Here is a 115,343-nt window from a genome sequence, read left to right as displayed (position 1 = left end):
CACCCGCGACGGACGCGATTATGTGCTGCGCCGTCCACCGCAGCATCCGCGCCCCAACTCGAACGAGACCATGCGCCGCGAGGCTCGCGTGCTGCGCGCGCTCGCCGGCAGCAACGTGCCGCATCCCGGATTGATCGCAGCCTGCGGCGAGGAGGCCGTGCTGGGCGCCGCCTTCTATCTGATGGAGCCCGTCGAAGGGTTCAATCCGGTTGGCACCTTGCCCGAACCGCATGCGAGCTCCGCGGAGATCCAGTATGCGATGGGCCTCGCTCTCGTCGACGGCGTCGCCGCGCTGGGTGCGCTGGATTATCGCGCGGTCGGACTCACCGATTTCGGCAAGCCGGAGAATTTCCTGGGCCGGCAGGTCGCCCGCTGGCGCAGCCAGCTCGCCGGCTATGGCGAATTCGCGGAATGGCCCGGTCCGGACAGCCTGCCCGCGGTCGGGCGCGTCGGCAAATGGCTGGAGCGGCACCGCCCCGAAACCTTCATGCCCGGCATCATGCATGGCGATTATCATCTCGCCAACGTGATGTTTCGTCCCGATGGGCCGGAACTGGCCGCGATCATCGACTGGGAACTGGCCACGATCGGCGACCCGCTGCTCGATCTCGGCTGGCTGCTGGCGACCTGGCCGGAAGGCGATAGCGAGAGCACCGTTTCCGTCACGCCTTGGATCGGCTTTCCGGAAGCCGCGGAGCTGATCTCCCGCTACGCGGCCGCATCGGAGCGCGATCTCTCGGCAGTCGACTGGTATCATGTCCTCGCCTGCTACAAGCTCGGCATCCTCCTCGAAGGAACCTATGCCCGCGCCTGCGCGGGCAAGGCACCGAAGGATGTCGGTGACCGGCTCCACGGCCGCGCCATCGCGCTGCTCGAACGAGCAGACAGGCTGACGCGATGAACGCTCTCTCAACCGTCACACCCTCAAGGACCTGCCCCACCCCATGAACGACCTCGATTTCTCCGGAAAGACCGTGCTGGTGGTCGGCGGCTCCAGCGGCATCGGCAACGGCATCGCGCGCGGCTTCCTGGCTCGGGGCGCCCAGGTCCATGTCTGGGGCACGCGCGCGAGCGCAGCGGATTATGAGGGAGAGGAAGGATCGGACCTTTCCGGCCTCGGCTACACCCAGGTCGACGTGAGCGATCCCGACGCGATTGCCGCAGCCCCGCCACCGTTCGAGACGATCGACGTTCTCGTCCATTCGCAGGGCGCCGTCTTCTATGGCCGGCGCGAGTTCCAGCGCGAGGGCTGGAGCAAGGTGATGGCCATCAATCTCGACAGCATCATGCTGATCTCGACCGCGCTGCACGACCGGCTGGCGGCGGCCAAGGGATCGATCATCGTGGTGAGCTCGATCGGCGCCTTCCGGGCCACCATGGGCAATCCCGCCTATGCGGCATCCAAGGCCGGCGCGGTCAATCTGGTGCACGCGCTCGCCCAGGCCTGGGCGCGCGACGGCATCCGCGTCAACGGCATCGCGCCGAGCCTCGTAGACACCAAGATGACCAAGGTGACGATGGACCATAAGGAACGCCGCGAGCGTGCGCTGGCGAAGATCCCGCTCGGCCGCTTCGCCACGGTCGAAGAGATGGCGGGGGTCGCGCTGTTCCTTGCCTCCCCCCTTGCCAGTTACATTTGCGGTCAAACCATCGTCGTCGATGGCGGCCTCACTCTCTGACGCGCTGAAAGGTTGGACGATGGACTTCGAATATTCGGACAAGGTGAAGGCGCTTCGCGCGCAGATCACGGATTTCATGGATGCCCATGTCTATCCGATCGAGAAGGAGCGCGATCATTTCCACGATGACCCCGCCAATCTCTGGAAGCGGTGGCCGGGCATCGAGGACATCAAGGCCAAGGCCAAGGCGGCGGGCCTCTGGAACCTGTTCCTGCCGCATGAATATGGCGAATGGAGCCCCGGCCTCACCAATCTCGAATATGCGCCCCTCGCCGAGCTGATGGGCCGCGTGATCGGCGCTTCCGAATATTTCAACTGCTCGGCGCCCGACACCGGCAATATGGAAGTGCTCGCCCGCTATGGAACGCCCGAGCAGCAGGAGAAATGGCTGAAGCCGTTGCTCGCCGGCGAGATCCGTTCCTCCTATGTGATGACCGAGCCGGAGGTCGCTTCCTCCGACGCGACCAATGTCGCCACCCGGATCGAGGCGGACGGCGATGACTATGTCATCAACGGCCGCAAATGGTGGATCTCGGGCGCCTTCGATCCGAACACCAAGATCTTCATCCTGCTCGGCCGCAGCTCGACCGAGGGGCCGCGCCACAAGCAGCATTCGCAGATACTCATCCCGCGCGACACGCCGGGCATCGAGATCGTCCGCCCGCTCGACGTGCTCCACTCGGTCCACTCGCCCTTCGGCCATGCCGAGATCACGTTCACCGACGTGCGGGTGCCGAAGGAAAATCTGATCCTCGGCGAGGGCCGCGGCTTCGAGATCGCCCAGGGCCGCCTCGGGCCGGGCCGCATCCATCACTGCATGCGCCTGATCGGCCAGGCGCAGCGTTCGCTGGAATATATGGCTCGCCGCGTCGAGAACCGCGTCGCTTTCGGCCGCAAGCTGGCGGACCAGGGCAGCATCCGCCAGGATATCGCGCTCTCGTTCTGCGAGATCGAGCAAGCGCGCCTGCTGACCCTGAAGGCGGCGGATGCGATGGATCGTTATGGCAACAAGGTCGCCAAGGACCTGATCGCCGCTATCAAGATCGTCGCTCCGCGCATGACCCAGACCGTCGCGGACCGCGCGATGCAGGTGTTCGGCGGCATCGGCATGAGCAGCGACTTCCCGCCTGCCTCTGCCTTCATGAACGCGCGCTACCTGCGTTTCGCCGATGGCCCCGACGAAGTGCATCTGGCCCAGCTCGGCAAGCAGAAGATCGCCGAGCTGAACGCGCTGCCGGTGCGCTGAGACGATTGGGAGGGCATCGCGATGGCCAGCCGGATTGAGACCCAGACCGCGTCGCGGAGCGAGACGCCGCGCCTCGGCCAGGCCTGGTGGATGGTCGCGGTGCTGTTCGCGCTGTACGTTTTCTCCTGGGTGGATCGGCTCACCATCTCGATGCTGGTGACCCCGATCAAGCAGCATCTGCTGCTGAGCGACGTGCAGGTGAGCATGATCACCTCCACTTCGTTCGCGATCTTCTACGCGATCTTCGGTCTGCCCCTCGGCTGGGCGGCGGACCGGTTCTCGCGTCGCTGGATCATCTTCGGCGGCGTGACCTTGTGGGCGATCGCGACCACCGCCTGCGGCTATGCCCAGACGTTCGAACAGTTGCTGATCGCGCGGATCTTCGTCGGCGTCGGCGAGGCGGCGCTGCTGCCGGCCGCCTATTCGCTGATCGCGGACGGCTTTCCGCGGCACCTCCTGACCCGCGCCACCTCCACTTTCCAGATGGCGGGCAAGGTGGGCTCGGCCACCGCATTCGGCCTCGGCGGCGCGGCGGTCGCTTTCGCGACGGCGCATGAGGGCGTGCACATTCCCTTCCACGGCCCGGCCCATCCCTGGCAGCTGGTGATGATGATGATCGGCGTGCCAGGCATCCTGATCGCGGCGCTGCTGTTCACTTTCCCCGATCCGGGTCGCAAGCGCGTGCGCGAGACCATGGACAAGGAGGCGCAGCGTGCGGAGACGCGGGCCTTCGTGCGCACCAACTGGCGGCTGCTGGCTCTGATGCTGGCGGGCACCTCCTGTCTCGCAATCTGCGGCTATTCGATGACCAATTGGGTGCCGACCTATATCGAGCGGCATTTCGGCTGGGAGCCGAAGCAATATGGCCTCGCGCTCAGCCTGATGAACATCGTCTCGGCGCTGTCGCTGGTGGTGAACGGATGGATCGTCGACCGGCTCTTCGCGCGGGGCATGAAGGATGCGCATCTGCGCTTCTACAGCTGGCTGATCCTCGCCTTCCTGCCGGTGATCGCCTACATGTTCTTCGCGACGAACGCCTATGTCTTCCTCGCCTGCTATTGTGTCGCCCAGTTCATCACCGTGCCCTTCATGGTCTATGTGTCGTCGGTGATGGCGCTGATCGCGCCCGGCGCGGCGCGCGCGCAGATGCTGGCCTTCTTCCTGTTCGTCTTCACCATTCTCGGCCTCGGCGCCGGCCCCGCGATCGTGGCCGGCCTCACCGAATATGTGTTCGGCAACGAAGCGATGCTCGGCTATTCGCTGGGCATCGTGGTCTTCGCCGGTGCCGTGCTGGCGCTCGTCTCCTTCCGGGTCGCGCTCCGCTATCTTTCCTCGACCATCATCGCGCAGACGTCGGTCCATGGTTGACCCTCGCGCGCCCTCGCCCATCCCAAAGGAGCACCCATGTCTTTAGCCATGGCCGGCGTCGATCCGGCGCGTCGCGACGCATTCGCGCTTGCCGACGAACGCGTCACCTACACGTGGCGCGCGCTCGATCCGATCCTCAATCGCGCGGCCAACGCGCTCAGCGGGCTGGATTTCGCGGACGACAAGAGGGTCGCGGTGTTCGCGCCGAACAGCGTCGAAACCGTCATCGCCTATGTCGCCTGCCTGGAGGCCGGCATTTCCAGCGTTCCGGTGAGTTTCCATCTCACCCCGTCGGAAGCCGCCTATATCCTGAAGGATTCGGGCGCCGTGGCCGTGCTCGTCGGCCCCGAGACGGCGGAAGCCGGCATCGCCGCGGCGGCGGAAGCAGGCGTGGCAACGGTGATCGGCTGGCGCTGCGCGCCGCGCGCGGGCCTGATCCATTGGGAAGAATGGATCGCCGAGGCGTCGGATGCCGAGCCCGATCACGAGGTGCCGCCGCTGCCGCATCTCCATTATACCTCGGGCACCACGGGCCGCCCCAAGGCCACCGACACCCCGCCGCAATATTTCCCACGCGTCGCCACGGTGCGCGAACTGGCCGAAACCCTGCGCCCGCGCGTCACGCCCTCCCCCGGCATCGCGGTCGGCCCGCTCTACCACACTGGCCCGCTCGGCATGGCACGCAACCTGTTCGCCGGCATGAGCCTCGTCACCGTCGAGCATTTCGATCCCGAGAAGGTGCTAGCGCTGATCGAGAAATATCGCATTGCCGGATCGGTGATGGTGCCGACCCATTTCCAGCGCCTGCTCGCGCTGCCGCCCGAGACCCGCGCCAAATATGATGTTTCCAGCGTGCAGCGCCTCGCCCACACCGGCGCGGCCTGCCCGCGCGACGTTAAGAGGGCGATGATCGACTGGTTCGGCCCCGTGCTGGTGGAAGCCTATGGCGGCACCGAAGCGGGATCGACCACCTTCATCAGCTCCGCCGAATGGCTGGAGCGGCCCGGCTCGGTCGGCAAGGCCCTACCGCCGTTCGAAACGGTCATCTATGGCGAGGACGGCCAGGTGCTCGGCCCGAACGAGGTCGGCCAGGTCTATTTCCGCGACACCAGCGGCCATGGCATCGTCTATCGCGGCGATCCGGAAAAGACCGCCGCCGCGCACATCGCCCCCGGCGTCTTCACCCTGGGCGAGATGGGTTATGTCGACGAGGCCGGTTATCTGTTCATCACCGATCGCGTCTCCGACATGATCGTGAGCGGGGGCGTGAACATCTATCCGGCCGAATCCGAGCATGTCCTGCTGCGCCACCCGAAGGTGGCCGACGTGGCGGTGGTCGCTGCGCCGAACGAGGAGATGGGCGAAGAAGCCCGCGCGCTGGTCATTCCGCGCGACCCGTCCGATCCGCCGACGGCCGACGAGCTGAACGCCTTCTGCCGCGCGTCGCTCGCCGGCTACAAATGCCCGCGCGGCTATGAGATGGTCGACGATATCGGCCGCACGGCGATGGGCAAGGTGAACAAGCGGGCGCTGCGCCAGCGCTACTGGCCGTCCGATCGGACGATCGGAGGCTGATTGTGCGCGCGCCGATCGCCTTCGCCGCCCTGCTGCTGCTCGCCGGCCGCTCGGCACCCGATGCCGCCATCCAGGAGGGGCGGGACTGGCCGCATTATGGCGGCTCGACCGAAAACCATTACAGCCCGCTCACCGAGATCAACGATCGCACCGTGAGCGGGCTCGGCCTCGCCTGGTTCAAGGATATCAACGACGGGGGCAGTGCGCTCTCCGCGCCGGTGGCGGTCGACGGCGTGCTCTATTATGCCTCGGGTTCGAGCTTCGTGCGCGCGGTGGAGGCCGCGACCGGACGGGAGCTGTGGACGTTCGACGCGCAAGCGTGGAAGACTGCGGGCCGCAAGCTGCGCGCGGCCTGGGGCATTCGCGGCCTCGCCTATGACAATGGCAAGATCTTCGTCGGCACGATCGACGGGAAATTGACCGCGCTCGACGCGAAGACCGGCAAGCCGGCGTGGAGCGTGATGACGGTCGGCGCGGATGACGAGCGCTACATCTCCGGCGCGCCCTGGGTGTTCAAGGGCAAGGTGATCATCGGCCATGGCGGCGCCGATTTCGCCCCGATCCGCGGCTATGTGACCGCCTATGACCAGGCGACCGGAAGGCAGCTCTGGCGCTTCTACACCGTGCCGGGCGATCCGGCGAAAGGCTTCGAGAACAAGGCCATGGCAATGGCCGCGAAGAGCTGGACGGGCGAATGGTGGAAATATGGCGGCGGCGGCACCGTCTGGAACGCCATGGCCTATGATCCCAAATATAATCGCATCTACATCGGCATCGGCAACGGCTCGCCCTGGAACCGCAAGATCCGCAGCCCAGGCGGCGGCGACAATCTGTTCCTCTGCTCGATCGTCGCGCTGGACGCCGATACCGGCGAATATGTCTGGCATTACCAGACCAATCCGGGCGAAAGCTGGGACTATAATTCGGCGATGGACATCGAACTGGCCGATCTGAAGATCGACGGCCATGTTCGCGAAGTGATCATGCATGCGCCGAAGAACGGCTTCTTCTACGTCCTCGATCGCAAGACGGGCAAGCTGATCTCGGCACAGAATATCGTGCCGGTGAACTGGGCGAAACGGATCGACGTCGCGACCGGGCGCCCGGTGGAGAATCCCGAAGCGCGCTATCCCGGCGGCAAGCCGGCGATCGTCTATCCCTCCCCCTTCGGCGCGCACAATATCGAGGCGATGTCGTTCAACCCGGCGACCGGCCTCGTCTATATCCCGACGATGGACCAGGGCCGCGTCTATGTGGATCCCGAGGGCGGCCTCAAGGACTGGAAGCATCTCGACGGACAGCGGCTGAGCGTCGGCACGGGCGCGCCGCCGCCCGGCGTGGTGCCGGATCGGCCGGCCACCAGCTTCCTGCTCGCCTGGAACCCGGCCACGCAGAAAGAGGCCTGGCGGGTGCCGATGCCCGGCATCCGCGGCGGCGGCGGCACTGCGACCACCGCGGGCAATCTCCTGTTCCAGGGCAATGCCGGCGGCCGCTTCGTCGCTTATGCCGCGACCAGCGGTAAGCCGCTCTGGTCCTTCGACGCGCAGACCGCGGTGATGGCGCAGCCGATCGTCTATCGCGCGAACGGCCGCGAATATGTCTCGGTGATCGCCGGCGCCCGTTTCGCAAGCGCCACCGGCCTGCCGCGCGAATGGAACTACCGCACGCAGCAGTGGCGGCTCCTCACCTTTGCGCTCGGCGGCAAGGCCAAGCTGCCGCCGGCGAATGACGAGCAGCCGCCCGTGCTGGACGATCCGGCGTTCACCGTGGATCCCGCCAAGGCGAAAGCGGGCGCGCTGATCTTCGGCCAGCGCTGCTCCATCTGCCACGGCGCCGGCGCCGTATCGGGCGGCGCGGCCCCCGATCTTCTCCAGTCGCCCATCCCGATGGACCATGACAGCTTCACCGCCGTGCTGCGCGACGGGATGCTGATGGAACGCGGCATGCCCCGCTTCGAGGAGCTCGACGATCAGCATATCGGCGCGCTCCAGCATTATCTCCGTCAACGCGCCCGCGAGGTCCTGGCCGCGCAAGCCGCCGGCAGGCCGGGCGCATCAACACATAGAGGGCTGAATGAAGGTCAATGACGTCACCACCTACGAGGTGGAAGGCCGGATCGCGGTCATCACGGTCAATTCGCCGCCGGTGAATGCGCTCTCCAATGCGGTGCGGCAGGGGATTGCGGGCGGCGTGGAGAAGGCGATCGCCGACGATGCCGTCGGCGCGCTCGTGCTGATCTGCGAGGGCCGGACCTTCTTCGCCGGCGCCGACATCACCGAGTTCGGCAAGCCGCAGGTCGAGCCGTCGCTGCGCGAGCTGCAGAAGATCGTGGAGAATGCGCCCAAGCCAGTGATCGCCGCGATCCACGGCACCGCCCTCGGCGGCGGGCTGGAGCTCGCCCTCGTCGCGCATTACCGCATCGCCGTGCCGTCCGCGAAATGCGGCCTGCCCGAGGTCAAGCTCGGCCTGCTGCCGGGAGCCGGCGGCACGCAGCGCCTGCCCCGCATCGTCGGCATCCCCAAGGCGCTGGAAATGGTGACGAGCGGCGATCCGGTGTCCGCGAAATCCGCCCTGGAAATGGGCCTGCTCGACGAGCTCGCCGGCGAAGGGCAACTCCGCGCCGACGCGATCGCCTTCGCAAACCGCGTGCTCGACGAGGGCCGTTCGCTGGTCAAGGTGCGCGATAAGACCGACAAGCTCGACGAGGCTCGCGCCAGGCCGGAAATATTCGCCGAGTTCCGCAAGGCGAACGCCAAGAAGTTCCGCGGTTTCCTGGCGCCCGAATATAATATCCGCTGCGTCGAGGCGACGCTGGTCGACCAGCCGTTCGAGGATGCGCTCGCCTATGAACGCTCGCTGTTCGACGTGCTGATGCAGGACAGCCAGTCCGCCGCACAGCGCCACGTCTTCTTCGCCGAGCGCCAGGCCGCCAAGATCGACGGCATCCCGGCGGACACGCCCACCCTGCCGATCGCGAAAGTCGGCGTGATCGGCGCCGGCACGATGGGCGGCGGCATCGCGATGAACTTCCTCAACGTCGGCATCCCGGTCACCATCGTCGAGACCAGCCAGGCGGCGCTCGATCGCGGGCTCGGCATCATCCGCCGCAACTATGAGACGACGGCGAAGAAGGGCAAGCTGAGCGCCGGGGATCTCAAGAAGCGCATGAGCCTGCTCACCGGCTCGCTCGCGCTGGAAGACCTCGCCGACGCGGACCTGATCATCGAGGCGGTGTTCGAGCAGATCGACGTCAAGAAGGACGTGTTCGCACGGCTCGATGCGGTCGCCAAGCCGGGGGCGATCCTCGCCACCAACACCAGCTATCTCGACATCGACGCCATCGCGGCGGCGACCGGGCGGCCCGAGAGCGTCATCGGCCTGCACTTCTTCTCGCCGGCCAATGTGATGAAGCTGCTCGAGGTGGTGCGCACCAAGGACAGCGCGCCAGCGAACATCGTCACCGCGATGAAGCTCGCCAAGACGATCGGCAAGATCGGCGTGCTCGTCGGCAACGGCTTCGGCTTCGTCGGCAATCGCATATTGGCGGCGCGCAACACCCAGGCGGACCGGCTGGTGCTGGAGGGCGCGAGCCCCGAGGCGGTCGACGCGGCGCTCTACGATTTCGGCTTTCCGATGGGGCATTTCCAGATGCGCGATCTGGTCGGCCTCGACGTCGGCTGGAACCGCGAGACGACCCGTTCCGCCAATGTGCGCGAGATCCTCAACGAGATGGGGCGCCACGGCCAGAAGAGCGGCGGCGGCTATTATGACTATGACGAGAACCGCAACCGCGTCCCCTCGCCCGTCGCCCTCCAGGTGATCGAGGACTTCGCGAAGAAGGAGGGCATCGCCCGCCGCGAGGTGCCGGCCGACGAGATACTCGACCGCATCCTCTTCGCGATGGTCAACGAGGGCGCCCGCATCCTCGACGAGGGTATCGCTTCAAGGCCGTCCGACATCGATATCGTGTGGATCACCGGCTATGGCTGGCCGCGCTATCGCGGCGGCCCGATGTTCTGGGGCGACCTCCAGGGCGTGCCGGTGGTGCTCGAAAAGCTGAAGGCGCTGCAGGCGGCCCATGGCGACGGCTTCGCGCCCTCGCCGCTGATCGAGCGGCTGGCGGCGGAAGGCAAGGGGTTCAAGGACCTATGATGAAGCCCAACCGGATCGCCATCACCGGTGTCGGCGAAACGCCCTTCCTGCGCAAGGGCGACCAGACCGTGATGCAGATGCTCACCCGGGCGAGCCTGGCGGCGATTGCCGACGCCGGGCTCACGCCCGCCGACATCGACGGCTATATCGCCAACAAATATGTCGGCCACGGCTCGGACGAGATCGCCCATGCCATCGGCGGCGGCGAGAAACGCTTCTGCGCGGCGGTGGATTCCGCGGGCGGCACCGCCACCTGCGGACAGGCGATCGAGCTGGCCCAGCTCGCGATCGAGGCCGGCCTCGCGCGGCACGTGCTGGTCTCCTACGCCATCTGGTCGAACAAGCCGGGCGGCGTCTATGCGGTCCATGCGCGCGAGCCGCAGAAGGCGGGGATCGAGATGCCCGCCGGCTTCTTCGGCCAGCCCACCTATTTCGCGAGCATGGCCAATCGCTATGCCCATGAGTTCGGCATGACCGAGGAGGAGCAGGCCTCCGTTCCGATGACCTACCGCGCCTGGGCGGAGATCACCCCCAGCGCCCAGCGGCGCGATCCGATGGATCTGGAGGCCTATCGCAAGAGCCCGATGATCTCCACGCCGCTGCGCGTCGCGGATTGCTGCCTCACCACCGACGGCGGCTGCGCCTATATCGTGAGCGCGGTCGAGGAAGCGCGCGACATGCCGCACCCGGTGATCGCGGTGCAGGGCGTCGGCCTCGGCTACAACAATTATCCGCAGGGCGTGCTGTTCACCCAGAAGCCCAGCACCTTCGAGTTTCCCGGCCGCGAATCCGCCGCCCGCGCCTATGCGATGGCGGGCTGCGATCCGAAGGACCTCGATCTCGCGCAGATCTACGACGGCTTCACCATCTCCGCGCTGGTGCAGACCGAGATGCTGGGCCTGTGCGAGCGGGGCGAGGGTCCGCGCTTCTACGCCGCCGGCCATGCCCGGCCGGGCGGGCGGATGCCGGTCAACACCAGCGGCGGCCACATGTCCGGCGGCTATGTGCCGGGCATCAACCTGATGATCGAGGGCGTGCGGCAGCTGCGCGGGCGGGAGGGCGCGCGGCAGGTGCCGAATGCGCGGCTCTGCGCCGTCGCCGGCCTCGGCGGCAATTCGCACTCCACCACCATCCTCGCGCGGAGCTGAGCCAATGGGCATTCCCGTCTATCCGGTCCATCTCGAGGATCCGCTGCTGCAGGGCTTCTACGACGGCCTCGCCGCGGGCGAGCTGCGCATCACCGCCGATGCCGAGACCGGCGAATGGATCTGGTATCCGCCGGAAGTCGTGCCCGGAAAACCCGATGCCGTGCTGGAATGGCGTGCGGTCTCGCCGGAAGGTCGGGCCTATACCTACACCACCATCGTGCGCAGCCTCCTGCCCGGCGATCACAAGGCGGAGGTGCCGTTCACCTGCGTCCTGTTCGAACCGGACGATGCGCCGGGCGTGCGCGTTCCCGGCATATTGATCGAGGATGAGGGCGTGGCGCCGGCCTGCGGCATGCGGCTGCGCTTCAAGCCGGTTGAGGCCGGCGACCACTGGATCGCCGGCTTCGTTCCGATCGATTGAACCAGACAGGGCTGTTCAGCCCGCCTCGCCGATCGTCACCACCACCTTGCCGAGCGCCTTGCGGTCCATCACCCAGCGGATTGCGGCCGCCGTCTCCTCCAAGGGGAAGCGGCGGCTGATCTCGGGCACGAGCAGGCCCCGTGCGTGCCAATCGTAGAGGCGCTCGGCATTGCGCCGATGCGCCTCGGGGTCTGCGACCACGAAGGAGCCCCAGAACACGCCGATGATCGCGGCGGACTTCACCAATGGCAGGTTGAGCGGGATCGATGGAATGTCGCCCGCCGCGAAGCCGACGACGAGATAGCGGCCATTGCGCTCGATCGAGCGAAAGGCCGGTTCCGCAAGCGCCCCGCCGACCGGATCGAAGACCACGTCGACGCCCCGGTCCCCCGCGATCCGCCGGATTCCCGCGCGCAAATCCTCGCGCGAATAGTCGATCGTCCCGTCCGCGCCGTGACGGCGGGCAAGCGCCAGCTTCTCCTCCGAAGAGGCCGCCGCGATGACGCGAGCGCCCATCGCCCGGGCCACTTCGATCGCCGCGAGCCCGACGCCGCCGGCCGCACCGAGCACCAGCACCGTCTCGCCGCTGCGCAGCGCCGCGCGCTGCTCGAACGCGTGAATCGCGGTGCCGTAGACGACGGTGAAACCCGAGGCGACTTCAAAGGACATCGTCTCCGGCAGCGGCAGAACCCGGGCGGCCGGAACTGCCACCTGCTCCGCGAAGGCGCCGAAGGTGGTCATTGCCGCGACGCGATCGCCGACATGGAAATCCCCGACGCCTTCGCCCACCGCATCGACGAAACCCGCCGCCTCGCTGCCGGGGCCGAACGGCAGCGGCGGCTTGGTCTGGTAGAGATTCTGGATGATCAGCGCGTCCGGGAAATTGACGCTCGCCGCCTGGACGCGCAGCCGAACCTCGCCGGGCGCAGGCTCGGGCGGCGGGATATCGCGCAGGGCCAGCCTTTCGGGTGGCCCGTGCCGTTCGCACAGGATCGCGCGCACGCTCTCAGGCTCCCGCCAGGAACTCCTGCTGCATCTTGTAGAAATCGTCGTCCGGATATTTCACGCTGTGCTGCCCGGCCGGCCACGCCGAATAAGGCGTTTCGGACGGGAATGCCGGCGAGGTATAATCGGAAAGGCCGCGACGGCGGATGATCTTCCATTCGCCGTTCCGACGCTCGAGGAAATCGAGATAACGGCCCTGGAAGAAGACGTCTTCCTCACCCTGGCCGTCCTTCCGATCGCGCCGGTGCTGCGCGAAATAATAGCATTCGGAAAAGGCTCTGTCGCCTTTCATCTCGACGGTGACGTTGGAGATATGGTGGCAGGCATATTTGAGCGCCGAGACGATCTTGAAGGCGAAACCGACGAAATCGGACGACTTGCCTTCGAACTTGCCGTGCTTATGGGTCGATTCCGGCCAGAAGCAGCTGCGCAGCAGCGCCTCATCCGCGCGATCGTTGGCGCGGGCATAGGCGTAGAGCAAAGCGGTGATCTGGTCCTTGGATTCGAGCACGTCGATGCGCTCGGCCAGGCCACCCGAAGCACCGCCCCTGCCCTTCGGCGCGGCGGCGCCGGCGCCGGTCGCCGCCATCGCGAGCGGAACGGCGAGCATCGCGCGCAGCGTGGCGCGGCGTTCATTATCTTTCATGCACTCTCTCCCTCGTCTCTCGCGCCCCTCAGTCGCACATCTCGAGCAGGCCCGGCTCGGCGCGCAGGCGCGGCAGAACCTCCTTTTCGAACAGCTTCAGACTGCTCCAGGACAGCTCGGGATCGAGCCCGCCCAGCAGCGCGTGGAAGGTGACGGCGGTTCCGCGCCCGAGCTCCTTGAGATAGGCGAAGCATTCGTCCGGGGTTACCACCTTGATGTTCGGCATCGCCTTCAGCGCCTCGACCGTCTCGGCGGCCTTGTAGCGCGTCTGGCCCACGCCGCGCTCCTTCGCCCATTCGGCATAGGCGTTGGTGGCATAAGCGACGTGCGGCGCGACCCGCGGCCAATCGCGATCGGGATCGTCGGACACGAACAGGAAGCTCGCCGCCGGCTTGCGCAGCGCCTCGGGCTCAGGGAAACCAGCTTTTGCCCGTTCCTCCTTGTAGAGGAGGAAGAGATCGGGGTGCCCGGGGAAATATTGATAGCCGTTCTTGGCCGCGCGGATCGCGGACTTCTCGGTCGATCCGCCCATGTAGATTTTCGGACCGCCCGGCGTCGCCGGCGGCGGCGTCACCAGCACGGTGCGGCCGCGGAATTCGAACGGCTCGCCGGTCCACGCGCTCTTCAGCGCCGCCAGCGTCTCGTTCATGATGCCGAGACGCTTGGTGATGTCCTTGTCGAACATCGCGAATTCGTGCGGACGATAGCCCATGCCCGCAGTCAGCCAGACCCGGCCCGGGCCGATATTGTCGAGCACCGCGAGATCTTCGGCAAGGCGCAGCGGATCGTGCATCGTCACGACCAGCGCGGACAAATGGGTGACGATCCGGTCGGTCGAGCCAAGGATCGATGCCGCCTGGATCATCGGCGACGGACAATAGCCGCCTTCCGTGCCATGATGCTCGGCCAGGAAGACCTGGGTGAAGCCGAGCTTGTCCGCCCAGGCGGATTGTTCGATGGCCGTCTTGTACATTGCCGGATGGGAGGCGCCGAATTCGGGCCGGTTCATGTCGTAGCGAAGATTGAGCTGCACCCTCAGGGCTCCCGATTATGGCCTTTATCGAGGTCGACGGATCAGGCCGCCGACACCTTGGAATCGATCCGGCCGGTATTGCTCTTGGCGACCATAGCCTTGCCGCTGGCGATCAGCGCCTCGATCTCGGCGGCGGAGTAACCCGCCTCGCCGAGGATCTCGCGCGTATGCTCGCCAAGGCGCGGCGCGGATCCCCTGGCGAAGCCCGGCGTCTCGCTGAGCTTCACGAAGCTGCCGAACTGGCGGACGTGGCCGTACATCGAATCCTTGTCCTCGATGACGCGGTTGGACGCCATCGCCCAATCCTGCCACAATGCCTCCTGCACCCAGCTCGTCTCGCGCACGATCTCGCATGCAGCGCCTGCCGCGTCGAGAAGGGCGAAGGCCTCCGCGCTCGTCTTGTCGGCGAAGAAGGGGGTTAGCAGCGCCTGCAGCGCGGCATCGTTGGCCGATCGATCCCGCGGCGTGGCGAAACGCGCGTCGCCGATCAGCTCGGGCATGCCGACGGCCGCGGCCAGCGCAGCGAAGCGCGCATCCGACCGGCAGCCGATGCACAGCCAGCCGTCGGTCGTGCGATAATTGCGATCCAGCGCGTTATAGCCCGCCTGATCCTTATCCAGGCGGAAGCCGTAGACCACCTTCTTGTCCGCATCGAGGAAATGCTCGGACGTGGTCCACAGGCTCGAATGGAGTTGCGGGCATTCCATATAGTCGCCTGTGCCGGTGAGGCTGCGCCGCTCGAGCGCCATCAGGACGCCGGCAGCACAGAGAAAGCCGTTATTATAATCCTCGTTCCCGAACACCGAGCGGGTCGGCGGATTGCCTTCGCCGCCGCCTTCGTAAAGCAGGCCGGTCCAGCCCGAGACCAGCGGTGCAAAGCTCTTCAGCAGCGCCTTCGGGCCCCTGGAGCCGTAGCCGGGCATATAGGCGTAGATGAGCTTCGGGTTGATCGCGGACAGCCGCTCATAACCGATGCCGAGCTTGTCGGCCTTGCCGGGACGCAGGTTGTGGGTCACGACGTCGGCCTGAGCGACGAGGCGATGCGCCGCCTCCAATGCTTCGGGCGTCTTCAGATTGAGCACGATGTCGCGCTTGCCGCGCTGGGCCGCATCGAACACGTCGGGCAGCGGGCGCATCTGATCGCCTTCCGGCGTCTCGATCTTGATCACGTCCGCACCGAGATCCGAGAGCAGGCGACCGCCATAGCCGACCGCGAAGAAGGACGAGAAATCGACCACCTTGACGCCCTCGAGCGGGCGCTTCAGCAATTTGGCCTCCGCCGGCACAGCCGCGCGGGCGGGACGTGCGGCCAGCCTGTCCAGCTCGCCATTGGAGGCGCCGACCGGCTGCGCGGGCTCGGGCGTCGCGGGCGGGCTGTTGATGAATTGCAGCGCCGGGGCCGCCTGATAGACGGTGCCGAAATCCGGATCGTCGAGGGCAATCCGCTGGCCGACGAATTCGACCTGATCGTCGAGCAGCACCTCGGCGGGCTCCAGCACCGGCAGCGCCGCGACATCGGCCGCATGAAGCAGCCTGATCCACTCGTCGCGCGGCTTCTGCTTGAACGCATCGAAAATCTCGACACGGGCGATATGATATTCGTCGTCGGTGAGCGGCACCGCCATTTCGGCACCCTTGATCGCCTGCACGCGATCGCCGAAGCCGAGCACGTCCATCGCCGCCTTGAAGCCGCCCGGGCCGCCTGAATGGAACTGCAGGAACTTGCCGTCGGCACATTCGAACATGGCGGTGACGAGGCGGGTACGGCCGAAGCGGTCGATCGCGCCGGAATCGCCCTTCTTGATGTAGGAGATGCCGTCTTCCTGCCACCAGTTGTTCATCGGCGACTGGGCGATCATCGCATCGAGCAGCGAGGCCTCGACCCGCTGGCCGATGCCAATATGGCGCCGTGCGCGGACGGCAGCGAGCGCACCGATCACGCCGAGGAAGGCCTGTCCATAATGGAGCGCGGGATGGCCAAGATAGACCGGGCCGGGGCGGAACGGGCTGCCCTTGTCGATCATCGTGCCGAGCAGCGCGGCCGCCAGCCCCTCGCCATGCGGGCGCTCGGCATAAGGCGTATCGGCGCCATAAGCGGTCAGCGCCACCACGACGAGCGCCGGGAAATCCTGCTTCAACGACGCCGCGTCTAGCCGGAGCGCCTCGGCCTCCTTCTCCTCCATCGCATGGACGAAGATGTCCGCCCCGGCCAGCAGGCCACGCAACCGATCGCGATCGGCCGCATCGGCGATATCCAGCTCGACACTGCGCTTGCCGCGGTCCCAGCTCTTGCGGGTGAGATCATGCGCGAAGAAGGATCCCCCGCGCGGCTCGACCTTGGTCACGTCCGCACCATGATCGGCGAGCAGCATCGTGGCGATCGCCGCCGGCATCGACTGCGCCGCCTCGATGACGATCAGATGATCGAGAGGACCGGGCATCATTCACTCCTATGAGGGGGCCTCATGCGGCTCTGCTTTATCGATCATCCCTGCCCGGCGCGGAGACGCGCAGAGAGAAGGGCTCCGCAAAACCAGACACCAAATTGACCGTCAGCGCAAGTAATTTTGCACAGTAGGTTCGAATTACTTCCCAGCCGCTTCATCCTCGCCGGCAGGCGCGAGGCGCGAGGGATCGAAGCGCGGCCGTTCGAGCTGGAAGGCATCACTGTTGCGGACATACCAGCCGCTGCCGTGGGTGCGGCCGATCAGCTTCATCGCCGGCGTGTCGAAATAGATGCGCTCTCGATCGGAGACGAACTCGTCGCGGACATGGGCATAGAGGATTTCGCCGATCATCACCGTCTGCTGCGTGCCGATGTCGAGCGCAGCCACCTTGCGGCATTCGAAGCTCACGGGGCTCGTCGCGATGCGCGGCGGCGCGACCACGACGCTGGGTTCGGTCCGGATGCCGGCATAGTCGATCTCGCTCACCTCGGGCGGCGCGGCGGCGCTGCTCTGGTTCATGATCTCGGCATCATCTTCGCAGACCAGATTGACGACGAATTCGCCGGTCTCGACGATGTTGCGCGCCGTATCCTTGAGGGTACGGGATGCCGGCTCCTTGAGCAGGCCGAGCACGACGAGCGGCGGCTCGCTGCCGACCGCGTTGAAGAAGCTGTAGGGCGCCGCGTTGACCACGCCAGACGCCGACATGCTGGTGATCCAGGCGATCGGACGGGGCGTGATCGTCGAGGTGATGATCTTGTAGCGGACCGCCATCGGCAGGCTGCGCATGTCGAACTGCATCGGGCGGATTTCCCTTTCGTCGGATATCGAAACTCCGTCGCCCCTGCGAAGGCAGGGGCCCATGTCTCTCTCTACCGCGAATGTCGTCGAATAGATTGAGAGACATGGATCCCCGCCCTCGCGGGGATGACGAAGTAGTTAAACCTCCCCCGCCGCCTTGGCCGCGGCACGTGCGGCAGCGCGGGCCTTGAAGCGTTCACGGGCACGGGGCACTTCCTCACCCGCCTGGCAGCTGTGGCAATAGACCAGCTCCAGTGCATGGGTGGCGGCCAGATCGGCATTTTCCGCCAGGTCGATCAGCCGCTTGGCCAGTTCCACCGCATGGCGGTTGCCGTCGCCGATCGTCGCGCCGAGCGCGAGCGCCTCATCGAGCGCGGTGCCGGGCCGCACCAGCCGGCTGATCAGCCCCAGTGCATCGGCCTCGGACGCGGACAAGGTGCGGCCGGAAAAGATGATCTCGGACGCGCGGGTACGGCCGAGACGCTGGGTCAGGAACCAGGCGGCGCCACCGTCCGGCACGAGGCCGAATTCGAGGAAGGGCGCGCCGAACTTCGCATCGTCGGCCGCGAAGATCATGTCGCACGCCATGGCGAGGCTCCACGAGATGCCATAGGCGCCGCCCTCCACCACGGCGACGCTCGGAACCGGCAGAGCACGCACCCGGCGGATGATCCGCTGCCCCATTTCCAGCCGGGCCGCGAGCGCCAGGGCGCCCTCGCCGCGGGCGGGCGGAAGCTTCACGTCGCCGCCGTTGCCGAAATAATTTTCCGCACCGTGCAGGATCAGGAGGCGCGCCGGCGTCGCATTTTCGAGATGGTCGAGCGCGGCAGCGAACTGCTCCCACATCGAGAAGGATACGGTGTTCTTCGCGCGGGGGCGATTGAGCGTAAGGACGACGACGCCATCCTCTCGTTCATCGACCAGGATTTCCCGGGCGTCGGTCGGCTCGGCCATCTGCCTCTCCCATCCTCGTGCCAGCCGGTGCGGCGGCTGCCGGCTGACCGGAGCGAGACGATCACCCGTCCCAGCTCCTCGTTTCCCGCTCTATGCGAGCCACCGGGTGGCTCCCACCCGATTTCCTATCGCTCTAGGCGAAAGGATGGCAGAGGCGCAAGTAAATTTGCATATAGGTATAGTTTTAGTCGCCGGCTTTCTTGCCGCGCCGGGCGAGCGGCAATGCATCCATGCCGCGCTCCACCAGATCCTTGAGCAGTGCTTCCGCCTCCTTGCGCGCCGCGCCCTTGAGCGCACCAAGGATGAAGGTCAGATAGCTGGAAATCAGCCGCACCAGGATCTCGTCGTCCGCGATACGCTGCTGTGCCCAATCGTTGATCGTCGCATATTCGTAGCGAACGAGATCGTCGACGAAGCTGTCGACCTTCACCCAGGGTTGGAGCTGCTTGTGCGCGGCCAGTTCCTCGATCCACTCGCGATTGTGCCGCGTGGCGAGAGAATGCATTGCCTGCCAGATGTCGCTATCTACGCCCGAGCTGAAATAGAGCGCCATGATGGCGCGGATATAGTTGGGAATGCGGCGGTTGCGCTGGACGACGGAGATCATCCGTTCCAGATTGTGCATCATCGTGCCGGGCGGGCTCGTGAAGCTGATCCGGCTGACATATTCGTCGAAATATTCCTGAATCGCGGTGGCGATCATCCGCTCGCGGGTCTGGAACGCATTGTAGAGCGTCCGCTTTGCAACGCCGGCGCGCTGGCCGATCTCGTTCATGCTCAGCGCCGCAATGCCCTGCTCGGCGATCACGCGGCGGGTCTCCTCCAGGATTCGCTGCCGACGCTCCAGGATCGCGGGGCTCGAATAGGTCTGCGGCCGCTCGCTGTTCTCCTTCAACAATGGCATGTCCTCTTAACCTAAAGGGCGAGCAGATTTCATGCACGGCCTCCCCCACAGGGTCAACCTGAGCCCGACCGGACGTCCGTACCGCCTCCGGCGGATCTCACGTGCTGCCGGGCGGCAGGCTACACCGAGAGGCAGGCGGCTCCGCTTCATTTGGCCGCCATCGTCTCCCGCGAGCGCTGCCGGATATAGTGGCGCAGGCCTTCCAGCTCCTCCGCAGACAGATTCTCGAAGGACGGCATGCCGCGCGGCATCAGCGCTCCGTCATGCACCACCGACGAGAAGGCATCGGCATCGAGCGGTACCGAGGATTTGCGCAGATCGGGCGCGGCACCGCCGGAGATCATGCCGATGCCGTGGCAGATGACGCAGGACGTGTTGTAGATGCCCGCGCCGATCTTGGCCTTGGCGGGATCGACGGTGAACGCCGCATCGTCCTGGTTAGACCGGTCGACCAGCTCCAGCTTGGGCAGCGCCTGCCTGCCGCCGAGCACGAAGGTGAGCACCCGCCGGCGCTGCTCGGTATAATCCCAGCTGGGCGTGTTCGCCTGGCTGCTGCGGAAGCCGGTGATCACCGTGACATATTGCTTGCCGCCAACGGTATAGCTGATCGGCGCGGAGAGGATGCCGTTCTGCGCGGCGAACGACCATAGCTTGCGGCCGCTGTCCGCCGCAAAGGCGTTGAAGCTGCCGTCGTTCAGGCCCTGGAACACCAGGTTGCCGCCGGTCGCCATGGTGCCGCCATTGAAGACGCCGGGCTGCGGGATCGACCAGGCGATCTTGTTGCGCGCCACATCCCAGGCCACCAGCATGCTCTTGGCCGGCGGCGGCGTGAGCCCCGCCGGCGGAGCGCCGAGGCCGGTGTTCACGAACATGCCGGGCTTGTACCGCCAATCCTTGACGTTCGCCGGATCGGTAACAACGCGGCCACCCTCCATCACCGGGATGTAGCTGAGGCCGGTCCTGGGACTGAACGACATGGCCTGAATGCCGTGCGCGCCGTTCGGGAAGGGATAGATGATGAACGCCTTGCCGTCCGGATAGAGCGCCTCCGGGTTGAGCTCGGGCCGGCCGGTCTTGGGATCGATCCTCTTCGCCCAATTCTGCTTGGAGAATTCGCCCGCCGAGATGAGCTTACCGTTGCTCCGGTCGATCGCGTAGAAGAAGCCGTTCTTCGGCGCATGCATCAGCACCGGCGTGAGCTTGCCGCCGATCGTCACATCGGCGAGCTCGATATCCATCGCATCGTTGAAGTCGTAGCTGTTTTCCGGATTCACCTGATAATGCCAGACATATTCGCCGGTCTTGGCATTCAGCGCGACGATCGAGCCGAGGAACAGATTGTCGCCACCGCCGGGGCTGCGGATCTTCTCGTTCCACGGGAAGCCGTTGCCGGTGCCGATATAGATGCGGTCATATTTCCTGTCATAGGCCATGGCGTGCCAGACGGTGCCGCCGCCGCCATATTTCCACCATTCGCCCGTCCAGGTCTTCGCGGCCATTTCCATGGCCTTGTTTTCGAAGCCCTTCGCCGGATCGCCCGGCACGACATACCAGCGCCAGGCCTTCTTGCCGGTCTTGATGTCGTAGGCGGTCACATAGCCGCGCGTCGGGCTGTAATCCGCGCCGCCGAAGCCGGTGACCACCACATCGCCCGCAACCCAGGGCGGCCCGGTGATGTAGCCATTCTCGGCCTCGTCCAGCGTCTTGACCTGCCAACGCAGCTTTCCGGTCTTCGCATCGAGCGCGACCAGCCGCCCTTCGCGCGTGGCGGTGAACACCATGCCGTCCTTATAGGCGATGCCGCGCGTGCCCCAGCCTGCGCGCATCCGCGTCCTGGCCTCCGGCTGCCCTGCCACGTCCGGATCATATTGCCAGAGCAGCTTTCCGGTCTTCGCGTCGATCGCATGGACGACGCTGAGCCCGACCGCGAAATAGAGCACGCCGTCGACCGCCAGCGGCTGGGTGTAGGAATCGAACGTATCGAGATCATGATACCAGGCGAGGCCGAGCTGGCCGACATTCTTGTCATTCACCTGCGCGAGGGGGCTGTAATGCTGCTCGTCGGCGGTGCCGCCGAAGCTGGACCAGTTGGCTTCGGTGGCCTGGCCGCCGGCCGTCGCGGGAGCTTGGGAGAGAAGGGCGGCGCCGAGGGCGAGGCTCGCCGCTCCGCAGACCACCATGCTCGCAACCTTCGCTTTCATGTGCGCTCCTCTCTTCGTCTCGCCGCGTATGACGAGGAATTTTCTGCACCATTGTGCATTTTCTGGTACCATGTCAACGCAGGGCAAAGCCGTCTCACAGATTTAATCCTGGCCGATGCGGCACGGCCGCCCAGACTTGCCGGAGAATGCCTTCCCCTGGCGATCGTGGCGGTGGGTGCCTTGCCGCCGAAGCTGGACGGCACGGCAACGCCACCGCGATGGCGACCGTGCCGATCTCCATCCCCTCTCCGTTTCTCGCTGGATCAACCCAAAAGCAGGCGCGCAACAAAATATACTTGAACGCAATTTTCACCGGTCTGGCGCCGCCCGGCAATCCGGCACCTGCTGCGCAGGCCCGGCCTCGTCACCGGCATGTCTTTCGGCCCGCCCAAAATAGAATTGGACCCGATTGCGTGAAAGGGGCCACGGCCTGATCGGTTAGGATGAACCCATAGAAATCAGAAAACCACAGGCAGGGACGCGTTCACATAGAGGGGGTTACCATGGTTTACCTACGTCGATCGTCCAGGCTGCTCCTTCTTGCGAGCGCCACGTTCAGCTTCGCGCAGGCCGCGCTTGCGCAGGACACGACACAAAGCGCCGATCAGGGCGACGCCGCGTCGATCAAGACGGTAAAGAATGATGACGGCTCGATCGTCGTGACCGCGCGCCATTATGTGCCCGACGGCACGATCACGGCGAACAAGACCAATATCCCGCTGATCGAAACGCCGCAGTCGATCTCCGTGATCACGCGAGACCAGATCGACCTGCTCAACTTCATCGACATACAGCAGGCCGTTCGTTACACCTCGGGTGCGTTCGGCGAGAATTACGGCGCCGATCCGCGCTATGACTTCGTGACCGTGCGCGGCTTTACGCCGAAACAGTATATCGATGGTCTCGCGGTCCCGGCCACGAGCACGATCGCTTCGACTGGCGTCGATCTTTACGCCTTCCAGTCGCTCGACATCCTCAAAGGCCCGTCCTCTGCGCTCTACGGCTCGGCGCCCCCGGGCGGCATATTGAACGAGACCAGCCGTCGCGCCTCGAGCGAGTTCGGCGGGGAGATCCAGGGCAAATATGGCACGCATGGCTTCGGCGAAGCCGCGATGACGGTCACCGGCCCGGCCGCCCCCTATCTCGACGTCCGCATGACGGCGCTGTACCGCAACGCGGGAAGCGAGATCGACCATACCAATCGCAAGCGCATCCTCGCCGCGCCGACCGCGACGCTGAAGCTCGGCCCCGACACGAAGCTCACCGGCCTTGCCTATTATCAGTATGACAAGGTCGAGGGCGGCGCCGGCGGCTTCCTGCCCATCTATGGCACGCTGCTGCCCAATCCCAACGGCAAGATCAGCCGATCGACCAATCTCGACGATCCCAACGATCTGTTCGAGCGGCGCCAATATGGCCTGGGTTATGATTTCGAGCACCGCTTCGGCAATGCGATCACGTTCCACTCGAACACAAAGTGGAGCCATTATAAGGAAAATACGCCGATTGGCCTCTACAGCGGTGGTGGCTTCACCAACGTGGACGATCCCAGCTTGCCGACTTATTATCGTACGCTCAGGCAGTATAATTTCAGCTATCAGGAGCAGGTCAACAGCTTCACGACCGACAATCGCATCGACGCCAACTTCGATACGGGATCGATCGAGCACAAGCTGCTCGTCGGCGTCGATTATCGCAACGTTCGAAACGTCGCGCGTTATGGCTTTGTGTTTGCCGGCACGCTCGACGCGTTCAATCCGGTCTACGATCCGCAATTTGCACAGGACATCGGCTATCCCTTTGCCTATGCGACCCAGCGCCTAAGGCAGACAGGCGTCTATGCGCAGGATCAGCTCAAGTTCGGCAATCTCTTCGTCATGCTGAGCGGCCGTTACGACTGGGTCAAAGCTGATGGCCCGTCGTTCGTCGAGCCACAGAAGAACCATAAGTTCACCTATCGCGTCGGCGTCAACTATGTCACCGAGTCCGGCATCGCGCCCTATGTGAGCTATGCGACGTCGTTCGAACCCGTATTGGGCGTGGATGGAGACAAAAATCCCTATAAGCCCACCTCGACCAAGCAATGGGAAGGCGGCATCAAATATGATGCCCGCGGCCTGCCGCAGGGATTCAAACTGTTCGCCACGGTGGCGGTATTCGATCTCAAACAGACCAATTTCGTCTCCGCGCAAACCGGTCTTCTGCCGGTCGGCGGGAGCCAGGGCGGCAATGTCGAGGTCTATGGCGCCGAATTCGAAGTGGTGAGCCGCATCAACGACCAGCTTACCCTGAACGCGTCCTACAGCTATAATCACAGCGAAGTGAAGAGCAGCGACAATGCGCCGGGGGACGTCGGCTTCCCGATGCCAACGACGCCGAAGAACAAAATCTCTCTCTTCGCCGATTATACCACGCAGAAGGGCTTCCTGGCCGGTCTCGGTGGCGGTTTCGGTGTACGACACAACAGCAAGAGCGCGGGCAATCTGCCGTCCGGTACTGGCTCAGCCATTGCAAACATGCCGGTCTTCTACGCCGGTAATGTGACCTTGTTCGATGCGATCCTTCACTATGACTTGCCGGGCTGGCGCTTCGCGGTGAACGGATCCAACATCTTCGACAAGAAATACATCGCTCGCTGTGCCAGCATGATCAACTGCGTCTACGGCCAGGCTCGGCAGGTGATCGGTACGGTGACAATGAAGTTCTGACCTCGGGCAAGTAGGGGACAGCGAGGGATGAAGGCAAATCTGCTGCGAGCCCTCGCTCCCCTGCTGATGCTTCTTCCCTGCGGACCGGCGCCGGCGCAAATGGATGGCCCGCCGCGCGAGCGTGGCGGGTACGGCCGCCACGGGCCGTCCGATCCCGCGCGGCCGAACGAGGCGGCGCCCTATCTGCGCGATCTCTTTCCGAGCACCTACAAGCCGCTGCCGCGCGCGGACACGCTGATCGTCCACGCCACCATTCTCGACGGCGCCGGCCACCGCATCGACGATGGCCAGATCCTGCTGCACGACGGCAAGGTGGCGGCGATCGGACATGAGCTCGACGGCAAGGGCGCGCGGCAGATCGATGCCCATGGCCGCTGGGTCACGCCGGGGATCATCGACGTCCACAGCCATGACGGCACCTATGTGGTGCCGCTGACGGCAGCCGACGCGAATGCCTCCGACGTCAGCGAAATGTCCGATCCCAATGCGGCGGGAACCTGGATCGAAAGCGCGGTCAATCCGCAGGACCCGGCTTTTGCGAAGGCGCTGGCCAGCGGCGTCACGACGTTGCAGATCCTGCCGGGATCGAGCCCGATCTTCGGCGGCCGCTCCGTCATCCTCCATCCCATTCCGGCGACGACGATGCAGGCGATGAAGATGCCCGGCGCGCCCTGGGGCATGAAAATGGCCTGCGGGGAGAATCCCAAGGGCACCGATGTGGAAAAGGGCCGCGGGCCGACCAGCCGCCAGGGGGAGATCCAGTTCATCCGCCAGGCCTTCGCCAAGGCGCGCCACTATATGCACGAGTGGGACGAGTATCTGACCGGCAAGGAAGATGACGATCCGCCGACCGACGACCCCCAGCTCGATACGCTCGCGGCCGTGCTCAACGGCGATATCGCGGTGCAGATGCATTGCTACCGATCGGACGAGATGGCGACGATGCTCGATCTCAGCCACGCCATAGGCTTCCGCATCGCGGCCTTCCATCATGCGGTGGAGGCGTACAAGATCGCGCCGTTGCTGGCCGCGAATCAGGTCTGCGCCGCCGTCTGGTCGGACTGGTGGGGCTTCAAGATGGAAGCGCTCGACGCCATCCGCGAAAATGCCGCCTTCGTCGATGCCGCGCCGGGCGGCTGTGCGATGATGCATTCCGATTCCCCCGTACTCGGGCAGCGGCTGAACGTCGAGGCGGGCAAGGCCGCGGCGGCGGGCCGGCGGGCCGGCCTCTCCCTGCCGCCCGAACATGTCATCGCCTGGGTCACCGCCAACCCGGCAAAGGCGATGGGCATCGCCGATCGGGTAGGCAGCCTCGAGCCTGGCAAGGATGCCGATGCCGTGATCTGGTCCGCCGATCCGTTCAGCGTCTACGCCCATGCCGACATCGTGTTCGTGGATGGCGCGATCGCCTTCGATCGGTCCGATCCCGCACGGCAGCCGCGGCCCGATTTCGAGATCGGCCGGGCACCGGAGCCGCGCCGATGATCCGTCTCGCCGCCGCATGTCTCTTCGCCGTCCTGGCGCAGGCGGCCGCCGCGGAACCGCTGGCGATCGTCCATGCCCGCGCCTTTCCGATCGCGAGCGCGCCGGTCGAGGACGCGACGATCCTGATCGACAATGGCCATATCCTGTCGGTCGCGGCGCATGGCGCGGTGCCTGGCGGGGCGCGCGTGATCGATGCGGCCGGACGGATGGTGACACCGGGCCTGGTCAATCCCGCCACCCAGCTCGGCCTCGCCGAGGTGGCCGAGGCGAGCGACACGGTGGACCATTCAGTCGATGCCGGGCCGCTGGGGCCGGCCTTCGACATCGCGCCGGCGATCAATCCCAATTCCACGCTGATACCCGTCGCGCGCGCCGACGGGCTGACCCGCGCGATGATCTATCCGGGCGCGGCGGCCACAGCGCCGTTCAGCGGCGCGGGCGCGACGATCCGCCTGGTGCCGCAAGGCGATATCGTCGAACGGCGCCGGGCCGCGATCTTCGCGGCGGTCGGCGATGCCGGCCTCGCCAAGGCGGGCGGATCGCGCGCGGCGCAATGGGCGCTGCTGCGCAACGCGCTGGACGAGGCGCGCCGCTATGCCGCGCGCAAGACCCCCGGCCCGCGCGACCAGCTGCTCAACCATCTCGATGCCGAGGCCCTGGCGCCGGTGCTGACCGGCACCGTGCCGCTCGCGATCCGGGCCGATCGCGAGAGCGACATTCGCGAAGCGCTGCGCCTCGCCGCCGATCAGCATATCCGCATCGTGCTGATGAGCGGTGCGGAGGCCTGGCGCGTCGCGGCGCCGCTCGCCGCTGCCCATGTGCCGGTGATCCTCGATGCCGAGCTGAACCTCCCCGTCACCTTCGACGCCGTCGGCGCGCGGCTCGACAATGCCGCGCTGCTGGCCAAGGCGGGGGTGACGATCGCCTTCTCCGTCTCCGGCAACGGCATCTATCTGAGCTATGACGCCGGCCTCGCCATGCGCGGCGGGGCGGGGCTCGCTGTTGCCAACGGCCTGCCCTATGCCGACGCGTTGAAGGCGGTCACGCTGGCGCCGGCCCGGATCTGGGGCATGGCCGGCGGATTGCTCGCGCCCGGAGCGGACGCGGATATCGTCATCTGGGATGGCGATCCGCTGGAACCGTCGAGCGCGCCGGCCACGATGCTGATCGCCGGCAAGCCGGTATCGCTCGCCACCCGCCAATCCGCACTCGCCGCGCGCTATGCGCCGGCCAGGACCAATGACCCCATGCCTCCGGCCTATCGCTGATGCGCACCCTCTTCGCACTGCTGCTGCTCGCCTCGGCCGCTTCCGCCGCACTGGCCCATGAGGGTGGCGAGCCTCCGGTCACGGTGACCGGCCGGGAAGTCGCCGACGCGCCACGCCCGCTCCAGCCCGCCGGCCAGACGCTGCCGATGAAGGCCGCCCGCCGGCTGCGCTTCGATACCGATCGCGGCACCTGGATGTCGCTGGACGTCACGCCCGACGGCAAGACCATCCTGTTCGACATGCTCGGCGATCTCTATGCGATGCCGGCCGGCGGCGGACGGGCGACCGCGCTCTCGAACGGCCTGCCCTTCGACACGCAGCCGACGGTTTCGCCGGACGGCAGGCATATCGTCTTCGTCAGCGATCGCTCCGGCGCCGACAATCTCTGGATCGCGGATCTCGACGGGCGCAATTCCCGCCAGATCAGCTTCGGCGATGACGATACGGTGCTCACCTCCCCCGCCTGGGCTGCCGACGGCAAGGCGATCTTCGTCAGCCGCTACCGTCCGGATCTCAACAATTACGAATTGTGGCGCTACGGGCTGGACGGCCAGGGCAAGCTGATCGTGCCGATCCGCGACACCGCCGCTGCGCCGCATGGTAGCTGGCGTAGCAGCCTGGGCGCCGCGCCCTCGCGCGACGGGCGCTATCTCTATTTCGCCCAGCATGTCGGCGGCCTTGCCTTCGAGGATCTCGACGACTGGTCGATCATGCGCCGCGACCTTGCTACCGGCGAGGACGAGACGATCGTCACCGAACAGGATGCCCGGCGCAAAGCGGACCATCCGCTCAGCGCCTTCCGGCCGATGCCGTCACCGGACGGACGTCTGCTCGCCTATGCGCGGCGCACCTCCGGGCAGACCGAGCTCCGGCTGCTCGATCTCACGACCGGCATCGACCGGCGCCTCGCCTTCCCGGTCGAGCACGATCAGCTCCAATCTGCGATGTGGCAGGATATCCTGCCGCGATTCGCCTTCACGCCGGACGGGCAGGCGATCCTGATCAGCGTGCGCGGCGAGATGCGCAGGATCGCGATCGCGGACGGCACGGCTGTCCCGATCGCGTTCGAGGCGGCGGTGGATCTCGCCGTCGGCCCGTCGACGCGGCAGGATATTCGCGAAGAGAGCGGCCCGGTGCGGGCTCGGCTGATCATGGCGCCCGTCGCCTCGCCGGACGGCCGCACCCTCGCCTTTTCCGCGCTCGGCCGGCTCTATCTGATGCCGCTCGACGGCACCGCGCGCCCGCGCCGCTTCGCGATCGAGGGCGATCCCGCTTTCCAGCCGAGCTGGAGCCCCGACGGCCGGACATTGCTATGGATCCGCTGGAGCGAAAGAAATGGCGGCGCCATCTGGTCCGCCCCGGTCGACGGATCGGCCACTCCGCGCAGGCTCAGCGACGTGCCGGCCTATTACAGCTATCCGGTCTTCTCCCCGGACGGCCGCCGCATCTACGCGATCCGGTCCAGCCAGCAGGCCCGGCTCGACACCTTCATGGAATATGGCAAGCTGCGCGAGGCGGAGCTGGTCGATCTTCCGGCCGAAGGCGGCGCGGCGCATGTGGTGACGCGCGGCATGATGGGCGGCAGGCCCCAGTTCGCGGCGGGCACGCTCCATCTGTTCACCGACGCGGGGCTGCGCGCCGTCGATCCCGCCAGCGGCGCGCTGGGACCGGCCATCCAGGTGAAAGGGCCGGGCTGGTATTTCCAGGACGGGGCGGTGCCGGTCGACGACATGCGCATCAGCCCCGACGGCAAATGGCTGCTCGCGCAAGTCGCGCAGCAGCTCCATCTGGTCGCGGCGCCAGCAGCAGGGACGACAATCGATCTCTCCGATCCGCATCTGCCGCACCGCCGGATCACCCAGGGCGGCGCCGACTATTTCGAATGGTCGGCGGATGGCCGGACGATCGGCTGGTCGAGCGGATCGACCTTTCATGCCAGGCCGCTCGCCAGCATCTCGCTCGCGCCGGCCGGCGCGCCGAGCTGGGTTGCGGATGCGGAAACGGACGAGACGCGCTATGTCGCGCCGATCGAGCTGCCGCGCGCGGCCGTCGCGCCGGGTCGCCTGCTGCTTAGTGGCGGCAGGCTGCTGACGATGGCCGGCGGCGATCGCGTGATCGATCGGGCCGATATTCTGATCGAAGACGGCCGCTTCGCGAAGGTCGGGCCGGCGGGCAGCTTTCCGGTACCGCCCGGCACGCCGGTCCGCGACATGACCGGCAAGACCATCCTGCCCGGCTTCATCGACACGCACGACCATGTCTCGACGATCCGGCGCGACGTGCTCGGCCTCGACGATTGGGGCATCGGCGCGCGCCTCGCTTATGGCGTCACCACCAGCTTCGATCCTTCGACGCTCACGATCGACATGCTGGCCTATCAGGACATGCTCGATGCCGGGCTGATGGTGGGGCCGCGCATCCGGCAGACCGGGGTCGCGCTCTTCTCGATGCAGCGTTTCACCTCCCTCGACGAAGCGATGGCGGTGATCGGGCGCTATCGCGACGATTATGGGCTGCGCAACATCAAGGAATATCGCACCGGCAGCCGCAAGGTCCGGCAATGGGTGGCGGAGGCATGTGCCCGGCTGGGCATGCAGCCGACCACGGAGGGCGCGCTCTCGATGAAGCTGGACCTCACGCAGATCCTCGACGGCTTCGCGGGCAACGAGCATGCGCTCGTCGCCGCCCCCTTGCAGAAAGACGTGCTGGAGCTGCTGCGTTTCGCGCGAACCAGCTATACGACGACGCTGGAAATCACCAATGGCGGGCCGCCGGGCCAGGATTGGTCGATCTCCTCCGACGATCCCCATGACGATGGCAAGATCCTTCATTTCTGGCCACGCCGCTTCGCCGACCAGTTGCTCCTGTCCCGCGAATGGCGGGTGATCGGCGAATATCGCTTTCCCGCCATCGCCGCCGATGCCGCGGCTTTACAGGCAAGCGGAGGCCTGGTCGGCATCGGCAGCCATGGCGAGACCCCCGGCATCGGTTTCCATTATGAGATGGAGGCGCATGCCAAGGGCGGCATGGCGCCGATGGCCGTGCTCCACGCCGCGACCATCGGTTCGGCCGAAACGATCGGACGCAAGTCCGATCTGGGCAGCGTCGAACCCGGCAAGCGCGCCGACCTGGTGATCCTGACCGCCGATCCGCTGATCGATGTGCGCAACGCCCGCGCGGTCGCCGCGGTGATGCGCGACGGGCGCCTTTACGACGCGGCGACGCTGGATGAGATCTGGCCGATGCTTCGCGTGGCTCCCCCGGGCTGGTTCGCACGGGATGATGCGATCGCGCAGACGCTTCCCCGGTAACGGGTCAGGCGAGGCGTGCTTTCACCCAGGCCGCCCCGTCCGCGATCGCCTCGCGCGCGACCGCCGCCACCGACATCGCCTCCAGGAAGCTGTGCGTGGCGCCGGGATAGACTTTGCTCGTCACCACCACCCCCGCCTGCGCCATCCGCTCGGCGACGAGGTAGCTCTGCTCGGAGAGGATGTCGCATTCCGGAATGACGAAGAAGGCAGGCGGCAGGCCGGCATAGTCCGCCATGATCGGCCTCGCGTGGAGATCCGCCTCGAAATCGAGGGTGCCACCGGTATAATTGCCGAAATAATAGGCCATTTCGGCACTGTCGAGCACCGCCCCCGGCCCGCCATACCGCGCTTCCGCCTCGTCCGAGCAGACGGAATCGAAAGCGCCATAGTTGAGCAGCAGCCCGCGCAGCCGCGCGGCATCGCCGCGTTCGCGCAGGCAGAGCGCCGCTGCCAGAGAAAGATTGGCCCCTGCCGAATCCCCGCCGATCGCGATACGATCGCGGTCACATCCAATCATTTCGCCTCCCTTCGCTGCCAGCCAGCCGACGAGCGCGACGAGCTGGTCTAGCGCTTTCGGGAAACGCGCCTCGGGCGACAGCGGATAATCGACGCCGACCACCAGGAACCCGCCCGCCGCCGCATATTCGCGCATCAGCCGGTCATGCGTATCGATGCTGAACAGAGTGAAGCCGCCGCCATGCAGATAGATCAGTACGGGTGCGGCAGCGCCGATGCCGGGGTCATAGACCCGGATCCGCAAAGGCCCGGTGGGCGTCGGCACATGATGTTCCGTAGTATGGGCCATTTTGGGGCCACCGGCCCGCCACGGACGGCGTACCTCCTCCGCCACGGCGCGCGCCTCGTCCAACGGCAGGGTCATGAATGGCGGATGGCTTGCCCAATCAGCCTGCATGCGGCGCACGAAACTGGCGATTTCGGGATCGAGCAGCGCCCAGTCCATATATTTTCCTTGTTGCGGCATCCGGCCCATCTGCGACGCACCGTAGCGCGCTTGTCCGGACGGGCCGTCGCGTCCGGGTCACACGCTGTGTGCGCCGGGCCTAAAGCGCCATGCGAAGCGGTTGAATTTTAGCGAAGCTCTGCTTTCCTTCCCTGCGAGTCAGAGCCTTCACCCGTGGCTGATCGGGAGCTCGTTCTTCTTCGTCGCCGCAGCGAAGCTGGGGCCGCTCTCGACAGTTACCGGCTGCCGGTCGAGAGTGATGCCAGCATCCGCTGGCATGACGAGGAAAGCCGACTACAAGGGTTTGGGAATGCCCCAGTTCGCTGCACGTCTTACGGTCGCATCTAAGTGACGCGGGATCTGGCGTAATGGCTGGGTGGAACGCCGAGTACGCGATTGAACATCGCCGTGAAGGAACTCGGGCTTTCATAACCGACGTCATAGGCGATACTGGTGATCGACTTGCCGTCGCCCAGCATCGAAAGCGCGGCCATCAGCCGGATCTGCTGGCGCCAAACGGCAAAGGCCATGCCCGTCTCGTTGCGGAAGGCGCGCGTGAAAGTGCGCCGCCCCATCCCGGCGAGGCGAGCGAGCGCATCGAGATCAGCCTGGTTGCCAGGATCCGATATGATGAGATCGCACACGCGGCGCAGCCGCTTGTCCTTCGGGGTCGGCGCGGCGAGCGGGATCGACGGCATGCGCGCTATCTCCTCCAGCATCAGCGCGACGATGCGTCCCTCCCGCCCGCGCTCGTCATAGGCATGGTCGAAGGTCAGCACCTCCTGGATCAGCGCGCGCAGCAGCATCGACACGTCGAACACCCGCGCATCGGCCGGCTGGCCGGGAAGATCAGGCTCGAGATAGAGGATGTGCAGCTTCACTTCGCCGCGACACGCAACCTGATGCCGCGTCCCGGCCGGCAGCCAGATTGCCCGGTTTGCGGGCAGCACATAGGTGGACAGATCGGTCGTCACCGACATCACGCCGGTCAGCGCCAGGCAGAGTTGCGAGCGGTCGTGCGAATGGAACAGGTCTACATAGCCGGCCGGGTAGCAATCCTCCATGCCGACCACCGGCCTTATCGTCAGCGGAAGATCCAGACTGCGTTTCATCGTTCTGTCGCGCGCTACGCCCATCATCGGTCGTCGCATCAATGTCTAGCCTGTCGCGGAGACCGGCGCCATCACTCTCGCAACCGTGCCGACGGACGTGCCGATCGACATGCCCTCCAACGTCGGTGCCGGGCCGATCAGGCCAGCTGCATGCCCTGGACGACCGCCGACACCTGGGAACGGCGGCGTACGGCAAGCTTGTCCAGCAAATGATGGACATGGTTCTTGACCGTCGCGACGCTGATGCCGAGCCTGCGGGCAATCTCCTTGTTGCTTGCGCCGCGGACGACGAAGGTGAGGATCTCGCGCTCGCGCGGCGTAAGATCCGCGGTAGACGCGCAGGGCGGCAGCGCCGGGCCGCGGGCAGCCAGTTCCGCCAGCAGCTGCGCAGCGAAGCGTGGCGAGCAATAAAGCTCTCCCTTGAGCGCATGGAGCACCGCTGCCACGATATCCCCGGCGCTCCCTTCACGCTCGACATAGCCGCATACGCCGGTCCGCGCCCAAGCGACGAGTTCCGTATCGCCTTCGCCGATCGCAAAGCCGATCAACCGCGTTGCGGGCAGCATCGCGTGCAGCTGTTCGGCAAAGACCAGTCCGCGGGGCACGCCGAGATCGAGCACGATCGCATCCGGAGGAGCGGCGGCCAGCTCTGCAAGCGTCGTGGCGTCGGGCCGGCCAGCCCCCTGCAGATCGAGCCGGCCGTCGCGCTGGAGCTGCCAGGACAGGCCTTCCCGCACGAGCCGTACATGGCTGATGATGAAGAGCGCCGGCGCGTCAGTCACCGGATACGCTACAGGCTTCTGGCATCGAAGCATCACAGGACTCCCGACACGCCCGTTGGTGGGTGCGCCTTCATTCTTGTGTGCGTCCCGATGATCAGGTCTTTTATCGTTATTGTTCTCGAAGCTCGACCGAGCGGCCGCAGCCAGCGTTACGGGAATGAAAAGCCTCGCCGCTTCATGGAAAAGTTGCACGGGAGCTGGCGGATCGTCAAGTGGCGGGCGAACGGCTCGTCGAACCGCATTCCCGAATCCACGAAGAATCACGCGCTTAGCAGCGGCGATCGGTTGCGTTCTTCGACGAAGCGAAGATCATTCACGATCAGACGACTTCGAAAATGCGGCTGCTCTTCCCAGCCGAGACCATAGCAAGAGTGAAGAAGCTCTTCATTTTCCTTCTCCGGCGGGAAAGGAGATTCGGCATTGTCCTGGGCGAAGCGCCCTGAACCGAGGGGGCGGCAGTCCGCCAGCCCGTCCGCCTCAAGCTGCCAGGCGCCGCTCCGGCTGGCGAAAGAGCGGCAATCGCAGGCGTGCGGTAAATCCTTGGGCGTCCTTGAGCAGCTCCGTATCGCCGCCATGAGCGCGGGCGATCGAACGGCATACCGCGAGCCCCAACCCGCTTCCCCGTTTGCCCGAGGCGCGAATATCGGGAGCACGATAGAAGGGCTCGAACGCGCGTTCCAGATCGCCCGGCGGAACGCCGGGGCCGTCGTCGAGCACGTCGACGATCACCTCCTCCTCGTTCACGTGCAGCCGGAGCCGCGCGCGTGCCCCATATTTCACGGCATTGTCGACGAGATTGGCCAGCACTCGCCGGATGCCCAGCACGTCCACCTCCACCGGCGCCTCCTGCATCGCCTCGATCGAGACGTCGCTGCCCACGATCGCGGCATCCTCGACGACATCCTCGACGATGGTCTGCAGATCCAGCCGTTCGCGAACGCCCGGTGTCGAGGCGTCGCGGATGAAGTTGAGGACGGAGGTGATCATCGCCTCCATCTCCTCCACCTCTTCGATCATGCCTTCGCGGATATGGTCATCCTCCACCTCCTCAATGCGGAAGCGCAGGCGGGTCAGCGGCGTGCGCAGGTCATGGCTGATCGCGCCGACCATCGCGGTGCGGTCGCCGACGAAGCTGCGCAGCCGGCTCTGCATCGCGTTGAACGCCCGCGCCGCGCGGCCGATCTCGGCGGGGCCGTCGAGCGCCAGCACCGGCGCGGATGGGTCCCGGCCGAGCCGCTCGGCGGTTTCGGCGAAGCTGGCGAGCGGGCGTACGATGCGCCGCGCGAACAGCCACCCGATCGGAGCGACGATCGCGAAGGCGATCAGGAACCAGAGCAGCACGCGGCGCTGCCACGCATTGGGGAAAGGCTCGGGCGACGGCTGAACCACGGCCCAGCGCCCATCGGGCATGCGCATCGCGGCGACGAAACTGCCTTCAACGAAGGGTGCCGGCGCAAGACCGAACAGGCCGCCCGCCCGCGGCGTGAGCGGAACGAGCGCCTCTCCGCTGCCCTGATCCTCGGCACCGGACCGAATATCGCCCAGGCGCGGCGCTACCACGACCGGCGGCGCAGGCGGCGGCATGGCTTCTGTCGAGTGCCTCGCCTCGACCCCGACGGGTACGGCCGGCGCCAGCGGTGCAGGGATACGGATCGGGGACGGATCGGCGCGTGGTCCGGGCCTCGCATCACCCTCTATGACGACTGGGGGCGTAGGCTCGGCGGGAAGCAGATCGCTCCGCTGGGTCTGCAACCTGTCCTGCACCATCGTCGAGGATTGGGAGGTCAGCGGGGCGGTGAACTTATCGATCACCTCATGCGCACGAGCCGCGGCACGCGGCATCTGCAAAAGCGGCGGCACCGCCGCGCCGCCATCGCCCGGCAGCCACGTCCCACCATTGCCGTCGCGCGGCCCCGGATCGATCCGGAACAGCGGCCCTTCCGGCGGGAGGCCGCCCTGAACGTCGCCGGGCAGCGTCTCGGCTCCGGTCCCACGCGGCCGGCCCCAGCCCATCTGCATCCCGGGAGGCAAGCTGTCCCGCGTCGGCGCGCTGCCGGGAAAGCGGGTCGCGGTGCCCATATTACCGCCAGGCACCTGCATCGCCACGCGCAGCAACCACGCCCGCGGGCCATCGGCCGACGCCTTCAGCGGCAGGATCGGCCCATCGGTGGCCAGCGTCAGCTTCGGCGCCGCCGCGGTGCCGGCGAAGGGCAGCGGCGTGTAGAAAGCGAGGCGGATGTCGTCCGGAGCCGTCTCGAGCAGATCGGCAAGCTTGACCTTGGCGCGCTCCGACACGATCCAGCCCGTGCCTCCGAGATCGGGAGGGCCGGGCTGCACGGCGCGTTCCAGCCCGTCGGGCCGGCTTTCGCGCCCCTGCTCGCCGCGCAGCGCCGCGGCGATCGAGGCCAGGCTGTGCTGCGGGCTCGGCGAGGGCGGCAGCAGCAGCGTGAGCAGCAGGGTCACGAGCTGGGCGATCACGAGACCGCCGAGCAACAGCGCCAATATCTGGAACATGAGCGGCGGGCCGCGCCAACGCCCACCGGAAAACGGGCTTTTCATGAGAATATCGTCTGCCACAATTGGCCGCCGTCGGCCATCGCCGCGTGCACGATATGATCCGATCGCAGCCCCGATCGTGCCCATGCCTGTTCCCCAGCGGTTTTTTAAGGGAAGGAACTGCGGCCGCCATGTTGCCGGCAAATGTCAGAACATGCCGGGAATATTGCAGGACGCGACGGAGAAAGCCGCTCTGCCGCAACATGGCGCAGCCCGTTGCAAAATCCCACTGATATCCGGCTGGCAAAGAGCGGCCATGAACGCCATTATCGACCGCATGGATCTCGAGACGCGCATATTGATCGTCGATGACGATCCGGGCATCCGATCGCTCATTTCCTCTTTCCTGGATCGCCACGGATATCGCGCCGACGCCGCCGCAGATCCGTTGGAAATGCGTCAGAAGCTGTCTGGAACCCGTTACGATCTGATCGTGCTCGACGTCATGATGCCGCGCGAGGACGGGCTGACCGCGCTTCGCGACCTGCAGCGCAGCGACGGGCCGCCGGTCATCATGCTTTCAGCGGTAGGCACCGACATCGATCGCATCGTCGGGCTGGAGATGGGCGCCGAAGACTATCTCGCCAAGCCCTGCAATCCGCGCGAGCTGCTCGCCCGCATCCGCACCGTTCTGCGCCGCACGGCCAAACAGGCCGAGAGTCGATCCTATGAGGGCAGCGAGGAAAGCGGATCGAACGGCGTGCGCCGCTTTTCGGGTTGGCGCATCGATCTCCTCGGGCGCACGTTGCACGATCCGGACCAAATGCCGATCATCCTGTCGGACGGGGAATTCCGCCTGTTGCGTGCATTCGTCGAACATCCCCGCCGCGTGCTCACCCGCGATCAGCTGCTCGATTATGCCCGCGGGCAGGACAGCGAACATTATGACCGGGCGATCGACGTGCAGATCAGCCGCCTGCGCAGGAAGCTCGGCAGCGACGAGCTGATCCGCACCGTCCGCAACGAAGGCTATATGTTCGTGCCCGCGGTCAGCGCCTGATCGCGCCATATCGGGTCCGATCCCGCTTGCGCCCCGCCTGCATCGGGGCGCACAACCGCCATGCTGTGGGGCGGTCCCCAGGCCAGCTCCCTCCGAGCGGCCCCACGGCACCTTCGGCCGAGGGCCGGGCCGATCAAGCCAGGCCCGGTATCGCCATCGCCTCGATGTCCGCCGCCTCGAGGCTGGCGGCCGGAAAAGCGCAATAGTCCGCGGCATAATAGGCGCTCGGCCGGTGATTGCCGGATTCGCCGAGGCCGCCGAACGGCATCGCCGAGGAAGCGCCGGTGATCGGCCGGTTGCGGTTGATCACGCCCGCCCGGGCCTCCAGGCTGAACCGTTCCCACAGCGCCTCATCGGCGGAGAGCAGGCCGGCGGAGAGGCCGAAGGCGGTCGCGTTCGCCCGCTCGATCGCGCGATCGAAATTGGCCACGCGGTCGATCTGCAGCAGCGGGGCGAAAATCTCGCGGTCCGGTACGTCGCATCCGGTGACGTCGACGATCGCGGCGGAAGTGAACGCCGCGCTGCGTCCGGCCACTTCGGCAAGCGGCAGCAGCGGCTTCGCGCCGCGCTCCAGCAGGCCGGCATAGGCGGCGCGGGCAGCCTCCGCCGCGCGGGCGGAGATCAGCGGACCCATGAAGCCGTCGGGCGTGTCGTTCCAGGCGCTCGCCGGCAGCTTGCCGGCGACCGCGGTCAGCGCATCGATGACGCGATCGCCCTCGGCGCCGACGGGCACGATCAGCCGCCGCGCGCAGGAGCAGCGCTGGCCGGTGGTGATGAAGGCCGAATGGACGATCACCGTCGCCATCGCCTCGGCATCGCCGTCCCAGGCGATCAGCGGGTTGTTGCCGCCCAGCTCGAGCGCGAGGATCACCGCCGGCCGATCGGCGAAGGCCTTGCGGAAGATGCGCCCGGCCTGGGCCGATCCGGTGAACAGCAGGCCATCGATATCCGTCGCCAGCAGCGCTTCGCCCGTCTCCCGGCCGCCTTGCACCACCTGCAGCACGCCCTCGGGCAGGCCGGCGGCCGCCCAGGCCCTGGCGACGCGTTCGGCGGTCGCCGGCGTTTCCTCGGACGGCTTGAAGATCACGCAATTGCCGGCGAGCAGCGCCGGCACGATATGGCCGTTCGGCAGGTGGCCCGGGAAATTATAGGGGCCGAGCACGGCCATCACGCCGTGCGGCCGATGGCGCAGCACCGCCCTGCCGAAGGGCATCGCCTGCTCGCGCACGCCCGCGCGTTCCGCCTGCGCGGCGATCGAGATCTCGACCTTGCCGATCATCGCGGCCACTTCGCCGCGGCTGTCCCAGAGCAGCTTGCCGGTCTCACGCGAGATGAGCTCGGCCAAGGCCTCGCTGTCGGCCTTCAGCGCCTCCGCAAAGGCGCGGACGATCGCCACCCGCTGTTCCAACGGCGTGCGCGCCCAGCCCGCAAAGGCGCCGCGCGCCCGATGCAGCGCCGCCTCGCAATCGGCCGCGGCGTGGGTCGGCCCTTCCCAGACGATCTCACCGCTTGCCGGGTCGATGGATTGCAGCATCATATCGCTCCGCTCACCTGCAGCCGTTCGCCTTCGCTCACCCCGAGCACGCGCGAACAGTCCTGCGAAATCCAGATCTGACCGTCCTCCCGCCGCGCCTCGGTGCGAAGCGCACGAAAACGGGCGATGTCGGTCGTAGAAAGCAGCATCTCCTCGCCGCCTGCCGTATCGCCGATCCGTACCGAGCACTGCTCCGCCCCACGGATCGTCGCAATATTGCCCAGCGGACAGGTCATGGTCGGCCCGCCGTCGAAGATGTCGATGAGTCCGGAGCGGGTGAAGCCTTCCTTCTCCAGCATGCGCAACGCCGCGACACCATGGCGGTGGACCGCGCCGATCGCGTCGCGCGCCGCCTTGTCGACCAGCTCCAGATAGATGGGATGGCGCGGCGCCAGATCCAGGATGAACTGCCCGTCGGTCGAGGTGATCATCCGGTCCGCCTCCTCGAACGGCAGGCGGAAGAACTTGCTCGCGATCCCATCCCAGAAGGGGCTGTTGTCCATCTCGTCGAACCAGCCGCGCAGCTCCGCCATGATCGTGCTGGCGAAGCGATCGGGCGCCGTGCCGATCAGCATGTAGCGCGAACGCGCGAGCAGCGATCCGGCGCCGCTCTGCCGCTTGCCCGGCCGCAGGAACAGCGAGCCGACCTCGGAACAGCCGCTGCATTCGTTCACCAGCACCAGCGCATTGTGATCGAAGCGCGTGTTGGTCGCCGAGGAATATTGGGCGAGCGTCATCACCCGGAACGAATAATGCGGGCGATGCTGGCCCACGGCGCCCTTGACGCCCGCCACGCCCTGGATCCGCCCGGTGTCGCTGTCCTCCAGCATGATCACGTACCAGGCGTCCGCCGGTGCTGCCTGCCCGCCGAAGCTCTGCTCCGACAAGGCGAGGCGGCTGGCCAGCGTCGGCCGGTCCTCGGGCAGGCTGGTGAAGCCCCGGCCCGAGAGATAAGCCAGCTCCATCAGCTCATCGATGTCTGCGGGCCCGGCCGGCCGGACGAACAGCATCAGGCCGCCGCGGCCAGCCGCGTGCGCGTCGCGGCGAAGGTCGCCTCCAGCCGGCGGAGCGCCTCGTCGGCCTCGTCCGCGGTCATGATCAGCGGCGGCAGCATGCGGATGCAATTCTCGCCGCCGCCGGCGACGAGCAGATCCTGGTCGCGCGCGGCGGCCATCATCTCGCGGTTGTTGGGGATCAGCTTGACGCCGATCAGCATGCCCTTGCCCCGCACGTCGACGACGATATCGGGATAGGCCGCACCGATCCGGCGCAGACCCTCGGCCAGCCGCGCGCCGATCGCGCGGGCATTGGCCAGCGTCTCTTCCTTCGCCAGCTCGTCGAACGCCGCGATGCCGACCGCCATCGCCAGCGGATTGCCGCCGAAGGTCGAGCCGTGCACGCCCACCGTCATGCCCTTGGCCGCATCGGCCGTGGCAAGGCAGGCGCCGACCGGAAAACCGCCGCCGAGCGCCTTGGCGACGGCCATGATGTCCGGTGCGAGACCATCGAACCACTGATGGGCGAACAGCCGGCCGGTCCGGCCCATGCCGCACTGTACCTCGTCGAAGATCAGGAGCGTGCCGGTCTCGTCGCACAGCGCGCGTACCCAGCGCAGCCACTCCTCGTCGAGCGCTCGCGCGCCGCCCTCGCCCTGCACGGGCTCGACGATCACGGCTGCGGCGGTCGGCGTGCGGATCGCGGCCTCGATGGCGGCGCGATCATCGACGGAGAGCTGCACATAGCCTGGCAGGCGCGGGCCGAAGCCCTCGAGATAGCTCGGATTGCCGGACGCATTGATCGCGGCATAGGTGCGGCCGTGGAAGGAGCCGGCAAAGCCGATCACGTCGATGCGCTCCGGCTGGCCGTTGGCGACGTGGAAGCGCCGCGCCGTCTTCAGCGCGCATTCGATCGCCTCGGATCCGGAATTTCCGAAGAACACCACGTCGGCGAAGCTCGCCTCGGTGAGACGATGGGCAAGCGCCTCCTGGCCGGGGATGCGGAAGATGTTGGAGACGTGCCAAAGCTTCTGCGCCTGCTCGGTCAGCGCGGCGATGAGCTTCGGATTGGCATGGCCCAGGCTGTTGGTCGCGATGCCGGCGACGCAGTCGAGATAGCGGCGGCCGTCGCGCGCCTCGAGCCAGACGCCCTCGCCCCGCTCCACTTCCACCGGCGCGCGGCTGTAGACCCCCATCAGATCATTCGACATCGTCCAACTCCTCAGACCAACCCGTTCCAAAATCCACGCTCCCGATCGGCACCGGGGCAATCAGCCGCTGCATGGCGCCTGCGATCCGGCGTTCGCCGGGCGGCGTGAAGCGGCGATACTGCGCAATGTTGCGCGGGCCAACGCCATGTTCGGCGCTGAAGCTGCCGCCATATTCGGTGACGACCGCATCGAACACAATGGCGCGCGCGCGATCGGCGATCCCGTCCGGCAGCGGCCCGGCGGCCTTCGGCCAGACGCAGTTGAAATGCAGCCCGCCGTCGCCGATGTGCCCGAAATCGTGCAGGACGAGCCCCGGTGCGGCCGCGGCCAGGCGGGCGGCGAGATCGTCGCGAAACCGCATCACGTCCCCGCGGCGCAGCGCAATGTCGCAGGCGACGACCGCACCCTCGCTGCGCAGCCCCTCGGGCACCGCATGGCGGATCGCCCAGAGGCCGTCGCGCCGGTCGGTGGCGACATCCAGGATCGGTGTGCCGTCCCGTTCCATCAGGGGCGCCAGCAGCGTGCCGAGCTTGTCCTCCAGCTCGGCCGCGTCGAACAGCGATCCGGCGGACAGCTCGATCAGCACCGCATAGGCCGGCAGCGGGCCGCCGAACGGCGCGCGAAGCGTCGGCACATGGCGCAGCGCCGCGGCCAGCGCTGCCCCGCTGATCCCCTCGAACGCGGTCAGCAAGGTGCCGAAGCCGTCTTCCAACAGGCGCAGCAGCATCAGCGCGGCATGCGGATCGGCCAGCGCCAGCAGTGCGGTCAGCCGCGCCTGCGGCAAGGGCTGCAGCGCGACCGTCGCGCGCGTGACGATGCCGAGCGCACCGCTGCTGCCGACGAGCAGCTGCTTGAGATCGAGCCCGCCATTATTCTTCCACAGCGCCGCGCCGAACCGCATCCGCTCGCCCGTGCCGTCTGACCGGACGACCTCGACCGCCTTCAGCGCGGTGCGCACGTCACCGTATCGCAGGAAGCGCGCGCCGCCGGTATTGGCCGCGATCATCCCGCCGATCATCGGATCGGCGCCGAGGTCGATCGGAAAGGACAGGCCGAATTCGGCAGCGGCGGCGTTGAGCGCGGAAAGGCGGACCCCGGCATCCACCGTCGCCATGCGGTTGACCGGATCGATCTCGATGCAGCGGTCGAGCCGGTCGAGCGACAGGATCAGCGCCCCCGCCTGCTGCGCCAGGCCGGCCCCGACCAGCCCGGTGCGGCCGCCCTGCACGACGAGCGGAACGCCGTGCCCGGCTGCCAGGCGTACGATCTCCGACACCTGCGCGGCATCGGCAGGACGCACGATCGCACAGGGCTCACTCCCGTCGGCGACCCGACCGTCGGCCTGGGCGACGCGCAGATCCTCGGCGGCGGCGAGGAGATTGCGATCGCCGACGAGCGCGCGCAGCGCGTCGATCAAGACCGGGCCAGCGCTCATGCGCCCTGCGTCATGGTAAAGATGCCGGTTGCGTTGCCGCTATCGAACGACAGGTCGATAAGGCCGGTATCCGGATCCGCATCGCGGCTGATGAATTCATAGAAGGAGCCCGGCACTTCCAGCACCGCATCGGCGGCGCCACGGACCTTAAAGCGGCGCTCGACCGTGTCGGCCCGGAAGGCGGTCTGCCGCACGCGCCCGGTGGCGGAGAATTCGACGCTATCCTTGATCGGCCGGCCGAGCGCGCGCTGCGCCTCCGCCAGCGCGATCACGTCGGCGACCCGATCGGTCGCGTGGTTGAAGGCATTGCCCTCCGTCGCGATCCATGCCGCCTCGCGCGAGGAATCGCGCAGCCGTTCATAGTCGGCGAGCTCTGGCGTGGCATGATGGCAGCCGAAGGCGCCGACGATCACCGGCATCGCATGACAGGCCCGATCCAGCGTCACCGTCCGCCCTTCCGCGAAATCGCGGAGCATTTCCTTGGTTTCCGCATCCAGCGGGTCGTGCGAGCTGCCGAAAACGCGCTGCGCCGCCGCCGCAAAATCGGCGTCGAACTGGTCGACATGCAACTCGCTCACGAAGAATTGCGGCATGGTGTCGGGAAAATCGGCGTGGCGATAGGCGCGCCCGGTCATGCGCAGCTTCGGCAGCGGGTAGATTGCGGCGACACTGTAGCCAAGCGGCTCGAGGATCCGGCGGAACGCCAGTTCGCCGCGCGGCAGCGCGCCGGTATCGCCTGCGGCCAGACAGACGCTGCGCACGGCCCCATGATCGAAGGCGATACGGCCGCCCTCGCGCTCGACATCCGCGACATAGCGTCTGCCGCTGGGAACCCGATCCAGCAAACCGAGAAAAAGGATGCGATTCATCGCCGCGGCGAACTGCGCGCGCGTCACGCCCGGTGCTGCGTCGGCCTCTGCGTCGATCATCGGCGCGAGAATCCGCTCCGCCTGCTCGGCGCGATCCACCGGGAGCATTGTCTGCACGAGAGCTTGTGAGATTTTCGCATGCTGGGCCATGATGGCGGTACCGATCCGAATCCGTTGCAGTCGGTGCTCCATCTGGTGAATGCTGCGCCGGATTCAAAATGGATTTGCCGTATCTGCTGATGAGGAAATGGAATGAATGAGAGTCGCCGCTTCCTGCCGCCGATGGCGGCGCTCACCAGCTTCCTGGCCGCCGCGCGGCATGGCAGCTTCTCGCGCGCGGGCGAGCAGGTCGGCCTTACCCAGAGCGCCGTGAGCCGCCAGGTCGCGGTGCTGGAGGAATGGCTACAGACCAGCCTGTTCGATCGGCATGGTCGCCGGGTCGAGCTCAACGAGGCGGGCCGCGCCTATGCCGAGCAGATCAAACCCGCGCTCGATCGCATCCGCACCGCCACCGAGCGAACCATGAACCGGACGCATAATCGGGAGCTCAACATTGCGACCCTGCCCAGCTTCGGCATGCGCTGGCTCGCACCGCGGCTGCCGCGCCTCACTGCGCGCCACCCGGAGATGACCGTGAACTTCGCCGCCCGCTCCTTTCCGTTCGACCTGGAAGAAGAAGGTTTCGATGCGGCGATCCATTTCGGCCAGCCGGACTGGCCGCGCGCCTCCCACCTTTTCCTGTTCCGCGAGCAGGCGGTGGCGGTCTGCGCGCCGGACTGGCTGCATCGCAATCCCCTGCCATCCGTGGCAGCATTGCTGGACAAGCCGCTGCTTTTCCAGGCTTCCCGCCGCACTGCATGGAATCGCTGGTTCGCCGGTCAGGGCATGACCGACGTGCCGCCATTGCGCGGTCCGGTGTTCGAGCATTTCCTGATGCTCGCCCAGGCGGCCGCGGCCGGCGCGGGCGTCGCGCTGATCCCGCGCTTCCTGATTCAGCCGGAGCTGGACGAAGGGACGCTCGTCATCCCGTTCGCAGATGCGCTGGAGGACGATGCAGCCTATTATCTCGTGCGCCGGCAGGGCTGGGAGCAGGACGGCGCACTCGCGCAATTCTCGGCCTGGATGGAAGCGGAAGCGCAGACGACGCAGGTCTAGGGCGGACGGCCCGATCTTTGCGATCGGGACATGGAATCCGTCTCCCGCCGATAGCCGCTTGCCCTCCGGATCACATCGGGCTCTCTTGCGGAGATACCGGCCGGCGTCGCGCCCGGCCCATGGAGGTCGCGTGAATCCCATCTACGCCACTATGCCGACCAGCGTGTTCGAAGAGATTTCGATGCTCGCGCGCAAGACCGGCGCGATCAATCTCGGCCAGGGTTTTCCGGACGGCGCGGGGCCGCTCGACATACGCCAGGCGGCGGCCGATGCGGTTCTGAACGGATCGAACCAATATCCGCCGATGATGGGCACGGACCGGCTGCGCGATGCAGTCGCCGATCATTATCGCCGCTTTCACGGACTCGACGCCACCGGCAGCGACATACTCGTCACATCGGGAGCGACCGAGGCGCTCTCCGCGGCGCTGCTCGCGCTTATCTCACCGGGCGACGAGGTGTTGCTGATCCAGCCGATGTACGACGCCTATCTGCCGCTGGTTCAGCGGGCCGGCGGCGTGGCAAAGCTGGTGAGCATGGCGCCGCCTGACTGGCGCCTGCCGATCGAGGCCATCGCCGCCGCGATCAGCCCGCGCACGCGTGTAATCCTGTTCAACAATCCGTTGAATCCGATCGCGCGCGTCTTCGACGACGGCGAGATCGCGGCCCTGGCCGAGCTGTGCGTCCGCCGCGATCTGATCGCGCTCTGCGACGAGGTGTGGGAACATGTGCTGTTCGACGGCCGACAACACCTGCCGCTGATAACCGCGCCGGGCATGCGCGAGCGGACGGTGAAGATCGGATCGGCTGGCAAGATCTTCTCGCTCACCGGCTGGAAGGTGGGCTTCGTCGTCGCGGCGCCCACCCTCCTCGCCCCGATCGCCAAGGCGCACCAGTTCCTCACCTTCACCACCCCGCCCAACCTCCAGGCAGCGGTGGCCTATGGCCTCGGCAAGGAGGAAAGCTATTTCGAGGCGATGCGCGGCGATTATCAGCGTTCGCGCGATCGGCTGACGGCTCGCCTCATCGCCGCAGGCTATGCCGTGCTGCCAAGCGAGGGCACCTATTTCCTCTGCATCGATCTTGCCGCCTCCGGCATCGCACTGGGCGACCGTGCCTTCTGCCTGCGCGCAATCGAGGATGCCGGCGTTGCTGCCATTCCGATCTCGGCCTTCTACACGGAAAATGCGCCCACCTCGGTCATCCGGCTCTGCTTCGCCAAATCCGATGTGGTGATCGACGAAGCCGCCGAGCGACTGGCCGCATTTGCGCAGCAGGTCCGGAATTGAGGGTTGGGCCGGGCTCATTCTCTACTTTATCGAAAGAGAAACTAGGCTAGGAGAAGCCATGACTGCGAAGCGCCCCAATTTCCTCCTGATCGTTGCCGACGACCTCGGCTTTTCGGACCTCGGCGCCTTCGGCGGTGAGATCGCCACACCCCATCTCGATGCGCTCGCCACCGCCGGCGTCCGGCTGACCGGCTTCCACTCTGCGCCCGCCTGTTCGCCCACCCGAGCGATGCTGATGACCGGCACGGATCCGCACATCGCCGGCATCGGATCGATGCTCGAAGTGTCCGCGCCGGGTTTCGCCGGCGCGCCGGGTTATGAAGGCTATCTCAATCAACGGGTGGTGACCCTGCCGGAGCTGCTGCGGGATGCCGGCTATCGCACGATCCTTTCGGGCAAATGGCATCTCGGCGATACCCCGACGAGCAAGCCCGACGCCCGCGGCTTCGAGCGCAGCTTCGCCTTCCTGCCCGCGGGCGGCAGCCATTATGGCCAGGGGGAGCTCAACCGTTTCGCCACGGTGGAGGCGCTGTACGAGGAGGACGGCGTCCCGGTGGAAGCGCTGCCGGACGATTTCTACTCCTCCGATTATTTCGCGACCAAGCTGATCCAGTATCTGGCGGAGCGCGACGACGATCGCCCCTTCTTCGCCTATCTGCCCTTCACCGCGCCGCATTGGCCGTTGCAGGCGCCCGATGCCGAGATCGCCAAATATCGCGGCCGCTATGACGACGGCCCCAACGCGTTGCGTGCCCGCCGTCTCGCCCGGCTGGAGGCGCTGGGCCTGTGCGAGCCCGACGTCGAACCCCATCCGGTGGTGGCGGACGAGCCCGAATGGGAGGCGCTCGACGCCGCGGGCAAGGCCTGGTCGGCGCGGACGATGGAAGTCTATGCCGCGATGGTCGATCGCATGGACCAGAATATCGGCCGGGTGGTGGAGCATCTGCGCTCGACCGGAGAACTCGACAATACGCTGATCCTGTTCCTCTCCGACAATGGTGCAGAGGGCGCGATCGTCGAGGCGATGCCGATCTATGGCCCGATCATCGTCGATCGCGTGAAGCGCCATTACGACAACAGCCTCGACAATCTCGGCCGCCCGACGAGCTGCTGCTGGTACGGGCCGCGCTGGGCGCAGGCGGCGACCGCGCCGTCGCGGCTGCACAAGGCCTTTACGTCCGAGGGCGGCATTCGCGTGCCGGCCTTCGCAAGCGGTCCCGGCGTCACCCGTGCCGGCGAGATCGGCCACGCTTTCTCGACGGCAATGGACGTGTTGCCGACGGTCCTCGACATGGCTGGCATAGCCCCTGCCGGTACCCATTATGCGGGCCGGCCGATCGCGCTGCCACGCGGACGATCGATGGCGCCGTGGCTCGCCGGCAAGGCTGACGCTGTCCATTCCCAGGAAACCGAGACAGGCTGGGAATTGTTCGGCCGCCGCGCGGTGCGCAAGGGCGACTGGAAGGCGCTCTGGCTGCCTCATCCGGTCGGCGCAGGCGGGTGGCAGCTCTACGACCTGGCGACCGATCCCGGCGAGATCCACGATCGCGCCGCGGATCGCCCCGACATATTGGCCGAACTGCGCGAGGCGTGGGAGCGCTACGCGGCCGAGACCGGCGTGCTGCCGACCCCGGTCAGCGTGTTCGAGCTCGATGGGGCGCTGGCAGGATGAGTCCTTGGCGTCGTTCATCCTGCCCTTCAGCGGGATGGGGACCAGCGAAGGCGGCGGAGGGGCTCCCGCCTGCTTCATGTCTGGCGTCTGCGCTGTCGAAAGCTGAACCCCTCCACCACACTGCGTGTGGTCCCCCCTTCCCTGCGGGGGAGGATGAAGCAGCCATGATCGCTTAGCATGACGACCCCGACCGCAGCCCCGCTGCCTGTCCGCCGTCTTGCCGCCTTCGCCATGCTGGGCGTGGCGACCGGCGGCTTCAACATCCCGCTTCAGGCCTATCTGCCCGCTTTCTATGCGCAGACGATGGGGCTCGGACTGGAAACGGTGGGCACGATCTTCCTGTTCAGCCGGCTGTGGAGCGCGTTCAGCGATCCGGTGGTCGGCTGGCTCTCCGATCATACCCATACCCGCCTCGGCCGCCGCAAGCCGTGGATTCTTGGAGGCGGCCTGCTGTTCCTCATCGCGGCCATCGCCGTCTTCCTGCCGCCGCCGGGCGCGGGCGACGCCTGGCTCGCCATCGGCCTGCTGCTGCTCTGCCTCGGCTGGACGGCGACCGCGACCCCGCATTATGCCTGGGGCGGCGAGCTCTCCGCCGATCCGCGCCAGCGCGCCCGCATCCAATCCTATATCCAGACCGGAGCTTCGGTCGGCGTCTTCGCGGTGCTGCTGATGCCGGCCGCCCTGGAGTTTCTCCATGTCGGCGACGCCAAGCTGCACGTGCAGGCAATGGGCCTGTTCGTGGTCGCGGCGCTGGCGCCCGGTCTCCTCCTCATCGCCGCCCTGTTCCGCGAGGCGCCGGGCCGCCGTACCGAGGCCGCGGCGCCGGCGAAAGGCGGCCTCGGTGCGGTGCTGCGCGACCGGCTGCTGTGGCGGATCATCGCGTCGGACTTCTTCGTGTCGTTGGGCCAAGGCGCGCGCGGCGCGGTGTTCGTCTTCTTCGTCACCTTCTACATGCAGCTCCACATCGCGGCGATCCTGCTGCTGATCCAATATTCCTTCGGCATCGTCGCCGCGCCGCTCTGGGCGCGGATCAGCTACAGGCTGGGCCGCCCGCACACGCTGATCCTCGCCGAGCTTGTCCAGGTCGCGATCAATCTCGCCATGCTGCTGCTCACGCCGGGACGGGCATGGCTGCTGGTCGCGCTCGTGATGGCGCAGGGCCTGACCCAGGGATCGGGCAATCTGATGCTGCGCGCGATGATCTACGATGTGGCGGACCGGCACCGCGCGACGACGGGCATCGAGCGCGCCGGCCTTTTCTCCTCGGTGTTCAACGTCACCACCAACGCCGCCATGGCACTGGCCGTGGCGATCGCCTTCTTCGTGATCGGCTGGTTCGGCTTCAGGCCGGCCGGCCCCAATGACGCGACCGCGCTTACCGGGCTTCTCAGCTTCTTCGCAGTCGCGCCGGCGCTCGGCCATGGCCTCTCCGCGCTGCTGATCCTCCGCTTCCCAGCCGACCGGCCCCAGACTATGGCAAGAACCCGATGACTGAAAGTTGCGACCTCACGGCGCGCGAGATGATCCAGGCCTTCGCGGCGCGCACCCTTTCGCCTGTGGAGGTGATGCAATCGGTGCTCGACAGGATGGCGATGGCCGAGCCGGTGCTGGCCGCCACCTGGGCGGCGAAGCCCGAACGGGCGCTTGCCGAGGCGCGCCGATCGGAGCGGCGCTGGGCCTCCGGCGCACCGGCCGGACCGCTCGATGGGGTGCCGGTGACGATCAAGGAGCTGATCGCGACCGAGGGCGATCCCAAGCCGGTCGGTTCGGCTGCCGGCGACATGACGCCCCAGCCGCAGGATGCACCGCCGGTGCAGCGCCTGCGCGAGGCCGGCGCCATCCCCTTCGCGAAGACGACCAACCCCGATTATGGGATGCTGTCGTCCGGACTGTCGAGCTTCCACGCCTTGTCCCGCAATCCCTGGGACACGAGCCGCACCCCCGGCGGATCGAGCGCAGGCGCAGGCAGTGCGGCCGCGGCCGGCTATGGCCCGTTGCATCTCGGCACCGACATCGGCGGATCGATCCGGCTGCCGGCCGGCTGGTGCGGTATCTTCGGACTGAAGCCCAGCTTCGGCCGCGTGCCGATCGATCCGCCCTATATCGGTCGGGTCGCTGGCCCGATGACGCGCACGGTGGCGGATGCCGCGCTGATCATGGCGGCCACCGCGCAGCCGGACGAACGCGACTATATGAGCCTGCCGCCCGCCGACATCGCCTGGGACGATCTCGCCATCGACCTGCAGGGATTGCGCATCGGCCTGCTGCTGGACGCGGGCTGCGGCATGCCGGCCGAGCCGGAAACGCGCGAAGCGGTGATCGCCGCGGCGCGGCTGATCGAAAGTGCCGGTGCCATCGTCGAGCCCGTGCGCCCCTTCCTCACGCCCGAGATGCTGGACGGGCTCGACCGTTTCTGGCGCACGCGATTCCACGACGAGACACGATCGCTGCCGCCCGAACGCTACGCGACCATCCTCCCCTATATCCGCGCCTGGGTGGAGCCGGCGCGCGGCTATGACGGCCTTTCGGTCTATACCGGCTTCGACCAGATCATCCGCATGCAGGAAGCCGGGATCGCCGCCTTCCGGGGTTACGACTTCATGCTCTCGCCGACCGCGCCGGTCCCCGCCTTTCCGGCCGACTGGGCGAGCCCGGTCAACGATCCCGCGCGCCCGTTCGAGCATATCGGCTTCACCGTCGCCTATAATATGACGGAGCAGCCCGCCGCCTCGATCAACTGCGGCTATACCGCCGCCGGCCTGCCGATCGGCCTGCAGATCATCGGACGCCGCTTCGACGATCTCGGCGTGCTGCGCCTCGCTCATGCCTATGAGGCAATGCGACCGGCCCAGCGGCCCTGGCCGCGCCCCTGGACGGGCGGCGCGGCGTGAGCGATGCGCCGCAGCCCGGCCCCCGGAACCTGATCACTGACGTTGCCGGGCTGCGCGTCGGCCATGCCACCGACGAAGCCGCCGGCACGGGCGTCACCACCCTGCTCACCGCCACGCCCTGGATCGCCTCGGTCGACATCGGCGGCGGCGGCCCCGGCGTGCGCGAGACCGAGACGTTGGCGCCCGAAAATCTGGTGGCCGGCGTGCATGGCATCGTCCTGTCCGGCGGATCGGTGTTCGGCCTTGCCGCGGCAGACGGGGCCGTGACGTGGCTTTCGGCGCGCGGCATCGGCATGCGGCTGCGGCCGGAGGGCCATGCGATTCCGATCGTGCCGGCCGCCGTGCTGCACGATCTGGCCGGCGATGGCGACAAAAAGTGGGGCGAGGAGCCGCCCTATCGCAGGCTCGGCGCCGCGTCGGTGGATGCCGCGAGCGAGGATTTCGCGCTCGGCTCGGTCGGCGCAGGGCGCGGGGCGATGGCGGGATACCGCAAGGGCGGCATCGGCTCAGCCTCGCTGGTCTTTGCCGATGGGCTGGTGGTCGGCGCGCTGGCGGCGGTCAATTCGATCGGATCCGCCTTCATGCCCGACGGTCGGACCTATTGGGCCTGGCCGTTCGAGCATGGGAGTGAATTCGGTGGATATCTGCCGTCCGGCCCGGGCGGCGCGCAGGACCCGATGCCGGACGAGAGCCGGCTCGCGACGCTCGGCCGCCTTTCCGCCGGCGCCAATACCACGCTGTGCGTGATCGCGACCAATGCCGTGCTCGACAAGGCGGAGGCGCGCCGCGTGGCGATGATGGCGCAGGACGGCATCGCCCGCGCGATCCGGCCTGCCCATACGCCCTTCGACGGCGATCTCGTCTTTGCGCTGGCGAGCGGCGCGATCGACCTGCCCGCCGACGGCGGCCGGGCGCTCGCGGTGGCGCGGATCGGATCGGCGGCGGCGGACTGCCTTGCCCGCGCCATCGCCCGCGGTGTCCATCATGCCTGAGGGCTGCGCTCAGGCGGGTATGAGCGCGACCGGCACGTCGACATGGCGGGCACGGAGAAATTCCCCGATACCCTTGCCGATCGGATCGAGGCCGATATTGCCCGAGCCGCTGTCACCGAAATAGCCGCGCAGCACGAACAGCAGCCCGCGCACATTGGGCAGTTCGTGCCGTTCGACGACGATATCCTGCCGCAGGCCGAGCAGCCGCGCGACGGTTTCGGCGTCCAGCGCGTCGCGCACCCATTCCCAGCTCGCCTCGTCCCGGCACCATATGCCGAGATTGGCGTTCGCGCCCTTGTCGCCGCTGCGCGCATAGACGAGCGCGCCGAGCGGAATCCGCCGGGTCTCGCCCGATGCGAGCCGGCCCGGCGTGCGGGCCGCCGGAGCCGCGGCAGGATCAGTAAGATAGGGCCGCATCGGGGGATGGGGTGCATCGAACGTCCGGCCATCGCCCATCACCACCTGCTGGCGGACGATCTCCTGGCTGGCCAGGCCTGGCCAGAAATCGACGCGCATCTCCGGCCCGCCCCCGCCATCGCCATGGAAGCCCGGTATGCCGCCCAGCGCGAAAGAGGCATAGCCTTCGACGAACTTGCCCAGCTCCGCCTTGTCCTGTGCGGCCGCGGCGAGGCGGATCGGCACGGAGGCCGCGGCCTCGCTCTGCGGATCGACCGCGGCCTGGCCGCACGGTTCGAAGCGATAGTCGTCGAGCGCGAGCGTATCGACGAGGCTGCGCATTTGCAGCTCGAGCCAATCGATCTTCGCCTGCACGTCCAGCCCGATCGCGAAGGCCCAGAGGGCGAAGCGCCAGCCATTGGGATAGAAGCAGCCGATCTTGGTGGTTTCCGGTGCGGGGCTGCCCTTGATTCCACTCAGCCGCACCCGATCCGGCCCGTCGTGAGACAGGTGGATGCTGTCGATGTGCAGGATGACGTCGGGATTGAGATAGCGCGGCCCCTGTATCTCGTAGAGCAGCTGCGCGGTGACCGTGTCGACGGTGACCGCGCCGCCCTCCTCCGCGCGCTTGGTGATGACCACCTCGCCGTCGGCCGCGATCTCGGCGATCGGATATCCCAGGCGGATGTCGCGCGGCAGCTCGGCAAATCCGGCGAAATTGCCGCCCGTCGCCATCGCGCCGCATTCGATGATGTGGCCGGCGGCGACGGCCGCCGCCAGCCGGTCCCAGTCATCCAGCGCCCAGCCATGCCACCAGGCCGCAGGCCCGAGCACCAGCGACGCATCCGAGACCCGGCCGCAGATCACGATGTCCGCGCCCGCGCCGAGCGCCGCGGCGATGCCCCAGCCGCCCATATAGGCGTTGGCGGCGACGATCCGGTCCAGCAGCGCACCCGGCCCCTTCCCCGTCTCGAGATGGACGAGCCTGCCTTCATCGGCGAGGCTGCGGAGCTGCGGCAGAACGTCGTCGCCGGTGAGATGCGCCACTTGCAGCGCGAGGCCGCGCTCTTCGATCGCGCTGCGCACCGCCTTGGCGAGACCGGCCGGATCGAAGGCGCCGGCATTGACCACGACCTTCAACCCGCGCGCCGCGATGGTTTCCAGCTCGGGGGCCAGCTGGCGCAGGAAATCGCCGCAATGATAGACGCTCGGCGGCAAAGGCTGCGGCAGCGAGGAGAGCGAGCCGATCACCCGCGCCATGGTGAATTCGGCGAGATAGTCGCCGATGAGCACGTCCGCCGGGCCGCCATGCACCGCTGCCGCCAGCGCGCCGGCATAATCGCCCACCGCGCCCGAAAAGGCGGCGATGCGGATCGGCCGCTTCGCTCCGTTCGATCCCGTCACGCGCCTCTCCTCCTGTCGTTGCGCATGGCGCGCCGGGCGGTCATGCGCCCGCGCGCCGCACCCCCGCTTCGCCGCGCTTGGCTGTTGACCGGGAGCCTATCACAGACCGACGGCGTCGCCAGTTCGCGGCTTAGTGATCGACCGCGCTTACCGCGCCATGACCCGTGCAAATGCTAATTCTCCCGTGCGATCCGTGCATGTCCGCACCGCCGGCCCGGCCGCTGCCGCGCAGCAAAAAGGACAACTTGACAATAGCGGCCAAAGTCAAATACCAATTCGCACAACCTGCGAGAGACAATTACGCAGGAGACCAGAGGGGAGGTGACAGCTTGAGCTGGACGCGCAGGCGCGCGGGTCTATCACTCGCCTAAATTGAGAGCCGAGCGAAACGACGCGCTTATTCGCGTCGGCGGACTATCGCGCCGGGACGACGTTGCGCGACATTGATCATCCATTTGCTGCCTGACGCGTGCAGTCTTGGGCTGCCGCGTTCCCATTGCGCCTTCCCTGTCGAGGGAAGGCGAGGATCCGACGCCGGCAAAGGCGCAGGACCATAAGTCCAGAATCACAAGAGGATGACCGAGGGAGGGCATAAATGAAGCTGGGGACGACAGTCACGAGGATCGCCATTCTTACCGGAACGAGCTGGCTTGCGGTGTCGGCGCCCGCGCATGCGCAGACGGCGGCGGCCGCCACGCCGCCCAATGTCCGCGAGACGCAGGGCATCCAGGAAATCATCGTCACCGCCCAGCGGCGGCAGGAACGCAACCAGGACGTTCCGATCTCGATCACCGCTTTCTCCGCAGAGAGCATCCAGCAGCGCAACATCACCCAGTCGCAAGATCTCCAGGCGAGCGTCCCTTCGCTCATCGTCGGTGCGAACGGCCAGGCCTCGCGCGATTCCCAGACGTTCACTTTGCGCGGCCAGGGTGCCACCTTCCAGGCTTCGCCGGGCGTGGTCGTCTACATGAACGAGGTGCCGCTGCCGGCCCCGATCACGCTCAGCCAGCAGGGCGGCCCCGGCAATTATGTCGATCTCGAAAACCTCCAGGTGCTGGCCGGCCCGCAAGGCACGCTGTTCGGCCGCAACACCACGGGCGGCGCGATCTTGCTCGTGCCCCACAAGCCGACCGACACGCTGGAAGGCTGGGTGCAGGGCAAATATGGCAATTACAACAACAAGGAGATCGAGGCGGTCCTCAACGTGCCGGTGGTCAGCGACAAGCTGCTTGTTCGTGTCGTCGGCGCCTATCATGACCGGGACGGCTATACGAAGGACGTCATCCACGACAAGGATCTGGACAATACCCATTGGTATTCGGGCCGGATCGGCATCACCTTCCGCCCAAGCGACAATTTCGAAAACTATACGATGGCCTATGGCGCCTATTCGAAGTTCAACGGCACCGGGCAGATCCACAAGGGTTTCAACATCGCGGGCCTGCAGGCGGTTGGTTTCTGCGTCGACCCGCCATTTTCACCGCCGGGACCGTCAGGCATCGCGGTGAGCTGCGACTATTATCGCGGGTTGACGCAGCAGGCGAACGAGCTTGGCCCGCGCAAGGTGGCACCCGGCGTGCTCCAGAGCCAGAAAACCAAGACCTGGGGCATCACCAACACCTCGACGCTCAATTTCAACGACGAACTGACCGCACGAAACATCGTCAGCTACCAGAAATTCAAGAGCTTCTATTATTATGACGGCGACGGGACGATCGTTCAGCAATATGATGCATCCTTGCCGATCAACACGCGGCCGCGCGACTATCTGGAGGAATTCACCGAGGAACTGCAGCTCCAGGGATCCTATCTCGACAAGCATCTGACCTTTACCGTCGGCGGCTTCTATTACGACCAGAAGCCGGCCGGGGAACAGGGCGTCAATGCAATCGTCTATTGCCCCGCAGCTTTCTCCGGCTTCTGCGCGCCGAGCAATGCCTCGGTGAACGTACGCAACAAATCCAAGGCGCTTTACGCTCAGGCGACATTGGATTTCGGCGCGATCGTGCCTGCATTGGAAGGGCTGCGCCTGACCGGCGGCTATCGCTACACCTGGGATACGATAAAGGGCAGCGCCTTCTCCTATTCGCCCGTCGGGCCGAGCGCCTATCTCTGCTCGAACAGCGGCGACATCGTGACGTCGAATCCGGAAGCCGGCTGCTCCTTCGGCGCGACGCTGCACAGCAAGGCGCCCAACTGGCTGATCGGCCTGGACTACAAAATCTTCCGGAACACGCTCATCTTTGCGAAGGTCAGCCGCGGATATAAGGCTGGCGGTTTCAATTCTTACTCTGTCTACCCAAATACGCGTACCTTCGATCCCGAGTTCGTGACGTCCTACGAGGGGGGATTTAAATCCGATTTCAAGCTGGGTATGGTACCAGCTCGGCTCAATGCGTCCTATTATTATCTCAATTATAAGAATATCCAGAAAGCGACGGGAGACTATAACCCAAGCACGAACGCAAGCGGTGCGCGCATCAACGCGGCCAAGGCCCATGTGAAGGGCGTTGAAGTCGAAGCCACTGTCAAGCCCTTCCCCGTGCTCGAGCTCGGCGGCACCTTCAGCTACACGGATTTCAAATATACCCAGTATAACATCGTCGCGACCGGGCTCGTGCCGGATTGCAGCGGGGCGCTGCCCACGCCAGGGGCCATCGTCAACATGTCCTGCCTGCCCGGCCAATATGTCGCCAAATATATTTACAGCTTCCACGCCTCGGTGAACCAGCCGCTGGCCGGAAATGCGGGCACGCTCAGCTTCTTCGTCAACTATGCCCATAATTCGGATCAGCACACCGAAGCTGTCGTGGTCGAATCCGCGCAGCCGGGCGAGCGGCTGAAAGGGTTCGGCCTGCTCAACATGTCGCTGGACTGGAACAACATCTACGGCAGTCGCATCGATGCCGGCCTCTATGTGACCAATGCGACCAACAAGCTCTATCGGATCAGCAACACCGACGTCTATCAACAGGGCTCGCTGCTGACCTGGGCTACCATCTATGGCGAACCGCGCATGTACGGCCTGCGGTTGCGCTATCGGTTCGGAGCCTGACCGCCGAGAGCCTCGCGACAGGGAGGAGGGCGAGGTGCCGGAGGGGTTTCCCTTCCGGCACCTCGTCGATGATGCGACGCCGCTCAATCGATCGGCTCGAGCTCGTCCCACAACGGGCCGATGAGGATACGAAAAAAGGCCTCGTCCGCGTAGAGCCGCTCTCCGGAAAGCAGGACATCGCCGAAGGTCAATATGCCAAGGATCCGATAGGTTCGCGTTCCGCCGTCGGCTTCCGGATCGATGACCGTCACCGAATATTCCTGCACCGCCCCGTCCGGGCCGATCCACTCCGAATGCTGTTCGAAGCCGGCGATCCGTGGCCGCACATCGGCGATGAAATGCCGATAATAGCGCCGGGTACGATCCATTCCGCGGAAACGGCGGGCGACCGGATAGAAATCATAGACCGGCTCGTCCTCCATCGTTGCCAGTATCGCATCGAGATCGCCCGCTCCCTCGGTCTCGGCATGGCGATACGCGACGCAGCTCAGCGCCAAGAGCGATTGCTTCATATGCCCATCTCCCTTTCCGATATTCCCTCGGCCCGGCACCATAGGGCGTTCGAGGCTTGCGGGAAGCAATGGCGGAACTCTCATCACCAATTTGGCCAGAATGTCCGTCCGGCGCTGCATCTCAGAGACGATACTGTTAAAAGGACAAAGGCTCGGGCGGCGTATTGCCCGTTCCGGGACGGGCCGAGAGACCGAGAAAGGGGCAGGACATGGCCGAACCAAGCACGCTGCGACGCTATCGGTCGAACCTGCAAGGCGAAGTAGACGGGTCCGCCATCTATTCCGCGCTGGCCGACAGCGAGGGCGATCCCAAACTCGCAGAGGTTTTCCGCCGGCTCGCCGCTGTGGAGCAGGCGCATGGCGATTTCTGGCGTAAAAGGATCGAGGCGAAAGGCGGATATTTCGCGCCCTCTCCCTCCTTCCGGGCCCGCATCCTCGCCTGGCTCGCCCGCCGCTTCGGGCCGGGTTTCGTGCTCCCGACGCTCGCGGCGAGCGAGACGCGGGACAGCGCCGCCTATGACGACCAGCCGGAAGCGCGTGACGCGGGATTGCCGCAGGACGAGCGCTCCCACGCGCTGCTGATGCAGGCCGCGGCCGGCAAGGGCGGATTGTCCGGGCCAACGCTGGCACTGATCGAGGGTCGGCATCGCGGCGGTGGCAACACGCTGCGCGCAGCCGTGCTCGGCGCCAATGACGGCCTGGTTTCGAACACGAGCCTGGTCATGGGCGTTGCCGGCGCGGCAGCGGCGGAACATACGCTGCTGCTGACCGGGCTGGCCGGCCTGATTGCCGGCGCCTGTTCAATGGCGATGGGCGAGTGGCTGTCGGTGACGAGCTCGCGCGAGCTCTACCAGAGCCAGATCGCCACCGAGGCGGAAGAGCTGCGCACCGTGCCCGACGAGGAGCGCGAGGAGCTGATCCTGATCTACCAGGCGAAGGGCATAGCCGAGCCGCAGGCCCGCGCGCTTGCCGACAAGCTACTCAGCAATCCGGATACTGCGCTCGACACGCTGGCCCGGGAAGAGCTCGGTATCGATCCCGATGAACTGGGCGGATCGGCGTGGAAGGCCGCGCTTTGGTCCTTTCTGCTCTTCTCGGCCGGCGCGATCGTGCCGGTCGCTCCCTTCTTCCTGCTGGGCGGCCGTACCGCTCTGATCGCCAGCCTGATCGCGAGCGGCCTCGCCCTCGCCCTGATCGGTGCCGGCACCAGCCTGTTCACCGGTCGCGGCGCGCTCTTCTCGGCACTCCGCCAGCTGCTGATCGGACTGGCGGCGGCCGGCGTGACCTATGGCGCAGGCGCGATCGTCGGAACGTCCCTCGGCTGACCCCCGGCCTGGCCGGGGCCGGCATTCGGCCAGCCCTGATCGCCATCGGCTCCATGGGACAGTCCGGCCGCCCGCACGCGCCGCCGGAGGAAGAGGGCAACGCCTGCGAAAACCAGCGGCACCAACGCGGCCGACACCAGCTCATGATCAGCGCCGGTCATCCCCGCTGCGGCCGATGCGATATGATCGAGCAGGCTGAAGGCATAATAGCTGATCGCGACGACCGAGACGCCCTCGACAAGATGTTGCAGGCGAAGCTGCCGGGCGGCGTTGCGCTCCATCGAACGCAGCACCGCATTGCTCTGCTCCTGAAGGGCGAGGTCGACGCGGGTGCGGAACAGCGAGGTGGCGCGTTCCACGCCGATCGAAAGATGCTCGAGCCGGGCGACGAAGGATTCGCAGGTCCGGATGGCGGGCCGCAGCCGGCGCTCGGTGAACTGATCGAGCGACTGGAAGCCCGCGATCGGCTGCGCATCGAGTGCCAGCAGGCGTTGATGCACGATCTCCGCATAAGCGAAAGTCGCGCCCATGCGGAAACCGGTTTCGGCACGCAACGCCGCGGCACGGGCGGCAAGCCCGCAGAGCGCATCGAGCAGCATGCGATCGTCGCCCAACACCGAGATTTCTCCGGTCAGCGCGGCAAGCTCCGCCTCCAGCGCATCGAGGCGCGCGCTCTCGTCCTGCACCAGCGGCAATCCCAGCAAGGCGAGATTGCGATAATTGCCGAGTTCCTGCAGCGACTGGACCAGGCGGCCGAGATCGGGCGGCGGCATATCGCCCGCGGCAAGCAGCAAGCGGCCGAGCCGCCCGTCGTGGATACGGAAATCGGACCACATCCGCGCTACGCCGAAGCGACAGCTGACCAGTTCCTCCTCGGCGAAGCCGATCGACGGCAGCTGCGCGAGTGCCGTCGCTTCGTCGGCCACGACATCCAGCCGCACGGCACGCACGAACAGGCCCGGCGATGCGGCGAGCCACTGCCAGGCGCGATCGATGCGGGCGGCATCCTCCGCCGCCGTCCCGCACGGGATCAGCGCGGTGAACGTGCTCGCCTCGCTATGCCGCTCCCAGCAATAGCGGCAGCCATCCTCCGCCACGCCCTCCGCATGGCGCGAACGCACGACCTGCGCGTCCGGCACCACGCCTGGCATGGCCAGCATCGACGCGCGCTCGGCGACCCGCTCCTCGGGGGCGACCAGCAGCACGAGCTGCAGGATGGTCATCGGAGCGGCAACCGGGGGAAGCCGCCGCAGATGCATCTCTCCGACGATCCGGTCCCGCAGAGGATGCTCGTGCATGCCGGCGAGCCGGGTCAGGCGGGCTCGAGCCGCGCGCCATAACGGCGCGGCCGGATATCCTCGGCAGGTGCGCGATCGTCGAGCGCGGCGAGCAGACCGGCGCGATCCGGGGCGCGGTCGCAGACCGGATCGGTGGCGGCGGCATCGCCGGCCAGCGCCAGCGCCTGGCAGCGGCAGCCGCCCCAATCGATCTCGCGGCGATCGCAGCTCCGGCAGGGATCGGGCATCCAGTCCGTGCCGCGGAAGCGGGCGAACGCCTCGGCTTCCTCCCAGATGCTACGCAGCGTCTGCTCGCGCACCGAGGGAAAGATCATGCCCGGGATGGTTTCGGCGGCGTGGCAGGGCAGTGCGTGGCCGGAGGGCGACAGGTTGATGAAGCGCTGGCCCCAACCGCCCATGCAGGCCTTCGGCCGGGCCGCATAATAGTCGGGGACGACATAATCGATCGCGATCCGTCCGCGCAGCCGCTGCCGCGCCTCCTCGACCAGACGGGTCGCCTCGGCGAGTTGATCGGCGCTGGGCAGCAGGCTCGCGCGATTGGCCAGCGCCCAGCCATAATATTGGACATGGGCGATCTCCATCCGCTCCGCGCCCAATGCTTCGCCGAGCGCCATCATGGCCGGCAGCCGATCGAGATTGGCGCGATGGACGACGAAATTGGCGGTGAGCGGCAGGCCCGCCTCGCGGATCAGCTCGGCCGCGGCCAGCTTCCTGGCATGGGCACCGCGATAATGGCCGAAGTCGTCCGCGCGCTGCGCCTCGCTGTCCTGGAAGCTGAGCTGGATATGATCGATGCCGGCGGCCAGCAATGCCTCCATGCGCTGCCTGTCGAGCAGCACGCCGGAGGTGATGATGTTGGTATAGATGCCGCGGCGATTGGCATGGGCGACGAGCGCGGCGAGATCTGTGCGCGCCATCGGTTCGCCGCCGGAGAAATGCACCTGCAGCACGCCGAGCGCTGCCGCTTCGTCGAGCACGCGGCAGAGCGTCTCTGTGTCCAGCTCGTCGCTGCGCGGCACCAGCGCGAGCGGGTTGGAGCAATAGGCGCATTGCAGCGGGCAGCGATGGGTGAGCTCGACGATCAGCCCCATCGGCGGCGGGACCGCGCTCACAGCGTCAGCGCCCCCCGCGCGGCCAGATCGTCGAGCGTCGCCAGCACGTCGGTGGCGATCACGTCGCGCGGCGCATCGAACCGGGCGGCGAGATCGTCGATGATCGCCCCCGCCGAGCGCTCGCCATCCACCAGCTTCAATATCTCGGTACCCGTCTCGTCGGGCAGGAACAGCTTTTCCGGCGCGAGCAGCGTCCATTGCTGGCGTATCTCGTCGAAGCGGAAGCGCACCCCGCGGCGGAAGCGCGGCAGCGCATCCTCACCGCCGCTCATGCCCGCGGTTCCGGTACGAAGGCGCCCGGCGCGATCATCCCCGGCGCGACATAAGCGAGGTAGAGCGCATCGAGCTGCGCCCACAGCACGTCGCATTTGAAACGCAAGGCGGCGAGCACCGCCTGCTGCTGTTCCGCGGTGATCGCATGCTCGCGCACATAGGCCAGCGCGAAATCGCTGTCCTTCGGCGCCTGCGTCAGCCGCGGCGTGAAATAAGCCAGCGTGTCGCGGGTGATCCAATCATAGTTGGCGAGCATACCGGACACGCGCTCCGCGATGATGGTGGGCGAGAACAGCTCGGTCAAAGACGAAGCGATCGCTTCCAGCAGGCTCCGATCGCGGACGAAATGGACATAGGCATCCACCGCGAAGCGCGTTGCCGGCAAGATCCCCTCGCCGCGCTCGGCCAAGGCCGGATCCAGCCCGACGCCCTCGACCAGCCTCAGCCAGCGCGCGATGCCGCCCGGCTGGCTGCCGTCGCCGTCATGATCCTCGATGCGGCGGCGCCATTCGCGGCGCAGCTCGGAGGTCGGCAGGCGGGAGAGCAGGATCGCGTCCTTCACCGGGATCTGGCTCTGATAATAATAGCGGTTGAGCGCCCACGCCTGGACCTGACCGCGCGCCAGCCGGCCGTCATGGAGCAGGCGGTGAAAGGGGTGGAGATTATGATAGCGCTCCGCCCCGATCGCGCGCAGCGCGGCTTCGAGGCCATCGGGCGTCAGGGGCATCGTCGTCATGGCACCACCTCCAGCCCATCCTCCGGAACGATCCAGCCGGCCGCTTCGGCCGCCGCACGTTCCTTGCTGTCCGCCAGCAGGACGGGATTTGAATTGTTCATATGTATCAATATCTTGTTTTTGACTTCCAAGCTGTCGAAGGCAGCGAGCGTGCCCTCCGGACCGGCCAGGCTCATATGACCCATGCGCCGTCCCGTCTTCTTGCCCAGCCCGGCCTCGATCATCTCGTCATCGTGCCAGAGCGTGCCGTCGAAAAAGACCATGTCGGCACCGCGCAGCCGTTCGGCGAGATCCGGCGTCATTGCCGCGCAGCCCGGGATGATGAAAGCGCGGCTCGCGCCATCCTCCAGGAGCAGGCCGACCGTGGTGCCGTCGACGACGATCGGCTGCATCTCCTCCCCGCTCTCCATGTAGAGCGGGACCTTGCCGGGCACCGCGAAGAGGGTGGCCGACAGGCCTTGTTCAAGCAGGAACGGCTCGTCCAGGCGTAGCTCCGGCCGCATCACCACGTCACGGGCCAGCACGTCGAACACCGGATTGGCATCCAGTATCGCGTGCACCGACGCCGTCGCGTGGATCGTCAGCGGCTGACGCTCGCGCAGGTTGAGCAGGCCGGCGATCACGTCGATGTCGCCGCCGGTCAGCACCACACTGCGGATCGGCGAGCCGCGCAGGCCGTCCTGCGAATGAAGCTGCGGCGTGCGCGCTATCTGTTCGCGCAGGTCCGGCGAGGCATTGACGAGATGCCATCGGGCGCCGTCCCTGCTGACGGCGAAGCCGGCCTGGCTCCTGGCCGGTGCCGCCGGATCGCCCGAACGCGATCGGCGGCACGCGGTGCAGTTGCAATTCCACTGGGGGAAGCCGCCGCCGGCGGCCGCCCCCAGCACCAGAATGCGCATCGGTGGTTCAGGCGGGCATCTCGGCGCAGGCGTAGCAATTAATCTCGGCACCCAGCGCGATTTCGACGATCTTGGGGGTCTTCCAGCTCATGTCACACTCTCCAATTTGCCTGGCGGGATGCCAGCGCAAGGGGGCAGGATGATTCGGCCGCGCCCCGCGGACCATGATACTAAGGTCCAGCCGCAGCCGTCCATTTCCGCTCAGGGCGCTACACCGCGCGACAGCGTCGGTGCAACGTCCGTGAAGTTCGCGAGGTCGGCCAATATTTCCGCCGTGCCGGCCGAGCCGAGCGCCGCGCCGATCGCATCGTCGCTCTCGAAGAAGAGCGCGGCGATCGCGATGATGGCGGCGCCGTCGGATGCCGGGAAATAGGCCTGGGCGGAACGCAGGCCGAGCGGTCCCCACAGCCGCTCCACCAGCGGCAGATGGGTCGCGACATAATAATCGCGATCGAAGCGCGCCTCGGCGCCGGCCTCATAGGATACGAACAACAGCGCCATTATTTCGCTTCCGCAAGCATCGGAGCCATGCGCTTGCCGGCCAGCGGCGGCAACTTGGCTGCGGCGGCCGCCGCGGCGGCCGCATTCGGCGCCGCGCCCTTGCCTGCCTTGATGAGCGCGACCATGCCCATGGTGTAATGCGGCTTGCACTTGATGCCGTAGAGACCGGGCTTGGTCAGGGTGAGGATATATTCCTTGTTCATCGCGCCGGCCGGTGCGGTCACGCCGTCCGGCAGCATGCTGGGGATCGGCTCGGCATTGTGGCTGGGATCGGTCGGCACGAAATGGATGGTGTCGCCGACATTGGCCTTCACCAGGCTCGGCTCGAACACCATCATGCCCGCGGCTCCCTGGCTCTTCATCTGCACCGTGATGTCCTTCGCCATGACCGGCACGGCCAGGACCGCGGACAGGAGGATGGCGGCACGCAGCGCCTTGATCGACATGAACACCTCTCCAAATTGGTTGCGGGTCGTTGTCGGGCGATCGTCCGGCGACGCCAATTGCCATTTGGTGCTATGGCAAGCCCATCCCGCGGCATGCGACTGTCATCAGGACGGGGATCGCCGAGTCGATCCGAATTCCGGGCACCCAGGAGAGTGATCATGTTGCAGCAGGCTCTGGACCAGCTGAAAGGCAATGTCGTTATCCGTTCGCGTTACGACAATTTCATCGGGGGCCGATGGGTGGCGCCGGTGCGTGGCCAATATTTCGACAATCCCTCGCCGGTGACGGGCAAGACGGTGTGCAGCATCGCGCGCTCGACGGCGGAGGATATCGAGCTTGCGCTGGACGCCGCGCATGCGGCGCGCGAGAAATGGGGACAGACATCGCCGGCGGAGCGCGCGCTGGTGCTCAACCGGATCGCCGACCGGATCGAGCAGAAGCTGGACCTGCTGGCGCTGGTCGAGACGATCGACAACGGCAAGCCGATCCGCGAGACGACCGCGGCGGACCTGCCGCTGGCGGTCGACCATTTCCGCTATTTTGCCGGCTGCCTGCGCGCGCAGGAAGGATCGATTTCCGAGATCGACCATGACACGATCGCCTATCATTTCCACGAGCCGCTGGGCGTCGTCGGCCAGATCATCCCGTGGAACTTCCCGCTGCTGATGGCGACGTGGAAGCTGGCGCCGGCGCTAGCGGCGGGCAATTGCGTGGTGCTGAAGCCGGCCGAGCAGACGCCGATGTCGATCATGGTGCTGGTCGAGATCATTGCCGACCTGCTGCCCGAGGGCGTGCTCAACGTAGTTAACGGCTTCGGCGTGGAAGCGGGCAAGCCACTGGCGCAGAACAAGCGGATCGCCAAGATCGCCTTCACCGGCGAGACCACCACCGGCCGGCTGATCATGCAATATGCCACCGAGAACCTGATCCCGGTGACGCTCGAGCTGGGTGGCAAGAGCCCCAACATCTTCTTCGCCGACGTGATGGCCGAGGATGATGACTATCTCGACAAGGCGCTGGAAGGCTTCGCGATGTTCGCGCTCAACCAGGGCGAGGTCTGCACCTGCCCGAGCCGGGCGCTGGTCCACGAAAGCATCTATGACCGCTTCATCGAGAAGGCGGTGGCGCGCGTGCGGAAGATCAAGCAGGGCAGCCCGCTGGACGCCGCGACGATGATCGGCGCGCAGGCCTCCAACGACCAGCTGGAGAAGATCCTCTCCTATATCGCGATCGGCCAGGACGAGGGCGCGAAGGTGCTGACCGGCGGCAAGCGTGCCGCGCTCGGCGGCGAACTCGAGAGCGGCTATTATGTCGAGCCGACGATCCTCGAAGGCCATAACCGGATGCGCGTCTTCCAGGAGGAGATTTTCGGCCCGGTCGTCGCGGTGACGACGTTCAAGGACGATGCCGATGCGCTCGCCCTCGCCAACGACACGCTCTACGGCCTCGGCGCCGGCGTGTGGACCCGCGACGGCACCCGTGCCTATCGCATGGGCCGCGGCATCCAGGCCGGCCGCGTCTGGACCAACTGCTACCATGCCTATCCCGCCCATGCCGCCTTCGGCGGATACAAGCAGTCGGGCATCGGCCGAGAGAATCACAGGATGATGCTGGATCATTATCAGCAGACCAAGAATCTGCTCGTCAGCTACAGTCCCAAGGCGCTCGGCTTCTTCTGAGGCTCTCCCCGGGGGAGGCCTCACCCCCTTTCGGCCTCCCTCGCCAGGCGGCGGGCCTCTCCCGGAGCCCGCCGCCCCCCCTTTTTTCGGGAAAGTGGATGATGAACCCTCCACCCCGCATCCTCGCCACTCCTGCCGCGGACGCCTTGATGGCCCGGCTGGAGGCAATGCACGGGCCGCTGATGTTCCATCAGTCGGGCGGCTGCTGCGACGGCTCGGCGCCGATGTGCTATCCTGCCGGCGAGTTCCGGGTCGGCGGCCAGGACGTGCTGCTCGGCCATGTCGGCACGCGGGGCGATATCCCGGTGTGGATCGGTGCCGCCCAGTTCGATTATTGGCGCCACACCCAGGTGACGATCGACGTCGTGCCCGGCCGCGGCGCCGGCTTCTCGCTGGAGGGGCCGGAGGGCATGCGCTTCATCGTCCGCAGCCGCGTCTTCACCGATGAGGAAGCCGATGCGCTTGAAGCTGCAGGCCCGCCGCAAACCGGCGCGTGAGCGCCGCACGGGAGAGGTGATGACGCCGCCGGCCACGGCTGGCATAGTCGCGCCCATGGAGAGAGATAAAAACCAGAATACACCGATCGTTCGCGCCGCCTCATCCGACCTCGCCGACCCCGTGCTGGCCATCGAGGCGGTGTTTCGCGAATTGGACCCGCCCACGCTGAGCGGCGTCATCCTGTTCTGCTCCAGCCGCTACGATCTCGCCAAGCTGGCGTCGGCGATCGCGGCGCGCAGCGAAGGGCTGACCGTCATCGGCTGCACCTCCTCGGGCGAGATCACGCCGGAGGGGCTGTGCGAGGGGACGATCACCGCGATCGGCTTTCCCGCGGACGCCTTCGCCTTTTCCGCGGTGCGCTTCGACGAGCTCGACCGGTTCGAGGCGGCCCATGCCCATCAGGCGGTCCGCGCCCTCGTCGCCGATGCGGCGGAACGAGCCAGACCGCTCGGCCCGGACGTGAGCCGCGCGGCGATCTTCCTCGTCGACGGATTGTCGCACCGCGAGGAGATGCTGACCATTACCGTGCAGGATGCGCTGGGGGACATTCCGCTGATCGGCGGCTCGTCCGGCGACGGCCTCGATTTTCGCGAGACGTTCGTCTTCCACGACGGCGTGTTCCGGCGCGACGCGGCGCTGGTCGGCATATTGACCTCCCGCCACCGCATGCACGCCTTCCGCTCGCAATATTATTCGCCGGGCCGGGTCAAGATGGTGGTGACTGCGGCCGATCCGGTCGACCGCATCGTGCGCGAGATCAACGCCGAACCGGCCGGCGAGGAATATGCGCGGCTGGTGGGCGTACCTTTTCAGGAGCTCGGGCCGGCCATCTTCGCCTCCCATCCGCCGATGGTCCGCGCCGGCGGCGAATATTATTGCCGTTCGGTCCAGTCGCTCAATCCCGACGGCAGCCTCACCTTCTATTGTGCGATCGACGAGGGAATCGTGCTGACCCTGGGCGAGGCGCACGACGTGCTCGGCGAGATGCGCGGCCTGTTCGATCGCCTGGACGATGCGGTGGGTGGCATCGATCGGGTGATCGGCTTCGATTGCGTGCTGAATTCGGTCGAGCTCGCGCAGCGGCAGATCGGACGCGACATGTCCGCCCTGTTCGCAGACCGCCGCGTCATAGGCTTCAACACCTATGGCGAGCAATATCACGCACTTCACGTCAACCAGACCTTCAGCGGGTTGGCGATCGGCCGATGAGCGCCCAGCCCGCCTATGATCCCGCGGCTGCCCGCATCGCCGAGCTGGAGGCCGCGCTGGCGAAGGCGGAGCGGATCAACCGCGTGCTGATGGATCGGGTGGAACGATCGACCGACCTGCAGGGCAACGCCTTCTCCCTGTTCGAGACCGCGATCACGCTGGAAGGCAAGATCCGCGACCGCACCGCCGACCTGGAGCGCGCGCTGACCGAGCTCGCTGCCTCCAATGCTGCGCTCGCCGTGGCCAAGGAGCAGGCGGACGGCGCCGAGCGCCGGCTGCGCGACGCGATCGACAGTATCAACGAAGGCTTCGCGATCTTCGACGCGGACGATCGCCTGGTCGTCTACAACGCCACTTATCTCAGCCTGTGGCCCAGGATCGCGGATCGCATCCGGCCCGGGCTCACCTTTGCCGAGCTCGCGCGGATGATCAGCGAGGCCGACGGCAGCCTTGGCCCGCGCGTCGCGCCGGATCGCTGGATGTCGGAGCGGCTGGCGCAGCATGGCGTGGCCGGCGGCGGCCATGTCCATGTGCTGGCCGATGGCCGCTGGGTCCAGATCAACGAGCTGCGCACCAGCGAGGGCGGCATCGTCGGCGTCTACACCGACATTACGGACGTGAAGGCGGAGGACGCCCAGGAGATGGCGCGCCAGCTCGCCGAGCGTGGCGCGCTGCTGCAGGCGACGCTCGACGCCATGCCGCAGGGCGTCTGCGTCTATGACGAAAGCCGGCGGCTGATCGCCTGGAACCAGCCGCTCGCGCGCCTTCTGGCGTTGCCGGCCGAGGTCGACAAGGCGATCGGCGATCATGACGGCCTGCTCGCCCATGTCGGGCCCGAGCGGGCCGCGGCGGTCGGCTGGGCGAGCGGCGACGGCGTGCCCGAAACGCGCCTGCCGATCGCGGACCGGCTGCTGGAGGTCCGCCGCGCCAAGCTGCCGGGCGGCGGCATGGTGATGAGCATCGCCGACGTGACCGAGCGCCTGCGCGCCGCCGAGGCGCTGCGCGAGACAGCCGAGACGCTGGAACGGCGCGTCGCCGAGCGTACCGCCGACATCGCGTCGGTGAATCTCAAGCTGCAGCGCGAGGCAGCCGAGCGCCTCGCCGCCGAGCAGGCGATGCGGGAGGCGAAGACCGCCGCCGAGGAGGCCAATCTGTCCAAGACGCGCTTCCTGGCCGCCGCCAGCCACGACCTGCTGCAGCCGCTGAACGCGGCACGGCTGTTCGTCTCGGCGATCGCCGACCGGCGGCTCGCCGCGCCGACCCGGGCTCTCGTGCGCCAGACGGGATCGGCCCTAGATTCGGTGGAGGATCTCCTCGAAGCGCTGCTCGAGATCTCGAAGCTCGACGCCGGCGCGATCGTGCCGCAACCGACCGACTTCGCGCTCTCCGAGCTGCTCGGGAGCATGAAGGCCGAATTCGCACCCATGGCGCGCGAACGGGGTCTCCAGCTGCGCATCCAGACATCGCCGCTCTGGGTGCGATCCGACATGCGGCTCACCCGGCGGATCCTGCAGAACCTCATTTCCAACGCGCTTCGCTACACGGAAACCGGTTCCGTCGAAGTACGCTGCAGCCGGCGGGGCGAACAGGTGAAGATCGAGATCGCCGACACCGGCATCGGCATCGCGCGCGAGCATCATGCCGCCATATTCGAGGAATTCCACAGGCTGGAGGATGGCGGCCGGACGCGCGGCATGGGACTGGGCCTCGCCATCGTGCAGCGTGCCGCGCGCATGCTCGATACACGGATCAAGCTGCGGTCCGCGCCCGGCGAAGGATCGACTTTCAGTATCTGTCTGCCCGCAACGCCGCCGCGCGATACCGTCGCCACCCTGACCGGCACGCCGCGCCGAAGGAGCGTTTCCGAACAGTCGGTGCTGGTGATCGACAACGAAGCCTCGATCCTGGAAGGGATGGCGGCCATGCTCGGCGGATGGGGCTATCGGGTCGCCGGCGCGCGCGACGGGGCGGAAGCGCTGGCGGCGATCGAGTCCGGCTTCGTGCCGGATATCGTGATCGCCGACTATCATCTGGATTGCGGCGAGACCGGCGACGACACCGTCCGCCTGCTCCGCCGACGCCTGGGCGCGGCCGTACCGGCGATCGTCATCACTGCGGACCGCACCCCGGAACTGCGTGACCGGCTGGCGACGGAGAAGCTGGATTGCCTCAACAAGCCGGTGAAGCCCGCGCAGCTGCGGGCGCTGCTCGGCCGGCCGATGCATTGAGATATGCCCCTCCCTTGCGGGAAGGGGAATCAATCGACCGACATCCAACCCGATCCGACTTCGTCAGTGCCGGCGCGGTTCCGCGTGGAAGCGGACCTTGTTGACGAGGATCACCGCCTGGGTGCGGCTGAAGACGCGCAGCTTGGTGAGGATCGCCGAGACATGCGCCTTCACAGTCGTCATCGACACGTCGAGCTCATAGGCGATCTGCTTGTTGAGCTTGCCTTCGACGAGCAGGCCGAGAACCACTTTCTGTTGCGGGGTGAGCTGGTCGATGCGGCGCTGGATGTCGCGCTCCTCCTCGTCCGGCCCGTCATCGAGCCCGACATCCTCGGGCACGTAGATCTCGCCGGCGAGCACCTGCTTCAGAGCATCGACGATCGCGCCCCGCTTCAGCGACTTGGGAATGAAGCCGGACGCACCGGCAGCCAGCGCGGCACTTACCAGGCCGCGATCGGTGGCGGCCGAGACGATCACCACCGGCAGTGCGGGAAAGCGCTGCCGCAAGGTGGCGAGGCCGCTCACGCCGGTCGCGCCGGGCATGTTGATGTCGAGCATGACGAGATCGAAATCGCCTTCCCGCTCGATGATCGCGATCGTCTCTTCGAGCGAGGCGGCCTCGAACAGCTCGGCGGCATCGAAGGCCACGGAGATCACCGTGCGCAGACCATCCCGGACGAGGGGATGATCGTCCGCAATCAGCACACGCTCCACACTCTTCTCCCCCATGAGGGCACTGCCTAGCAGATGCGGTGCGGGGCCGCGAGACCCCGCACCGACTTCCGCCCGACCACGTGACCCGATCAGGATTTGGGCAGCTTGAAGACCCATAGCGAGCCTCCCTGGTTGATATGCTGCACCGCCTTGGCGACCTCGCCGCCCCAGAGCGGCACGGCGCCGCCCCAGCCGGACATCACCGCGATATACTGCTCGCCATCCTGTTCCCAGGTGACAGGCGAGCCGACGACGCCGGAGCCGGTGTTGAACTTCCACAATTCCTGGCCAGTCTTCGCATCGAACGCCTTGAGATAGCCTTCCGGCGTACCGGTGAAGACGAGGCCGCCCCCAGTGGTCAGCACACCACCCCAGAGCGGTGCCTTGTTCTTGTAGGTCCACATGATCTTGCCCGTCGCCGGATCGACCGCGCGCAACGCGCCGATATAGTCGGGATACAACGGCTTGATGGTAAAGCCTGCGCCGAGATAGGCCGCGCCTTTCTTGTAGGTGATCGGCTCGTTCCAGATGTCCATGCCCCATTCGTTGGAGGGCACGTAGAACCAGCCGGTCTGCTGGCTGTAGGCCATCGGCATCCAGTTCTTTCCGCCGAGGAAGCTGGGTGCGGAGAAGACCGAGGCGCCCTTGTCCGTTGTCGGCGCGCCCGGCCGGTTGCTGTCGACGTAGATCGGCCGACCGGCCTTGGTATAGCCGCTGGCCCAAGTCGTCTTGGTGACGAAGGGCGAGGCGGAGACGAACTTGCCGTTGGTGCGATCGAGCACGAAGAAGAAGCCGTTGCGGTTGGCCTGGGCGCCGAGCTTCATCTTCTTGCCGTTCACCGTGGCGTCGAACGGAATGAACTCGTTGACGCCGTCGAAATCCCAGCCGTCATGCGGCGTATATTGATAGTGCCACTTGATCTCGCCCGTGTCGGGATCGATCGCGAGGGTGGAGGAGGTGTAGAGATTGTCGCCGGGGCGCAGGTGGCTGTTCCAGGGCGCGGGATTGCCGGTGCCGAAATAGAGCAGGTTGGTCTCGGGATCATAGGTGCCGCCGAGCCAGGGCGCGCCGCCACCGGTCTTCCACTGATCGCCCTGCCAGCTCGCGTTGAGCTTGCCGGTCATGGTCGAATCCTTGCCGTTGAGCTGCCCGACATTGCCCTCGATGGTGGGGCGGGACCAGACCAGCTCGCCGGTGTTCACGTCCCGCGCCTCGACGCGGCCGATGATGCCGAACTCGCCTCCGGAATTGCCGTAGATCACCTTGCCGTGCACGATCAGCGGCGCGGCCGTCATCGAATAGCCGGCCTCGTAGTCGGCCGCCTTCTTGTTCCAGACGACCTTGCCGGTGTTGCGGTTGAGCGCGACGATATGAGCGTCGAGCGTGGCGAAGATGATCTTGTCGCCATAGATGGCGGCGCCGCGATTGACCACGTCGCAGCAAGGCATGATGCCGTCCGGCAGGCGCGCATCATATTCCCATTTCTCCTCGCCGGTGCGGGCGTCGAAGGCGAAGAGGCGGCTGTAGGAGCCGGTGACATAGATGGTGCCGTCATAGACGATCGGCTGGCTCTCCTGTCCGCGCTGCTTCTCGCCGCCGAGCGAGGCCGCGAAGGCCGGAACGAGGCGCGAGACGGTCTGCGCGTTGATCTGATCGAGCGGACTGAAGCGCTGGCCGCGCGGCCCCATGCCATTGGTGAGCACCGCCCCCGTGTTGGTGGCGGAGGACATGAGGTCGGCGTCGGTGGGGCCGGCGCCGGACTGCGCTGAAAGCGTGGTGACGCCTCCTGCCTGAGCAACCGCTAGCGCGCCGAGCGCGATGAAATGTGTCATTCGCTTCATCCGATCCCCTCCAGTTTGTGCGCAGCATGTGCGCCGATCTGACGATGCGAATGCTAGGTTCGGCGCAGCATCGGGCAATTGTACCTAGGGCCAAGATGCGTCCGCTCAGGCTTCCGCCGGAGGCCGATAGACGACGCCGTAGCGTTCGAAGATCGCCGGGATCTTGCCGTTGGCGACGAGCGCGGCGAGGACCGACTCGAGCCGGTCGCCGAGGTCGCGGCTGTCGTCCTTCACGGCAATGCCGACGTTCCAGCCGGGCGAGAGCATCATCGGCAGTGGCCCTTTGCGCTGGACGAGCCGATCCCGCGCCGCCAGCAGGCCATGCTCGATCTGCGCGCGCGTCGCCACCACGCCGTCCGCCTCCTGCCCCGCAGCCGCAGCGACCGCGGCCGGGCCGGTGGGATAATGGTGCACGTCGCTGCGCAGCATGCCGCCCGAAACGCTCGACAGATAGAAGTCGGGAATGGAGTCGATCTCTGCGGCCAGCGGCCGTCCCTTGAAGGCCGGAGGCAGCGCCTCGCAATCGGGCACGCGATCGCGATTGCAGGCCATGGCGAAGCTCTCGCGATAATAAGCGCCGAGAATCACGGCGCGATCATTGGCCAGCGCGAGCTGGCGATCGACCGGCACGTGCATCATCACGTCCGCGGGCGCCTGGCCGACGACGGACCCGCGCCAGACCGCGTTGCGCAGGTCGGCGGCAACGTCGTCGCCCGGGATCAGCTCCAGAAACTCGGCGCGCAGGGCGATGGCGGAGGCCAGCAGCTCACCGAGCTCGACATCGATTCCGCGCAACCTGTCGCCCTCGCGCCACGACCAGGGTTCGAAGTCGCGATAGACAGCAATGGAGAGCGTGCCGCGCGCGATCACCTTGTCGAGCGAGGCGGCGCCTGCACGCCCGCCGACGGCGAGCATCGCGGTGCCGCCGCCGATCAGCGCGAGTGCCCGGCGACGATCGAGCAGCATGGCTCAGCTATCCGAATGGACGGTGTCCAGCCAGGAGCGTATCGCCCAGCAAGCCTTCTGCCCCAGCACGTCGCCCATCGGCGGCATATAGACCTTGCCGTCGCGCACCGAGCCGTGATGGCAGCGCTCGATGAACCATTCGTCGCCATCTTCCTTGACGTCGAGATAGCGCAGATCCGGCGCGATGCCGCCGGAAATCGCCTCGAGGCCATGGCATCGCGCGCAATTCTGGCCATAGGCGCTCTCGCCGATCTTCTGCGCCTTGGCATAGACCTGCGGATCGGCTCGGAAGGGGTTCTTGGTGACCCAGCTGTCGTTGTTGGGCTGCAGGTCGGGCAACGCGCTGGTGTCGACCGGCTGCGGCGTCACATTGCCATGCGCCATCACCCGGCCGGAAACCGTACCGACCATCAGCGCCGCGGCGACGGCGAGCGCCACCCCTTCGAAGCGTACCTTCATGCGTCCCTCCAGGAGCGGCGCCAGATGCTGCCGCGTTCGCGAAACAGTAGGATGAGCGGAGGGAGCGCCCCATGGTACTTTGGGACTAGACGCTTCCCCGGCGCATCGGCCTACACATTCACGCCATGAGACAGCTATCCTTGGCCCTTGCGCTCTCGCTCGCCGCCGCGCCGGCCGCGGCGTCCACCGTCTATGTCTCCAACGAACGCGGCAACACGCTGACCGTGATCGACGCGGCGACGCTGCAGCCCGTCGCGACCTGGCCGGTCGGCAAGCGGCCGCGCGGCATCCTGCTCTCGCGCGACGGCAAGCGCATCTATCTGTGCGCGAGCGACGAGAATGCAGTGCAGGTGATCGACCGCACGACCGGCAAGGTGCTGGCGGATCTTCCCTCCGGCGAGGATCCGGAGCAGTTCGCGCTGTCGCCGGACGGCAAGACGCTGTTCGCCGCGAACGAGCGGGACGCCGCCGTCACCGCGATCGACATCGCCAAGGCGGCGGTCGCCTTCCAGATACCCGTCGGCGTGGAGCCGGAGGGCATGGCGGTGAGCCCTGATGGGCGCTTCGTGCTCTCGACATCCGAGACCGACAGCCAGGTGCACTGGATCGATCTCGCTACAAAGCAGGATGTCGCGCAGACGACGGTGGGCTTGCGCCCGCGCCACGCCGAGTTCGCCGCAGGCGGCAAGGAAGTATGGGTGTCCGCCGAGATCGGCGGCACGGTGAGCGTGATCGACATGGGCACGCGCCAGGTGACCGCCACCATCGCCTTCCAGCCGCCGGGCGTGCCGGCGGACAAGGTGATGCCAGTGGGAATCGATTTCACGCCGGACGGGAAGACGGCACTGGTCTCGCTCGGCCGGGCCAACCAGGTCGCCTTCGTCGACGTCGCCAGCCGCAAGGTGACAGGCTACCTGCCCGTCGGCCAGCGCGTCTGGCATCTCGCGATCACGCCAGACGGCAGCCGCGCCTTCACCGCCAACGGCCTCACCAACGATGTGTCGGTGATCGATCTGGCGCAGCGCAAGGTGATCGCCACCGTTCCGGCAGGCCGGGCGCCCTGGGGGGTAGCGATCGCGCCCTGAGCGGGCTTCGGGGAGGAGACGCACGGACATTTCGGCCTCGGTCCAAGGTCCAATGATCCAAAGTGCAATTCCCCGTCCGACGATCCCCGGCCACTCTCTCCGTCGAGCCGGCGCCAGCCGATGCCGGCCTCAGGGGAGAACCTCATGAAGAAAGCGCAACTGACGCGGCTGAAGGCCGCCGTCGCCCTCGCATGCCTCGCCGGCGTGGCCGGCCCGGCTTTCGCCGATACCACAGACGATCTGCTGATGACGCTCAAGCAGAAGGGCATCCTCACCGACGCGGAATATCAGGCGCTGCTCGCCCGCAAGCAGGCCGAGCCCGTCGCCGCCGCGCAGCCGGCGCCACAGCAGGCCGCGGCGAGCGCGCTCGACATGAGCCATTATGTGAAGATGACGGACAAGGGCGTCGGCCTCCAGATCGGTGACATCGCACTCACCTTCTCTGGGCAGATCAACGGCTTCTATACGCACGACAGCGGTGACGCGCTGACCGGCAACCACATCGTCACCGGCGGCCTCGCCAATCTCGGCTCCAAGAGCTCCGCGATCCGCAACGGCCTGTTGCCCGCCTTCTTGAAGATGGACGTCACCACCAACCAGGGCGGCTGGGACGTCGGCGCGCATTTCGGCCTTTATCCGGGCATCGACAGCGTGAACGGCATCGGCGGCGCCAATTCCGCCGGCAATCCCAGCGCGCTTGCCACCGCCGGCATCGATTTCCGCCAGACCTATCTGACCGTCGGCCGCCCCAATGTCGGCGAGTTCAAGGTCGGCCGCGACATAGGCATGTTCGGATCCGACGCGATCCTGAACGACATCACCTTGCTGTCGGTCGGTTCACCGGGCAGCAATTCAGCGCCGTCCAACACCTCGCTCGGCCGGATCGGCATCGGCTACATCTACACCGACTTCCAGCCGCAGATCAGCTATACCAGCCCGAAATTCGCCGGCTTCCAGGCTTCGTTCGGCGTCTTCCAGCCGCTCACTACGGCGGGCCGCAGCGAGGTGAACAAGACGCCCGGTTTCCAGGCGAAGATCAGCTACGATTATAAGTCGGACCAGTTCTCGGCTCATGGATGGCTCGGCGGGCTTACCCAGAAGCATGACGCCACGGCCGACATGCCGAGCTATACCGGCCGCGCCTTCGATGTCGGTGCCAAGCTGGGCTATGGTCCCGCCAGCCTGCTCGGCTATTATTACAACGGCACCGGCGTCGGCACGACCGGACTCTTCATCCTTTCGACCGATGCGCTCGGAAATCGCCGCAAGAGCGACGGCTATTATTTCCAGGGCACCTACACGATCGGCAAATTCACCCTTGCCGGCAGCTACGGCGCGAGCTTCCTGAAGCTTTCCGGCGCGGAGAAAGCGGATCGCGATGCCGCCGATCCGATCGGCCTCTATGATCCGACGCTGGTGCGTCGCAATTCAAGCTGGGTGGGCCAGGCGCGTTATGGGCTGACCAGCTGGGTGACGCTGATCGGCGAATATGTGCACACCCAATCGAAGGCGCATGGCGACAACCATGCGGACTCGGACACGATCGCGACGGGCGCGATCCTCTTCTTCTGACCCTGGAGGCCGGCGAAACGCCCGCCGCCGGCCTCCCTTTTCCAAGGAGCTAGACGCTTGGCCGACGATCTGATCGCAGTTCCCACGCATTGGGCTGCCGGCACGCGCATCGACAATGCGCGCTATTCGGACCATTATGCCGTCTCGCTCGAAACGCCCGAACTCTACTGGCGCGATCAGATCGGCCGCCTCGACTGGATCAGGACGCCGACGCGGATCGACGAAAGCAGCTTCGACGCCGCCGACTTCGGCATAAGCTGGTTTTCCGACGGCATCCTCAACGTCGCGACCAATTGCATCGACCGGCATCTGGCGGACCGCGCGGAGCAGACCGCGATCCTGTGGGAACCGGACGATCCGGCCGAGACGCCGCGCCGGCTGAGCTATGCCGAGCTGCACGCCGAGGTCTGCCGCTGCGCCAATGCGCTGCGCGCGCTCGGCGCGCGCAAGGGCGATCGCATCATCCTCTATCTGCCGATGATCCCGGAGGCGGCGATCGCCATGCTGGCGTGCGCACGGATCGGCGCCATCCATTCGGTGGTGTTCGGCGGCTTCTCGCCCGACGCGCTGGCCGGCCGTATCCAGGATTGCGACGCATCGATCGTGATCACCGCCGACGAGGGCCGCCGCGGCGGCCGGCGCGTGCCGCTGAAGGCCAATGTCGATGCGGCGCTCGCGCGCTGCCCCGGCGTTCGCCACGTCCTGGTCGTCGCCGCCACCGGCGCGCCCGTCGCGATGCAGGCGGGGCGCGACATCCGCTATGACGAGGCGCTGGCCGCCGCGAGCGAGACCTGCCTGCCCGAGCCGATGAACGCGGAGGATCCGCTGTTCATCCTCTACACCTCGGGATCGACCGGTAAGCCCAAGGGCGTGGTCCATTCGTCGGGCGGCTATCTGCTCTGGGCCGCGCTGACCCACGATGCCTGTTTCGACTATCGCGCACCCGAGGTCTTCTGGTGCGCGGCCGATGTCGGCTGGATCACCGGCCACACCTATATCGTCTATGGCGCGCTGGCCAATGGCGCGACGACGCTGATGTACGAAGGCCTGCCCAGCTGGCCGACGCCGGCGCGCATCTGGGAGATCGTCGACCGTCACCAGGTGACGACACTGTTCACCGCACCGACCGTGCTGCGCGCGCTGATGCGCGAGGGCGATCATCATGTCGCCGGCACCGGACGGCAATCGCTCAGGCTGCTCGGATCGGTCGGCGAGCCGATCAATCCCGAAGCGTGGCGCTGGTTTCACGAAATAGTGGGCGAGAGCCGCTGCCCGATCATCGACATGTGGTGGCAGACCGAGACCGGCGGCGGGATGATCGCCCCCCTGCCCGGCGCCACCGCGCTGAAGCCGGGCAGCGCGACGCGACCGCTGTTCGGCGTCGAGCCCCAGCTCGTCGATGGCGAGGGCCGGGTGCTGGATGGCGCGACGGAGGGCAATCTGGTGATCGCGCGATCCTGGCCCGGGCAGATGCGCACCGTCTGGGGCGATCATGCCCGCTTCTTCGACACCTATTTCTCCACCTTCCCCGGCAAATATTTCACCGGCGACGGAGCCCGGCGCGATGCCGACGGCTATTGGTGGATAACCGGGCGCGTCGACGACGTGATCAATGTCTCCGGCCACCGCATGGGCACGGCCGAAGTCGAAAGCGCATTGGTGCTGCACGACAAGGTGGCCGAGGCGGCCGTGGTGGGGGTGCCGCATGACGTGAAAGGGCAAGGCATCTATGCCTATGTCACGCTGAACGCAGGAGAGGCGGCGTCGGACGAGCTGCGCGCAGCCCTTCGGGACTGGGTACGGCGCGAGATCGGGCCGATCGCGACGCCGGATGCGATCCAGTTCGCCCCCGGCCTGCCCAAGACCCGCTCCGGCAAGATCATGCGTCGCATCCTGCGCAAGATCGCCGAGGGGGAGTTCGACGCGCTAGGCGACATTTCGACGCTCGCCGACCCGTCCGTCGTGCAGGAACTGGTGGCGAGCCGCGCCGGTTGATCGGTCCCTGCCTATTGGTCTTTGGTCTGGTTGCGCCGGCAACAGCCCTCCCCGAACCTCTCGTCAGGACAAGGGAGGATCTGCATGAAGAAGGGCGCGCTGCTGGCGCTCGCCGCGGTATCGGCGACGACGCTCGTACACGTACGGGCACAGGCCGAGGACCGGGCAACGGATGCAGCTCCACCGATCATTGTCATCGCCCCCGGCGACGCCTTCGACATGGACGATGCCGTAAAGGTGGACGGCCGGCAGATCACTCTCACGGGCACGCCCGACATGTTCGGCGCGCTGACCCGCAATATCGCGGGGCTTTCGCTACAGGAAGCGCAGGACAATCCCTTCCAGCCGAATCTCGTCTACCATGGCTACACCGCTTCCCCGCTGCAGGGCACGGCGCAGGGCATCGCCGTCTATCTGGACGGCGCGCGCTTCAACCAGCCGTTCGGCGACACGGTCCAGTTCGATCTGCTGCCCGAAGCTGCGATCGACAGCATCACGATCAAGGATGCGAGCCCGATCTACGGCCTGAACGCGCTGGGCGGCGCGCTGGTGGTCGGCACCAAGACCGGGCGCAGCTTCCAGGGGCTCGATCTCACCGGCGCCGGCGGCAATTACGGCTGGGCCGAAGGAACGATGGAGGCCGGGTGGCAGCACGGCCCATGGAGCGCCTATGTCGCGCTGCAGGAAAGCCACGATGGCGGGTGGCGCCGCTATTCGCCGTCGACATTATACAATGGCTATGCCGATCTCGGTTATGACGGCAGCAAGGCCGGTCTCCATATCAAGCTGATCGGCGCGGACAGCGATCTGACCGGCAACGGATCTTCTCCGGTCGAACTGCTCGCCGCCGATCGCCGTGCGGTGTTCACCTGGCCGGACAATACACGCAACCGCTTCGGACGGATCAGCCTCCACCCCTGGATGGCGCTTTCCGACACGACCCGGATCGAGGCCAGCCTTTATGCCCAGCGGCTGCGGCAGCGTACCGTGAACGGCGATGCCGCCGACGTCGAAGCCTGCGACGACGACGCAAGCCTGCTCTGCCTGGAAGACAGCAACGACGATCAGTCGGCCCTGTTCGACACCACCGGACGCCAGGTGCCGGCGCTGCTCGACGATGGCGCCCCCTATGGCGTGCTCAACCGGTCGCTGACGCACACCACGGCCGGCGGCGCGCTGGTCCAGCTCGCCGACAAGCGGCCGCTGCTCGGCGGCATCAACCAGTTCGTCGTCGGCGTCAGCTATGACGGCAGCCACACCCGCTTCCGCTCCTCCACCGAACTCGGCGCGCTCACCGACACGCGCGGCGTGGATGGGCTCGGGCCGATCGTCGACCAGCCGGACGGAGCGATCACTCCCGTCTCGCTCTCGGCGCGGACGCGTTATTTTGGAGCCTTCCTCAGCGACACGCTGCCGCTCGGCCCCCGCCTGTCGGCTGAACTGGGACTGCGCTACAACATCGCACATATCCGGCTGGACGATCGGATCGGTACTGCGCTGAACGGGCGGCACCACTTCACCCGCCTCAATCCGGGCGCCGAGTTGGACTATCAGGCGTCACCGGCACTGCGACTGCGCATCGGCTATTCGGAATCCAACCGCGCGCCGACGCCGGCCGAGCTGTCCTGCGCAGGGCCGGACGACCCGTGCAGCTTCACCAACTTCTTCGTCGGCGATCCGCCGTTGAAGCAGGTCGTCTCGAAGACGTGGGAGGCTGGAGGTCTCGGCCGCGTCGCTTGGTCCGGCTGGACGATCGACTGGATGCTCTCCGCTTATCGGGCAGGCAATTATGACGATATCCAGTTCATCGCGTCGGATGTGCGCGGCCGCGCCTATTTCCAGAATATCGGCCGCACGCGGCGGCAGGGCGTCGAGGCGAGCATCGCGGCGACACAGGGGCGCTGGACCGCGCGGTTCGGCTATGCCTTCACCGATGCCACCTATCGCACGCCGCTGACGCTCAACAGCCCGGACAATCCGGCCGCATCGGACGACGGCACGATCGAGGTACGCCGCGGCAACCGCCTGCCCGGCATTCCGCGCCACCGCGCGACGCTGTCGATCGACTATGCGGGCGACGCCTTCAGCCTGGGCGGCGACGTGCAGCTCCAGGGCGGACAATATCTGTTCGGCGACGAGGCCAATCTCCAGCCGCGCACCAAAGGCTTCGCCGTGGTGAACCTGCGCGGCGCGGTTCGACTGTTCGGGCCCGTGCGGCTCTTCGCCGAGATCAGCAACCTGCTCGACCGCCACTATGCCACCTATGGCACGTTCAGCGAGACGGACTCGGTCTACCTCGCCGAGGCGCCCGACGCGAGCGACCCGCGCAGTCTCAGCCCGGCCGCGCCGCGGCGATGGAAGCTGGGGGTGAAGGCGCATTTCTAGGGGACGCCGCCACGTCGCGGCGCGAAGGCGCGCGCCTCCTCCAACTCTGCCGCCTTCCCGCAGAATCGAATACCCGTCTCATCATGTGACGGTAAGTCCTTCGACCGGGCGCAGGCCTGTGGCTTCGGGGAAGATCGAACGCGCGACGCGCACAGGATCGAGCGCGAGCGCGCCCGCAGCGGCGCCTGCGATCAGCGCATCGAGCGCCAGGGTGGGTTTGAGGTCACGCCCTTCATAGAGCTGCCCGGGAGCGAGCCCAGGCCAGTCTGTGAGTAGACGGCCGCCCCTGACCGCGCCGCCGATCAGCCAGGCAACCGAGGCGGTACCATGATCGGTACCGCCAGTGCCGTTGACCGCCGCGGTGCGGCCGAACTCGGTGGCGACCAGCACCGTCGTCTGCGTCCATGCGGAACCGAGCCCGTCGCGCAGCGCGGCCAGCAGCATGTCAAGCGCCTTGAGCTGCGCGGCGAGGCGCCCCTCCTGCCCGCTGTGCGTATCCCAGCCGCCAGTCTCCATCATCGCGATGCGAGGGCCGTTCGGCTTGACGAGGAAGCTGGCGGCGAGGCGACCGAGACTTGCCGGATCCTGCCGTGCGCCGCTGCCTTCGGCGAGGCCCCGCGCTTCGAGCGCCGCGGTCCACAGTGGATGGAGCTGCGCATCGCGCGCGTAAAGCCGTCCTGCGCGCAGGAGGAGATCATCGCTGGGCTGCGGCAAGGCGGACGGCGCATAGGAGGTGACCTCCGCCGACCCTCGCAGAGCCATCGGCACCGTGGGCGCAAGCGCCACCGCTTCGTCACGTGCGCGCGGCAGAAGGGCGACGAGACGATTCAGCCAGCCGTCCCTCAGGCGATAAGGCTGGTCACCACCCGTCTCCAGCACATTCTGTCCATCGAAATGGGAGCGGTCACGATAGGGTGACGCCACGGCGTGGACGAACAGAGCCTGGCGAGCGGCGTACATTTTCGCCGTCTCGGCCAGGGCAGGATGGAGGGCGAAACTGCCGTCCAGCCGGATCGTCTTGGCCGGATCGAGCGCGAGGGCCCCCCGCAGCCGGGCATAGGCAGGATCGGCATAAGGCGCGACGATGGCGAGGCCGTCCGCCGCGCCACGCTGGATGATGAAGACGAAGCGACGATCCGTCTCCACTGCGGCCAGCGCCATATGCGAGCCGACCAGCAACGCGCCGGCGCCGAGCGCCGCCTGGCCGAGGAAATTGCGGCGATCGATCATGGCGTCATCTCCTCAGGAAATCGGGTGAGACCAGCAGCAGGGCGAGCGCGCCGGCCGGGCTTTCCGCTCGGGCGATCTCGGCTGCGGTCTGCGGATCGAAGGACGCAGGCAGGAGGCGCGGACCGAGCGCACGCACGTCGATCCGATCGCCCACTGGCGCCGCGAGCCGCTGCGCGAACTCGACCCGGCGCAACAGCGCGTCGGGCGCTGCCCAGCTTGCCGCCATGTCGTCCCATCCGGCGGGCGATCCGGGCTTCCAGATGGGCTGGCCGAGCTGATTCTGGATCGCGGCGACCTGCATCTCCCCAACCTGCGCGCGTCCGAGCCCTCGCAATGCGGAAAGAGTCCATTCCCAGGGCGTCTTGAACTTGATCGGACGCGGCGCCCAGGGCTCCGGGCTGTCGACCAACACCTTGTAGACGGCTGGCAGATCGCCCTTGCCGGCGCGGAAGGCGGAGGCGAGCCGGTCGACCAGCGCGGGCGGGGGCGTGTCGCCAGCGAAATGGCGGGCGAGCTTGGTCGCGACATGGCTGGCCGTCGCGGGCGCGCCGGCGAGATCGAGCAGGATCGCGCGAGCCTGCGCCTCGCCCGACTGGGAATAAGTCTTGCCGAGAATGGTGCGCGTGCCAGGCTCGTGGAGTTGCGGTCGAAAGACGAAATCGTCTGGATTGCCGTCGGCGAGCCGCCCCTGCGGACCGATCCCGTCGACCGACCAACCGGTCAGCGCGCGGGCGAATTCGGTGACGTCCGTCTGGGTGTAGCCGGAGCGCACGCCGAGCGTGTGGAGTTCCATGATCTCGCGGCCCAAATTCTCGTTGAGCCCCCGTTGGCGGCCGGGATTGCGCTGCGCGGCGCGGGTGGCAGCTGGGCTGCCGGGGCCGATCGACTGAAGCTGGTTGAGATAGACCAGCATCGCCGGATGGCGCTCGACCGCAAGCAGCATGTCTTCGAACCGGCCGAGCACGTGCGGGCGGATGGCATCGCGCTCGAAGGCGCCGGCAAAGGCGCTGGTCTGCGGATTATCCGCCGAAATACAGAAATGGTTGGACCAGAAATGGACGAGCCGTTCCACGAACGGCGCCTCCGTCTCCAGCGCGCTCTGCGCGCGGGCCTGGACGGCCTGTCGATAGAGTGCCTGGACGTCCTGGACGAAATCCTGGCGCGCGGCGATCTGGGCGGGACTGCGATCCGGGGCAGCCTGCCGCATGGCCTGGCGCTGCTGCTGATAGGCCTTCACCAGCATGCCGGCGTCAGGAAGCGCGGCGAAGCCATGCGGCAGCGGATCGAAGCGATCGAACTGGGCGAGCAGCGCTGCCTTCGGATCAGCCGGAGGAGTGTTGTCCGGGGTCGCGCCGAGACCGAAACGGTTCAGCGCGATCGCGGCAGTCGAGAGGCCGGCGGATGCAGGCATGGCATGACCTTTCCCAAACGGCGAATGCAGCTTGAACGTGGCGGAAGGCGATTTCCGTCGCTGCTCAGCGCTGACGCAGCCCCGCGCGTCGCTCCATCACGGCGGCGAGCTTCTCCCGATCGGCCTGAGGCAAGGTGGCGACGAAGGCGACCGCGCGCCCTTCTACATGAGTGCGGATGCGGACGTCGGCATCACGCACTCGCGCGAGCGCGGCCGCAAGCGCGGCCTGATCGACTGTCGGCGCACGCAGCAACGCCGCCGCATCGCGACGGGCCTGATGATCCGCCTGGATCATCGGCCGGATCTCGTGCCGCGCCGCGCGCAGCGTCTGGCGGAAGGCACGGCGTTCGGCCTGGGGCAGCTCGGCGCCCGCGATACGGATCGCACCAGCGCCGATCATCGGCCGGCGCGTCTGAGCCCAGTAGAGACCGGCTGCCGCGGCGGCGACGAGGAATATATTGAGAAAGATCGAGGCCGCGCAGACGATCTTGAGCAGGCGGGGCGTCATTCAATCCTCCTGCGCGGGCACGTTGCCGAAGACCGTAGCGTCGTCGCTCAGCACATGCTCCGGCGGCAAGGTGGCAGCCGCAGCGAAGGAACCGGCCGTTGCACCGGCCAGCGCCGTCGCAATGCCGAGGCCGGACCACCAGATGCGCATCCGACGCCGCGCCATATGGCCCCGCTGCGCGAGGATCGCTCCCTGGAGAGCGGCGGAAGGCGCGTCGATCCGCCAGCGGGCGAGCCGCGCATCCAGTGCCTCCGCTTCGGCCAGCAGAGCCGCCAGATGAGGCCGCGCCTCGGCCAGTGTCCGACCGGCGTCGCGCGCATCGGCGGGCCAGCGCGCAATCGCGCCATAAGCCTCGGCCAGTTCCGCAAAACGCTCCGGCGTCATCGGCTCAGTCATCGGCCTTCCTCCGTTCGGCAAAAGTCTGGCGCAGGCTGCGCCGTCCACGCGACAGCAGGCTTTCGAGCGCTTCCACGCTGATCCCCATCGCTTCGGCCGCCGCGATATTGCCCATGTCCTGATAGTGGACGAGCAGTATAGCCTCGCGCTGCCGATCCGGCAGGGCGGCGATCGCTGCGGCTACCGCGCGCCCTTCCGCCGCCTCGTCCAGCACCGATTCCGCCCCGGGCGTCGGATCGGCCAGGTCGGGAGGCTCGGCCATCACGACCTCGCGCCGGCGGCGCAGGCGATCGCGGCACAGGTTCAGCGTCACCATATGCAGCCAGGTGTCGAAACGCGCCTGGCCCGGTCGCCAGCGCGGAGCCTGCCGCCAGGCACGCAGGAACGTTTCCTGCGCAACGTCCTCCGCTTCGCCGCGGTCGCGCAGCATGCGCCCGGCGAGCGCAAGCACGCGCGGCAGCTTGGCGCCGACGAGCTGCCGTGCCGCCGCTTCGTCGCCGCGGCCGACGCGCGCGACCAGGTCCGCATCCGGATCGAGCCCGGTCAACCGCCGTGGCTTCCGTCAGGCCTGCGCTCAAGGCCGCTCCCGACCACCGCCGCGGCCCATCCGCCCGGCCATACGCTCTTCCGGCGTGAGGATACCGTCGCCATTGGCGTCCATGCGCTGGAACCGCCTGGCAAGCGCGGCACGAATCTCGTTCTTGTCGAGATAGCCGTCATGATTGACGTCCATAGCATCGAACAGGCGCGAAGGATCGCGGCCGCCGCGTGCCGGCGCGGCGCTCATCTCCGCCTTGCTGATCCGACCGTCGCCGTCGCTATCCATCGCGGTCAGCCGCTCGCTCTGCTTGGCGATGAACTGATCGAGCGTGAGACCCCCGCCGGCAGCCTCCGGCACGGGAGGCGTGACGGGTGGCGAATCGGACTGGGCAAGGGCGGGCGCGGCGAGAAACAGGCACGCAAGAATGGAACAGGCTTTGATCACGGCACGTCTCCCGATGTTCGCCGGTTCAACGAACGGGGTGACGCAATCCGTCGCAAGAAAACTCCGGCGCCTGTGGAGCGCCTGCATAGGAGGATCCCCACATTTGTGCTAATCACCCAATTTCGCATTGAGAGGTTCCCGATGGGTCGCCTGACGATAGATATGACCGACCAGCAGCACAAAAGCCTCAAGGCCCTCGCTGCGCTACAGGGCAAAACCATCAAGCAATATGCTCTCGAACGGCTTTTTCCCGAGGATATGAGCGGCGAACAAGCGTGGCAGGAGCTGAAAATTCTGTTGGGTGAACGCGTCGTCGAAGGCTTGAATGGCGGCGTTTCCGCCAGAAGCATCGCTACGATCGTGGATGAGGAACTAACGGGGCGCGGCCATAGTTGACCAGAGCCTATAGTCTTACCGCGGCGGCGGAAGACGATATCCGCGGGATCATCCGTTATACGCGTCGCCACTGGGGCGATGCCCAGGTGCGCGATTACATGCACAGGCTCGAACGCGGGATCGAGCGCGTCGCGGCCGGACAAGGACATTTCAAGGAAGTGAGTACGCTCTATCCAGAACTACGCATGGCGCATTGCGAACATCATTTCATCTTCTGCTTGCCGCGGGACGACGCGCCCGCGCTGATCGTGGCGATCTTCCACGAAAGGATGGACCTCATGGCCCACCTGGTCGACAGGCTGACATAGACGGAGGATGGTGCGGCTCGAAAAGCCGGTTCGATACGCAATCAAGCCCTGGCGGCGTCCGATATCATCTGCGCGGCCTTCTCGCCGATCATGATCGTGGCGGCGTTGGTGTTGCCGGAGATCAGCGTCGGCATGATCGAGGCATCGGCGACGCGCAGCCCCTCCAGGCCATGCACGCGCAGGCTCGCATCGACCACCGCCAGCGGATCGCTGCCCATCTTGCAGGTGCCGACCTGATGCGACACGCAGCCGCCGGTCTCGCGGAAATAGGCCTCGATCTCGGCATCGCTGCGTATGTCGGCGCCGGGGAAATGCTCCTCGGTGACGAAATCGGCAAGCGGCGGCGTGGCGGCGATGCTGCGGGCGAGCTTCAGCCCTTCCACCGCAATGCGCCGATCCGTCTCGTCCGAGAAATAGTTGGGTGACAGGCGTGGCGGGATAGCGGGATCGGCAGAGGCGAGCGTGAGGCTGCCACGGCTGCGCGGGCGCACCGGGCAGATGAAATTGGCGAAGCCCGAAAATTTGAACAGGCCGTCTTCATAATAGCCGCCGCTGAACGTCTGGAAGAGGAACTGGACATCGGGCGTCGCCGATCCTTCGAGGACACGCGTGAACAGCCCTGCCTGGCCGGCCGGCACGGAAAGCGGACCGTTGCGGAAGAGGAGCCAGCGTAGGCCCGCCATCAGCTGCTTCGGCCGGCTCAGCATCACGTCGTTGAGCGTGATCGGCCTGCTGCATTTCCAGGTGATCTGGCCGCCATAATGATCCTGCAGATTCTGGCCGACGCCGGGCAGATGATGCACCGGATCGACGCCGAGGTCGCGCAGCCGATCGGCCTCGCCGACGCCGGACAGCATGAGCAGCTGCGGCGAATTGATCGAGCCGCCGGCCAGCACCAGCTCCCGCGTGCAGCGCACGCTGATCGTGCCGCCCGGCTGGCGCAGGCGCAGGCCAACGGCGCGCCGCCCGTCGAACAGGATGCGTTCGGCGAGGCTCTCCGTCGCAACGGTGAGATTGGGCCGCTTCATCGCGGGGCGCAGATAGGCGGTGGCCGAGGAGACGCGCCGGCCGCGCTTGATCGTCGCCTGATAATAGCCGGCGCCTTCCTGCCGGGCGCCGTTGAAATCGGGATTGTGCGGGATGCCGAGCGCGCCCGCGCTGGCGATCAGCGCGTCGCACAGCGGATTGCGCTCGACCAGATTGCTGACGTGGAGCGGCCCGCCGGTGCCATGATAGCGGCTCTCGCCATCCTCCTGATCCTCCGCGCGGCGGAAATAGGGCAGCACGTCCTCATAGCCCCAGCCGGCGTTGCCGAGCTGGCGCCAGCGGTCATAATCCTCCGCCTGGCCGCGTATGTAGATGAGGCCGTTGATGCTGGTCGAGCCGCCGAGCACCTTGCCGCGCGGCCAGTAGATCTGGCGGCCACCGAGGGCGGGATTGGGCTCGGTCATATATTTCCAGTTCACCCGTGCGTCGGTGATGGTGCGGCCATAGCCGACCGGAATGTGGATCCAGAAGCTGCTGTCGCGCCCGCCCGCCTCGATCACCAGTACGCGATTGGCCGGATTCTCGCTCAGCCGCGCCGCGACGACGCTGCCGCCCGCACCCGCGCCCACGACGATATAATCGAATTCGGCTCCGTCGAGGCTCATCGTCTTTCCCTGTTCCTGTGCGAAGTGCCGGACGCGCGCCGATCAGCGCAGCGTCGCGACATAGGCGGCGACGTCGCGGTCGGCCGCCTCGTCGGGCAGCAGCGCGGCCGCGGCGCGCATCTGCTCGCCCTCGGCATCGCCTTCTCGACCGCGGATGCCCTTCCTGAAATTGGCGAGCTGGCGCGCGACGTACCAGCTATCGAGGCCGCCTATCGCCGGCGCCTGGAGCGTTGGATTGCCCTCGCCTCGCGCGCCGTGGCAGGCGGCGCAGCTTTCGAACAGTGCCCGGCCGCTGGTGGCGTCTCCTTCGCCCGCCGGCGCGAGGGGCGGTGCCGGCAAGGTCGCGATATAGGCGACGACATCATGCACCGCCTGCTCGTCCGGCAGCGCCTTGGCGCGGCCGTTCATGGCGACCCCGTAGAAATCGGCCGCCCCGCCCCGGACGCCGGAGCGGAAATGCACGAGCTGGCGCGTAAGATAGTCGGGCGACTGGCCGGCGAGGCGCGGTGCGTTCATGCCACGAAACCCCTCGCCCGCATTGCCATGGCAGCCGGCGCAGGTGGTGTACCAGGCCTTGCCGCGCGCCACCTCGGGTGCAATCGTCGGCGCCTCGCGCGACGCAGCACAGCCAGCGGCCACCGCCACGAGAAGCAAAGCGGCAGCGAATCCCGAGAGAGGGCGAAGCAGGCGCGCCATGGTCGATCAGGCCAGCGCAGCAGCGACGGCGGCGGTGTCGAGATATTCGTCGAAGCTGGCGATCAGGCCGTCTTTCACGGCGATGACATGCACCCACTCGACGGCATATTCCTTGCCGGTCGCCTTGATCCGGCTGCGTTCGATGCCGCGGACGTAAACGAGGCCATCCGCCGCGGCCATCGAGCGGGGCGCCATCTCGATCGGCTCGGCCGCGGCGCCGAAGCTTTCGAAGAAGCGCTGCACCCCGGCGGGACCCTCGAAGGTGCCGGCGAAAGGGATGACCTCGGACGGGCCATGGTAGGTCCAGCGTATGTCCGGCGCGAGCAGCGCGAAGGCGCCGGCGGCATCGCCCTCGCCAAATGCCTTGAAGAAACCGCCGACGACGTCGGTATCGCTCATGATCCTCATCCTTTTGCGAGAGTGGGCAGCGTGGGCTCGAGCCCGTAGAAAGTGTGGAAGATCCGGCCCGGATCCCATGTCCGCCGCAAAGCGCCGAGCTTCGCCCACGCCTCCGGCGTGTAGCATTCGCGGATGCGGTGGATGCGGCCTTCCTGGTTCAGCTCGTTGATGTAGTTGCCGACCGCGAAAGGCTGCAGCTCCTCATACATAGCGATCAGCCAATCCTTATTGGCCTTGTCGGCAGCGGGATCGTCCCATTGCGCGTAGCAGGAGACGTAGAAGTTGCCGGTGGTGGTGCAGGCGCCGTCACCGAGCGCCGGGCGCCCCTTGTAGAGCAGCACGGGCGCGGTGACGCGGGACGGCGCGTGCGGCATGGCGCGCACGATCACCTCGATCGCCTTGTCGAGCCGATCGGCATAGATGTTATCGACCGCATAGCGCCGCTGCGGAAACGGCACCTCATTTGCGTAATAGAGTGTCTCGAACGTCTCGGCCTGATTGAGCGTCGTGGCGATCGCCTTCTTCGCGATGGGATGCTCCGCCATCGGCTTCATGAGTGCGAGCGCCTCCGCTTCGCTGTCGACGAACGCGACGCTCTGCAGGATGAACACCTGGTCGCAGCCGGGCACCGCGCAGGCCTTGTCGAGCCCCGGTGGCGCGGCGGTGATGACGCCGATCAGCTCGACAGTCTTCGGCAGCTTCGGGCCGATCTCCTCCATCGCGGCCGCGGCCAGTGCGAAATCGGTGAATGCGAAGATGAAGGTATGCGAACGGATATTCTTCGGGCGCGGATGACAGCGCAGGCGGAAACGGGTGACAACGCCGAACAGGCCCGGACCGCCGCCGCGCACCGCCCAGAAGAGATCGGGATTCTCCGTCTCGCTGGCGGTGCGGACCTGCCCGTCGGCGGTCACGATCTCCACCTCCAGTATATTGTAGGTGCTCATCCCGCCCCAGGCATTGCCGTTCCAGCCGAGGCCACCGCCGAGCAGGAAACCGCTGATCGGCACCATGCCGCAATGCGCGCTGGGAAAGGCGAGGCCATGCGCCGCCAGCTCCTCGTTGAGCCGCCGGCCGATCACGCCCGGTCCGACGATCGCCTCGCCTCTCGCCGCATCGATCTCGATGGTCTGGAGCCGCGAGACATCGACCAGCAGCCCATCGTCGCGCATGAAGCAGCCGCAGAAGCTGTGGCCGCCGGCGCGGGTGGTGATGCGGCGGCCGTGGGCGCGGGCGTGGTTCACCGCGGCGACGACATCCTCGACGCTCTCCGCCTGGACGATCAGGTCGGGATGGCGCGGGAATTTCTGGGTCTGCCAGATCATCGCCTGACGCCAGGGCTCGTAAAATTCCGACTGACGGGGGATGACGGCGCCGCGCACTTTCGCCTGCAGCGTCTTCACCTCGTCCAGGCCGAGCGGCGGGACGCCGCCGTCGGCGAATGCACGGCCGGCGGCGGCGAGCGCGATCAGCGAGGTCGCGCCGATCAGCAGCTCTCGCCGGGCGACTATGGGTCCCGCAACGATGCTCATGCGCGGCACACCACTCCGGCCTTGACCCTGAGATGGGACATCAGCCCTTCCTCGCCCAATTCCATTCCCACGCCAGACTCCTTCCACCCGCCGAACGGCACCGCGGGATCGAGCGTATTGTGATTGTTGATCCAGACAATCCCAGCCTCGACGCGATCGAAGAAGCGGTTGATCGTCTCGAAATCGCGCGACCAGATGCTGGCGCCGAGTCCGTAGGAGGTGCCGTTCACGCGGGCCATCACCGCGTCCATCTCCTCGAAGCGTTCGGCGACGAGGACAGGACCGAAAATCTCCTCCTGCACCAGACGATTCTCGTGCGGCAGGCCGACGAGCAGTGCCGGGTTCAGATAGGCGCCGGGATCCGCGACGCTTTCGCCGCCATAGACCAGCGATGCACCGGCGCGGCGCCCTTCCTCGACGAAGGCGAGCACGCGATCGCGATGGGCGTGGTTGACCATCGGCCCCATCTGGCTAGCCGGATCGAGGCCGGGGCCAATACGCACCGCGCGCGCAATCTCCGCGACGCCCTCGATCACCCGGTCGAACAGGCTCGCGTGGACGTAGAGGCGCGAGCCCGCGCAGCAATTCTGGCCATGATTTCCGAGGATCGCCCAGGCGGCTCCTGGTATGGCAAGATCGAGATCGGCGTCCGCCGCGATCACCACCGGCGATTTGCCGCCCAGCTCCAGATTATATTTCTTCATCTGCGGCGCGGCGACGGCGGCGATCTGCCGGCCGGCAGCGGTGGAGCCGGTGAAGTTGATCTTGTCGACATCCGGATGCGCGACCAGCGCCGCGCCGACCTCGCGCCCACCCGTGATGACGTTGACGACGCCGGGCGGCACGCCGGCCTCCTGGCACAACCGGGCCAGCGCGAGCGTGGTCAGCGGCGTCTGCTCGGCCGGCTTGATTACCACCGTGCAACCCGTGGCGAGCACCGGCGCCAGCTTGAACACCGCCTCGCAGAGCGGAACGTTCCAGGGGGTGATGCCGGCGACGACGCCGACCGGCCGCAGCCGGGTGAAGCCGGTGAAAGCCATGCCGGGCGCATAGGGCACGGAGAGATCCAGCGTCTTGCCGGCGATCTTGGTCGACCAGCCGGCCATGTAGCGCAGCGTGGTGATCGAGAAGCCGACGTCGATCGCCCGGGTATTGGGCAGCAGCTTGCCGCTGTTCACCGTCTCGATCTGCGACAGCGCCTCGCCCTGCGCGCCGATCAGATCGGCGAGGCGGAGGATCAGCGCCTCGCGCTCATGCGGGCGCATGCGTGGCCAGGGGCCTTCGTCGAAAGCCAGGCGCGCGGCTGCGACCGCGGCATCGACGTCCGTCTCGTCGGCAGTTGCGACCGACGCGATCGCGCCGCCATGCGACGGATCGAACACCGCATGATAGCCGCTGGCTGCCGGGGCACGCCATTCGCCGCCTATGAACAGCTCGTAGCGCCGATCGAGCGCCGACCGGGCGTCCTCGCTCAGCCCCGCATAATCATTGGCGAGGCTCATGAGGCATCTCCGGCAAGGCGTTGGGACGGAAGGCGCATGGGCACGAGCGCGAGCATGGCGGCCAGCGCCGACGCAATGAAGGACAGGGTCGCGGTGACGAAGATTCCACTGGTGCCCACGCTCGATACCGCCATCGCAATCGCCGGTCCGAGGCCCAGCCCGATGCCGGTCAGCGCGGCGCTGGCCAGCATCGGCCGGCCGTCGCGATCCGCCTCGGCCAGGGCGGAAAGCTGGAAGGGATAAAGGACGTACCAGCCGAAGCTGAACAGGCCCGCCGCCGCGACGAACGGCGCAAGGCCGGTGCCGTGCGCGAAAAGCTGCACCGCGGCACAGAGCAAGCCGAGCATCGCCAGGATCGGGACCATGCGGCCGATCCGGATGCGCAGCAAGCCGGGCAGGAAGGAGGCGGCAAAGGCGACGAGCTTGGACACGGTGATCGCGGTCGCCACCTGATCGGGGCCGAGCCCCCTGCCCTGACCAAGCAATGCGAGATAGGTCCACAAGGCGCCGACCCCGACGAAGAAGCAGAGGATCGAGACGAGCAGGCCCGAGCAGCGCAGCCAGGCCACGGCATCATTGCCACCCCTGTTGAGGTCGATCTCCATCGCCGCACCGTCGTCGCGCAGTGCCGTCGCCACGAGCAGACCCGCCATGCCGTCCAGCGCGAGCAGCACAGCATAGGAGCCGCCGAAGCCGAAGTGCGCGACCAGCGGCGGCAACGCATAGACGCAGAGGATCGAAACCAGCGTCTGGAGGGCGAGGAACAGGCCGAAGCTGCGTTCCGAATTGGCGGTGAGCGCCATGCCGCCGGTGGCCTGCGACACCGCGATGCCGCCGGCGCAACCGCCGAGCGCCCGGAAGAACAGGAACCAGCCCCAGCTGCCGGCACCAACCAGGATCGATGCGCAATCGGAGCACAGCATGACCGCGAGCGCGGCGAGGCCGTGGCGCCGGATCCGTCCGCGCGGCAGGAAGACGCTGATCACGCAGCCGATCGAAAGGCTGATCAGCTGCACGGTGGAGAAAAGCCCGACCTGCCGCTGCGTATAGCCCAGGCTGTTCGCCAGCGCGGCGGCGATCACCGGCATGGCGAGGAAGGTGCAGACACCTGCCGTGCCGAGCGTGATCAGCGCCGCCAGTCCGCCGCGGGACGGGCCGGGCATGACACCCGGCCCGCCGCCGGTGGCCGAGGGGGAGAGACCCGCCACCTTACCAGCGATAGAGAATGCTGCCGCCGAAGACGCGCGGCTCGGAATAGATGAATTGGGTATAGCCCAGATCGTTGAACTGATAGGCCTTGGTCGCCGCCAGCTTGTTGGAGATGTTGCGCACGAAACCCTGGAGCTGGAGCTTGTCGGTCACGTCGAACGACACCGTCGCATTATGCTTGAAATAGCCGCCGAGGCGCACCGAAGGATCGTTGAAATTGTTGGTGTAGCGGGCAGACCGGTAGTTTCCGTCCCATTCGAGCGTGACGGCGCGGCCATCGGCGAGCGGGATCTTGTAGGTGACGCTGCCGTTCGCGGTCCAGTGCGGCGCATTGGCCATCTGCCGATCGGCCGTATAGATGCCGCCGGAGGGCGTGCCGTTGGTCACGTCCTGGATCTTCGTGTGGAGATAGGATCCGCCGAAGCTGAGCGTCAGATTGTCGATCGGCGCGGCCTCGATTTCGGTTTCCGCGCCGTAGCTGCTCGCATCGTGATTGCTGAGCAGGCCGCCGACCCCTTCCCAGTTGAAGGTCTGGAAATTCTTGTAATCATAGTAGAAGACAGCACTGTTCACGCGCAGCCGGCGATCAAAGAAGGTGATCTTCTCGCCGAGCTCATAGGCCCAGTTGGTCTCTGCGCCATATTTGAGCTGCGAGGTGGAGACGCCGCCCGGATAGAATCCGTTGCTGAACCCGCCCGATTTCGTGCCGCGCGAGATGCTGGCATAGAAGAGCGCGTTGTTGGTCGGCTTGAAATCCAGCTCGACCTTGCCGGAGATCAGCACCTTCGAATATTTGCCCGAAAAGGGATTGGCGATGCCGGGGCCATCGGGTGCTGGGAAGCAGTTGGTCGGCGTCGGATAGCCGGGGCAGCTGCGCAGCGAGGCGTTGTCCGCATCGCGGAAATGCTTGTTGTCATAGGTGAGACGCGCACCGGCGATGAAGGTGAATATCGAGGAGAGATCATATTCGCCCTGACCGAAGGCGGCCAGCGAGTAGGTGCGCAATTTCCAGTTGGCCGCCAGGTTGAGCGGCAGATAGGCGCCGTCATACAGGCCAGTCGTCGGATCGATCGCGCCGGGCCCCGATACCGGCACGTTGAATACCGCAAAGGGATTGTTCTGCGATTTCGAATAGAGGCCGTAGACGCCCGCGGTCCAGCGCAGCTGGCTGCCGCTATGGAAGAAGCGGAACTCCTGGCTCGCCGAATCCGCCTTGAACGGGAATTGCGCATAGCAGGTATCGTTCGGGCTCGCGTCGCAGTCCTCGGTATAGTGGCGGACGAAATGCTGATAGCCCGTCAGCGAGGTGAAGCTGACGTCGCCCAGCTTCTTCTCCGCGCGCAGGATCACGGTGGTGCCCTGCGAGCGCAGCCGCTGTGGACGGTTGGTATCCGTCACGTTCGGCGCGCCGGCACCGAAATTCTTCTCGTTATAGCCGGCGGCATCGGTGCCGTTCGGATTGAGCGAGGCAAGGCCGGTGACCGGATCGCGCACGCTCGGCGTCTGCTCATAATAAGTATGGACATGGTTCTGCCGACCATATTCGGCTTTCAGCAGCACATCCCAATTGCCATCATTATAGCGAAGCTGGGCGCGGACCGCATCGGTCCCGGCTGCGCCGCCCTTCTGATCGCTGAAGCCGGGATTCAAATTCCTGATATAGCCATCGCTGTGATGCGACAGGAAGGAGATGCGGCCCGAAAGCACATCGCTGATCGGAATGTTGACTGCGCCCTCAAGCTTCAGCTCGTTGAAACGGGCATAGCTGGCCTTGAAATAACCGCCGAAACTGTCGCCGGGCTTTTCCGTCACATAGTTGACGAGGCCGCCGGTCGAGTTGCGTCCGAACAGCGTTCCCTGCGGCCCGCGCAATATCTCGGCGCGCTGGAGATCGAACAGCGCGAAGTCGACGGCGGGCACGTTGACGACATAGAATTCGTCGACATAGACGGTGACCGGCGCTTCATTGCCCTCGCCGAAATCGTTGAGACCGATGCCGCGGATGACGATGTTGGCGCTCGAACCCGGGCCATAAGGCGAATAATTATCGACGCTGGGCGTCCGCGTGATCAGATCGATGCTGTTCGAAATGCCGCGCTGGAGGATCTGCTGGCCGGAGATAGCGGTGACGGAGATGCCGACCTTCTGCAGATTCTGCTCGCGCTTCTGCGCCGTGACGACGATGTCCTGCAGCCCGCCCATATCTTCGGCCGCCGCCGTCTGCACCGGCGCGTCCTGCGCCCGGGCCGCGCCCGCCATCAGGCCGCATGCGACCAAGGCCGACAGAGACGCACCCCCGAAAAACCGTCCTAGACCCATGTTCATTCCCCTTCGATCGCACGCGGCGACGTTGACCGGCCTCACTGCAAGTCGAGACCGATGCTCTGCGGCATCGTTCGGGAAGGATAATCGGGCTTTGCAGGAAATCCGGCTATAACGCGCTGGCAGCTTTCATACCAATTTCGCAATTATGTGCAGCCAGCGGCTATCCCTTTGCCGCAAGTCAATGCTTCAGGGTCCGCGAGGGCAGCTCGCCGAAACGGCGCGCATAGTCCTGGGCGAATTTGCTGGGATGGAGAAAGCCTGCCGCCAGCGAAACATCGGTGACGCTGAGCCCGCTGCCGCGTGCCTCCTTCAGCATCTGGCGCGCGCGATCGAGACGGTAGTTTTTGAGGAAACCCATCGGGCTGTCGTCGCGGAAACGGCGGAAGCCGTCATGCAGCGAGCGGCCGCTGACGCCGGACGCCGCGATCAGATCGGCGAGGGTCAGCGGATCGGCGAAGCGGGCGCGGATCAGCTCCTCCGCCCGGCGCACGTAGAAGGGCGCGGCAGTCTGCGCCGGATCGCGCAGATAATCGTGCGAATAATTGTGCGGTACGGATGCAAGCAGCAGGCGGCCCAGCATCTCCTCGGTGGTGCCTACCGCGCGCGGGTGGAGATAGCCCGAGGCGCCGAGATCGATATCGTCACAGATGGTGCGCACGAGCTGCGCGAAGGATGCGGCCGCGCCGTCCAGCGGCACCGGATCGGGCGAGAATATCAGCGAGCCGACCTGATGGCCGAATTCTTCCGCCAGCAGCCCCTCAATCTGCCCCCGATCGATCTTGATGGTGAAATGACGGCAGCCGGGCAAGGTGGTCTGGCGGATCGGATCATGCGGGCTGAGCACGCTCATATGGCCGGGATGGAGCGCGAAGGAACGGTCCTGATGGACGAAATGCGCCTGACCGGTGAGCACGAACTGGACGAGGAAACATTCCTCGGGCGGCGGAATGAACACCGAGACGCGCCCATAGGAGAGACCGTAATCGGTGGCGTTGAAGGTCGTGGACTTGAGCGATGCCTGGTTGTGGCGGAAGGCCATGCGCGGCAGGCCGCCCTCCGTCGCCAGATCGTGCGGGCAGAAGGCGCGGATCATATGATCGTGAATGTCGTCGAGCCGGGAGCTCGCGAATTTTGCCCAGCTGCCCAGCGGCATCTCGCCCGATGCCCAGATCGCACGTGCCTGAATTCCGTCCCCTGCCACCCAGAATTCTCCTGCAGTAGCACCGTCGCCGAGGACCCGACTCAGCCTCACGGTCTCAAGCATGACAGTTTGACGGCAAGCGCACGGACACGCAACCACAGGCAATGCCGCCGGACCGCCCTTTCGACGCATGCCGCTGTTGCGCGAGAAGAGCGATCGTCATTAGATGAATATGCAAGTATCAGGACAGGAGCATCGGCACTCGACATGGCACAGGGCAGCGGATCGGCCCGCGACGGCGGCTTCGTGGACGCAATCCTTACGGCGCGGGCGCGGGCGCGGGGTCTTGCCGCATATCCGGGCGAACCGCCGGCGACGCTGGCCGAAGCCTATGCGCTGCAGACGGCGCTGATCGGCGGATGGCGGGACGCGATCGGGGGCTGGAAGGTCGGCCGGGTCGGCAGCCCGTGGGCGGAGGCGGAAGGCGTCGGGCGCTTCATCGGGCCGATCTTCGCGCGGACCATCGTCCATAGCGAAGGCGAAACACCCTTCCCCGTCTTCGCGGGCGGCTTCGGCGCGTTCGAGGCGGAGTTCGTCATCCAGCTCGCCACGGATGCGCCGCCGCGAGAAGGAGCATGGAGCATCGAGGAAGCGGCTACGGTAGCCGGCGCGATGCATATCGGCATCGAAGTGGCGGGCAGCCCGCTGGCGCCGGTCAACGATCTCGGTCCACTCGTATCGACCGCGGCGTTCGGCAACAATGCCGGGCTGATCGTCGGACCGGCGATAGCGGGCTGGCAAGACATGGCACTGGAGCGGCTCGGCTGCGCAGCCAGTATCGACGGCGTGCTGATCCGGCAGGCGGACGCATCGGCTATTCCGGGCGGCCCGATGACCGCCTTCGCCTTCGCGCTGGAAACGGCGGCGCGGCTCGGCTTTCCCCTGAAGGCGGGGCAGTTCGTCTCGACCGGGGCGGTGACGGGCGTGTTGCCGGTGGCGATCGGACAGGAATGCGTCGCCGATTTCGGACCGTTCGGCACGCTGCACTGCGTGACGGTGCCGGCAGCGGCCGAGCGAGCTTAGAACGGGAGGAGATTGGATCGAATCATGGTCGTCATCCCAGCCCATCGCTCAGGGCTTGGATGACGCTCGACCTGAAATCCTCACGCCGCGTGACAGGCGATGAAGGACCTCTCTCTCCGGATCATCGATCCAGGAAGACGATCGATCTACAACGCCCCTGTCCGCAGCTGCCCGTCGATATGCTCGGCCTGGCGCAGGACCAGCGCGACGATGGTCAAGGTTGGATTGCAGCCGCCGGAGGTGGGAAAGAGGCTCCCGTCCGACACGAACAGGTTGGGCACGTCGTGGGTCTGGCCGAAGGGCGTACAGACGCTGGCCTTCGGATCGGTGCCCATGCGCGCGGTACCCATATTGTGGGTGGCGGGAATGAAGTCGCCCATCTCGATCACCTGCTCGGCGCCGAGCGATTCATAGATCCTGCGGCCGCGGCTCCACGCATAGGTCTTCATCGCGATCGTATTGGGATGATCCTCATAATGGATCACCGGCACCGGCAGGCCATATCCGTCGCGTTCGGTAGGATGGAGGGTGATGCCGTTCGAAAGCTGCGGCGGATCCTCCCCGGTGAGCAACATGCCCGCAAGCTGGTCATATTTGTCGAGCACCGAGGTGAGATCGCGTCCCCAGCCGCCGATCAGCATATTCTTGGCCAGTATCTCCGGCGTGAATGGTACCGTGCTGATCAGAAAGCCGCCGGCAAAGCCGCGCTCGGGCCGGTGATGCCGCTCGTCGCGGACCACGCCGGCGAGATGGGTCTGACGGTAGAAATGCACCTTGCCGGGCATCACGCCCATCACCTGGATGGTGAAATGGCGCATATAGTTGCGCCCGACGAGGCCGCTGGAGTTGGCTAGGCCATTTGGAAACCGTTCGCTGCGATTGTTGAGCAGCAGGCGCGTCGTCTCCACGACATTGCCGGCGACCGCCACTGCACGGACCTTCTGAGTATAGCTCTTGGCCTTGGAGAGATAGGTGACGCTTTCGACCCTGCCCTGCGCATCCAGGCCGATGCCGGTCGCCATGGCTTCGGGGCGCAGCTCGAACCGGCCGGTCGCCTCCGCCTTCGGAATCTCGGTATAGAGCGTCGACCATTTGGCGCCGACCGCGCAGCCCGAGGTGCAGAAGCCGAGCTGACGGCAGGCCGGACGATCGTCATGGTCGATCGAGTTGATCGCCATATTATGGGTATCGATATCGCTATAGCCGCATTTGCGCGCGCCCGCTTCGAGCACCTTGAAATTGTTGCCCGGCGGCAGGAATGGCATGCCGTGCTTGCCGCTGACGCCCATGCGGATCTCCGCCTTGTCATACCAGGGCGCGATCTCCTCCGGCGTCACCGGCCAATCGACCAAAGTGGTATCCGGCAAGGCGCCATAGGTGGTGCGGGCGCGCATCTCGTGCGGCTGCAGACGCGGACAGGCGGCCGTCCAGTGCATCGTCGTACCGCCGACGGTCTTGCAGCCCCAGACCGGGAAATTGGGATCGGGCTTTCCGGTCGCCATGCGCCGGTCGAGCCAGGTCAGCTTGCCGAACATTTCGGCCTCGTCATTGACGATGTCGCCGAAATCGAGGCGCGGGCCAGCTTCGAGGCAGACGACATTATGCCCCTTCTGCGCCAGCTCGTTGGAAAGCGTGCCGCCGGCCGCCCCCGATCCGATGACGAGGAACACCGAAGCATCGTCGAGCGCGAATGTGGTCATGCGGTCTTCGTCCCGGAAGGCAGCCAGTCGATGTCGTCGAAACCACGGTCGCGATAACCGCCATATGCAAAGGCCGAACCTTCATAGCCGACGATCGCCCAGAGCTTGCGGTCGCGGTAGATGAGTTCGGCGCAGCGCCAGAGCAACGCCTTGAAGAAGGGTTGCTGGTCGATCCGCTCGACCAGCGAACGTTGTATCGGCTGCGGCAGCGCAGCGAAAGGGCCGATCATCGATCCGTCCAGTTCCGCGAGGCCCCGATCGTGCTGTGCGACCGCAGCGGGCGCGAGTTCATCGAGATAGCGGCGGGCGATATCCGCGTAGAAGGCGTCATCGAGCCTGTCGTGCGGAAAGGCCGTGCGGATCAGCGCCGCGGTAGTCCGCTGCCTGCCGTCGGATATTGCCGGGCTGGCGTGCAGCGCAGCCGGCAATGCGGAGAAGAGGGCGACGCAGCCGATCCGCTGGATTGCCGCACGCCGGCTGACTCCAGCTGCCTTGAAAGCCATCGCCTTATCGTCAGCGAACATCGCCCCGCTCCGATCAGAAGGAGAAGCCCGCTTTCACATAATATTGCCGGCCGCGGTCATAGGCCTGCATGTAGAAGCCGAACGAGGGCTGATAATCGCCGAAGATGCGATATTTCTTGTTGCCGATATTATCGACGCCGACACTGAGCGAATAGATCTTGCGCGAATCCTGCCAGCGGACGTTCGCGTTGAACAGGCTGTAGCCGGGCTGGTAAAGTTCGGGCGTATTGATGCCGTTCGCGTTCGTAAAGAAACCGGACCGATACGTCCAGTCCCCGTGTGGCGTGACCGATCCGAGATCACCGAGTTCGATATCCTTCTCGACCGATGCGCTGGCCGTCCATTTCGAGACCAGCACGAACTTGGAATCGAGCGTCAGGCCCTGGACACCTGCGACAAGCTTCTTGAACTTGGCGTCGGTGAGACCGAGCGAACCGTTGATCCTCCAACCCTCTCCGGGGGCGATGTTGGTCTCCAGTTCAAAGCCCTGGATGCGCGCCTTGCCGGCGTTGGTGATGAACGGTCCGACCCGCGACGCATCCGCAACCAGCAGCTGCATGTCCTTATAGTCAGTATAATAGGCTGCTGCGTTGAAGCGCAGGCGATTGTTGAATCCCTGGAATTTGAAACCGGCCTCGTAGGAATCCACCGTTTCCGGCTTGAAGCTCGGCAGGCTGGGCTCCGGCGGGAAGATGCGCTGTGTGTAGCCGCCGCCTTTGAAGCCTTGGGAATAGGTTGCGTAGAGCATCAGGTCGCGATCGGCCTGGTAGGAGAGATTCACCATCGGCGTCAGCTTGTTGACGTTCGCCTTCACCGTTTCGTAGGGCACGATGCGCGTGCCCGGAGGTATGACGAGGAAAGGCGCGAGCGTCGAGACGACATATTGATCGGGCAGATAGCTCTTGCGGTCCTGGGTGTAGCGCAGACCTCCGGTGAGCGTCAGCTTGTCCGTGATCTTGTAGCCGAGCTGGGCGAACGCCGCCCAATCCTTATAATCATAATATCCGCCCGACTGGGCTTCCACGACGAGGAAATGAAGCGGATTGATATCCTCGCCTTTCTCCTGGAAATAATAGAGGCCGGCAACCCAGTTCAGACGATCGTCGAATGCCTTACCGACCACCTGCAGCTCCTGGCTGAACTGCTTCTGTGTGAATATGTCGTAGACATGGTTTATCGTCAGGTTCGATCCGTCGCGATCCTGGGCGAAGGATCCGTTGATCCGGCGAAGCGCGCTGATCGACTTCAACTGGATTTTGTCGGTCAGATCATAGGACAGGGTAAGCGAGGCCGACCACAGCTCGAGGTCGGAGAAGGTCGTGCCTGTCGAATAGTTGGTATCCTTGCTGAACAGGCGCTGATTGTAGCAGGCGGTGTTGGACGCCATCGCCGCGGTAAGGCAATCGGCAGGATTGCCGAATCCCGTGGCGATATAGTTGTTGAGCGTCACGAAGCTGCCCGTCGCGGTCGGATCGATACCGGAGATGGTCACCGGGGCGCCGTTGCTCTTGTCGCGGGTATAATCGCCTGCAAGCGTGGCGCTGAATCCGCTGCCGACGGGCGCGAACTTCAACGCGCCGCGGATCATCTTGGTATCCTGATTGCCCAGTTTCTTGTGCAGGTAGGGCGCGTTGACATAACCGTCCTGCGAGAAGATGCCGCCGCTGATCTTGGCCGAAAGGCTGTCGGTGATCGGCCCGGTTACCATGGCCCGCACGTTGATGCGGTTGTCCGTGCCATATTTGATATCGCCCTTGGCATGGAAGCTGTTACTGGGCTGCACGGTGGTGATGTTGATCGCGCCGCCGATCGTGTTGCGGCCGAACAGCGTGCCCTGCGGGCCGCGCAGCACTTCGACGGAATCGACGTCGATCAGATCGAAGACACCGCCGGCCGTGCGACCGAGATAGACGCCATCGATATAGATACCGACGCCGGGTTCGACTGTGGGCGCGAAGTCGTTCTGGCCGATACCGCGAATATACACAGCCGCATTCGACGCGATGCCGCTGTTCGATGGGACATTGGCGAAGGTGAGATTGGGCGTGAAATCCTGGATACGGCTGATCTGGGTAATGCCTTGCGCTTCCAGGCGCTCCGAGCTGAACGCGGTGATCGAGATCGGCGTGGTCTGCATATTCTCGCGCTGCTTGCGCGCGGTGACGACGATCGCCTCCAGCCCCTGAGACGAGGCGCCGGCATCCGGCGCTGCCTGCTCTTGCGCCATGGCGGGAACGCCGACGGCCGAAAGGGCGCTGGTGACGAGGAAAAGGCGTAGGGTTCCCTGCGCGCGACGGCGCACGACGTTCACGACCATATGTCAGTCTCCCGCTTTAAGATGTTCCCTGCGGATCGGCCTCGGATCTGGCGCCGCGGCTTCGATTGGAGACATCATTCCGTCTAAGTCGTTTCGCCGCTATTCAGTATCGGCAGTCATTGTGCGCGGTGAGCATCAAAGCGCGGCAGGCGCAGCAGGAAAACCCTCAATGGCAAGCAACGCGCCGGCTGCATCGAGGAGTGCGCGATCGGCAAAACGCGGCGCGGCAAGCATCATGCCGATCGGCAGGCCCGTACCGTCGGCGCCAAAGGGCATGCTGATCGAAGGCAGGCCGGCCATGCTGTCCGGACGGGTGAAGCGTGTATAGGCCGGGAAGACGGCCAGTGTCTCGCCGCCGAACTCCATCGTCGCGTCCGTACCGACAGGCGGCGCCGTCATCGGGGAGGTCGGCGTCAGGAGGAAATCGACGCCGCTTCCGAACACTCCCGCATAAGCGGCGCGCAGCGCCGGCCAGCCACGGCCGATCGCTTCGGCATAGACGCCGTCGCCGAGCGGCTGCGCAGCGAGCGCCAGCATGTGCGCGACGTCGGGCGTGGCAACGGCATCGAGCCGGTCGCCATAGGCGTGGCCGGTCAGCGCCGGAACCGCCGAGAGCAGCGACTGATGTGTCTCGTGCATCGCAATGGCAAAGCCGCAGGCCTCGTCGCATGCGAAGATAGCCGAAAGATCGACGGTCCGCAGTTCCCAGCCCGCATCGCGCAGCAGATCGCACAGGCGGAGATAGGCAGTCGCGACGTCAGGGGCGATCGGGCCGAGCATGTCCTGCGCGACGACGCCGATACGCCTCGCGTTCGGGAGGGCCGGACCGCCCTGCCCTGGCGTCAGCACGGCATCCGCCCAGCGGATCGCATCGAGATCGCGGGCCATGAGGCCGATCGTGTCCCGGCTTGGAGACAGACCGATCAATCCGTCCGCCGGGTAACGGCCGGTGCTGGGGCGAAAGCCGAGGATGCCGCAATGGGCAGCGGGAATGCGCGCCGAGCCGCCCGTATCGGTGACGAGCGAGACATCGCCGAGGCCGACCGCGAGCGCTGCGGCCGAGCCACCGCTCGACCCGCCGGCCATATGGTCGGCGGAGAAGGGATTGAGGATCGGGCCGGTCCAGCCATTCGCGCCGGTAACGCCGAAGGCGAGTTCGTGCAGGGTCGTGCGGATGGCCGGACGACCGCCGGCCGCCGCGATCAGCGTCACCGCGGCGGCATCGCGCGGCGCGACGACATCAACGAAGAGGGGGCTGCCCGCCGTCCAGGGCATGCCGCGGACCGCGATATTGTCCTTGACCAGGACGAGCGGCCCCTCGCCCTCCGGATCAACCGCATGCTCCGCGGCGAATGCGATCGCGTTGAGCGCGCGGGCCCGGGTCAGTGCCTGCATCGGATCGGACCCGCGCGCCACGGGATCAGCCCAGCGCCATGGTGACGGCCTTGCTCTCGGTATAGAGATCGATTGCCGAATGGCCGAGCTCCTTGCCGTAGCCGGACATCTTGTATCCGCCGAAGGGCACCGCCGGATCGAGCAGATTGTGACAGTTGATCCACACGCTGCCAGCCTTCAGTGCGCGCACGACGCGGTTGGCGAGCAGGAGATCCCTGGTCCAGACGCTCGCGCCGAGCCCATAGCTGCTGTCGTTCGCCATGGCGACGGCGCTGTCCAGATCGTCGAACGGCGTCGCGGCGAGCACCGGACCGAAGATCTCCTCACGGTAGATGGTCATGTCGGGCCGCGCGTCGGCGAAGACGGCCGGGCGGAAGAAATAGCCGGGCCCGTCGATAGCCGTGCCGCCCGCGACCAGCCGGCCGCCCTCGCGCTGGCCGGATTCGAGATAGGATTGCACGCGGTCGCGCTGCCTCGAGGAGATCAGCGGACCCATCTGGCTCGCCTGATCGAAGCCCGAACCGACGACGAAGCCATTGGCGACTTCGGCAAGCCCCTCGATCACCGCATCGTAGAGCGGCCGCTCGACGAACAGGCGAGAACCGGCGGTGCAGACCTGGCCGTGGTTGAAGAAGATCGCCTGGGCCGCACCCTGGACCGCCTGGCCGACATCCGCATCCTTGAGGATCACCACGGGCGATTTGCCGCCGAGCTCGAGCGAGAGACGCTTCATCGTGTCCGCCGCGCGGCGCTGAATGATCTGGCCGACTTCCGTGGAGCCGGTGAAGGCAATCTTGTCGACGCCCGGATGATCGACCAACGCAGCCCCTGGCCCTGCATCGCCGGTGACGATGTTGACGGCGCCGTCGGGGAAGCCCGCCTCGCAGATCAGCTCGCCGAGGCGCAACGCGGTGAGCGGCGTATCCTCGGCCGGCTTCAGCACCACCGTGCAGCCCGCCGCCAGCGCCGGCGCGATCTTCCAGACCGCCATCACCAGCGGAAAATTCCACGGAATGATCTGACCGACGACGCCGACCGGCTCGCGCAGCGTCTGCGAGGCGAAGCGCGCGTCCGGCACATAGGCGAAGGACGGGCTGATCGTGGTGCCCTCTATCTTGGTCGCCCAGCCCGCCATGTAGCGCAGCGAATCGATCGCAAGGCGCAGATCGCCGTAGCGGGCCATCATCAAGATCTTGCCGTTGTCGAGCGTCTCGAGCTCTGCCAGCTCCTCTGCATTCGCCTCGACGAGATCGGCCAGCTTGAGCAGCAGCCGCTCGCGCTCGACGGGACGGAGCGCGCTCCACGATCCCTCGAAGGCGCGGCGCGCAGCGGACACCGCCCTGTCGATATCGGCGGCGGTGCCGGCCGGCACCCGCTTGATCTCGAGGCCGGTCGCCGGATCGAAGACGGTGATCGACTCGCCCGATACCGACTCGACCCACTGGCCGTCGATCAGCATCCGGCCCGGCTTCGCGACGAAGCCGCGGGCGGCCGCGCCGAGACGGCTCTTCTGATCGATCATGTCACTCATGGAAACTCCTGTGGGCTGCAATGACGCGCAGACTAGGTTCCGCGCGGCTTGCCGCTATCCACAACACGAAGCGGCGATGCGAAATTGGCAGGATTGGCAGGATGGCTGCGCAGGCTTTCGTTGACAATTCACGTTCCGTGCGATTTCCTCTCAAGCGCGTCTGATGTCGGGGTGGGGTATGCGGCGCATAGGGGTCGCCGCGAACTCATGCCTGGCGAGGGAGGTCTCATGCCGTCCTTTGCACTGTCCAATGCTGCGCCGACCAAAAGGGACTTCCTGTCGTCCGATCCGGGCGAAACGCTCGACTATGTGGGCCGCACGCTGGTGCCACACCGGATGGATGTCGGCGATCCCGCGCAGATGAGCGCGAAGCTCAGCTGCTTCGAGATCGCGCCCGCCCAGATCGTCGATATCCAATATGGCACCGACGTGTGGATCGACCCGGGTGCGATCGAGGGCCATTATCTGATCCATGCAGCGTTGCGGGGCTGCAGCACGGTGCTGGTCGGCGGGCGGCAGCATGAGATGCGGGTCGACAATCTGCACATCAGCTCACCCGGCGGACCGATCAAGATCCGCATGACCTCGCAATGCCGCCATCGCACCGTACGTCTCGCCCAGCAGGCGTTCGAGGATTATCTCACCCAGGTGATGAACATCACGGTGAACCAGCCGCTGGTCTTCTACGCCGATGACGAGCAGGATCGGGGCCTGCCAGCTGCCTGGCGCAATCTCGTCGGCCATCTCGTCCAGCAGGTGACGGAGACGCCGATTCTACTCAGCAATCCACGGACGCAACGCCAATATGCGACGGTGATGATCGAGCTGCTGCTGAGCAATTTCCGCAACAGCTATTCCGACCAGATCGCGCGGTACGGCAACGACATATCGCCCTGGCACGTGCGCCGCGCCCGCGACATCATCCACGAGACGCTGGACGACACGATCTCGATCGCCGATCTCGCAGGGCAGGTTGGCGTCAGCGTGCGCAGCCTGCAGAATGGCTTCCGGCAATTCCTGGGCGTCACGCCGGTGGAATATGTCCGCCGTTACCGTCTGGAAAAGCTGCACGACGCCCTGCTGCATGGCGATCCGGACAGCAGCGTGACCGAGCTGATGCTCGAATGCGGCATCGTCAACTTCGGGCGCTATGCGCAATATTATCGCCAGCAATATGGCTGCCGGCCGTCCGAGACGTTACGCTACAGGCGACCGCGCCCGATCTGAATACTGAATTCTGCCTTTCCGCTTTGCGGGAAACCAAATGCAGACAAATGCTGGAGGGGGGCGGATTATTCGTCATGGTGAACCGTTTCAGCATGACGACAAAAAAAGAAGCTTCCCTGCGCTGCGTGAATTCGGCAGCGCTTGCGCGGGGGGCTCCAAAAAGAAGACGTCCCCTACCCCTCCACCACGCGGTGCCGGTTGAGGATGTGATTCGGGTCCATCATGCCGCGCAATCTGCGCATCAGGCCGATCTCCGCCGAAGTGCGGCTATGCCCGAGCCATTGGCGCTTGAGCAGGCCGATGCCATGCTCGGCCGAAATCGAGCCGCCCGCGTCGGCAACCGCATCATAGACGATGGCCTCTGCGATCGGGCGCAACGCTTCTTCGGGCAAGCCGAGCGCCAGATGCAGATTGCCGTCGCCGATATGGCCGAAGAAAAGCGGCGAGCAACCGGGGACCTCCGCCAATAGCTGATCGCGTAGCGCCGCGACCACGCCGCCGATGCGCGCCATCGGAATGCTCACGTCGAACGGCTCGACCACCGCCATCGCATTGACGATCGCGCCCACCGCGTCGCGGAACGCCCAGAAGCGCAGCCGTTCTCGCTCGGATCGGGCGACGATGGCATCCTGGATGACATGGGCGGCGAGCGCATCGCCGAGCACCTCGGCCACGCCCTCTTCCTCCACTCCTTCGATCTCGACGAGGACATAGAGGGGATAGGCTCGGTCGAACGGCGGGGCCATGCCGGTGTGGACCGCGGCGTGATCCAGATAGTCGCGCCACATCAGCTCGAAGCCGGTGAGCGCGCTCGGCAGGCTGCGCTCGAGCCGCTGGAACAGCGCCAGCGCGTCGGCATAGTCTACCAGCGCGCAGATCGCGGTCTGCACGCCGGCCGCGGGCGGGCGCAGCCGCATGACCGCCCGGGTGACGACGCCGAGCGTGCCTTCGCTGCCGATGAAGAGCTGCTTCAGGTCGTAGCCGGCATTGTTCTTGAGCATGACGTTCATCGAGGAGACGATCGTGCCGTCGGCCAGCACCGCCTCCAATCCGAGCACATGTTCCCGCATCATGCCGTAACGCAGCACCTGGTTGCCGCCGGCATTGGTCGCGATCATGCCGCCCAAAGTGCAACTGCCGCGCGCGCCGATGTCGACGGCGAGACGCCAGCCGGCCGCCTCCGCCGCTTCCTGGGCGGCCTGCAGCACCACGCCCGCGCCCACCGTCATCGTGCCGGCGGTCGCATCGATATCCTCGATCGCGCGCAGCCGCTCCAGCGAGAGCACCACTTCCCCGTCGAGCGGCAGCGCGCCGCGCGCCATGCCCGTGCGGCCGCCTTGCACGACGACCGGCTGGCGCCGTTCGTTGCACCAGGCGAGGACGGCCGAAACCTCCCGCGTATCGGCAGGCCTTACCATGCAGGCCGGCGCCGCGCGCGGCCCGCCGGTTTCGTCGACGAGATAGCGCGGCTCGATGGCACCGGCTTCGGCGAGATGGGCAGGCCCCACTATCCCGCGCAGATCGTCCAGCGTCACATGCTCCTCCGCGGCATCAGCCCCCGCTGCTTGAGCATGGTCACGAAATCGGCCAGCCGCGCATTGCGATAGGCGGCAACATCCGTCCCGGCATAATCGTAGAAGCCGACACCGTCGCGCAGGCCCCGCCGGGCCTCGCGCATATTGTCGCCAATGATCGCGGGTGCAGCGAAACGGACGGGGTCGAGCCGTTCCGACAGGAAGCCGCTGGCATGATGGAGAATGTCGCCACCCCCCCAATCGATGAATTCGAGCAGGCCGAGCACGGCGAAGCGGAGGCCGAAGCCGACGCGCACGGCCGTGTCGATATCCTCCGCCGTGGCGACGCCTTCCTCCACCATCCGGGCCGCCTCGTTCATCGCCAGCGCCTGGATGCGCGGCACGATATAGCCGGGCGAGGATCGGCACACGACCGGCACCTTGCCGATCCCGGTCAGCAAGTCGCGCAACCGGGCGAGCACCTCCGGCGCCGTCTCACGCGAGGGGCTGAGCTCGACCAGCGGCATCAGATGCGCGGGATTCAGCCAGTGGGCATTGAGGAAGCGCGACGGATCCGGGATCATCGGCGCCAGCATCTCGGCATCCATCGTAGAGGTGGTCGAGGCGATTATACAGTCGGGACGGACATGGGCGCCGGCAAAAGCAAAGCCGTCCGCTTTCGCCGCAAGGGTTTCGGGCACGCCTTCGAACAGCACATCGCACGCCGCCAGCGCCGCGGGCGCTTCCGCCCGGCCGGCAAAGGAGACGAGCGCCATCACCGAGGCGATATCCTCCGTCGCCAGCGCATCGACCGAGGCGAGGAAACGGAGATCGCGCTCGATCTCGGCACGGGCGTCGGCGGCCAAAGCGGCGACAGCCGCCGCCGGCCGTTCCTTGATGTCGATAAGTGTCACGGGGTGGCCGGCATAGGCGAAAGCGAGCGCTATGCCGCGCCCCATCCGTCCGGCACCGAGCGCCCCGATAGGTGCGCGCTCAGTAGCCATTGGCCAGGAAATCCGCCATCTGCCCGCGATCGAGCCCGGCGATGCCGAGGTTTTCCAGCGTGCGGCCGCCGGCATAGAGATCCTCGCCGGTAATCGCCGAGGCGATCGCCAGCAGGCCGGACGCGATCGGCGTCGGGCAGCCGGCCCAGCGGCCGATCGAGACGATCATGCTGAGCCCCAGCGCCGTATCCTCGCGCATGTAGCGATGGGTGTGGAGATCGATCTTCTCCCGCCAGTCGCCACTGTCGGTCAGCTTCTCATGCGCGGCATGGCCGTACATCCACTCGTCGCCGTCCAGGCTGTAATGATCGGCGAGGGGGAAATGCGGCGCGCCATAGCCCAGCGCCTCGCGCACCGCGATCCGTTCCTGGTCCAGAGCGGTCGTGACGGCGCGGATCGATGGCTGGGTGCCCTCATTGTGGATATCCCAGGCCGGGAAATGCTCGAGCGGGCCGGCATTCATCATGATCAGCGGCGGATGGATGACGGGGCCGGCGTTCATGAGACCGCCGGACAGCGCATCCTCCAGCGGCTCGATCGCCGGATAGAGGATTGAGAGCAGAGCCAGGGTACGATCCTTGTTCCTGGCCGGGAACACGCCGGTCGGCAGCCGCGTGGCATAGACGCTGACCACGATCGAGGCCGGCCCGTGCTTGCGCACCAGATAGGGCAAGGTACCGGTTTCGGCAAAGCTGACATCCGCGCCGTTTCCCGCCTGCCGCGCAGCACGCGCGAAGAGCAGCGAGCCGAGCGTGCCGGGCGGCAGGAACGCCACCTGACCGTCGCGCCACAGAGGGGCGCAGGCCCTGGCAAGGGAGTCATGCGTATCGGCGGGCAATGGAATGATCACCGCCTCGGCCGCCTCCATCGCCTCGGCAAGGGAGGTGGTGGGATGCGCGATCGCCACGTCGCGTTCGCCCTTGAAATCCCGCACATGAATGGAGCGGCCGGCCAGCACGGGCGCGAACGCGTCGACATCGCGGCGCCAGAACCAGACCTCATGACCCGCTTCGCTCAATTCGGCGGCGGCGGCATAAGAACCGTGACCGCCGCCGAGAACCGCAACCTTCATTCCATCCTCCGAACCATTGCCGCCCTCTTATCGTAGGCCTCGACGGCGGGGGGCTATGCGATATCGGCAGGGCCGAGCCGAAAAGAGCAGCAATCCCATCAGCCTCCGCGCTCGCCCTAGCGCGTGTAAGGCCGCCGCCCGAGCGCGAGCAGGCCAGCCCCGCCAAGGCTGGCAACGGTTACCACCAGCGCCAGCGACGCTGCGATACCGGAGGGCACGGTGAACAGCCGATCGTTGAACAGCCCGACGAGCAACGATCCGACGCTGAGTCCGATCAGCGAATTACTGCACAGGAACAGCGCCGATACGCGCGATCGCATGCGGGCCGGCGCAACGAGCTGCATGACCGCCGTCGAAGGCGGCATCGGGAAGGAGGCGAAGAACAAGGCGATGCCGAGCAGCGTTGTGCCGCCCCATAGCGATCCGGCGGCCGGCAGCAACGCGGCCGGCACCACCGTGCCGAGCACACCCACGATCCCGGTGCGGAACGGCGCATCCCGATGGCCGCGCGCGGCCATCCGGTCCATCATCCAACCGCTCGTCAGCACGCCTCCGCCGCCGGCGAGCAGCGCTATGCAGCCCAGCCACAGCCCGCTCTGCGCCGGCGTCAGCCCGAAGCTGCGCATCAGATAGGCGGGGGACCAGCCGAGCAGCGCGAACAACGCCATGGCGGCGCAGGTGAAGCCCGCGATATGCGGCCCGAAGATGGCGCGTTCCCGCCACAGGAAGCGGAGCACGGCAGAGAAGCGCGGCACCGCGCCCACCGCATTGCGCTCATCCGCCGACAGGGGCTCCTTGACGGTGAGGAAAACGAGCAGGGCGAGCAGCACGCCCGGCGCGCCGACGAGCAGGAACACCAGTTGCCACGGTTTCAGCAGTACCCCGGCGACGAGCCGATCGCCCCCTGCCCCAACCAGCGCGATCGCCGCGCCTCCGACGAGGAAGGCAAGCCCGGCACCCAGAAAGGAGCCCAGCGAATAGACCGCGATCGCGCGGCCCAGCTTCTCGCGCGGGAACAGATCGGCGATCAGCGAATAGGTAGCCGGAGACAGCGCCGCCTCGCCCGCGCCGACGCCGATCCGCGCGGCGAAGAGCTGGCCGAACCCGCGTGCGAAACCGCAGGCGATGGTCGCCATGCTCCAGAAGGCGATCCCGGCGGCGATGATCGCAGGGCGGGACATCCGATCGGCAAGACCAGCGATCGGCACGCCCATGGTCGCGTAGAAGATCGAAAAGGCAAGGCCGCTGAGCAGGCCGAACTGCGTGTCGCTGATCCCGAGATCCGCCTTGATCGGGCCGATCAGGAGCGACAGGATCTGGCGATCGATGAAGGAGAAGACATAGGCGACCATGCAGAGCCCGACGACGTACCAGCCGCGCCGCAACCGCTGCCTCTCCGCCTGCGGATCGCGCTCGTTGTTCATGGCTGGGAAGGATCCGCCTTCAGGTCGTTCGCCCGCTTGATCACATAGGCGCGTATCGCCTCCACCTGCCCAGGAGTCAGGTCCTTCGAGAAATTGGGCATGCCGAGCGGCTCTGCCGCGCCTTCCAGCACGAAAGCCTTGAAGGTGGCGGGATCGGCGATCGCCGCCGAGCGGCGCAGATCCGGCACGCCGCCGTGGTTCACCGCGCTATCGCCGTGGCACATCCAGCAATTGGTGTGAAAGATGCGATGCCCCTCGGCCACCTGCTCGGGCGGCGCGGTCGCGGGCGGCGGATCGAGCGGCGCCCGCTCGAGCGGCGGCAATTTCGGTAGGGCGGCCTGCCCGCCGATCCGGAAGGTGACGATCCGGTTGACCCGCGGCGGCACCGCCTTCTTCAGCGCCTCGCCCATGTTGAGCGGCAGGATCCCGCCCCAGCCGACCGCGACCGAGACATATTGCACGCCGCCGACACGATAGGTGACGGGCGGCGCGACGATGCCGGAATCGAGATGCGCCGACCACAGCTTCCTGCCGGTCGTCGCGTCATAGGCGGCAAACTCGCCCTCGCCATTGCCCTGAAAGACGAGGCCTGTCGCCGTCGAGAGCACGCCGCCGTTCCAGGGCATCGGCATCGGCACCGACCACATCTTCCTGCGTGCGACCGGATCCCAGGCGATCAGCGCGCCGCCCATCATGCCGCGTATCTGCGCGCGGATCTTCGGATCTTCCGGCATAGCCGTCCTCGCGGGATCCTGGCCGGTGTTCCAGCCGCGCGGATCATAATGGAATTTGGCCGCATCCTCGGCGATGTAGCCATAGGGGATCTCGGCCGTCGGTATGTAGACGTAGCCGGTCTTCGGGCTGTAGCTCATCGGCTGCCAGCCATGGCCGCCAGCGGGCGACGGCAGGCCGATGAACGGCTTTTCGCTGCCGTAGCGCGCCTCGGGCGCGATGTCGGGGCGGCCGGTCCTGGGATCGAGACCTTTGGACCAGTTCAGTGGAACATAGGGCGTGCCCGAGATGAACTGGCCGGTCTGGCGGTCGATCACGTAGAAATAGCCGTTCTTCGGCGCCTGCATCAGCACCTTGCGCAGCCTCCCGTCGATGGTGAGATCGGCGAGGATCATATGCTGGGTGGCGGTATAATCCCACTGATCGCCGGGCACCTCCTGGAAATGCCAGACATAGTCTCCGGTCTCCGGCTTCAGTGCGACGATCGAGGAAAGGAAAAGATTGTCGCCGCCGCCGGGGCTGCGCACCTTGATGTCCCACGGTCCGCCATTGCCGACGCCGATGTAGAGCAGGTCGAGCTCGGGATCATAGGCCATCGAATCCCAGACGGTGCCGCCGCCGCCATATTTCCACCATTCGCCGCGCCAGGTCTTCGCGGCCATCGCGATGGCCTTGTTTTCGAAACCTTTCGCCGGATCGCCCGGCACCGTGTAGAAGCGCCAGGCCAGCTTGCCGCTGTCGACGTCATAGGCGCTGACATAGCCGCGGACCGCATATTCGGCCCCGCCATTGCCGATCAGCACCTTATTGCCGATCACGCGCGGCGCGCCGGTGATAGTGTAACTCTTGCCCGGATCGGTGGTGACGGCGGTCCAGACCGGCTTGCCGGTCCTGGCGTCGAGCGCGACGAGGCGGCCGTCGAGCACGCCGACGAAGACCTTGCCGTTCGCATAGGCGACGCCGCGATTGACCACGTCGCAACAGGCGCGCCGCGCGATGCCGCCTTCGAAATCGGGATCGTAGCTCCACAGCTTGCGGCCGGTGCGCGCGTCCAACGCGATCACCTTGCTCCACGGCCCGGAGGCATACATCACACCGTCGACGACGATCGGCGTCCCTTCCACCCCGCGCAGCGAACGAGCGTCGAAATCGGCGTACCAGGCGACACCCAGCTGGCCGACATTGGCTGGCGTGATCTGATCCAGGCTGCTGTAGCGCGTTTCGGCGGGGTTGAGCCCATAGCTGGGCCAGCCGATGTCGGCCGGCCGCTTGGCAGGCACGGTGCCGGCGGCGAGCGCGACCGCCATGACCGCGACGATCGCTGCGCCTGCCTTTTTCTTCATTCGCATTCGTCCTGAGCAACGGTGTACGGCCCGTCAGTCTGCACGCCCCGCCGGAATGCGCGATCTCGCTTGCGAAATCCTTATGCAGGACGCGCAATATTCAGGACGGCAGGCGCAATTGCTCCAGCCGGACGCGTTCGATCGTCGCCGACGGCGCCTCGCTGTACATCTCCCGATAGAGGCTGGCGAAGCGGCCGCTGTGCCCCATCCAATAGCGATTGGCGAGCGCAGTCACGGATAGCGCGCCATCGCTCGCCAATATGTCGGCGCGTGCCTGCTCCAGTCGGCGCAGCCGCAGCCAGCGCATGGGGCTGTGGCCCAGGAACCGGTCGAAACCATGATAAAGGGTGCGCACCGGCACGCGCGCCGCCTCGACGATGTCGTCCAGGCCGATATCCTCGTCGAGATGCGCGGAGATGAAACGTTCGGCACGGTGCACGAAACCCGGCAGCACGCCCGGCGCGCGAGCGGCAGCCTCTTCCTCGAACAAGGCTGCGCGCAGCAGCTCGACGAGGCTCGCCTCGTTCGCGGCAGCAACGCGGGCGAGGCCGAAAAGCCGCGATCCGGCGTGGAATTCGCCGCATAGATAATCGAGGAAGGAGATGAGCTGCCCCGCGCCACCGCACGGCGCATCGGCCATGTGCTCGGCGATGTTGTGCACGGGCTGATAAGGAGCACCGCTGCCGAGCAGGCGCCGGGCGGGAATGCCGATCGCCAGATGGCGATGATCCGCCCCGATCTGGAAGGCATAGCGCGTATCGGGATTCATCAGCAGGCAATCGCCGGCTTGCATCGACCAGCTTCGCCCTTCGAAATCGACGGTAGCGGAACCGGACAATGCGATCACGAGCACGAAGTGGCTGCGGCGCAGACCGTCGATCAGCACGTCGACGTCGGCGCCGTAACTGATCTGGTTGAGGCTAACCTCGCGTAGCGACGCATAGCAGTGACGGAAATCGAGCTGCTGGGTGGCGCTCTGCACCACCACTTCATGCGGAAAGAATACCCGCGAGACGCTGCCGAGTGCCTCGAGCCGTTCAGCGCTGGCGAAGCTTTCGCCTGGAAAGGGCGGCCGGGCCCGGCTACCAGCCCCGACCAGATAGTGGTGGTCGATCATCATGTGCCGCAAGGCGGGTCCGAACTGCATCATGCCATGCCCTTTGCCATCAGGGCCGGAGTGCGGGCTTGACGCTACCGATCCTCTGCCACCTCGCCGCCCTATCACCGGCAAAAACCGGAAATGATGATCACGTGCTATCGGCGCCGAGTCTATACCAATTGCGAAAGCAGCGTCCGCAATGCGGGGCGCTCGGAGGCTGTTTGGCGAAGCGCCTTTGGCGTAGACGTGACACCAGCCTCGGGCCGCGCTCTTACGCGCATTTGCACTCTCACGCGGTGGCCAGCGCCGCAAGCGACTTCGGCAGCACGCCGAACGCCCGGATCATCACGGTATAATCCCAGCAATCGATATTGTGGAGGATCCGCCCGTCCCGGAACCTGTAGGAGGAAAGGCCGGTGAAGAGGATGGGATGGCCGGTGCGGTCGATCCCCTCGAACGGGCCGTTCCAATGCGCGCTGATCACCCAATGCGACGAGCCGCGCTCGGGCATCACCAGCCGCACGGGGAAAGTGAGCGTGAAATCGGGCATGGTGGCGAACACCGCCTCGGCGAAATCGCGGATGCCGGCATGGCCTTCATGCCGGGCATTGAGCGCCATGTCCTCATAAATGCAGTCTGGCGTAAACAGTGCCACAAGCGCGTCGATATCCTTTCTCGACCATGCATTTTCCAGCGTGTCGAAGATCGCTTCGCTGTTTTCGGTCATGGGGTCTCCTTCATCATCGGTCACTTTCCGCTCTTCGCCAGCAGGGCGAAGGAAATCCCGTCTCACGCCACGCTCGCGCCGAAATGCGGCAGGATCGTCTCCCCGATCAGCACCAGCGAGCGTGTCGGATCGGGGCCGGTGGGCGGGCCGAAGGCGATATGGTCGGCACCGGCGGCGATCATCTCCTCGATCTGGCCGATCACGTCATGGGGCGTGCCGGTGAGGCTGAAGGCGCGGATCGAGGCGTCGCTGACCAGCGCCTTGGCACGCTCGACATCGCCGGCGTTGAATGCCGCGAAGGCGGCGTTAACCTGTTCTTCGTCGATGCCCGCCTGGGTGGTCATCGGCGCGAGGAACGGCTGGAGCAGCGCCAGCATGCCGCGGATCCTGTCCTCGGCGGCGGCGCGATCCTCGTCGATCGAGGCGAGCGGGCCGACGATGATCTCGGTCCCCGCCGGATCGCGTCCGGCCGCCGCGGCACCGGCGAGGAATTCAGCTCGCAGTTCCGCGATATGCTTCGGGCTCGCCGTGCAGTCGATCTTGATGCCGGCCGCGATGCCGCCGGCCATACGGGCCATCTTGTGGCCCCAGGTGCCGATGAACAGGGGAATGCGACGCGGCACATCGAATTGGAAATAAAGATCGGCGGTCGCCCTGAAGAATTCGCCGTCGAACGGCGTCCTGTCGCCCGCCAGCATGCGGTCCATCACCTGCCAGGCTTCCTTCAGCATCTTGATCGGACGCACCGGATGGGTGATGCCGAGCAGCGGGTTGAACCCGCCCCGCCCCACGCCGCAGACCATCCTTCCGCCGCTAAGCTCGTCGAGCGCGGCGAGATTGGCAGCGTGATAGACCGGATTGGCCACCTGCGGCGTCACGATGAACGGGCCGAGCTGTAGCCGGCTGGTGTTCATCGCGATCATCGTCAGGATCGGCCAGGCCGGCCGGAAGACGAGATCGTCGGCTATGTGGATCTGCGAAAATCCATAGGCCTCGACCTGCCGGGCGAGCGGAACATAATCGGCCATCGGCAGGGCGCCGGTGACCATGACACTGAAACGCGTCGTCATGAGCAATGCCTGCCTCTACCCGATCAATAGCTGTAGCGCAGGCGCAGGAACCACTCGCGCGGGCGCGAGATCGTCGCCTGGGTGTAGCCGATGCCCGCATTGGACACGCCGCTGACGATATAGGTCTTGTCGGTGAGGTTGGTGACGCCCACCGAGGCTTCGATATGCTTGCCCGGCGTCCGATAGGTGACGCTTGAATTCAAGATGCCGTAGCTCTTCTGGTAAAGCGCCGGATCGTTGGAGAATTCCTTGAACTGGCCGCTGCGCCACGCATAGTCGACACGAAGCTGCAGGCGCCCTTTCCCATCGTCGAAAGCAGTCGCGGTGCCGCCGATATTGTAGGTCCATTTCGGCGTGTTCGGGATCTTGAACGTTGCCGCGGCCGGATAATTGGCCAGGGCCTGCGCCGAGAAATGGCGATATTCGGCGTCGGTATAGCCCATGCTGCCGTCGAACCGCAGCCAGTCCGTCACCGCCGCGGAACTTTCGATCTCGAT

At 66.4% G+C, this 115,343-nt stretch carries 93 protein-coding genes (2 of these 93 cut by a window edge); 34 read left to right on the top strand and 59 right to left on the bottom strand.

Annotated features, from left to right (window positions below):
• The 9 genes in view from GQY20_RS16370 to GQY20_RS16330 are tightly spaced (at most 43 nt apart) and all read left to right on the top strand, a layout consistent with a single transcriptional unit that may run on beyond the window.
• On the top strand, positions 1 to 901 hold the 3' portion of the coding sequence (locus tag GQY20_RS16370) for a phosphotransferase family protein (protein WP_157218169.1). It extends 122 nt beyond the left edge of the window; the window shows 901 of its 1,023 coding nt (coding positions 123-1,023); its start codon lies beyond the left edge, outside the window; the stop codon is at positions 899 to 901.
• A 43-nt stretch (positions 902 to 944) separates the two neighbouring features.
• A complete protein-coding gene (locus GQY20_RS16365; protein WP_157218168.1) occupies positions 945 to 1,679 on the top strand; it encodes an SDR family NAD(P)-dependent oxidoreductase in 735 nt (244 codons plus the stop codon).
• 19 nt (positions 1,680 to 1,698) lie between these two features.
• Complete coding sequence (locus tag GQY20_RS16360) at positions 1,699 to 2,925, top strand: acyl-CoA dehydrogenase family protein (protein WP_157218167.1); 1,227 nt, start codon at positions 1,699 to 1,701, stop codon at positions 2,923 to 2,925.
• Positions 2,926 to 2,946: 21 nt separating this feature from the next.
• On the top strand, positions 2,947 to 4,293 hold the full coding sequence (locus GQY20_RS16355) for an MFS transporter (RefSeq protein ID WP_157218166.1): 1,347 nt from the start codon (positions 2,947 to 2,949) through the stop codon (positions 4,291 to 4,293).
• Between the two features lie 36 nt (positions 4,294 to 4,329).
• Entirely contained in the window at positions 4,330 to 5,868 is a 1,539-nt protein-coding gene (locus GQY20_RS16350) for an AMP-binding protein (RefSeq protein ID WP_157218165.1), read from the top strand.
• A 29-nt stretch (positions 5,869 to 5,897) separates the two neighbouring features.
• On the top strand, positions 5,898 to 7,955 hold the full coding sequence (locus GQY20_RS16345; protein WP_408641120.1) for a PQQ-dependent dehydrogenase, methanol/ethanol family: 2,058 nt from the start codon (positions 5,898 to 5,900) through the stop codon (positions 7,953 to 7,955).
• Positions 7,942 to 10,020: a 3-hydroxyacyl-CoA dehydrogenase NAD-binding domain-containing protein gene (locus tag GQY20_RS16340; RefSeq protein ID WP_157218164.1), complete on the top strand. Its 2,079-nt coding sequence runs from the start codon at positions 7,942 to 7,944 to the stop codon at positions 10,018 to 10,020. Before GQY20_RS16345 ends, GQY20_RS16340 begins: the two co-directional genes overlap by 14 nt.
• Complete coding sequence (locus tag GQY20_RS16335) at positions 10,020 to 11,168, top strand: thiolase family protein (RefSeq protein ID WP_157218291.1); 1,149 nt, start codon at positions 10,020 to 10,022, stop codon at positions 11,166 to 11,168. The genes GQY20_RS16340 and GQY20_RS16335 overlap by 1 nt, the downstream gene beginning before the upstream one ends.
• A 4-nt stretch (positions 11,169 to 11,172) precedes the next feature.
• Positions 11,173 to 11,589, top strand: a complete 417-nt coding sequence (locus GQY20_RS16330; RefSeq protein ID WP_157218163.1) for a Zn-ribbon domain-containing OB-fold protein — start codon at positions 11,173 to 11,175, stop codon at positions 11,587 to 11,589.
• Positions 11,590 to 11,604: 15 nt separating this feature from the next.
• Here the strand turns inward: GQY20_RS16330 and GQY20_RS16325 are convergent, their stop codons facing one another.
• The 8 genes from GQY20_RS16325 to GQY20_RS16290 all read right to left on the bottom strand — a co-directional run bounded on the left by GQY20_RS16325 (position 11,605) and on the right by GQY20_RS16290 (position 21,580).
• Positions 11,605 to 12,591 (bottom strand): NADPH:quinone oxidoreductase family protein, encoded by a 987-nt coding sequence (locus GQY20_RS16325; protein ID WP_157218162.1) that lies wholly within the window; start codon positions 12,589 to 12,591, stop codon positions 11,605 to 11,607.
• A 4-nt stretch (positions 12,592 to 12,595) separates the two neighbouring features.
• Positions 12,596 to 13,240, bottom strand: a complete 645-nt coding sequence (locus GQY20_RS16320; RefSeq protein ID WP_157218161.1) for a nuclear transport factor 2 family protein — start codon at positions 13,238 to 13,240, stop codon at positions 12,596 to 12,598.
• A gap of 28 nt (positions 13,241 to 13,268) precedes the next feature.
• On the bottom strand, positions 13,269 to 14,273 hold the full coding sequence (locus tag GQY20_RS16315) for an LLM class flavin-dependent oxidoreductase (RefSeq protein WP_157218160.1): 1,005 nt from the start codon (positions 14,271 to 14,273) through the stop codon (positions 13,269 to 13,271).
• A 41-nt stretch (positions 14,274 to 14,314) separates the two neighbouring features.
• On the bottom strand, positions 14,315 to 16,714 hold the full coding sequence (locus GQY20_RS16310) for a CaiB/BaiF CoA-transferase family protein (RefSeq protein WP_157218290.1): 2,400 nt from the start codon (positions 16,712 to 16,714) through the stop codon (positions 14,315 to 14,317).
• A gap of 144 nt (positions 16,715 to 16,858) precedes the next feature.
• Complete coding sequence (locus tag GQY20_RS16305) at positions 16,859 to 17,521, bottom strand: flavin reductase family protein (RefSeq protein WP_157218159.1); 663 nt, start codon at positions 17,519 to 17,521, stop codon at positions 16,859 to 16,861.
• Between the two features lie 138 nt (positions 17,522 to 17,659).
• Entirely contained in the window at positions 17,660 to 18,475 is an 816-nt protein-coding gene (locus GQY20_RS16300; protein ID WP_157218158.1) for an enoyl-CoA hydratase/isomerase family protein, read from the bottom strand.
• A gap of 184 nt (positions 18,476 to 18,659) precedes the next feature.
• On the bottom strand, positions 18,660 to 19,379 hold the full coding sequence (locus GQY20_RS16295; RefSeq protein ID WP_157218157.1) for a TetR/AcrR family transcriptional regulator: 720 nt from the start codon (positions 19,377 to 19,379) through the stop codon (positions 18,660 to 18,662).
• Positions 19,380 to 19,525: 146 nt separating this feature from the next.
• Positions 19,526 to 21,580, bottom strand: coding sequence for a PQQ-dependent dehydrogenase, methanol/ethanol family (locus tag GQY20_RS16290; RefSeq protein ID WP_157218156.1), 2,055 nt, complete (start codon positions 21,578 to 21,580; stop codon positions 19,526 to 19,528).
• Between the two features lie 503 nt (positions 21,581 to 22,083).
• Here GQY20_RS16290 and GQY20_RS16285 point away from each other — a divergent pair.
• From GQY20_RS16285 to GQY20_RS16270, 4 genes are read left to right on the top strand one after another with little or no spacing between them, the layout of a single operon-like run.
• Entirely contained in the window at positions 22,084 to 24,288 is a 2,205-nt protein-coding gene (locus GQY20_RS16285; RefSeq protein WP_157218155.1) for a TonB-dependent siderophore receptor, read from the top strand.
• Between the two features lie 27 nt (positions 24,289 to 24,315).
• On the top strand, positions 24,316 to 25,773 hold the full coding sequence (locus GQY20_RS16280; protein WP_198351005.1) for an amidohydrolase family protein: 1,458 nt from the start codon (positions 24,316 to 24,318) through the stop codon (positions 25,771 to 25,773).
• Positions 25,770 to 27,041, top strand: coding sequence for an amidohydrolase family protein (locus GQY20_RS16275; RefSeq protein WP_157218154.1), 1,272 nt, complete (start codon positions 25,770 to 25,772; stop codon positions 27,039 to 27,041). Before GQY20_RS16280 ends, GQY20_RS16275 begins: the two co-directional genes overlap by 4 nt.
• Positions 27,041 to 30,352, top strand: coding sequence for an amidohydrolase family protein (locus GQY20_RS16270; RefSeq protein WP_157218153.1), 3,312 nt, complete (start codon positions 27,041 to 27,043; stop codon positions 30,350 to 30,352). The genes GQY20_RS16275 and GQY20_RS16270 overlap by 1 nt, the downstream gene beginning before the upstream one ends.
• A 4-nt stretch (positions 30,353 to 30,356) precedes the next feature.
• On the opposite strand, the gene GQY20_RS16265 is transcribed toward GQY20_RS16270, so the two are convergent.
• The 4 genes from GQY20_RS16265 to GQY20_RS16250 form a co-directional block, all read right to left on the bottom strand.
• Positions 30,357 to 31,313 (bottom strand): alpha/beta hydrolase fold domain-containing protein, encoded by a 957-nt coding sequence (locus GQY20_RS16265; protein WP_157218152.1) that lies wholly within the window; start codon positions 31,311 to 31,313, stop codon positions 30,357 to 30,359.
• A gap of 344 nt (positions 31,314 to 31,657) precedes the next feature.
• Positions 31,658 to 32,425 (bottom strand): AraC family transcriptional regulator, encoded by a 768-nt coding sequence (locus GQY20_RS16260; RefSeq protein ID WP_157218151.1) that lies wholly within the window; start codon positions 32,423 to 32,425, stop codon positions 31,658 to 31,660.
• 137 nt (positions 32,426 to 32,562) lie between these two features.
• Positions 32,563 to 33,207, bottom strand: coding sequence for a LuxR C-terminal-related transcriptional regulator (locus GQY20_RS16255; protein ID WP_157218150.1), 645 nt, complete (start codon positions 33,205 to 33,207; stop codon positions 32,563 to 32,565).
• Positions 33,208 to 33,684: 477 nt separating this feature from the next.
• Positions 33,685 to 35,766, bottom strand: coding sequence for an ATP-binding protein (locus tag GQY20_RS16250; protein ID WP_157218149.1), 2,082 nt, complete (start codon positions 35,764 to 35,766; stop codon positions 33,685 to 33,687).
• A 253-nt stretch (positions 35,767 to 36,019) separates the two neighbouring features.
• On the opposite strand from GQY20_RS16250, the gene GQY20_RS16245 reads away from it, so the two are divergent.
• Positions 36,020 to 36,763: a response regulator gene (locus GQY20_RS16245; RefSeq protein ID WP_232476087.1), complete on the top strand. Its 744-nt coding sequence runs from the start codon at positions 36,020 to 36,022 to the stop codon at positions 36,761 to 36,763.
• A gap of 133 nt (positions 36,764 to 36,896) precedes the next feature.
• On the opposite strand, the gene astD is transcribed toward GQY20_RS16245, so the two are convergent.
• From astD to GQY20_RS16220, 5 genes are read right to left on the bottom strand one after another with little or no spacing between them, the layout of a single operon-like run.
• A complete protein-coding gene (gene astD / locus GQY20_RS16240) occupies positions 36,897 to 38,300 on the bottom strand; it encodes a succinylglutamate-semialdehyde dehydrogenase (protein ID WP_157218148.1) in 1,404 nt (467 codons plus the stop codon).
• Complete coding sequence (locus GQY20_RS16235; RefSeq protein ID WP_157218147.1) at positions 38,297 to 39,307, bottom strand: arginine N-succinyltransferase; 1,011 nt, start codon at positions 39,305 to 39,307, stop codon at positions 38,297 to 38,299. Before GQY20_RS16235 ends, astD begins: the two co-directional genes overlap by 4 nt.
• The gene (locus tag GQY20_RS16230) at positions 39,307 to 40,503 is read right to left on the bottom strand and encodes an aspartate aminotransferase family protein (protein ID WP_157218146.1); all 1,197 of its coding nucleotides are present in this window, start codon (positions 40,501 to 40,503) and stop codon (positions 39,307 to 39,309) included. The genes GQY20_RS16235 and GQY20_RS16230 overlap by 1 nt, the downstream gene beginning before the upstream one ends.
• Positions 40,493 to 41,938 carry an FAD-binding oxidoreductase gene (locus tag GQY20_RS16225; RefSeq protein WP_157218145.1) on the bottom strand — a complete coding sequence of 482 codons (1,446 nt, stop codon included), beginning with the start codon at positions 41,936 to 41,938 and terminating at the stop codon, positions 40,493 to 40,495. Before GQY20_RS16225 ends, GQY20_RS16230 begins: the two co-directional genes overlap by 11 nt.
• The gene (locus GQY20_RS16220; RefSeq protein WP_408641119.1) at positions 41,935 to 42,960 is read right to left on the bottom strand and encodes a 2-oxoadipate dioxygenase/decarboxylase family protein; all 1,026 of its coding nucleotides are present in this window, start codon (positions 42,958 to 42,960) and stop codon (positions 41,935 to 41,937) included. The genes GQY20_RS16225 and GQY20_RS16220 overlap by 4 nt, the downstream gene beginning before the upstream one ends.
• 99 nt (positions 42,961 to 43,059) lie before the next feature.
• On the opposite strand from GQY20_RS16220, the gene gcvA reads away from it, so the two are divergent.
• From gcvA to GQY20_RS16190, 6 genes are all read left to right on the top strand, one after another.
• Positions 43,060 to 43,962 carry a transcriptional regulator GcvA gene (gene gcvA / locus GQY20_RS16215; protein WP_157218143.1) on the top strand — a complete coding sequence of 301 codons (903 nt, stop codon included), beginning with the start codon at positions 43,060 to 43,062 and terminating at the stop codon, positions 43,960 to 43,962.
• Positions 43,963 to 44,092: 130 nt separating this feature from the next.
• Complete coding sequence (locus GQY20_RS16210; RefSeq protein ID WP_157218142.1) at positions 44,093 to 45,250, top strand: aminotransferase; 1,158 nt, start codon at positions 44,093 to 44,095, stop codon at positions 45,248 to 45,250.
• Between the two features lie 58 nt (positions 45,251 to 45,308).
• Complete coding sequence (locus GQY20_RS16205; protein WP_157218141.1) at positions 45,309 to 46,922, top strand: arylsulfatase; 1,614 nt, start codon at positions 45,309 to 45,311, stop codon at positions 46,920 to 46,922.
• A 177-nt stretch (positions 46,923 to 47,099) separates the two neighbouring features.
• Complete coding sequence (locus GQY20_RS16200) at positions 47,100 to 48,413, top strand: MFS transporter (protein WP_157218140.1); 1,314 nt, start codon at positions 47,100 to 47,102, stop codon at positions 48,411 to 48,413.
• Entirely contained in the window at positions 48,410 to 49,813 is a 1,404-nt protein-coding gene (locus GQY20_RS16195) for an amidase (protein WP_157218139.1), read from the top strand. Before GQY20_RS16200 ends, GQY20_RS16195 begins: the two co-directional genes overlap by 4 nt.
• Positions 49,810 to 50,805: a P1 family peptidase gene (locus GQY20_RS16190; protein WP_157218138.1), complete on the top strand. Its 996-nt coding sequence runs from the start codon at positions 49,810 to 49,812 to the stop codon at positions 50,803 to 50,805. Before GQY20_RS16195 ends, GQY20_RS16190 begins: the two co-directional genes overlap by 4 nt.
• Positions 50,806 to 50,814: 9 nt before the next feature.
• Here GQY20_RS16190 and GQY20_RS16185 read toward each other — a convergent pair whose 3' ends face one another.
• On the bottom strand, positions 50,815 to 52,605 hold the full coding sequence (locus tag GQY20_RS16185) for an acyclic terpene utilization AtuA family protein (protein WP_157218137.1): 1,791 nt from the start codon (positions 52,603 to 52,605) through the stop codon (positions 50,815 to 50,817).
• A 595-nt stretch (positions 52,606 to 53,200) separates the two neighbouring features.
• Here GQY20_RS16185 and GQY20_RS16180 point away from each other — a divergent pair.
• Entirely contained in the window at positions 53,201 to 55,660 is a 2,460-nt protein-coding gene (locus tag GQY20_RS16180) for a TonB-dependent receptor (RefSeq protein ID WP_157218136.1), read from the top strand.
• An 83-nt stretch (positions 55,661 to 55,743) separates the two neighbouring features.
• Here the strand turns inward: GQY20_RS16180 and GQY20_RS16175 are convergent, their stop codons facing one another.
• The gene (locus tag GQY20_RS16175; protein WP_157218135.1) at positions 55,744 to 56,172 is read right to left on the bottom strand and encodes a nuclear transport factor 2 family protein; all 429 of its coding nucleotides are present in this window, start codon (positions 56,170 to 56,172) and stop codon (positions 55,744 to 55,746) included.
• Between the two features lie 209 nt (positions 56,173 to 56,381).
• On the opposite strand from GQY20_RS16175, the gene GQY20_RS16170 reads away from it, so the two are divergent.
• Positions 56,382 to 57,497, top strand: a complete 1,116-nt coding sequence (locus GQY20_RS16170) for a VIT1/CCC1 transporter family protein (RefSeq protein ID WP_157218134.1) — start codon at positions 56,382 to 56,384, stop codon at positions 57,495 to 57,497.
• Here GQY20_RS16170 and GQY20_RS16165 read toward each other — a convergent pair.
• The 8 genes from GQY20_RS16165 to GQY20_RS16135 form a co-directional block, all read right to left on the bottom strand.
• Entirely contained in the window at positions 57,458 to 58,795 is a 1,338-nt protein-coding gene (locus tag GQY20_RS16165; RefSeq protein WP_157218133.1) for a DUF3422 domain-containing protein, read from the bottom strand. The genes GQY20_RS16170 and GQY20_RS16165 overlap by 40 nt on opposite strands.
• Before the next feature lie 14 nt (positions 58,796 to 58,809).
• Complete coding sequence (gene pqqE, locus GQY20_RS16160) at positions 58,810 to 59,907, bottom strand: pyrroloquinoline quinone biosynthesis protein PqqE (RefSeq protein WP_232476086.1); 1,098 nt, start codon at positions 59,905 to 59,907, stop codon at positions 58,810 to 58,812.
• The gene (gene pqqD / locus GQY20_RS32190) at positions 59,904 to 60,179 is read right to left on the bottom strand and encodes a pyrroloquinoline quinone biosynthesis peptide chaperone PqqD (protein ID WP_198351003.1); all 276 of its coding nucleotides are present in this window, start codon (positions 60,177 to 60,179) and stop codon (positions 59,904 to 59,906) included. The genes pqqE and pqqD overlap by 4 nt, the downstream gene beginning before the upstream one ends.
• Positions 60,176 to 60,916, bottom strand: a complete 741-nt coding sequence (gene pqqC / locus GQY20_RS16155; RefSeq protein WP_157218131.1) for a pyrroloquinoline-quinone synthase PqqC — start codon at positions 60,914 to 60,916, stop codon at positions 60,176 to 60,178. Before pqqC ends, pqqD begins: the two co-directional genes overlap by 4 nt.
• The gene (gene pqqB, locus GQY20_RS16150) at positions 60,913 to 61,815 is read right to left on the bottom strand and encodes a pyrroloquinoline quinone biosynthesis protein PqqB (RefSeq protein WP_157218130.1); all 903 of its coding nucleotides are present in this window, start codon (positions 61,813 to 61,815) and stop codon (positions 60,913 to 60,915) included. Before pqqB ends, pqqC begins: the two co-directional genes overlap by 4 nt.
• Positions 61,816 to 61,822: 7 nt before the next feature.
• Complete coding sequence (pqqA, locus tag GQY20_RS33045) at positions 61,823 to 61,906, bottom strand: pyrroloquinoline quinone precursor peptide PqqA (RefSeq protein WP_157218287.1); 84 nt, start codon at positions 61,904 to 61,906, stop codon at positions 61,823 to 61,825.
• A gap of 110 nt (positions 61,907 to 62,016) precedes the next feature.
• A complete protein-coding gene (locus tag GQY20_RS16140) occupies positions 62,017 to 62,316 on the bottom strand; it encodes an EthD family reductase (RefSeq protein ID WP_157218129.1) in 300 nt (99 codons plus the stop codon).
• On the bottom strand, positions 62,316 to 62,762 hold the full coding sequence (locus tag GQY20_RS16135; RefSeq protein ID WP_157218128.1) for a pseudoazurin: 447 nt from the start codon (positions 62,760 to 62,762) through the stop codon (positions 62,316 to 62,318). Before GQY20_RS16135 ends, GQY20_RS16140 begins: the two co-directional genes overlap by 1 nt.
• Before the next feature lie 159 nt (positions 62,763 to 62,921).
• Between GQY20_RS16135 and adh the strand changes: the two genes are divergently transcribed.
• The 4 genes from adh to GQY20_RS16115 all read left to right on the top strand — a co-directional run bounded on the left by adh (position 62,922) and on the right by GQY20_RS16115 (position 68,377).
• Positions 62,922 to 64,442, top strand: coding sequence for an aldehyde dehydrogenase (adh, locus tag GQY20_RS16130; protein WP_157218127.1), 1,521 nt, complete (start codon positions 62,922 to 62,924; stop codon positions 64,440 to 64,442).
• A 98-nt stretch (positions 64,443 to 64,540) separates the two neighbouring features.
• Positions 64,541 to 64,939 (top strand): DUF779 domain-containing protein, encoded by a 399-nt coding sequence (locus tag GQY20_RS16125; RefSeq protein WP_157218126.1) that lies wholly within the window; start codon positions 64,541 to 64,543, stop codon positions 64,937 to 64,939.
• Between the two features lie 55 nt (positions 64,940 to 64,994).
• A complete protein-coding gene (locus GQY20_RS16120; RefSeq protein ID WP_408641118.1) occupies positions 64,995 to 66,149 on the top strand; it encodes an FIST N-terminal domain-containing protein in 1,155 nt (384 codons plus the stop codon).
• Entirely contained in the window at positions 66,146 to 68,377 is a 2,232-nt protein-coding gene (locus tag GQY20_RS16115) for a hybrid sensor histidine kinase/response regulator (RefSeq protein WP_157218125.1), read from the top strand. The genes GQY20_RS16120 and GQY20_RS16115 overlap by 4 nt, the downstream gene beginning before the upstream one ends.
• 63 nt (positions 68,378 to 68,440) lie before the next feature.
• Here GQY20_RS16115 and GQY20_RS16110 read toward each other — a convergent pair whose 3' ends face one another.
• From GQY20_RS16110 to pedF, 4 genes are all read right to left on the bottom strand, one after another.
• Positions 68,441 to 69,187, bottom strand: a complete 747-nt coding sequence (locus tag GQY20_RS16110) for a response regulator (protein WP_408641117.1) — start codon at positions 69,185 to 69,187, stop codon at positions 68,441 to 68,443.
• Positions 69,181 to 70,923 (bottom strand): methanol/ethanol family PQQ-dependent dehydrogenase, encoded by a 1,743-nt coding sequence (locus GQY20_RS16105; RefSeq protein WP_157218285.1) that lies wholly within the window; start codon positions 70,921 to 70,923, stop codon positions 69,181 to 69,183. Before GQY20_RS16105 ends, GQY20_RS16110 begins: the two co-directional genes overlap by 7 nt.
• A 114-nt stretch (positions 70,924 to 71,037) precedes the next feature.
• Positions 71,038 to 71,898 carry a substrate-binding periplasmic protein gene (locus GQY20_RS16100; RefSeq protein WP_232476083.1) on the bottom strand — a complete coding sequence of 287 codons (861 nt, stop codon included), beginning with the start codon at positions 71,896 to 71,898 and terminating at the stop codon, positions 71,038 to 71,040.
• Positions 71,899 to 71,901: 3 nt separating this feature from the next.
• Positions 71,902 to 72,357 (bottom strand): cytochrome c-550 PedF, encoded by a 456-nt coding sequence (gene pedF, locus GQY20_RS16095; protein WP_157218123.1) that lies wholly within the window; start codon positions 72,355 to 72,357, stop codon positions 71,902 to 71,904.
• A 125-nt stretch (positions 72,358 to 72,482) separates the two neighbouring features.
• Between pedF and GQY20_RS16090 the strand changes: the two genes are divergently transcribed.
• The 4 genes from GQY20_RS16090 (at position 72,483) to GQY20_RS16075 (ending at position 79,394) form a co-directional block, all read left to right on the top strand.
• Positions 72,483 to 73,442 carry a PQQ-dependent catabolism-associated beta-propeller protein gene (locus GQY20_RS16090; protein WP_157218122.1) on the top strand — a complete coding sequence of 320 codons (960 nt, stop codon included), beginning with the start codon at positions 72,483 to 72,485 and terminating at the stop codon, positions 73,440 to 73,442.
• 144 nt (positions 73,443 to 73,586) lie between these two features.
• Positions 73,587 to 75,014, top strand: a complete 1,428-nt coding sequence (locus tag GQY20_RS16085) for a porin (RefSeq protein WP_157218121.1) — start codon at positions 73,587 to 73,589, stop codon at positions 75,012 to 75,014.
• Positions 75,015 to 75,071: 57 nt separating this feature from the next.
• A complete protein-coding gene (gene acs, locus GQY20_RS16080) occupies positions 75,072 to 77,009 on the top strand; it encodes an acetate--CoA ligase (RefSeq protein WP_157218120.1) in 1,938 nt (645 codons plus the stop codon).
• An 84-nt stretch (positions 77,010 to 77,093) separates the two neighbouring features.
• Positions 77,094 to 79,394: a TonB-dependent receptor gene (locus tag GQY20_RS16075; protein ID WP_157218119.1), complete on the top strand. Its 2,301-nt coding sequence runs from the start codon at positions 77,094 to 77,096 to the stop codon at positions 79,392 to 79,394.
• Between the two features lie 81 nt (positions 79,395 to 79,475).
• Here GQY20_RS16075 and GQY20_RS16070 read toward each other — a convergent pair whose 3' ends face one another.
• From GQY20_RS16070 to GQY20_RS16045, 6 genes are all read right to left on the bottom strand, one after another.
• On the bottom strand, positions 79,476 to 80,624 hold the full coding sequence (locus GQY20_RS16070) for a DUF1501 domain-containing protein (protein ID WP_157218118.1): 1,149 nt from the start codon (positions 80,622 to 80,624) through the stop codon (positions 79,476 to 79,478).
• 4 nt (positions 80,625 to 80,628) lie between these two features.
• Positions 80,629 to 82,035: a DUF1800 domain-containing protein gene (locus GQY20_RS16065; protein ID WP_157218117.1), complete on the bottom strand. Its 1,407-nt coding sequence runs from the start codon at positions 82,033 to 82,035 to the stop codon at positions 80,629 to 80,631.
• Between the two features lie 64 nt (positions 82,036 to 82,099).
• A complete protein-coding gene (locus GQY20_RS16060; protein ID WP_157218116.1) occupies positions 82,100 to 82,543 on the bottom strand; it encodes a periplasmic heavy metal sensor in 444 nt (147 codons plus the stop codon).
• Complete coding sequence (locus tag GQY20_RS16055; protein WP_157218115.1) at positions 82,544 to 82,939, bottom strand: hypothetical protein; 396 nt, start codon at positions 82,937 to 82,939, stop codon at positions 82,544 to 82,546.
• Positions 82,932 to 83,486: an RNA polymerase sigma factor gene (locus tag GQY20_RS16050; RefSeq protein WP_157218114.1), complete on the bottom strand. Its 555-nt coding sequence runs from the start codon at positions 83,484 to 83,486 to the stop codon at positions 82,932 to 82,934. Before GQY20_RS16050 ends, GQY20_RS16055 begins: the two co-directional genes overlap by 8 nt.
• A 27-nt stretch (positions 83,487 to 83,513) precedes the next feature.
• Complete coding sequence (locus tag GQY20_RS16045; RefSeq protein ID WP_198351000.1) at positions 83,514 to 83,924, bottom strand: EF-hand domain-containing protein; 411 nt, start codon at positions 83,922 to 83,924, stop codon at positions 83,514 to 83,516.
• Positions 83,925 to 84,065: 141 nt separating this feature from the next.
• Between GQY20_RS16045 and GQY20_RS16040 the strand changes: the two genes are divergently transcribed.
• Positions 84,066 to 84,320: an antitoxin gene (locus GQY20_RS16040; protein ID WP_157218112.1), complete on the top strand. Its 255-nt coding sequence runs from the start codon at positions 84,066 to 84,068 to the stop codon at positions 84,318 to 84,320.
• The gene (locus GQY20_RS16035) at positions 84,317 to 84,628 is read left to right on the top strand and encodes a type II toxin-antitoxin system RelE/ParE family toxin (RefSeq protein ID WP_157218111.1); all 312 of its coding nucleotides are present in this window, start codon (positions 84,317 to 84,319) and stop codon (positions 84,626 to 84,628) included. The genes GQY20_RS16040 and GQY20_RS16035 overlap by 4 nt, the downstream gene beginning before the upstream one ends.
• A 41-nt stretch (positions 84,629 to 84,669) precedes the next feature.
• On the opposite strand, the gene GQY20_RS16030 is transcribed toward GQY20_RS16035, so the two are convergent.
• The 8 genes from GQY20_RS16030 to GQY20_RS15995 all read right to left on the bottom strand — a co-directional run bounded on the left by GQY20_RS16030 (position 84,670) and on the right by GQY20_RS15995 (position 95,144).
• Entirely contained in the window at positions 84,670 to 86,280 is a 1,611-nt protein-coding gene (locus GQY20_RS16030; RefSeq protein WP_157218110.1) for a GMC family oxidoreductase, read from the bottom strand.
• A 42-nt stretch (positions 86,281 to 86,322) separates the two neighbouring features.
• Entirely contained in the window at positions 86,323 to 86,976 is a 654-nt protein-coding gene (locus GQY20_RS16025) for a c-type cytochrome (RefSeq protein ID WP_157218109.1), read from the bottom strand.
• 6 nt (positions 86,977 to 86,982) lie between these two features.
• Positions 86,983 to 87,375, bottom strand: coding sequence for a nuclear transport factor 2 family protein (locus tag GQY20_RS16020; protein WP_157218108.1), 393 nt, complete (start codon positions 87,373 to 87,375; stop codon positions 86,983 to 86,985).
• Positions 87,376 to 87,380: 5 nt separating this feature from the next.
• On the bottom strand, positions 87,381 to 88,907 hold the full coding sequence (locus tag GQY20_RS16015) for an FAD-binding oxidoreductase (RefSeq protein ID WP_157218107.1): 1,527 nt from the start codon (positions 88,905 to 88,907) through the stop codon (positions 87,381 to 87,383).
• The gene (locus GQY20_RS16010; RefSeq protein WP_157218106.1) at positions 88,904 to 90,409 is read right to left on the bottom strand and encodes an aldehyde dehydrogenase family protein; all 1,506 of its coding nucleotides are present in this window, start codon (positions 90,407 to 90,409) and stop codon (positions 88,904 to 88,906) included. The genes GQY20_RS16015 and GQY20_RS16010 overlap by 4 nt, the downstream gene beginning before the upstream one ends.
• A complete protein-coding gene (locus GQY20_RS16005) occupies positions 90,406 to 91,617 on the bottom strand; it encodes an MFS transporter (protein ID WP_232476082.1) in 1,212 nt (403 codons plus the stop codon). Before GQY20_RS16005 ends, GQY20_RS16010 begins: the two co-directional genes overlap by 4 nt.
• Before the next feature lies 1 nt (position 91,618).
• Positions 91,619 to 93,877 carry a TonB-dependent receptor gene (locus GQY20_RS16000; protein ID WP_232476081.1) on the bottom strand — a complete coding sequence of 753 codons (2,259 nt, stop codon included), beginning with the start codon at positions 93,875 to 93,877 and terminating at the stop codon, positions 91,619 to 91,621.
• Between the two features lie 244 nt (positions 93,878 to 94,121).
• Positions 94,122 to 95,144 carry an AraC family transcriptional regulator gene (locus GQY20_RS15995; protein ID WP_232476080.1) on the bottom strand — a complete coding sequence of 341 codons (1,023 nt, stop codon included), beginning with the start codon at positions 95,142 to 95,144 and terminating at the stop codon, positions 94,122 to 94,124.
• Positions 95,145 to 95,351: 207 nt separating this feature from the next.
• Here GQY20_RS15995 and GQY20_RS15990 point away from each other — a divergent pair, with 207 nt between their 5' ends.
• Entirely contained in the window at positions 95,352 to 96,167 is an 816-nt protein-coding gene (locus GQY20_RS15990; RefSeq protein ID WP_157218103.1) for a 2-keto-4-pentenoate hydratase, read from the top strand.
• A gap of 146 nt (positions 96,168 to 96,313) precedes the next feature.
• On the opposite strand, the gene GQY20_RS15985 is transcribed toward GQY20_RS15990, so the two are convergent.
• The 5 genes from GQY20_RS15985 to GQY20_RS15965 form a co-directional block, all read right to left on the bottom strand.
• Positions 96,314 to 97,867, bottom strand: coding sequence for a GMC family oxidoreductase (locus GQY20_RS15985; RefSeq protein ID WP_157218102.1), 1,554 nt, complete (start codon positions 97,865 to 97,867; stop codon positions 96,314 to 96,316).
• Entirely contained in the window at positions 97,864 to 98,391 is a 528-nt protein-coding gene (locus GQY20_RS15980) for a hypothetical protein (protein ID WP_157218101.1), read from the bottom strand. Before GQY20_RS15980 ends, GQY20_RS15985 begins: the two co-directional genes overlap by 4 nt.
• Before the next feature lie 13 nt (positions 98,392 to 98,404).
• On the bottom strand, positions 98,405 to 100,708 hold the full coding sequence (locus GQY20_RS15975) for a TonB-dependent receptor (RefSeq protein WP_157218100.1): 2,304 nt from the start codon (positions 100,706 to 100,708) through the stop codon (positions 98,405 to 98,407).
• Positions 100,709 to 100,843: 135 nt separating this feature from the next.
• Positions 100,844 to 102,124: an amidase family protein gene (locus GQY20_RS15970; protein ID WP_232476079.1), complete on the bottom strand. Its 1,281-nt coding sequence runs from the start codon at positions 102,122 to 102,124 to the stop codon at positions 100,844 to 100,846.
• Between the two features lie 4 nt (positions 102,125 to 102,128).
• Positions 102,129 to 103,634: an aldehyde dehydrogenase family protein gene (locus tag GQY20_RS15965; RefSeq protein WP_157218099.1), complete on the bottom strand. Its 1,506-nt coding sequence runs from the start codon at positions 103,632 to 103,634 to the stop codon at positions 102,129 to 102,131.
• A gap of 228 nt (positions 103,635 to 103,862) precedes the next feature.
• On the opposite strand from GQY20_RS15965, the gene GQY20_RS15960 reads away from it, so the two are divergent.
• Entirely contained in the window at positions 103,863 to 104,861 is a 999-nt protein-coding gene (locus tag GQY20_RS15960) for an AraC family transcriptional regulator (protein WP_157218098.1), read from the top strand.
• 173 nt (positions 104,862 to 105,034) lie between these two features.
• Here the strand turns inward: GQY20_RS15960 and GQY20_RS15955 are convergent, their stop codons facing one another.
• From GQY20_RS15955 to GQY20_RS15915, 9 genes are all read right to left on the bottom strand, one after another.
• Positions 105,035 to 106,396, bottom strand: coding sequence for an FAD-binding oxidoreductase (locus tag GQY20_RS15955; RefSeq protein WP_157218097.1), 1,362 nt, complete (start codon positions 106,394 to 106,396; stop codon positions 105,035 to 105,037).
• Positions 106,393 to 107,379, bottom strand: a complete 987-nt coding sequence (locus tag GQY20_RS15950; protein ID WP_157218096.1) for a 3-hydroxybutyryl-CoA dehydrogenase — start codon at positions 107,377 to 107,379, stop codon at positions 106,393 to 106,395. Before GQY20_RS15950 ends, GQY20_RS15955 begins: the two co-directional genes overlap by 4 nt.
• The gene (locus GQY20_RS15945; RefSeq protein WP_157218095.1) at positions 107,369 to 108,451 is read right to left on the bottom strand and encodes an NAD/NADP octopine/nopaline dehydrogenase family protein; all 1,083 of its coding nucleotides are present in this window, start codon (positions 108,449 to 108,451) and stop codon (positions 107,369 to 107,371) included. The genes GQY20_RS15950 and GQY20_RS15945 overlap by 11 nt, the downstream gene beginning before the upstream one ends.
• Positions 108,452 to 108,567: 116 nt before the next feature.
• Complete coding sequence (locus GQY20_RS15940; protein ID WP_198350999.1) at positions 108,568 to 109,875, bottom strand: spinster family MFS transporter; 1,308 nt, start codon at positions 109,873 to 109,875, stop codon at positions 108,568 to 108,570.
• Entirely contained in the window at positions 109,872 to 111,956 is a 2,085-nt protein-coding gene (locus GQY20_RS15935) for a PQQ-dependent dehydrogenase, methanol/ethanol family (RefSeq protein ID WP_157218094.1), read from the bottom strand. The genes GQY20_RS15940 and GQY20_RS15935 overlap by 4 nt, the downstream gene beginning before the upstream one ends.
• A 94-nt stretch (positions 111,957 to 112,050) precedes the next feature.
• Positions 112,051 to 113,097, bottom strand: a complete 1,047-nt coding sequence (locus tag GQY20_RS15930; protein ID WP_198350998.1) for an AraC family transcriptional regulator — start codon at positions 113,095 to 113,097, stop codon at positions 112,051 to 112,053.
• 241 nt (positions 113,098 to 113,338) lie between these two features.
• Complete coding sequence (locus GQY20_RS15925; RefSeq protein ID WP_157218092.1) at positions 113,339 to 113,776, bottom strand: ester cyclase; 438 nt, start codon at positions 113,774 to 113,776, stop codon at positions 113,339 to 113,341.
• Between the two features lie 62 nt (positions 113,777 to 113,838).
• A complete protein-coding gene (locus tag GQY20_RS15920; protein WP_157218091.1) occupies positions 113,839 to 114,846 on the bottom strand; it encodes an LLM class flavin-dependent oxidoreductase in 1,008 nt (335 codons plus the stop codon).
• Positions 114,847 to 114,869: 23 nt separating this feature from the next.
• On the bottom strand, positions 114,870 to 115,343 hold the 3' end of the coding sequence (locus GQY20_RS15915; RefSeq protein ID WP_157218090.1) for a TonB-dependent receptor. The gene runs 1,926 nt beyond the window's last position; only the last 474 of its 2,400 coding nucleotides appear in the window; the start codon falls outside the window, past its right edge; its stop codon occupies positions 114,870 to 114,872.

Origin of the sequence: Flavisphingomonas formosensis (assembly GCF_009755815.1) — a bacterium.
Lineage (GTDB): Bacteria > Pseudomonadota > Alphaproteobacteria > Sphingomonadales > Sphingomonadaceae > Flavisphingomonas > Flavisphingomonas formosensis.
Note: the sequence above shows the minus strand (reverse complement) of the source record. Positions and strands in the feature narration are given on the sequence as shown.

What these genes read in the sequence shown, in the direction of transcription:
- GQY20_RS16165 (WP_157218133.1), bottom strand. Translation starts at nt 58,795, where the DNA reads ATGCACGAGCATCCTCTGCGGGACCGGATCGTCGGAGAGATGCATCTG.
- GQY20_RS16280 (WP_198351005.1), top strand. Translation starts at nt 24,316, where the DNA reads ATGAAGGCAAATCTGCTGCGAGCCCTCGCTCCCCTGCTGATGCTTCTT.
- GQY20_RS16245 (WP_232476087.1), top strand. Translation starts at nt 36,020, where the DNA reads ATGAACGCCATTATCGACCGCATGGATCTCGAGACGCGCATATTGATC.
- GQY20_RS16120 (WP_408641118.1), top strand. Translation starts at nt 64,995, where the DNA reads ATGGAGAGAGATAAAAACCAGAATACACCGATCGTTCGCGCCGCCTCA.
- GQY20_RS16135 (WP_157218128.1), bottom strand. Translation starts at nt 62,762, where the DNA reads ATGTCGATCAAGGCGCTGCGTGCCGCCATCCTCCTGTCCGCGGTCCTG.
- GQY20_RS16055 (WP_157218115.1), bottom strand. Translation starts at nt 82,939, where the DNA reads ATGACTGAGCCGATGACGCCGGAGCGTTTTGCGGAACTGGCCGAGGCT.
- GQY20_RS16020 (WP_157218108.1), bottom strand. Translation starts at nt 87,375, where the DNA reads ATGAGCGATACCGACGTCGTCGGCGGTTTCTTCAAGGCATTTGGCGAG.
- GQY20_RS16070 (WP_157218118.1), bottom strand. Translation starts at nt 80,624, where the DNA reads ATGATCGATCGCCGCAATTTCCTCGGCCAGGCGGCGCTCGGCGCCGGC.
- GQY20_RS16330 (WP_157218163.1), top strand. Translation starts at nt 11,173, where the DNA reads ATGGGCATTCCCGTCTATCCGGTCCATCTCGAGGATCCGCTGCTGCAG.
- GQY20_RS16025 (WP_157218109.1), bottom strand. Translation starts at nt 86,976, where the DNA reads ATGGCGCGCCTGCTTCGCCCTCTCTCGGGATTCGCTGCCGCTTTGCTT.
- GQY20_RS16180 (WP_157218136.1), top strand. Translation starts at nt 53,201, where the DNA reads ATGAAGCTGGGGACGACAGTCACGAGGATCGCCATTCTTACCGGAACG.
- GQY20_RS16270 (WP_157218153.1), top strand. Translation starts at nt 27,041, where the DNA reads ATGCGCACCCTCTTCGCACTGCTGCTGCTCGCCTCGGCCGCTTCCGCC.
- GQY20_RS16355 (WP_157218166.1), top strand. Translation starts at nt 2,947, where the DNA reads ATGGCCAGCCGGATTGAGACCCAGACCGCGTCGCGGAGCGAGACGCCG.
- GQY20_RS16195 (WP_157218139.1), top strand. Translation starts at nt 48,410, where the DNA reads ATGACTGAAAGTTGCGACCTCACGGCGCGCGAGATGATCCAGGCCTTC.
- GQY20_RS16235 (WP_157218147.1), bottom strand. Translation starts at nt 39,307, where the DNA reads ATGCTGTTCGTCCGGCCGGCCGGGCCCGCAGACATCGATGAGCTGATG.
- GQY20_RS16100 (WP_232476083.1), bottom strand. Translation starts at nt 71,898, where the DNA reads ATGCTGCTCGATCGTCGCCGGGCACTCGCGCTGATCGGCGGCGGCACC.
- GQY20_RS15950 (WP_157218096.1), bottom strand. Translation starts at nt 107,379, where the DNA reads ATGGCTACTGAGCGCGCACCTATCGGGGCGCTCGGTGCCGGACGGATG.
- GQY20_RS16335 (WP_157218291.1), top strand. Translation starts at nt 10,020, where the DNA reads ATGAAGCCCAACCGGATCGCCATCACCGGTGTCGGCGAAACGCCCTTC.
- GQY20_RS15975 (WP_157218100.1), bottom strand. Translation starts at nt 100,708, where the DNA reads ATGGTCGTGAACGTCGTGCGCCGTCGCGCGCAGGGAACCCTACGCCTT.
- GQY20_RS15945 (WP_157218095.1), bottom strand. Translation starts at nt 108,451, where the DNA reads ATGAAGGTTGCGGTTCTCGGCGGCGGTCACGGTTCTTATGCCGCCGCC.
- GQY20_RS16090 (WP_157218122.1), top strand. Translation starts at nt 72,483, where the DNA reads ATGAGACAGCTATCCTTGGCCCTTGCGCTCTCGCTCGCCGCCGCGCCG.
- GQY20_RS16300 (WP_157218158.1), bottom strand. Translation starts at nt 18,475, where the DNA reads ATGGCCGAGCCGACCGACGCCCGGGAAATCCTGGTCGATGAACGAGAG.
- GQY20_RS16125 (WP_157218126.1), top strand. Translation starts at nt 64,541, where the DNA reads ATGATGAACCCTCCACCCCGCATCCTCGCCACTCCTGCCGCGGACGCC.
- GQY20_RS16085 (WP_157218121.1), top strand. Translation starts at nt 73,587, where the DNA reads ATGAAGAAAGCGCAACTGACGCGGCTGAAGGCCGCCGTCGCCCTCGCA.
- GQY20_RS16305 (WP_157218159.1), bottom strand. Translation starts at nt 17,521, where the DNA reads ATGCAGTTCGACATGCGCAGCCTGCCGATGGCGGTCCGCTACAAGATC.
- GQY20_RS16075 (WP_157218119.1), top strand. Translation starts at nt 77,094, where the DNA reads ATGAAGAAGGGCGCGCTGCTGGCGCTCGCCGCGGTATCGGCGACGACG.
- pqqB (WP_157218130.1), bottom strand. Translation starts at nt 61,815, where the DNA reads ATGCGCATTCTGGTGCTGGGGGCGGCCGCCGGCGGCGGCTTCCCCCAG.
- GQY20_RS16350 (WP_157218165.1), top strand. Translation starts at nt 4,330, where the DNA reads ATGTCTTTAGCCATGGCCGGCGTCGATCCGGCGCGTCGCGACGCATTC.
- GQY20_RS16250 (WP_157218149.1), bottom strand. Translation starts at nt 35,766, where the DNA reads ATGAAAAGCCCGTTTTCCGGTGGGCGTTGGCGCGGCCCGCCGCTCATG.
- GQY20_RS16265 (WP_157218152.1), bottom strand. Translation starts at nt 31,313, where the DNA reads ATGGACTGGGCGCTGCTCGATCCCGAAATCGCCAGTTTCGTGCGCCGC.
- GQY20_RS15920 (WP_157218091.1), bottom strand. Translation starts at nt 114,846, where the DNA reads ATGACGACGCGTTTCAGTGTCATGGTCACCGGCGCCCTGCCGATGGCC.
- GQY20_RS16040 (WP_157218112.1), top strand. Translation starts at nt 84,066, where the DNA reads ATGGGTCGCCTGACGATAGATATGACCGACCAGCAGCACAAAAGCCTC.
- adh (WP_157218127.1), top strand. Translation starts at nt 62,922, where the DNA reads ATGTTGCAGCAGGCTCTGGACCAGCTGAAAGGCAATGTCGTTATCCGT.
- gcvA (WP_157218143.1), top strand. Translation starts at nt 43,060, where the DNA reads ATGAATGAGAGTCGCCGCTTCCTGCCGCCGATGGCGGCGCTCACCAGC.
- GQY20_RS16340 (WP_157218164.1), top strand. Translation starts at nt 7,942, where the DNA reads ATGAAGGTCAATGACGTCACCACCTACGAGGTGGAAGGCCGGATCGCG.
- GQY20_RS16015 (WP_157218107.1), bottom strand. Translation starts at nt 88,907, where the DNA reads ATGAGCATCGTTGCGGGACCCATAGTCGCCCGGCGAGAGCTGCTGATC.
- GQY20_RS16225 (WP_157218145.1), bottom strand. Translation starts at nt 41,938, where the DNA reads ATGAGCGCTGGCCCGGTCTTGATCGACGCGCTGCGCGCGCTCGTCGGC.
- GQY20_RS16065 (WP_157218117.1), bottom strand. Translation starts at nt 82,035, where the DNA reads ATGCCTGCATCCGCCGGCCTCTCGACTGCCGCGATCGCGCTGAACCGT.
- GQY20_RS16365 (WP_157218168.1), top strand. Translation starts at nt 945, where the DNA reads ATGAACGACCTCGATTTCTCCGGAAAGACCGTGCTGGTGGTCGGCGGC.
- GQY20_RS15980 (WP_157218101.1), bottom strand. Translation starts at nt 98,391, where the DNA reads ATGTTCGCTGACGATAAGGCGATGGCTTTCAAGGCAGCTGGAGTCAGC.
- GQY20_RS16275 (WP_157218154.1), top strand. Translation starts at nt 25,770, where the DNA reads ATGATCCGTCTCGCCGCCGCATGTCTCTTCGCCGTCCTGGCGCAGGCG.
- GQY20_RS15935 (WP_157218094.1), bottom strand. Translation starts at nt 111,956, where the DNA reads ATGCGAATGAAGAAAAAGGCAGGCGCAGCGATCGTCGCGGTCATGGCG.
- GQY20_RS16010 (WP_157218106.1), bottom strand. Translation starts at nt 90,409, where the DNA reads ATGAGCCTCGCCAATGATTATGCGGGGCTGAGCGAGGACGCCCGGTCG.
- GQY20_RS16140 (WP_157218129.1), bottom strand. Translation starts at nt 62,316, where the DNA reads ATGGCGCTGTTGTTCGTATCCTATGAGGCCGGCGCCGAGGCGCGCTTC.
- GQY20_RS16230 (WP_157218146.1), bottom strand. Translation starts at nt 40,503, where the DNA reads ATGTCGAATGATCTGATGGGGGTCTACAGCCGCGCGCCGGTGGAAGTG.
- astD (WP_157218148.1), bottom strand. Translation starts at nt 38,300, where the DNA reads ATGATGCTGCAATCCATCGACCCGGCAAGCGGTGAGATCGTCTGGGAA.
- GQY20_RS15990 (WP_157218103.1), top strand. Translation starts at nt 95,352, where the DNA reads ATGGCACAGGGCAGCGGATCGGCCCGCGACGGCGGCTTCGTGGACGCA.
- GQY20_RS16310 (WP_157218290.1), bottom strand. Translation starts at nt 16,714, where the DNA reads ATGCCCGGTCCTCTCGATCATCTGATCGTCATCGAGGCGGCGCAGTCG.
- GQY20_RS15925 (WP_157218092.1), bottom strand. Translation starts at nt 113,776, where the DNA reads ATGACCGAAAACAGCGAAGCGATCTTCGACACGCTGGAAAATGCATGG.
- GQY20_RS16360 (WP_157218167.1), top strand. Translation starts at nt 1,699, where the DNA reads ATGGACTTCGAATATTCGGACAAGGTGAAGGCGCTTCGCGCGCAGATC.
- GQY20_RS15940 (WP_198350999.1), bottom strand. Translation starts at nt 109,875, where the DNA reads ATGAACAACGAGCGCGATCCGCAGGCGGAGAGGCAGCGGTTGCGGCGC.
- GQY20_RS15960 (WP_157218098.1), top strand. Translation starts at nt 103,863, where the DNA reads ATGCCGTCCTTTGCACTGTCCAATGCTGCGCCGACCAAAAGGGACTTC.
- GQY20_RS16175 (WP_157218135.1), bottom strand. Translation starts at nt 56,172, where the DNA reads ATGAAGCAATCGCTCTTGGCGCTGAGCTGCGTCGCGTATCGCCATGCC.
- GQY20_RS16115 (WP_157218125.1), top strand. Translation starts at nt 66,146, where the DNA reads ATGAGCGCCCAGCCCGCCTATGATCCCGCGGCTGCCCGCATCGCCGAG.
- GQY20_RS16060 (WP_157218116.1), bottom strand. Translation starts at nt 82,543, where the DNA reads ATGACGCCCCGCCTGCTCAAGATCGTCTGCGCGGCCTCGATCTTTCTC.
- pqqA (WP_157218287.1), bottom strand. Translation starts at nt 61,906, where the DNA reads ATGAGCTGGAAGACCCCCAAGATCGTCGAAATCGCGCTGGGTGCCGAG.
- GQY20_RS16030 (WP_157218110.1), bottom strand. Translation starts at nt 86,280, where the DNA reads ATGAGCCTCGACGGAGCCGAATTCGATTATATCGTCGTGGGCGCGGGT.
- GQY20_RS16295 (WP_157218157.1), bottom strand. Translation starts at nt 19,379, where the DNA reads ATGCCATTGTTGAAGGAGAACAGCGAGCGGCCGCAGACCTATTCGAGC.
- GQY20_RS16260 (WP_157218151.1), bottom strand. Translation starts at nt 32,425, where the DNA reads ATGAAACGCAGTCTGGATCTTCCGCTGACGATAAGGCCGGTGGTCGGC.
- GQY20_RS16320 (WP_157218161.1), bottom strand. Translation starts at nt 13,240, where the DNA reads ATGAAAGATAATGAACGCCGCGCCACGCTGCGCGCGATGCTCGCCGTT.
- GQY20_RS15985 (WP_157218102.1), bottom strand. Translation starts at nt 97,867, where the DNA reads ATGACCACATTCGCGCTCGACGATGCTTCGGTGTTCCTCGTCATCGGA.
- GQY20_RS16170 (WP_157218134.1), top strand. Translation starts at nt 56,382, where the DNA reads ATGGCCGAACCAAGCACGCTGCGACGCTATCGGTCGAACCTGCAAGGC.
- GQY20_RS16000 (WP_232476081.1), bottom strand. Translation starts at nt 93,877, where the DNA reads ATGGCGGGCGCGGCCCGGGCGCAGGACGCGCCGGTGCAGACGGCGGCG.
- pedF (WP_157218123.1), bottom strand. Translation starts at nt 72,357, where the DNA reads ATGAAGGTACGCTTCGAAGGGGTGGCGCTCGCCGTCGCCGCGGCGCTG.
- GQY20_RS15930 (WP_198350998.1), bottom strand. Translation starts at nt 113,097, where the DNA reads ATGCAGTTCGGACCCGCCTTGCGGCACATGATGATCGACCACCACTAT.
- GQY20_RS16205 (WP_157218141.1), top strand. Translation starts at nt 45,309, where the DNA reads ATGACTGCGAAGCGCCCCAATTTCCTCCTGATCGTTGCCGACGACCTC.
- GQY20_RS16105 (WP_157218285.1), bottom strand. Translation starts at nt 70,923, where the DNA reads ATGACACATTTCATCGCGCTCGGCGCGCTAGCGGTTGCTCAGGCAGGA.
- GQY20_RS16285 (WP_157218155.1), top strand. Translation starts at nt 22,084, where the DNA reads ATGGTTTACCTACGTCGATCGTCCAGGCTGCTCCTTCTTGCGAGCGCC.
- GQY20_RS16200 (WP_157218140.1), top strand. Translation starts at nt 47,100, where the DNA reads ATGACGACCCCGACCGCAGCCCCGCTGCCTGTCCGCCGTCTTGCCGCC.
- GQY20_RS16290 (WP_157218156.1), bottom strand. Translation starts at nt 21,580, where the DNA reads ATGAAAGCGAAGGTTGCGAGCATGGTGGTCTGCGGAGCGGCGAGCCTC.
- pqqC (WP_157218131.1), bottom strand. Translation starts at nt 60,916, where the DNA reads ATGACGACGATGCCCCTGACGCCCGATGGCCTCGAAGCCGCGCTGCGC.
- pqqD (WP_198351003.1), bottom strand. Translation starts at nt 60,179, where the DNA reads ATGAGCGGCGGTGAGGATGCGCTGCCGCGCTTCCGCCGCGGGGTGCGC.
- GQY20_RS15965 (WP_157218099.1), bottom strand. Translation starts at nt 103,634, where the DNA reads ATGAGTGACATGATCGATCAGAAGAGCCGTCTCGGCGCGGCCGCCCGC.